The following is a 112,290-nucleotide window of genomic DNA, read 5'->3' on the forward strand; positions in this document are numbered from 1 at the left end:
GAGCGCGCAGCAGAAACACTTCACGCTGCTCCTCTGGTAAATCCGCTAGAGCAGCCTGCAAACGCTGCTGATCACGGCTTAGGCTGAGCTGTTGTTCGGGGTTCGGTTGCGTATCGTGCGGGGCATGTTGTTGTTCATCATATTCATCATGCCCCGCCTGGTGCCGACCGTGCTTGCGCCAATGATCGATGAGCCGGTTGCGGCCGATCTGGTATAGCCAGGTCTTGAACTGCACCGCTTCGCGCTGCTCGCTCTGACTGCGGATCAGGCTCATCCAGGTGTCCTGAAACACCTCCTCGGCCAGGGCGTGGTCGCCACATAGGCCAAGCAGAAAACGGAACAAGCCAAGCCGGTGGCGCTGGTACAACTCGGCGAAAGCCGCCGCGTCACCGTGGCGGTAGCGCCGCAACAAGGCGGCGTCGTCATCCGTGAGGGGTCGATTCACTGCTGTACTCGTGCGGTAGTTGAACGGTTCGTCGCAGTTTGCAGACTCTGCGCCAGTTCCACCAGCTGTACGAACTCGCCGCGCAAACCGAAGCGGTCGTCACCTTTGGCATTGCGCGCCAGCTCGGCGCTGTCGACCAGGCTGAAGCGTCCGGTGTAGGCATCGCCCTTGAGCTGCTGAGCGAAGGCGGCCACCGCGGCAGCAAAGCGCAGATCCTCACTGGCCTGGCTGATGGCAGGCACATCACCGGCCTGAATCGGCTGCTCAAGCAGTTTGCTGACGTCCTGCCCTGGCGCCTTGTAACGAATGCGCAGCCAGGCCAGTTCGCCCGCTTTGCCGTCGTTTTTTGCAGCGGCCTGATAGCGCAGCGGCTCCAACCAGCCCTGGCCGCCCACCGGCACCACTTCATAGAGCGCGGTCACGGTATGGCCTGCGCCAATTTCACCGGCATCGACCTTGTCGTTGCTGAAGTCCTCACGCTTTAGCGCACGGTTCTCGTAACCCAGCAGGCGATACTCGCTGACCTCAGCCGGGTTGAACTCGACCTGGATCTTCACATCGCTGGCAACCGTCGCCAGGGTCGAGCTGAGCTGATCAACCAGCACCTTGCGCGCTTCGCGCAGGTTATCGATATAGGCGTAGTTACCGTCGCCGGCGTCGGCCAGCTGCTCCATCAACCGCTCGTTGTAGTTGTCGGTGCCAAAGCACAGGGTTGTCAGCGATACGCCGCTTTTGCGCTTGTCGGCGGCCAGTTGTTTGAGGGTTTCGAAATCGCTGATACCGACGTTGAAGTCACCATCGGTGGCTAGCAGGATGCGGTTGATCCCGCCATCGATAAAGCCCTGCTGTGCCTGCTGGTACGCCAGCTGAATACCCGACTCACCAGCCGTTGAACCGCCCGCTGTAAGTTGATCGATAGCGGCGCGAATCTTGGATTTCTCGCTGCCGGATGTTGGCTCCAGCACCACGCTGGATGAGCCGGCATACACCACCAGCGATACCTTGTCCTGGACGCGCAGCTGCTCGACCAGCAGCTTCAACGTGCTTTGCACCATGGGCAGGCCATCGCGGCGATCCATCGAGCCGGAGACATCCACCAGAAATACCAGATTGGCCGGCGGCAATTCCTCTACCCGCAGATCCGAGGCCTTGATAGCGATACGCAGCAAACGGCTCTGCGGGTTCCAGGGCGTGGCCGCGAGCTCGGTGTGTACGCCAAACGGCACATCGCTCTTGGGCAGCGGATAGGCATAGGGGAAGTAGTTGACCAGTTCCTCCAGGCGCACCGCATCCTGCGGCGGCAACTGCCCGCCATTGAGGAAACGCCGCACATTGGCGTAGCTGCCAGTATCCACATCGATGCTAAAGGTCGACACCGGTGTTTCGGCCACGGCATGCACCGGGTTGTCGGCCAGTTTCTGATACTGCTCGCGATTCTCGTCACGATAGCCCGGCGGCAAGGCATCAGCCTGTACAGACATCGGCATCGGCGTATACGCCACGCTGGGCATCATGGCTCTGCCCGCCACCTGGCTTTTGCGTTGCAGTTCCGCCGGGGCTGCGGCCAGTTGCTCATGCAACTCGGCGCGCTCCCGGTCATCTGACTGATCGCTGAGCTGCGGGCTGCCAGCCTCAGTGGCCGGTGCTTCGGGGTTGGCGGCGCTGCACGCGCCGAGGCTGATCAGTACGCCAGCAGCAAAACCGGCAAGCAGAGGACGAGTAAGCAATACGGGGTAAGCAGACATGGGCGCATCTCCTGAGCGATCGAATAAACCATTCGCTTAGGTAGACGCAGCCCTTGGCTACATCGGGTTAAGCCGCTGTTAAAAACTCGCAGCGCCTTCCTGACACAACTGCCCGGCCAGCATGCCCAAAGTCATCAAGGCGCGCTCAGCTTCGCGGTTCCACGGGATGCCACAGTTCAGCCGGATACAGTGGTTGAACTGCTCGGTATTACTGAAGATCAACCCCGGCGCAATGCTGATGCCCTGCTGCAGCGCGCGTACGTGCAGGTCCTTGGTGTTGACCCGCGCTGGCAGGCTGACCCACAGAATAAAACCGCCCTTGGGCCGGCTCATCTGCGTGCCTTCGGGGAAGTACTGCTGCACCGCCAGTTGGAAGGCGCTGAGGTTTTTGCGGTACTCCTGGCGGATAAAGCGCAGGTGGCGGTCGTAGCCGCCATTCTCCAGATAGGCCGCTACCGCCATCTGCGTCACGCTGCACGCCGAGTGGGTGCTGAAGGTCTGCAGGCGCTGGATTTCATCCTGATACTTGCCGGCGACAATCCAGCCGATACGCACACCGGGTGAAAGGGTCTTGGAAAAGCTCGAGCAATACACCACCCGCCCTTCGCGATCATGGGACTTGAGCGCCTTGGTCGGACCCTGTTCGAACATCAGTTCGCCGTAGATATCGTCTTCGATGATCTGAATATCGTAATCACTGGCCAGACGCAGCAGTTGGCGCTGACGCTCTTCGGGGATGGTGCCGCCCAGCGGGTTGCTCAGTCTCGCGGTCAGTACCAGCGCCTTAATTGGCCATTGGTTGGCTGCCAGTTGCAAAGCCTCCAGACTGATACCGGTGGTCGGATCGCTGGGAATTTCGATAACTTTCAGGCCGAGCAGATCAGCCAGTTGCAAAAGACCGTAATAGGTCGGCGACTCGGCGGCAATCAGATCACCCGGTTTGGTCAGCACGCGCAGACTCATCTGCAGCGCATCCACGCAGCCGTGGGTGATCACCACCTCAGTCGGGTCGACCACCACACCGGCGTCGCGCATACGAATAGCCACCTGGCGGCGCAGCGGCTCGAAGCCTGGGCTGAACATATAGCTGAAAGCCCGCGCACTGTGAAAACGAGTGACCTTGGCCAACTGCTGGTGCAACGCACGCACGGGCAAGTAATCCACATGCGGCACTGCAGCACCAAGGGGGAACACCCCCTCGCGGCGCGACTCGGTGAGCACCTGATTGATGATGCTACTGCGCGTCACCAAACCAGGTCGCTCTACGCGGGCGATATCCGGGGTTGGCGCAGTCAGGGCCGGGGTCTGGTGCACGTAGAAGCCGGACTGCGGGCGCGCGCGAATCAAGCCTTGGTCTTCCAGATTAGCGTAAGCCTGCAGCACGGTGGCATGGCTGACGCTGAGCTGTGCACTCATCTTGCGCACCGAAGGCACCCGCTCACCGGGCTGGTAAACGCCACGACGGATATCTTCCGCCAGTTGCTGGGCAATACGCTGATAAAGCAACAGATTGGTCATGACCGCGTTCCTGCTTGACTGAACCGTAACAGTAAACCGGGCTTTAACAATTGCACCGGTACAGCCCACTGAATTGTGGACGATACAGCGCAAGGCCGCCAGGACTGTAACGGCTCAATCGATAACTGTGCGGATTGTGTGGGCTACACCAGCCTGAATGGCTGGCAATAAAAAGCCCCGGCTAACCGAGGCTTCTTAACGACAAAAAGGCTTAGCGCGACGAGCCGAGATTGCCTTGCTCATCAGAGAACACGATCTCTACGCGACGATTTTGCGCCCGGCCTTTGGCCGAGGCATTTTCAGTTACCGGGAAGCTCTCGCCATGGCCCTGCACTTCGATGCGTTTGCTATCGATGCCCAGATCGACCAGTACATCGGCCACTGCCTGGGCACGAGCGCGGGACAGTTCGAGATTTTCCTGGGCATCACCACGGCTATCGGTATAACCCTCGATCCGCACGACGCGCCGGGGGTTGAGCTGCAGGAACTGCACCAGCTTCAGTACCGTGCGGTTGGCCGAAGCTTTCAGGTCACTGTGGCCAGCATCGAACAGCACATCACCAAGGGTCATCACCAGGCCGCGTTCGCTTTGGATGGTGGCCAGGCTAACCATCTGCTCTTCGAGCCAGTTGCTCTGATCCTGTACACTGAGCAGCTTGGCCTCACGCAAGGCCAACTGCAGCCGCTGGCGCTCCAGTTCCAGCTTGACCGCACGTTCCTGGTTCAAATTGAGTGCGCTCTTCTGCCCTGCAATCGCACTGTACTGCTGGCTGAGATAGGCATAGTGGCTGACATCATCGGCGCTACCCCAGTAGCTCGACAGGCGATCTGCCTTGGCCAGCGACTCGCCGGCGCGAATCAGGTCCTTGGGTGCGCTGCGTAGCACGTCAGAGTCTTCCTTGACCTGTTGAAAGGCCGCGTGTGCGCCCTGCAGTGCCTGCTCGCTGGAGCTGTGCGAGGACGCGCAACCAGTCAACAATGCAGCCGCGAAAATCGCCAACAGGCTTTGTTGGGCATGCTTCATTGCAAGCCCCCCAGCTGTTTGCGCAAGCGATTGATGGCGTTGCTCAGCTCGGCCAGTTGCTGCTGGCTTTTTTCGGTCAGGTGTTCAGCTTCGGCCAGCCGCGCATCCAACTCGGCCTGCTCGGCATGCACCCGCGCCTGCTTGTAATCCTCGTCCTGCATAGCCGCTTGCGCCAGGGCGAGTTTTTCCTCAGCCAGGCGTAACGAAGCCGACTGCTCGGCGGAAATACCCAGCGCCTTGGCCTGGCTGAGCGCCTGCTCGGTCAAGCGCAGTTGCTCATTGGGTGCGGGATCAGATGCGCAGGCGCTGAGCATGAGTGGCAGCAAGGCCACACAGATACGTCGATAAATCACAGATTTTCCCTACTGTTCAGCATCACCGGTGGATGTGAGCTGTTGATCTTTCCAGCGCTGTAAATTGCGCTGCAGCATAACGTCCGGCAACCCGCTGGCGATTGCCTCATTCATTTTCTTCGCCAGCATGCCGCGCAGCCACGCATCGTTACAGGCCGAGTTATGCGACAACGTGAGGTAGAGGCCTTCGCTGGAGATCGGTGGATCAAGCACCAGCAGATCGTCCTGCATGCCCAGGCTATCGGCCAGCGCTTGTCCCGGATAACGCTCGTACAGCACGTAGTCGGTGCGCCCCAGCAGGAGTTTCTGGAATGCCTGAGTCAGGCTGGCGACACCTTCCAGGGTCAGGTTGCCCTTGGCATAAGCATCAAAAGTCTGGCCAAAACTGTTGTTGACCAAGGTATCGCCGGTGCGATTGCGCAGGTCATCCCAGCCGGCATAGGGGAACTCCGCACCGCGATGCACCCACACCACGCTGGGGGTGTAATAGAACGCCGGGTGCACATAGTCCATGACGCCCAGGCGCGGCAAGGTCAGGAAAGCACCGGCAATCAGATCGACACGACCGGTTCTGACTTCATCCTGTGCACGTGACCAGGGGCCGGTATAGATAATGTCCACGGCCACTCCCAATTCCTTGGCCAGGTGCTGCAACAGATCGGCATTGGCACCAATCAGTTGCTGAGGATTCTGCGGATCGCGCCAGAGGTAGGGTGGGTACTCCGGATTACCAGTCGCCACCAGACGCTCGCACTTGCCTGCGGCAACGGCAAACGCCGGCATCAGCAGCACAGCGAACAGCAGGAGAAACGACCTATAAAAACCACGCTCAAGCATTGGCAACTTCTCGACTTAACCTTGGATGGGCATCTGCGGCCACACACCGGGAGACTTCTAGATCATGCTAGCTTAATACGCATCCATACGAATTCGCGATAAAGACTAAACATGAAAAAACTGATCGCCGCCTTGGTGCTACTGCTCGCCGGCACCGCCGCCCTGCTCTATCTGTCGCCCGCCGCCTTATTGACGAGCATACAGTTGGTGGAGCGACAGCGTGCCGGGCTGAGCCTCAAACAGATCAGCGTGGGCGATCTTAGCATTCATTACTATGAGGGCGGCCCAAGCAGCGCACAAACCATCCTCATGGTGCATGGCTTTGCCGCCAACAAGGACAACTGGCTGCGCTTCGCCCGCCACCTCAGTCAGGATTACCGAGTTATTGCCCTCGACCTTCCAGGTTTCGGTGCAAGCGACAAACCAGCCGGCAGTTACGATGTCGGCACCCAGACCGAACGCCTGGCCAGCGTGATTGATGCATTGGGCATTGAGCAACTGCACTTGATCGGTAATTCCATGGGCGGGCATATCAGCGCGCTATATGCCGCGCGCTATCCACACAGAACCCTATCTCTGGCGTTACTCGACAACGCTGGCATCAGTTCGACGCAACCCAGCGAACTGATGCAGCGGCTACAGCGCGGCGAGCCTAATCCGTTGGTGGTGAAAAGCACCGAGGATTTTCAACGCCTGCTCGACTTTATCTTCGTGCAGCCGCCTTACCTGCCGGAATCGCTTAAGGGCTATTTCGCCGAGCAGGCCATCGCCAACAGCGCGCACTACGACCAGGTGTTTGCTCACCTGATAGAGCGCTATATCCCACTGGAACCTGAGCTGCCAAAGATCCAGGCGCCAACGCTGATTATCTGGGGCGCAGAAGATCGAGCCTTGCACGTATCCAGCGTGGAAGTCATGCAACCGCTGCTGCGCAAACCCAGCGTAGTCATCATGCCAGACACCGGTCATGCGCCGATGATTGAGCGCGCAGAGCTGACCGCGCAGCACTACCGGACCTTTCTCCAAGCATTACCGGATTAGCGCACAAAATGGCAGGAGGCTATTTTTAACGTCGCATCCGACGATCCGGAGGGGAGCCGCTGGGTTGCAGGCTACAAAAACGCCGGCAGCCTGTTTACACGCAAAACCCGAAGGAGTGAAGCACCTGGATGTGCTGAACATAAAAAAACCCGCTCACTGAGCGGGTTTTTTATGAGCGAGGGAAACCGGCTTAAACCAGTTTCTCCAACTCAGGTACAGCTTCAAACAGGTCTGCTACCAGACCGTAATCGGCTACCTGGAAGATCGGCGCTTCTTCGTCCTTGTTGATCGCAACGATCACCTTGGAGTCTTTCATGCCGGCCAGGTGCTGGATTGCGCCGGAAATACCAACGGCGATGTACAGCTGTGGCGCAACGATCTTGCCGGTCTGACCAACCTGCATATCGTTCGGCACAAAACCGGCGTCGACTGCAGCGCGCGAGGCACCAACAGCGGCGCCCAGCTTGTCAGCCAGCGCGTACAGGTGCTTGAAGTTGTCACCGTTCTGCATACCGCGGCCGCCGGAAACGACGATCTTGGCAGCGGTCAGTTCAGGACGATCGGACTTGGCCAGTTCTTCACCGACGAAAGCCGATTTGCCAGCGTCAGCTGCGCCGCCAACTGCTTCAACGGCAGCAGAGCCGCCTTCCGCAGCAACCGGATCAAAACCGGTGCTACGCACGGTGATGACTTTAACGGCAGCGGAGGATTGCACGGTGGCGATGGCGTTACCGGCATAGATCGGACGCTTGAAAGTGTCAGCGCTTTCAACAGCGATGATTTCCGAGATCTGATCAACGTCCAGCGCAGCAGCAACGCGTGGCAGGATGTTTTTACCGTTGCTGGTAGCAGCAGCCAGAATGTGGCTGTAGCCCTTGCCCAGCTCAGCTACCAGCGGCGCGACGTTTTCCGGCAGCTGGTGAGCGAAAGCCGCGTTGTCAGCAACCAGCACCTTGGCCACGCCAGCAATTTTGCCAGCAGCTTCGGCAGCAGCGCCGCAAGCGGAACCGGCAACCAGAACGTGGATGTCGCCACCGATCTTCGCGGCAGCAGCCACGGTGTTCAGCGTGGCCGGAGCCAGGGCGGCATTGGTGTGTTCAGCGATAACCAGGATAGTCATTTAGATTACCTTCGCCTCGTTCTTCAGTTTCTCGACCAGTTCAGCCACGGACTTGACCTTGATGCCGGCGCTGCGGGTAGCAGGCGCTTCGACTCTCAGGGTTTTCACGGTGGAAGCGGTGGAAACACCCAGGTCGCCCGGGGTAACGGTTTCCAGCGGCTTCTTCTTGGCTTTCATGATGTTCGGCAGTGACGCATAACGCGGCTCATTCAGACGCAGGTCGGTGGTCACGATAGCCGGCAGGCTCAACGCAACGGTCTGCAGACCGCCGTCGATTTCGCGGGTTACGTTGACCTTGTCGCCAGCCACTTCAACCTTGGAAGCGAATGTGCCCTGGCCGAAGCCAGTCAACGCGCCCAGCATTTGCCCGGTCTGGTTGTTGTCGCTGTCGATGGCCTGCTTGCCCATGATCACCAGCTGAGGCTGTTCTTTGTCGACCACTGCCTTGAGCAGTTTGGCCACAGCCAGCGAGTTCAGCTCATCAGCAGACTCAACCAGAATGGCACGGTCAGCACCCAGCGCCAGCGCAGTACGCAGCTGCTCTTGAGCAGTGGCCGGGCCGATGGTTACGACAACGATCTCGCTCGCCACGCCTTTTTCTTTCAGGCGTACAGCTTCTTCCACGGCGATTTCGCAGAAAGGGTTCATCGACATCTTGACGTTGGCAAGATCAACGCCGCTGTTGTCCGCTTTGACGCGAACTTTGACGTTGTAGTCGACCACTCGTTTGACAGCTACAAGAACCTTCATGGATTCCTCGTTACTCTCCGGTGAATAAGAATGTCGCCAGAAGCGAACATGGCGGGAACTACAGACCGGCCGGAACCGGGAGTCGACCAATAACGGCAGACACAAAACCGCCCGTATCTTGACCGCACGACCTAGACTGGTCAATACAACGAAGCGGCCAATCGTCAGCGATGTAGTAAGATTCTAACAGCCCTACAGAAAATTCAAACAAACGTTTGTATTGGCCCATTCGAAGGGTCTGGATATAATGCGCCAGCATCGCTCACGGAACGAGCTCGATCGCCAAATAAAATTAGAGAGCCCTGAGTAGGAGATTGCCTGTGGAACGCGAATTTATGGAATTCGACGTCGTCATCGTCGGCGCCGGCCCAGCTGGTTTGTCCGCCGCCTGCCGACTGAAGCAGAAAGCCGCAGAAGCCGGCAAAGAAATCAGCGTCTGCGTGGTCGAGAAAGGCTCCGAAGTCGGCGCACACATTCTTTCCGGCGCGGTGTTCGAGCCGCGTGCATTGAATGAACTGTTCCCTGACTGGAAAGAGCTCGGCGCCCCGCTAAACACGCCGGTTAAGCGCGATGACATCTACGTGCTCAGCAATGCCGAGAAGGCCACCAGGGTTCCGGACTTCTTCGTACCCAAGACCATGCACAACCATGGCAACTACATCATTTCCCTGGGCAACCTGTGCCGCTGGCTGGCGCAGCAGGCCGAAAACCTTGGCGTAGAAATCTATCCAGGCTTCGCCGCTCAGGAAGCACTGATCAACGAAGAAGGCGCGGTCTACGGTATTCTCACTGGCGATCTGGGCGTCGACCGCGAAGGTCATCCGAAAGAGGGTTACTACACCCCGGGCATGGAACTGCGTGCCAAGTACACCCTGTTCGCCGAAGGCTGCCGTGGCCATATCGGCAAGCAGCTGATCAAGAAATTCGATCTCGACTCCGAAGCCGATGCCCAGCATTACGGCATCGGTATCAAGGAAATCTGGGACATCGATCCAGCCAAGCACGAACAAGGCCTGGTGGTACACACCGCCGGCTGGCCACTGGATATCGTCGGCACCGAAAACACCGGGGGCTCCTTCCTCTATCACCTGGAAAACAACCAAGTGGTAGTCGGTCTGATCGTTGACCTGTCGTACAGCAATCCGCACCTGTCACCATTCGATGAGCTCCAGCGCTACAAGCACCACCCTGTGGTTGCCCAGTACCTGGAAGGCGGCAAGCGTGTTGCTTATGGCGCTCGCGCGATCGCCAAGGGCGGCCTCAACTCGCTGCCGAAGATGGTCTTCAACGGCGGCGCGCTGATCGGTTGCGACCTCGGCACACTGAACTTCGCCAAAATCAAAGGCAGCCACACCGCTATGAAGTCGGGCATGCTCGCAGCCGACGCGGTAGCGGATGCGCTATTTGCCGGCAGCGAAGGCGGCGATCAGCTGACCGGTTATGTCGACGGCTTCAAGGCCAGCTGGCTGTATGACGAACTGTTCCGCAGCCGCAACTTCGGCCCGGCAATCCATAAGTTCGGCCCACTGCTCGGCGGTGGTTTCAACTGGGTTGACCAGAACATCTTTGGCGGCAAAATCCCCTTCACCCTGCACGACACCAAGCCTGACTATGCCTGCCTGAAGCCGGCTGCAGATGTGCAGAAGATCAGTTACCCGAAACCTGACGGCAAGCTCAGCTTCGACAAGCTCAGTTCGGTATTCCTCTCCAACACCAACCATGAAGAGGAACAACCCTGCCACCTGAAGCTCACCGATCCGAGCATTCCGCTGAGCAAGAACCTACCCATGTACGACGAACCGGCGCAGCGTTACTGCCCAGCCGGCGTATACGAAATCGTCACCAAGGAAGATGGCGAGCAGAAGTTCCAGATCAACGCGCAGAACTGCGTGCACTGCAAAACCTGTGACATCAAGGACCCAGCCCAGAACATCAACTGGGTGGCCCCTGAAGGCACCGGCGGGCCTAACTACCCCAACATGTAAGACGCAAAAAAGGCTCCTTCGGGAGCCTTTTTTTATTACGCTGAATTCAACCGTAATCAGGAAAGAAGATCAGTTTGGCTGCGGACCAATGGGGAAAAACTCGCCACTGCTCCAGACACCGAGCCAGGTCTCGCCATTGATCTCGCGTGGCACCGCCAGCTCTACCAGCTGATAAAACACATTGCGGTGGATCAGCGCCTCAAGATTAGCCCGCACATGCACATAGGGTGCAGGCTCATCGGTCGAAGCATCCAACTCAACCCGCAACGGATGCTCGCTGCCAGCTACCACCTCATCTTCGACATTGGTGACAAAGCTCAGCACCTGCGCCTCGCCCGCACCGATCACCTGCAGACTGATTGCCACAAAGGGCGCGTCATCAACCTGGATGCCGACCATTTCCACCGGCGTCACCAGCACGTACTTATCGCCGTCGCGGCGAATAATGGTGGAGAACAGTTTGACCATCGGCTTGCGGCCAATCGGCGTACCCATGTAATACCAAGTGCCATCGCGAGCGATGCGCATATCGATATCACCGCAAAACGTCGGATTCCACAGGTGCACCGGTGGCAAGCCTTTGCCCTCGCCTTTGGGTATCTGCGCCAGCAGGTCGCCGGCCTTGCCTGTATCAGTCATCACTCAATGCCCCAAGCCTATCAAACGCCGCGCGTAATCCTGCAGCGCCGGACCGATCAGATCCTCAGGCTTGGCATCATAAAGCGTCAGGAAGCCTCCGCGGCTACGAATGCGCGTGGTGTCGACCAAATAGCGAGTATTGGTCTCGATCAGCATCAACTGAATCACCCCGCGATCGGTGCCCAGACGATCCAGGGCCTCCTGATCCTCCCACTCTTCAACGGTGCCGATACGGTCATCGGCGTAGGCAAAGCGGCTGTACAACAGATAATGCGCCCCGGCTTCACGGGCAGCGGTAAGAGACTCCTCCAATCCTAGCGGCGCCTTGGCGCGACGGACCATGGGGAAATACTCGATAAAGCCTTTGTAGGCCTCTTCGGCCACCACATTGGGACGCGGATAGGCTGAGCCCGGCGGTACAAAATGACCTTGGGCGATATAGATAAACGAGTCAGCCTGCAAGCGCCAAGGACTGGCGCGCCGCGTCTGGCTGTGATCAAGCACGCCGACATCGCGCAATTGATAAATCGCCTCATCAGCCAGATCACTGGCCTTCATGCAGCCGCTCAGCACCACTACACCCACTATAAGCAACAGACTACGCATCACGCTTCTCCCGCAGCCGGCGACAGAAAACCGGCGGATAGCGCCTAGATGCAGATTTCACGCCAGTGCGCCGCATCACAAGCCACGCTGCCACTCCTGACGTAGTCGCGCCTGCTTTGGCTGCTCAATGGCCTGCCGCACCTGCGCTAGCAAACGCTGCTTGTCAGAACCCAGAGTGCCTTTGAGCACCAGGTAATTAGAGGCATGATCGCTGCGGAAAACCGTGTCACGCAGTTCAAGGCCGCTCAGCAAACGCTCAACCTCAATAAACAGTTGCTGCTGAGCGAGCGGCTGGAAGTCGGAAAACCCTTCGCGAAACCGCGCCTCGCCCGTAGGGAAACTCACCACCAGGGTTGAGAGAAACTCCGGCTGCGCCTCATTCATCAGACGCGCGGAGTTATCCGCATGCTGCTCACTGAGGGTCGTACCACCCAGGCCATTGAGAATCATCACCGAGCGAGTGATACCCGCTTGACCTAGCTTGTCTAGCGCACTCAGGCTGGACTCGTAGGTTTCACCCTTGTTAACCCGCTCCAGCACCTCATCATCTCCCGACTCACAGCCGACATAAGCCATGCGCAGCCCAGCATCAGCCAACTCCTTGAGTTCATCCACAGACTTCTTGCGTAGATTGCGCGGCAGGCAATAGCTCGAAACCCGTTCGACTTCCGGTATGTGCTCACGAATGGCCTGCAGGATGGTCAACAGACGCCGCGTCGGCAGTACCAGGGCATCGCCATCGGCAAGAAACACCCGCTGCACGATCATCCGCTCACCGGTCAGGCGAATCTCTTCGAGCACTTGCGCCTCATCGCGGGCACGAAATTTCTTCTGCTCTTGAGTGTACATTTCACAGAACGTGCACTTATTCCAAGAGCAACCATTGGTCACCGGCAAAATCAGCGAATGAGCTTCACTGGGCGGGCGAAACACGGGCTCGATATAACTGATGGGGAAATCTTGCATGCTCTTCACTCAAGGCAGACGGCGGTATTAGCCGCCAATAATCTTCATCACGGTCGCGCCGCCGGAGAACGCGACATATTGTTTGTCGCCCAGCGCCTTGACCAACATGCCCTGCAGCGCAGGTAAAGCCTGGTGGCGCGGCTTGTCGAGCAGGTCGCCAATGTAGTGACGATTGCTTGAGGATAGGCAGCCGTGCAGCCAACCGGTCGAGGACAGGCGCAAGCGCGAGCAGGTACGGCAGAACGGTACGCTTTCATTGGCAATTACGCCGAAGTGGCCAACACCGAGGATGGCGTAGCGCAGCGCGGTGGCATCCAGCGCAGCGTGGGCCTGGACATACTCGTAGCGACTGCCAATCAGCTCTAGCAGTTCGGCCATGCCGATAAACTGACGCTGGAAGCCATTGCCGTCGCGGGCCAAGTGGCCCATGCGCATCAGCTCGATAAAACGCAGCTCGAAACCATTGGCCAGGCAGTAGTCGAGCAGCGGCAGCACCTGATCGAGATTCTGCCCGCGCAACGGCACCATATTGACCTTGATCTGGATGCCCGCCGCCCGCGCCTGCTGCAGGCCATCGAGGACTGTCGCCAGATCGCCGCCACGGGCAATCGTGCGAAACGCCGCAGCGTCGAGGGTATCCAGGGAAATATTCAAGCGGCGGATGCCGCATTCCAGCAGCAGCGGCAATTTGCGCGTAAGCAGCTGGCCATTGCTGGTCAAGCTGATATCGGCCAAGCCGAGCTGGCTGACACCGCGCAGAAAAGCGTCGAGTTTAGGGCTGACCAGTGGCTCGCCGCCGGTAATACGCAGCCGCTCAATGCCAGCGGCTTCAATCAGATAGGCCACGCCACGCAGCATGGCCTCGGCCGACAGCTCATCCTGCGCCGCAACCAGCCGCTTGCCATCGGGTACGCAGTAGGTGCAGGCGTAGTTGCAAGCGGAGGTCAGGCTAATACGCAGATTGCGAAAACGTCTGCCCTGGCGATCAACGATCATGCACGGCTCCAGCAAAGGTGAGCGCCGAGTATAGGGGCGCCGCCAGCCCAGCAGATTGCTTATCCACTCGCTGAATACCTCAGCTAGCCGGAGTGTCACCCTCGCGCTTGCGCTTGTTACCCATGCGCACGCCGATGTCCATGAGGAACTGGAAAAAACCTTCCTGATCTTCCAGCACATTGCTCCAGAACGGCGAGTGATACAGCGCCACGGCGCCGTGCACCAGCGCCCAGGCGGCGCAGTAATGGAAATAAGGTGGCACGTCCTCCAGCTTGCCTTCGGCGATGCGGCCCTTGATCAGCTGGGTCAGACGCTCGAAGTTGGAGGCGCGGATCTTGTGCAGCTGCTCAACCATTTCCGGCACCTGGTTGCCCTTAACCACCTTTTCTTCCAAGCGGTCGAACAAGCGGTAGCGCTGCGGGTCGCGCATGCGGAACTCGAAGTAGGCGCGCGACAGCGCTTCCTTATCACGGTCGACATCGGCCGAGTGCAGCAGCTCGTTGAGATCGCGCTCATAGTCGAGCATCAGGCGCAGGTAGATTTCCGCCTTGGACTTGAAGTGTTTGTAGATGGTGCCTTTGCCGATACCAACCGTGTCGGCAATCATCTCCACAGTCACGCTGTCTTCACCCTGGTCGAGGAAGAGCTTCAGTGCTGTGTCGAGAATTTCCTGTTCGCGGCGGCGAAACTCACGGACCTTGCGGGGTTCTTTATGCATAAAAGGACTACGGGGTCAAAAAAACGAAGGCGCGTATTATGCCTAACTAACGGCAAATTGCACGGATCATCCGACCATGTACGCAGTTCATGACGAGTTTCCGCAACTTCCCGGCCTGCGTTATCTGAACCACGCGGCCGTTTCCCCCTGGCCGCAACGGGCAGTCGATGCGGTCAGCCGGTTTGCCATCGAGAATGCGCAAACCGGCGCCCGTGACTACGCAACCTGGCTGCAGGTCGAACGTCGCCTGCGCGAACGCCTGCAGCGTTTGCTCAACGCGCCCTCGCATAGCGATATCGCCCTGGTGAAAAACACCTCAGAAGCTTTGTCTTTTGTCGCCTTCGGCCTGGATTGGCGGCCAGGCGATCAGGTGGTGATCCGCGATGAAGAATTCCCCTCAAACCGGATTGTCTGGGAAGCCCTCGCCCCGCAGGGCGTCGAGGTGGTGCAGGTCAACCTGCATACCGGTGATCCGGAGGCAGCCCTGCTGGCCGCCTGTGGCCCACGCACCCGCCTGATGGCAATTAGCGCCGTGCAGTACGCCAGCGGCCTGCGCTTGGATCTGCCATGCCTGGGACAGGGCTGCCAGGCGCGCGGTGTACTGCTGTGCGTGGATGCTATCCAGCAGCTCGGCGCCCTGCCTTTCGATGTGCAAGCCAGTCAGTGCGCCTTCGCCATGGCAGACGGGCACAAATGGCTGCTCGGCCCGGAAGGCCTTGGGGTGTTCTATTGCCGCAGCGACCTGCGCGCGCAGCTCAAGCTGCATGAATACGGCTGGCATATGCTCGAACATGCCGGCGACTACCAGCGCAGCACTTGGGAGCCCGCACGCAGCGCGAGACGCTTTGAATGCGGCAGCCCAAACATGCTTGGCGCCATGGCCTTGGAAGCGAGCTTGTCGCTGCTGGAAGAAGTGGGCATGGAACAAGTCGAGAACGCCCTGCATGAGCGTATGCAATGGTTAATTGATGGGCTACGCAATGTGCCCGGTGCACGCCTGCACAGCGCATTGGGACGTCAGCAACGCGCGGGGATTTTGACCTTCAGCCTGGATGGTTGGCAGCATCAAGCCTTGTTTGGCCATCTGAAAGAACAACAGGTGATCTGCGCACAGCGCGGTGCAGGCATCCGCCTGTCGCCACACTTCTACACCGAACCCAGGGTAATTGAAGAGACACTGGCGCTGCTGTGGCAGCGGGCTACTGCTTGAGGACTCAACAGCGCGCCCTGTATTCCAAATCCGTTTAAGAATGTCGGTAAACGGCCTGGACGTTCGCCAATCTTCACCAATACTCAGCAGTACTGGTGTGCGGCGTATCCCCCAAGCGCTCCGCCAGCCAAGGTACCGTGGACCGCGTACCTTGATTTACTCCTAATGGTCTTAACCCGGTCTCATCCCCCAGAGCCCGGGTTTTTTTTGCGCCCAGCTTTTATCGGAGAGTTTTTATCCAGCAACCCTGGCCAGAGGAAACAAGCGCCTGAAGTTGGCCGTGGTCTGCTCTGCGAGTTGCTCGAAGCTTACGCCGCGCAACACTGCCAGGTACTCAGCCACATCACGCACGTACTCGGGCAGGTTCGGCTTGCCGCGATGCGGGATCGGCGCCAGATAAGGCGAGTCGGTTTCTACCAGCAAACGATCTGCAGGCACCTGCCGCGCCACTTCACGTAGCGCCTCGGCATTGCGGAAGGTGACGATACCTGACAGCGAGATGTAGAAGCCGATATCCAGCGCGGCCTTGGCCATTTCCCAGTCTTCGGTAAAGCAGTGCAGCACCCCGCCCTGCGGCAGCGCCGCGTCACGCAGCAAAGCCAGGGTGTCAGCACGCGCCTCGCGGGTATGCACAATCACTGGTTTGCCGGTGACTTGTGCAGCCTGTAGGTGCAGACGAAATGCCTGCTGCTGCAACTCGGCCGCTTCCGGCTCGTAGTGATAGTCCAGCCCAGTTTCGCCGATGGCGACTACCTGCGGATGATTCAATTCATCCAGCAGCCAGTCCAGCGCCGGCGCGGCACCAGGCTCAAGATCCAGCGGATGCACGCCGACCGAGCAATCAACATCGGCATAACGCTCAGCAAGGACTTTGACTGCGGCAGCATTATCAGCACTCACGCCAATGCACAAAAAATGACCAACACCGCGCGCACGCGCAGCATCCAGCGCCGCATCGAGCGAACCGCCATGGGCAGCCAGATCGAGGCGATCAAGGTGACAGTGGGAATCAACCAGCATGGGGAACAATCACTTGAGAATCGGTGCCACAGAGCCAGCACCGTGATACGGAGGAAAAAACACTTACATGGTGTGCGTCGGGCGATCCGACGTCAGCGCACCGGCCAGGTAGGTTTCGATCTTGTTGCGCGCGGTGTTGTCGCCATCATTGAACTGCACACCCACACCGGCGGCACGGTTGCCCTGAGCACCCTTGGGGGTAATCCAGACCACCTTGCCGGCGACCGGAATCTTTTCCGGCTCGTCCATCAGATTGAGCAGCATGAACACTTCATCGCCGAGCTTGTAGCTCTTGTTGGTTGGAATAAACAGGCCGCCGTTCTTGATAAAGGGCATGTAAGCGGCATAAAGCACGGATTTGTCCTTGATTGTCAGCGACAAAATTCCGTTACGCGGGCCCAAGTTAGGAGGCAGACTCATGCGGCATTCCTGATTTTATTCACTTAATGGCCGATTCTAGCCCGGTCCGGGCAAGCTTGCCCACTGCACCAGCAAGGCTTCGAGAAGCAAGACACGGTTAAGGTTAGCCTTGCCGAGGACTTTCTGACGCTGCGCCAGCAACCAATCCTGCATATTCAGCACTTTCGGCTGCGGGGCTTTCTCCGCCAGGTACTGCACCACCTTGCGCATATCAGCTTGCCCCAACCCATCTTCATCGCGGGTCAGCTGGTAGCGCAGCATCAGCTGTGACCACTGACAGAACCAGTCGAACAGCAACTGCAGCGATACCGCATTCCAGCTCTCGGCCAACTGACTGGGAGCGATTTGCTGTTTGAGCAGTTTTTTCACGCCATCAACCACCTGCGCGCGCTGAGCGATAACGCCCTGCTCATGCATCTTCACCGCTGCCAGCGGCGAGCCGGCGGCGAGGAACAGCAACTCGTGATGTTCTTCGGCGCTACAGCCCGGCAACGCCTGCGCCAACCACGCCAGGCTCATCGCCTCGCTTGGCAACGGACAAGCCTGCTGCACGCAGCGGCTTTTCACCGTCGGCAACAAGCGGCTAGGTTGATGGCTGATCAACAGCAACACGGTATTGCCGGACGGTTCTTCCAGACTCTTCAGCAAGGCGTTGGCGGCGTTGACGTTCATCGATTCGGTCGGTTCGACTAACACCACCTTGCGCCCGGCCAGTTGCGCGGTCTGCACCACGAAGCTGACCAGTTCACGCACCTGATCGACTTTGATCGCCTTGTCGGCCTCCTCCGGCTCCAGAATGTAGTTATCCGGATGGGTGCCAGCCGCCAGAAGATGGCAAGACTTGCACTGACCACAGGCATTCAAACCATCGGGCTGCTGGCACAACAGCCGCGCCATCAGCCGCTCGGCCAGCGCGCGCTTGCCGATGCCGGCAGGCCCATGCAGTAGATAAGCGTGGGCATGCTGGCTACGGCCAGCGAGTTGCTGCCAGAGTGAATCCTGCCAGGGGTAGGCTTCAACCACGCTGCAGCTCCAGCAGTTGCGGCAGCAGCTTATCCAGAGCCTGCTGCACTTCGTTCAAGGATTGCGCGGCATCCAGAATGCGATAGCACTGCGGCTGCTCAGCGGCGCGGCGCAGGTAAGTCTGGCGTACGGCATCGAAGAACTGCCGACCTTCCTGTTCGAAGCGATCCAGCCGACCTCGCGCGGCGGCACGGGCCAGGCCCACTTCAACTGGCAGATCGAAAACCAGGGTCAAGTCCGGGCGGAGTGAGCCCTGAACGAACTCTTCCAGCAAGGCGATACGCACCTCGGAGAGACCACGGCCGCCGCCTTGGTAGGCGTAGGTTGCATCGGTAAAGCGATCACAGAGCACCACAGCGCCACGCGCCAAGGCTGGACGAATCACCTGCGCCAAGTGCTGAGCACGCGCGGCAAACACCAGTAGCAGCTCAGTATCGGCCGCCATCTGCTCATCACTGGGTGCCAGCAGTAGCTCGCGCACCCGTTCCGCCAACGGCGTGCCACCTGGCTCACGGGTCAGCAGCACATCAATGCCGTGCTCACGCAGACGCTCGGCCAGGTAGTCACGATTGGTGCTCTTGCCTGCGCCTTCGGGGCCTTCCAGGGTGATAAACAAACCGCTCACAGGCTGTCCTTACTGATTATTGGGCGCGGCCGGGGCCGGGCTGGAACGATAGTCTGCGCGGCGCTTGAGCTGATACTCACGCACGGCCCGATTATGCTGCTCCAGGGTGTTGGAAAATACATGACTGCCGTCGCCACGGGCGACGAAGTACAGGCTGCTGCCGGCCACAGGATTCAGTGCCGCATGGATCGCTTCACGCCCCACCAACGCAATCGGCGTCGGCGGCATGCCGTCAATGGTGTAGGTGTTGTAAGCCGTGGGCTGACGCAGATCATCACGGGTGATACGACCGTTGTAACGCTCTCCCATACCGTAGATCACCGTCGGATCGGTCTGTAGGCGCATGCCGATACGCAGACGCCGCACAAATACCCCAGCAATTTCACCACGCTCTTGCGGTACGCCGGTTTCCTTCTCGATCATCGAGGCCATGATCAAGGCGTCGTAGGGGTCCTTGTACGGCAGATCCTTGGCCCGCTGCGCCCACTCCTCAGCCAACACCTGCTCCAGCCGTACATGAGCCTGTTTGAGCAGCTCAAGATCACTCATGCCACGCACAAAGCTGTAGGTATCGGGAAAGAAGCGCCCTTCCGGATTCAAGCCGGGCAAACCGAGCGTCTTCATCAGCTCAGCATCACTCAGTTCACTCAGGGTCAACTCAAGACGTGTTTCGCGCGCCAGTGCCGCGCGGACCTGACGAAAATTCCAGCCTTCGACCAGCGTTAGGCTGTATTGCAGCACTTCACCGCGTCGCCACTGACCAAGCATATCGTTAGCTGTAACACCGGGCACCAGCCGGTATTCACCACTGTGCAGCGGTTGATTGCGCAGATTGAAGCGCCAGTAAAGGCGTAGCCAGAAGGCCTTATCGAGAATGCCATCGGCCTCAAGACGATTGAGCACACCTCCCGGAGTCGCGCCTGCCGGCACATCCACCAGGTAATCTTCAGTGAGGTTCAGCGGCTGTTGCAGCGCTGTATGTTGTTGCCAGGCGGCAAACGCAACCAGTAAGCCAGCCAGTAACACGCCGCCTTCCAGCAGCAGCAAAGTTTTGCGTATCACGAATCAGCAGTCCAGTAGATCGCGGGCAATGGCCTGCAGTTTACGGGTGAGCGGGCCGACCGGCCAGTCGTGTGCAAGCAAAGCGCGAACTGGCCACACGCCATAGACGCTGTTGCACAGCATGACCTCATCAGCCGCCAGCAACTCGGCGTAGCTGATATCGCGCACCTGACATTCGATCCCCTGCGCAGCCGCCTGGGTCAGCAACTCGGCGCGCATCACCCCGGCAACCCCGCAACGCGACAGGTCAGCGGTAATCAGCACGCCGCCACTGACCAGCAACAGGTTGCTGTAAACGCCCTCGATCACCCGACCGCCGGCGTCCAGCATCAAGCCCTCGGCATGTTCGGCGTCCTGCCATTCGCTGCGCGCCAGCACCTGCTCCAGTCGATTGAGATGCTTCAGGCCAGCCAGCAACGGCTGCTCGGCCAGGCGCGTGGCGCAGGCAAACAGGCGTACGCCTTGTTGGGCATAGGCCGCGGGATAAACCGGCTTGGCAGTTGCCTGCAGGATAAGAGTGGGCTGCGTGGGCTGCGGCGGCGCATAACCACGTTGCCCATCACCACGAGTGAGGATGAGCTTGGCCACGCCCTCACCCAGGTGCTGACTGAAAGCCAGCAGTTGGGAACGCACAGCGGATAAGTCGAGAGGTATTTTCAACCGAACACAGCCTTCGGCCAACCGCGCCAAGTGACGTTCCAGCAACAGCGGTTGCCCGGCATTTACGGCGATAGTCTCAAACAGCCCATCGCCGTAGGCCAAGCCGCGATCCTTGACGGACAGCAGCTCGGCCGGCTGGCCATCGACCCAGTTCAGCATTAACCGGCGAACCGGCGGAACACCAGCGAGCCGTTGGTACCACCAAAACCAAAGGAGTTGGACAGCACTACATCTAGCGCCATGGCCTTAGCCTGGTGCGCAACGAAGTCCAGATCGCAACCTTCGTCGGGGTTGTCCAGGTTGATAGTGGGCGGCGCCACCTGATCACGGAGCGCGAGGATGCTGAAGATCGCCTCTACCGCACCGGCAGCACCGAGCAGATGACCAGTCATGGATTTAGTCGAACTGACGGCCAGCTTGTAAGCATGCTCGCCAAATACCGACTTCACCGCAGCTACTTCAGCCTTATCGCCGGCCGAGGTCGAGGTACCATGAGCGTTGATGTACTGCACCTGATCAGGGTTCACGCCAGCATCGCGCAGAGCATTGGTCATGCAACGCGCAGCACCTGCGCCATCTTCAGGCGGCGAGGTCATGTGGTAAGCGTCGCCGCTCATGCCAAAGCCGATCAGCTCGGCATGGATGGTCGCACCACGCGCCTTGGCGTGCTCCAACTCTTCTAGCACCAGTGCACCGGCACCATCGGAGAGCACGAAGCCATCGCGGTCTTTGTCCCACGGACGGCTGGCCCGGCCCGGCTCGTCATTACGGGTCGACAGCGCACGGGCGGCACCAAAGCCGCCCATGCCCAGGCCGCAAGCGGCCATCTCGGCGCCACCGGCAACCATCACATCAGCCTCGCCATAAGCAATGTTGCGCGCAGCCATGCCAATGCAGTGCGTACCGGTGGTACAGGCTGTGGCGATGGCGTAGTTAGGCCCCTGCAGCCCCAAATGGATCGACAGGAAGCCGGAAATCATATTGATGATCGAGCCAGGCACGAAGAACGGCGAGATGCGCCGCGGCCCTTGCTCATGCAGCGATTTGCAATTGTTCTCGATATTGGTCAGGCCACCGATACCGGAGCCCATGGCCACACCGATGCGCTCACGATTGGCATCGGTGACTTCCAGACCGGAGTTGCGCACCGCCTGAAAGCTGGCAGCGAGGCCGTACTGGATAAACAAGTCGAGCTTGCGCGCCTCTTTGGCGGACAAGTATTCCTCGACATTAAAATCCTTTACCGCACCACCAAAGCGCGTGGAAAAAGCGGAAAGATCCATGTGCTCAAGCAGGCCAATGCCACTGCGCCCAGCCAAAATGCCCTGCCAGCTACTCGGCACATCGTTACCCAATGGCGACAGCATGCCCATACCGGTAACCACGACGCGTCTACGTGACACAGCAATCTCCTTTTCTAGTTATCAACGCCTGGAAAGCGCTTAAAGAAAAGCCGCACGCCTGATAAAGGGAGTGCGGCTTTTCCGAGTCGGGATCCGACGATTACGTGTTACGCGTGAGCGGTAACGTAGTCGATCGCTTCCTGAACGGTGGTGATTTTCTCAGCTTGCTCGTCCGGGATCTCGGTCTCGAACTCTTCCTCGAGAGCCATCACCAGCTCAACGGTGTCAAGAGAGTCGGCACCCAGGTCTTCAACGAAGGAAGCGCTGTTGGTTACTTCCTCTTCTTTAACACCCAGTTGCTCGGCAACGATTTTCTTGACGCGTTCTTCGATGGTGCTCATACGTTGTTCTCACTCCTAATGGGACAAATCTTGGCCACTGTTCTGCAGCCAAGTGTATAGAAAGGGTTTTTAGCATTTCAAGCTGAATGCCGGGGTGCCCCACAAACACTTCAACGATCTGCCTATAAACCTGTTGCAGCTTTATAACGGATTTTAGACAGCATCTATGACAGTTTTCTGAAGCCATCCGTCACATTCAGCTCATGTACATCCCGCCGTTCACAGGGATAGTAGCGCCTGTAACGTAAGCCGCGCCATCAGAAGCGAGGAAAGCGACCACTTTTGCGATCTCTTCGGCCTGCCCCAAACGGCCCAACGGAATCTGGGTCAACAGCGCATCACGCTGCGCTTCCGGCAACTCACGGGTCATATCGGTGTCGATAAAACCCGGCGCCACGGCATTCACGGTAATCGCCCGCGAGCCTACTTCACGTGCCAAAGCACGGCCAAAACCTTCAAGACCGGCCTTGGCAGCCGCATAGTTGACCTGCCCACCATTACCCATCGCACCCACCACCGAACCGATGTTGATGATGCGACCATAACGCGCTTTAGTCATGCCACGCAGTACGGCTTTAGTCAGCCGATAAAGGCTGCTCAAGTTGGTGTTGATGACATCAAACCACTCGTCATCTTTCATCCGCAGCATCAGGTTATCGCGGGTGATGCCGGCGTTATTGACCAAAATCAACGGCTGACCAAGATGTTGCTGGATATGTTCGAGGGCGCTGGCGACCGATTCACTGTCGCTAACATCCAGCACCAGACCAGCGCCTTCTATGCCATTGGCTTTCAGAGTTTCCGCAATACGCTCAGCGCCCGAGGCGGACGTAGCGGTACCGATAACCACGGCACCCTGACGCCCCAATTCCAGGGCAATCGCCTGGCCAATACCACGGCTCGCGCCGGTTACCAGTGCAACTTTACCTTGCAGGCTCATAACGTTTCTCCTTAATCAGACCAGGGCCGCGCCCGCAGCAGCGAAGGCGTCCGGGGTGTCCAGGTTATGGGTATTGATGCCTTTGACGCAGCGCTTATTCAAACCAGACAACACCTTGCCCGGACCGCACTCGACCAGATCGGTCACACCTTGCGCAGACAAGCAAGCAATCGACTCAACCCAACGCACCGGGCTGTAGAGCTGAGCCAACAGGTCACGTTTAAGCCCCTGCAGATCAGTCACTACAGCGGCACTGACGTTCTGTACCAAAGCAATCTGCGGAACCTGCCAGTCAATAGCCGCTACTGCTTCGGCAAAGCGCTCTGCCGCCGGGCGCATCAGTGCGCAATGCGACGGCACGCTAACCGGTAATGGCATCGCACGCTTGGCGCCACGCGCCTTGCACGCCTCAATGGCGCGCTCAACGGCAGCTGCACCACCGGCAATCACCACTTGGCCCGGCGCATTGAAATTCACTGCACTGACCACTTCACCCTGCGCAGCTTCAGCGCAAGCAGCCAATACGTCAGCATCTTCCAGGCCGAGAATCGCCGCCATACCGCCCTGCCCGGCCGGAACCGCCTGCTGCATCAGCTGGCCGCGATGCTCAACCAGCTTGACCGCCGCGGCCAAGGACAGACCGCCGGCAGCAACCAGCGCCGAGTACTCACCCAGGCTATGCCCGGCGACAAAAGCCGGACGCGCCGCGCTCTCGGCAAGCCAGGCACGCCACAGCGCAACAGAGGCGGTGAGAATCGCCGGCTGGGTTTTGTCGGTTTGATTGAGTTGTTCTTCAGGACCTTGCTGGGTCAACGCCCAGAGGTCATAACCGAGGGCTTCGGAAGCCTCGGCGAAGGTTTCGAGGATCAGCGGTCGTTGCGCACCATGCTCGGCGAGCATGCTCAGCGACTGGGAACCCTGACCCGGAAAGACGAATGCGAGAGATGCAGACATGGAAACCTGTTCCTAATGATCGTGATCGTCGGTAATACGCGCCCAGCCTAGCCAAGCGCAAGAAACTGACAGTTGGATGACAGGCTGCCCGCTGCGGTCACATTCTAAAGCAGGTGCTCGCCCAAACGGCCGTGCAAACGCTGCGGTATATTTTCTTCGATCTCCCGCAATGCTCGGCGAATAGCGCTTTTAAAGCCATCAGACCCAGCCGAACCATGGCTTTTCACCACAATACCCTGCAACCCAACAAAACTCGCGCCATTGTGCTGCGCCGGGGCCAATTCGCCCTGCAAACGCCGCAACAGCGGTAACGCCAAAGCCCCCACCATGCGCGCAGCCAGGCTGGACTTGAACAGCGCCTCAATGCGCCCAGCAATCATCGCCGCCAGGCCTTCGCTGGACTTGAGCAGGATATTGCCGACAAAGCCGTCGCACACCACCACATCAGCCTCACCGCGATACAGCCCATCGCCTTCGACAAAGCCGATATAGTTCAAGCCCTCAGCCTGCTGCAACAGACTGGCCGCCAGCTTAACCTGCTGATTGCCTTTGATGTCTTCAGTGCCCACATTCAGCAGCGCCACTCTCGGACGCACTGCACCCAGCGCCTCAGCGGTGACCGAGCCCATCACGGCAAACTGATAAAGATGCTCAGCACTGCAATCGACATTGGCGCCTAGATCGAGCAGATGACAGAAGCCCGCCTGCGTCGGAATAGCCGTGACCATGGCCGGACGATCAATCCCCGGCAGAGTTTTCAGCACGTAGCGCGACAGCGCCATCAGCGCCCCGGTATTACCAGCACTGACACAGGCCTGCACCTCACCACTGCGCAGCAACTCAAGACTGATGCGCATCGACGAATCCGGCTTGCCGCGCAGCGCCTGGGCCGGACGTTCGTCCATAGCGATAATCTCACCTGCATGCTCAACGCGCAGACGTGCACGATCAACGCCAGGATAGCGAGCAATCACAGATTCGATGAGAGAGGATTGGCCGACGAGGACCAGGTGCAACGAAGGGTATTCAGCCAGGCAAGAGATGCAGGCTGGAACAATGCAGTGGGGACCGAAGTCCCCACCCATTGCATCAATCGCGATGATCGGAGCGGACAAGATTTACTCGTCAGCGCCCTTGTCGATAACTTTACGACCACGGTAAACGCCTTCTGGCGATACGTGGTGACGCAGGTGCATTTCACCGGTGGTTTTCTCAACCGACAAGGTGCTTGCAGTGAGAGCATCGTGCGAACGACGCATGTCACGGGCGGAACGGGATTTTTTGTTCTGCTGAACAGCCATAACTAATTAACTCCTAAACGTTTGGGTCACGCTTTAACTGCGCCAATACACTGAACGGGTTGGACCGCGTTACCTCGTCCTCGCTCGACTCGGGCTCTTCGAGGCCGGCCGGCTGCTGGCAATCTTTAGGGTCATGAGCCGGGACAATGGGCAAGGCAAGCAGAAGCTCCTCCTCAACCAGCGCCAGCAGATCCAATGGGTCTTCACCCAACTCAATCACGTCATAGCCTTGCGGCACTGACTGGGTATTCCCACCTTCTTTCACCACAGCGTAATCACACGCGCTATGGATCGGCAAAGTGACCAGCTCTAGACAACGCTGGCAAACCATCTTGACTTCAACCTCAAGCTCGCTGTGAAAAACTACAGCATTGCGCTCGTCGCGCTCGAAGAAGAACTTCGTACGCACCATACCTTGGTTATCGGCAAGCGGGCCGCAGAGGCGCTGCAAATCGGACAGTTGCAGCTCACCTTCGAGGGTGGCGCTGCGATCGGCTAATTTGCGCGGATCAACGTGAGGTGGAATCGGGCCATTTGACATAGGCGGCGCATTTTAGGGATGCAACCCGCCGCTGTCAAAGGAAATTCGGCCTGCCCAGTATATGGACCGACAGCTAAAATCGCCCACCACCTGCAAACCCCTATATAGAAGGAAATCGTCATGCTGCCTCTGATGCTCGCCTCCAGCTCACCCTATCGTCGTGAACTGCTTACCCGCCTGCACCTGCCGTTTACCTGGAGCGCGCCGCAAATCGACGAAACAAGGCACCCTAACGAAGACGCAGACACCTTGGTACGCCGCCTATCACTGGAAAAAGCTCAAGCACTGCTAGCAACCCATCCACAGCACCTGATCATCGGCTCAGATCAAGTCGCGGTACTTGGCACGCAAATCCTAGGCAAACCCCACACCCTTGAACGCGCCTGCGAGCAGCTAATGGCCGCCAGCGGCAACAGCGTGACCTTCCTGACTGGCCTCACTCTGCTCAACAGCGCCACCGGCCAGCAGCAAACCGACTGCGTACCGTTCACCGTACATTTCCGCACGCTAAGCGAAGCGCAAATCATGCGCTACCTAACAGCCGAACAGCCCTTCGACTGCGCTGGCAGCTTCAAGGCAGAAGGCCTGGGCATCAGCCTGTTTCGCAACACAGAAGGCAGCGACAGCAACAGCCTGATCGGCCTACCACTGATCCGCCTAGTAGACATGCTGCAAGCCAGCGGCATCGAGATACCCTAAAGCAAAAAGCCCGATCAATGACCGGGCTCACTTTCATCAGACTCACGCGTTAACGCAGTGCTGGCCCCTGAAAGCCCATCCACAGAGCAATGCGCTCAGCCATGCTGGCACCTATGGTTTTGGCAAACTTATCAAAAGGCGACTCCTGCACGGTGAAGTCGACCAACTCTTTCTCACCAATTACTTCGCGCGCTACATAGCTGGTGTTACCCAACGCATCAATCAAGCCCAATGGCAAAGCTTGCTCACCCGACCAAACCAGGCCGGAGAACAGCTCAGGATGCTCGGCATCCTTCAAACGGTCACCACGACCCTGTTTAACACTGGCAATAAACTGCTGATGGGTCGCCTTCAGCACACCCTGCCAAAACTCGGTTTCCTCAGGTTTTTGCGGCTGGAACGGATCGAGAAACGCTTTGTGCTCGCCCGAGGTGTACACACGACGATCTACACCCAGTTTCTCCATCACACCTACAAAGCCAAAGGTTGCCGCAGTGACACCAATTGACCCCACCAGACTGGCCTTGTCCGCATAGATCGCATCTGCGGCACTGGCAATGTAATAAGCACCGGAAGCGCCCAAATCAGTGATCACCGCATACAGCTTGATCGCCGGGTATTCTGCGCGCAGACGGCGAATCTCATCATAGATATAGCCCGACTGCACCGGACTACCGCCCGGGCTATTGATACGCAGGATCACGCCTTTCGTGTTGGTATCTTCAAAGGCCGCACGCAGGCTGCTGACAATATTGTCAGCGCTGGCCGACTCCTGATCGGCAATCATCCCACGCACCTCAATAACGGCAGTATGACTGCCCGTGGTTGCGCCCTTTTTCATCGCCAGCATGGGCGAGAACAGCGCCAACGCGCCGAAAATATAAATAAAGGTCAGCAGCTTGAAGAAAATCCCCCAGCGCCGCGCGCGACGCTGCTCTTGCACACCGGCCAGCAGGGTTTTCTCCAGCAGCTGCCAGCTTTTTCCGTCACCATCAGCCGCTGCCGACGCCTTCCATTCATCTGCCATGCAAAACCACCTCAACTGACTGATTTGACGCACGCCGACCCAGCCAGGCGCGCAACTCGGTAAAACACTCTATTGCCAGCGTTGGCTGACACTCACGCAACGCCTGAAGCGGCTGCGCACCATAACCGACTGCCACACAATCCATACCAGCGCGCTGCGCCATCAACAGATCGAAGGACGAATCACCCACCATCAACGCCTGACCTGCAGCAACACCGCTTTGCGCAAGAATTTCGTGCAGCATCAGCGGATCCGGCTTGCTCGCCGTCTCATCGGCGCAGCGACTGTAGTCGAAATAATCCAGCCAGCCGCGATCAGCTAACACACGCTGCAAACCATGCCGACCTTTACCCGTCGCCACAGCCAGACGATAGCCCTCAGCACGAAACGCCTCCAACCCCTCGGCCACGCCATGAAACAGAGCCGAAGGCTCGGACTCAAGAGCCAGGTAATTTTCGCTGTAGCTTTGTCGCAAGCGCTGCGCCCGAACCGCATCATGCATATCCGGATACAGACAACGAATCGCCTCAGGCAAGCCCAGGCCGATAATGCCGCGAACTTGTTCATCCGTGCAGCGTGGCAAGTCACAAGCATCGGCAGCCAGATGCATCGCCGCAACGATCCGACCGATGGAATCGACCAGCGTGCCATCCCAATCGAAGATCAGCAGCTGATAGCCACGCTCCTGACAGCCATGCATCTGAGAATCAGGCACCCAGACGCTCCACAGTCCGCACCCACATCTCATCAACCGGAGCTTCAAGCTTTAACTTGCCACCTTCAGGCAGCGGCACGGTCAGCTCATAAGCATGCAAGAACAAACGCTTACCACCGAGCGCACGAATCTCCTTGGTAAAATCGTCATCGCCGTACTTGCTGTCACCAGCAATACAGTGACCGGCATGCTGTGTATGTACACGAATCTGATGGGTGCGCCCGGTAACCGGCTTAGCCTCAACCAAAGTAGCGAACTCACCAAAGCGGCGTAACACACGAAATATAGTCAAGGCCTCTTTACCCTCAGGATTAACCTCGACCATCCGCTCACCTGAGCGCAGGTTGCTCTTTAGCAACGGCGCATTGACCTGCTTCTTGGCTGTAGCCCAATGCCCGCGCACCAAGGCCATGTAGCGCTTATCCACACCATCACCGCGCAATGCTTCATGCAAATGCCGCAACATGCTGCGCTTCTTGGCAATCATCAATAGCCCGGACGTATCACGGTCCAGGCGATGCACCAACTCAATGTCCTTGGCATCTGGGCGCAACTGGCGAAAAGCCTCAATTACCCCGTAATTCAGACCGCTACCGCCATGCACGGCAATACCGGCCGGCTTGTTCAGCACGATCAGCGCCTTGTCTTCATAGACAATTGCCGCTTCCAGGCGCTGCAATAACCCCTGCGCCAGCGGCTCAGGCTCATCACGCTCAGCCAGGCGCAGCGGCGGCACACGAACAATATCGCCAGCTTGCAACTTGTACTCGGGCTTGATCCGGCCTTTGTTCACACGCACTTCGCCTTTACGCAAAATCCGGTAAATCAAAGTCTTGGGCACGCCCTTAAGCTGGGTGCGAAGGAAGTTATCGATACGTTGGCCGGCAAGTTCCGGCGCAACCTCGAGCAGCTGGACGCCGGAGGTTGGAGGGGAAGGATTTGTCATCGCGCAATCATAACAATTTTTTATGGAATTGAAGCACTTAATCATTGCTGCTATAGTCGGGGACGCCGCCAAAAGCGGCCTGGTTTGCGGGTGATCGCCAAAACTGCCACCCCCAACCAACGCAATTCATTTGGGACGTAAGGCCGTCCGACGGGTTATTCAACGAAAGAAAAGCCTCCACGGCTGTGAATAACTCGGAAATAAAGCCTTATAAGCCATGATGCGCAACCTGCCCCTTTGGACGGTTGCGGTAATAGTTAACCCGCTGCGGATTTTCGCGAGCGGCACCCGAGCTTCAGCGATACGTGTAGGGTGGAGATGTACAACTGTTGGTCCGCGTAGCAGCTCGCTTTACCAAGACGCTTCATCTCGTCCGCTACCAACAGCTGATTCCTCCTCCTGACTTAGTGCTTTCTGTTATCACAGCGAGCAGGAGACGTCCGTCGCGGCCCAGCAAAATTGGCTGATCGCCGCTAGACACTGGAACGCTTTACGACCGTTCCTGACGCACCTGACACCGACCCTGAAGTCGTGTGTGCCGAACGCCGCTTCCGCCAGCACCGGAAACCGACGGTATTACATGAAAAGAATGCTGATTAACGCAACTCAACCCGAAGAGCTGCGTGTCGCCCTAGTAGATGGGCAAAAACTCTACGACCTGGACATCGAGTCCGGCGCCCGTGAGCAGAAAAAATCTAACATCTACAAGGGTAAAATCACCCGCGTAGAACCCAGCCTCGAAGCGGCTTTCGTCGACTTCGGCTCCGAGCGCCACGGTTTTCTCCCGCTCAAAGAAATCTCCCGCGAATACTTCAGCAAGGCTCCCGAAGGCCGCGTCAACATTAAAGACGTGCTCAAGGAAGGCCAGGAAGTCATCGTTCAGGTCGAGAAAGAAGAGCGTGGCAATAAGGGCGCAGCCCTGACCACCTTTATCAGTCTCGCCGGTCGCTATCTGGTGCTGATGCCGAACAACCCGCGCGCCGGCGGCATCTCGCGCCGCATTGAAGGCGAAGAGCGCAACGAACTGCGTGAAGCACTGAACGGCCTGGTCGCCCCTAGCGACATGGGCCTGATCGTGCGCACAGCAGGCCTGGGCCGCTCCAGCGAAGAAATGCAGTGGGACCTTGATTACCTACTGCAACTCTGGACCGCTATCAAAGAAGCCTCACTAGACCGCGCTGCGCCCTTCCTGATCTATCAGGAAAGCAACGTAATCATCCGTGCCATCCGTGACTACCTGCGCCAGGACATCGGCGAAGTTCTGGTCGATAGCATCGAAGCGCAGCAGGAAGCCCTGAGCTTTATCAATCAGGTGATGCCGCAGTACGCCAGCAAGATCAAGCTGTATGAAGACAGCGTGCCACTGTTCAACCGCTTCCAGATCGAAAGCCAGATCGAAACCGCCTTCCAGCGCGAAGTGAAACTGCCGTCCGGTGGCTCCATCGTCATCGACCCGACCGAAGCCCTGGTGTCCATCGACATCAACTCCGCCCGTGCGACCAAAGGCAGCGACATCGAAGAAACCGCCCTGCAGACCAACCTGGAAGCGGCTGAAGAAATCGCCCGCCAGCTTCGCCTGCGTGACATCGGCGGCTTGATCGTCATTGACTTTATCGACATGACCCCGGCGAAGAACCAACGCGCCGTGGAAGAAAAAGTCCGTGAAAGCCTGGAAGCCGACCGCGCCCGCGTACAAGTGGGTCGCATCTCGCGCTTCGGCCTACTGGAAATGTCGCGTCAGCGCCTACGTCCGTCCTTGGGCGAAAGCAGCGGTATCGTCTGCCCACGCTGCAATGGTCAAGGCATCATCCGTGACGTCGAATCGCTGTCGCTGGCCATTCTGCGCCTGATCGAAGAAGAAGCCCTGAAAGACCGCACCGCCGAAGTCCGCGCCCAAGTGCCGATCCCGGTTGCCGCCTTCCTGCTCAACGAAAAACGCAACTCGATCACCAAGACCGAACTGCGTACCCGTGCGCGCATCGTTATCGTGCCGAACGATCACCTGGAAACGCCGCACTTCGAAGTCACCCGCATACGTGACGACAGCCCGGAAGCTCAGTCCACTCAATCCAGCTATGAAATGGCGACCATTGAAGTGGAAGAAGAGAAGCAGGCTGCCGCAACGCGCACCCTGGTTCGCCAGGAAGCCGCGATCAAGACCGCACCGCAGCGCACCGCACCAACTCCGGTTGAAGCAGTAGCCGCACAGCCTGTAACTGCTGCCGAGCCAAGCCTGTTCAAGGGCCTGGTCAAGTCGCTGGTCAGCCTGTTCGCAAGCAAGGAAGAAGAAAAGCCTGCTGTCGTCGAGAAGAAAACCAGCGAGCGCCCACAGCGAAGCGACGAGCGTCGCAACGGTCGCCAGCAGAATCGCAGCCGCGGTGGTCGTAACAATGAAGATCGCAAGCCGCGCGAAGACCGTGGCCCACGTGAAGAACGCGCACCGCGTGAAGAGCGCCAGCCACGTGTTGCCCGCGAAGAGCGTGCACCGCGTGAGGAACGCGCACCTCGCGAAGAGCGTGCGCCACGCGAAGAACGCAGCCCACGTGACGTCGTAGAAGTTCGCGAGCCGCAAGAAGTGCGTCAGTCGCGCCCACCGCGTGAAGAGCGTCAACCACGCGACCGCAAGCCACGTGAAGAGCGCCAGCCGCGCGAACTGCGTGAGCCACTGGATGCCGCACCTGGCGATAGCGCCACCGTTAGCGAAGAAGTCCGTGCCGAACGCCCACAACGCGAACCGCGCCAGCCGCGCCAGCCACGTGAAGAGCGCCAGCCGCGTGCCGAGCAGGCTGCAGCCGCCAGCGACGAAGAAGCACTGAACGCTGAAGAAGCACTGCAGGACGATGAGCAGGAAGGTAGCGAAGGTGGCGATCGCCCACGTCGCCGCTCCCGTGGTCAGCGTCGTCGCAGCAATCGTCGCGAACGTCAGAACGACGCCAACGGCAATCCGATCGAAGGCAGCGAAGAAACCGCAGAGGCTCAAGCTGATGCCGGCAACGCAGTAGTCGCTGCAGCAGTGACCGCAGCCGTTGTCACTGCCGCGGACGAAGCAGCTGAAGTGACTGCTGAAGCAGCACCAGTAGTTGCCGAACAGGAGCAGCCACGTGAAGTCGCTGCAGCTGAAGCGCCACAAGCAGTTGTTGAAACCGCCGCTGAAACCGCTGTTGTAGAAGCAGTAAGCAGCCCGGTTATCGAGGCCAGTGAAGCACCTGCACGTGTCGCCGAAGTCAGCGAAGCTGCACCAGCACCTGCTGTTGTAGAAACGCCAGCTCCGGTTGCAGAGGTTGTTGAAGCACCAGCTGTGGTTACCGCTCCAGAGCCGATTGCCGAAGTTGCAGTGACTGAAGTTGTGGCAGTTGAAGCTGCGCCTGCGGTCGCAGTCAGCAGCACTGGTCGTGCACCTAACGATCCGCGCGAAGTGCGTCGTCGTCAGCGTGAAGCCGAACGCCTGGCCCGCGAAGCCGCCGAAGCTCCAGCTGCTGCCGTACAGGTTGAAGCTGCTGCACCGGTAGCCGAAGAGCCGGCTGCAGAAGCTGTAGTTGAAACTGCAACCGAAGCACCTGCAAGCGTCCAAGCAGTCGAGCCTAAGGCTGAAGCCGCGCCAGCAGAAGCAGAAGTAAGCCAGGAGCCGCAAAGCTCGCTGTTTACTGAAGTAGAAGCAGACGAGCAGGATAAAGAAGCGGTCAAACCGCAGGTCTGATCCGCAAGGCAATAAAAAAGGGGATGCTTCGGCATCCCCTTTTGCGTTCTGGCTTTTATTACAGCGCGATCAATACGCTGCTCGATGCCGGCCACCAAAAGGCCTTAGAGCACGTTTGGCTCGATCTCCAAGTCAACTGAAAAGCGCTGGGCGATATCCGCCTGGATACGCTGCGCCAGTGCCAACAACTGCGCACCCGTGGCTGCGCCATAATTGACCAGGACCAGCGCCTGCAAACGGTGCACGCCTGCATCACCCTCACGAAAGCCCTTCCAGCCCGCCCGTTCGATCAGCCAACCAGCGGCCAGTTTGACTTGCCCGTCAGCCTGGCCATTCACCACCTGAGGATAGGCCACCAGATCGGCATGCTCGGCGCGCAAGCGCTGCGCCAACTCAGCCGACACCAGAGGGTTTTTGAAGAAGCTACCGGCATTACCCAACTCAGCCGGATCAGGCAGCTTTTCGCTGCGAATGGCGCAGATGGCCTGGCTGACATCCAGTGCCGTCGGGGCACTGATACCCTGCTCCGTCAAACGCTGGCGCACCGGACCGTAATCCAGATGCAGCGCAGCCGCGCGGCTCAAGGCAAAGCGTACCCGCAGGATGACCCAACGCCCACTTTCGCGCTTGAACAGACTATCGCGGTAGGCAAAGGCGCAGTCCTGCAGAGAAAACTCGCGCAGCTCGCCACTGCGTCGATCCAAAGCAGTCAAACCCGCAAAAAGATCCTTAAGCTCAACACCGTAGGCGCCGATATTTTGCACTGGCGCCGCACCGACTGTGCCGGGAATCAGGCTGAGGTTTTCCAGGCCGGCAAAGCCCTGCGCCAGCGTCCATTGAACAAATGGATGCCAGGGCTCCCCCGCTTCTGCCTCGATCACCACACGATCGCCGTCATCGCTTAGTACGCTAATACCGCGACTGGCCATACGCAGCACCAACGCGTCGACATCGGCAGTGAGCAGCAGATTGCTGCCGCCACCGAGCAACAAGAGCGGCAACTGCTGCGCTTGCGCATAGCTCAGCGCCTCGCGGATCTGCTGGTCGTTCTCAGCTTCGGCAAAATGGCTGGCCCGGGCCTCGACGGCAAAGCTGTTATAGGGCTTCAGCGATACCTGAGTGCTCACTTGCAGGCTCATAAACGCCCCTTAAGCTCAAGCACCAGGGCATCACAGGCCTGCTCGATCAAATCCAGCACCTGGGCAAAACCGGCCTCACCACCGTAATAAGGATCAGGAACCTCATCCAGCGCAGACTGATAACGGCGCAAGAACAGATCCAACTCGGCTGAGGCGTTGCCCGGACGTAGCTGCTGCAAGTCATGCAGGTTGCTGTTATCCATCGCCAATACCAGATCAAAGGCACGGAAATCGTCCACCTTGACCTGCCGACCGCGCAGCGCAGACAGGTCATAGCCACGCTGCAGCGCAGCCTGGCGCGTGCGGATATCTGCCGCCTTACCTACGTGCCAGTCGCCAGTGCCAGCCGAATCTACTTCGACGCACCCTTCCAGCCCCGCTTCACGCAGCTTGTGGCGCAATACGCCTTCGGCCGTGGGCGAGCGGCAGATATTGCCTAGACAGACAAACAGAACGCGCATCAGGCCCCCAGCAGGCGACGAACCCGCTCCAGGTCTTCCGGCGTGTCGACGCCCGCAGGTGGCGCTTCCAGGGCATCGGCAACGTGGATGCGCACGCCATGCCAGAGCGCGCGCAGCTGCTCGAGGCATTCGGTGTCTTCCAGCCAGCACGGCCCCCAGGCCACAAAGTCATGCAGAAACTGCGCACGGTAGGCGTAAATGCCAATGTGACGACGGTATGGCACACCTGCTGGCAGCTCGTCACGCCTCTTGGCAAAGGCATCGCGCGCCCAGGCCAGCGGCGCACGGCTGAAGGTCAGGGCCAGACCGGTCTTATCGCTGACCACCTTGACCACGTTGGGATTGAACAGCGCCTGCACATCCTCAATCGGCTCGGCCAGCGTAGCGATGGCCGCTTGTGGATTGGCCGCCAGGTTGGCCGCCACCTGATCGATGATCGCCGGTGGAATCAACGGCTCGTCACCCTGCACATTGACCACAATGGCGTCAGCCGCCAGGCCCAGAGCCGTCGCCACTTCAGCCAGACGGTCAGTACCGGAGTTGTGGTCAACGCGGGTCAGCACCACCTGCGCACCAAAGCTACGGCAGGCCTCAACGATGCGCGCATCATCGGTAGCAACGACCACCTGCTGCGCGCTGCTTTTACACGCCTGCTCCCAGACATGCTGAATCATCGGTTTGCCGGCAATATCCTGCAGCGGCTTGCCCGGCAGGCGGCTGGAAGCGAAACGCGCCGGAATCACAACGGTAAAGGCAGTGCTCATTTACTTGTCCAGACGCTCGTCGACGTTGAGGGTGCGGGCTTCGCTTTCCAGCATCACCGGGATGCCATCACGTACCGGAAAGGCTAGTGCGTCGGCCTTGCAGATCAGCTCGCTCTTGTCAGCGGCGAGCTTCAGCGGGCCTTTGCACAATGGGCAGGCGAGAATGTCGAGTAGTTTCGGGTCCATGGGAGATCCTTGAGAGGAAGCAGCTACTGGGGCGGACGAAGCCGCCGAATGATCAGAACAGTCAGGCGCGCGGTACAAGGCGCTGCAATTGTTGATCAAACCAGGCGACAAACGCAGCCGAGGGCTCGGCATCCACCGCCAGGTACCACCAATCGTCAGCCGCAAAGGCACGGCACTTGACCGCATCCTTTTCCGTCATCAGCACCGGCAGTGCCGGGCTGAAACTCAGCAGCTCGGCGCTGTACGGCGCATGGTCGGCAAAGGCATGCGCGACAGGCCGCCAGTGTAGCCCTTCGAGGGTATTGAAGAAACGCTGCGGGTTGCCAATACCGGCGACCGCATGCAGGGCCTGACCGACCGGGAAGTGACTGAGCGGATGCGGCTCACCACTGCGCAGATTGACCAAGGTTCGCGGCTGCAAGGTAAAACCGTAGCCGTCCTGCGGATCGCTTGATGCGCCGTTATACAGCAGTGCATCAATGCTCTGCAGACGCTCTACCGGCTCACGTAGCGGGCCGGCAGGCAGGCAGTGACGATTACCCAAACCGCGAGCCGCATCGATCAGCACCAGCTCGAGATCTCGAGCCAGGCGGTAGTGCTGCAGGCCGTCGTCACTGAGGATCAGGTCCAGCGGCTCGGCCGCCAACAAGGCCGCCACGGCGCGACCGCGATCAGGGTCGATCATCAACGGCACGCCGCTGCGCTGCACAATCAACAAGGGTTCATCACCGGCCACGCTGGCAGCCTGATCAGCCTGCACGCGCCAGGGCAGTTGTGGTGGCTGCGCGCCATAACCGCGACTGACCACACCGACGCGCAGCCCTTGGCGGCGGCAATGCTCGATCAACCAGAGAATCATCGGGGTCTTGCCGGTGCCGCCGACGGTGATGTTGCCGACCACCACGACTGGCACCGGAGCACGGTATATCTCGCCCTCACCCGCCAGAAAGCGCGACCGCTTGCGCTGTACCACCATACGATAGAGCCATTCCAACGGACGCAGCAGGCCCAGCGCCGGATGACCGGCGTACCAGGCAGCAGTGAGTCGTGCGGACAGGCTCATCAGCTGGCAAGCCTCAAGGCGCGGCTTGCGCCTCAATGGTGGTCATGCGCAGGTGGGCAAAGCCCAGTTTGCCGGCAGCATCCATGGCAGTAATCACCGCCTGATGCTGCGTCTTGGCATCAGCGCTGATGATCAGCGGCAGACTGTTATCGCCTTCCGACTCCTTCTGCAGCGCCGCCATCAGGCTTGGCAGATCGCTTTTCAGCAACTGTTTGGCATTCAGCGAGTAGCTGCCATCGGCGGCAATCAGGATTTCCAGCTGCTTCAGTTCGGTCTGTTCCGGCGGCGTGCCAGTGGCGGCCTCCGGCAGATCGACCTTGAGTTGGGTCTCACGGGTAAAGGTGGTGGTGACCACAAAGAACAGCAGCAGGATAAACACCACGTCGATCAACGAGGCCAGGTTGATCTCGACGTTCTCCCGCGGTTTGCGCCGGAATTTCACGCCTTGTCCTCGCCCATGTCGACATCACGGTCGCCCTGTACCACTTCCACCAGGCGAATCGCCTCCTGCTCCATGCCGACCACCAGCTCATCAATCCGGCGTTGCAGGTAACGGTGGAAGAACAATGCTGGAATGGCCACCATCAAACCCGCGGCAGTGGTGATCAGTGCCGTGGAAATACCGCCAGCCAGCAAAGCCGCATTAGCCATGCCAGAGCCCATAAAGGAGCTGAAAATTTCGATCATACCCAGCACCGTACCGAGCAATCCCAAAAGCGGTGCGATACCGGCGATGGTGCCCAGGGCATTCAGGTAGCGTTCCAGATCGTGAATCACCCGGCCCGCCGCTTCCTGAATGCACTCTTTCATGATCTCGCGACCATGTTTGGAGTTGGCCAGGCCAGCGGCGAGGATCTGCCCCAACGGCGAGTTGGCGCGCAGCTCCTTGAGCTTCTGGTTATTGAGTTTTTTATCCTTGATCCACTTCCACACCTGGCCGAGCAGGTTGGGTGGGGTGATGCGGCTAGGCCGCAGCGTCCAGAGGCGTTCGGCAATGATGCCGGCCGCAGCGATAGAACACAGAATGATTGGCAGCATCATCCAGCCGCCAGCTTTAACCAGTTCCCACACGGTGGCAGATCCCCTTCACAAAAGTGGCGCCACTCTAGCATAGGGTCGCGGCCTCGCCGACCGCCGCCGTTCTCATTTTTCCCGCCAAAAACGTGCTCGATAGCGCAAACCCTGCGCCTGCTCGAACGCTCCTAAACGAATCCGCACTGCGCCGTGCTCGACCGTGTCGTACAGCCGCACATCCAACGCTCGGTAGCGGGCGACAACCTCGGCATGCGGATGGCCAAAGGCATTGTGTGCGCCACGGGAAATCAGCGCAGCTGTAGGCCTGACCTTTGCCAGCAAGGCAGCCGAGGATGAACTGCGACTGCCATGGTGCGGCGCGAGCAACCACTCAGCCGGCATTGCCAGACCGCTGTTGAGCAGTGCCCGCTCGGCATGGCTGTCGATATCACCAGTCAGCCACAGCCGCTCGCCATTGGCCTCGATGCGCAGCACGCAGGACGCCTGGTTGCCATCAATCGCACTCGCCCAACGCCAGGTACTGAATTGCACGCCATCCCACTGCCAGTGCTGACCACTGGCACAGGCTTGGGCCTGCAGTGACGGCGCGAGCTTATCCGACTCGCCACTGAACACCTGCCTGACAGGCAGACCGCGCTTGATTGCTGCGGCGCCCCCGGCGTGATCGTTATCGGCATGACTGATCAGCAACAGATCAAGGGCGCGAACATCCAGCGCCCGCAGAGAAGGCAGTACTACGCGCTCACCGGTATCGAACTCGCCAAAACGCGGCCCAGCGTCATACAGCAGAGCATGCGTCTGGGTGCGCACCAGCACCGCCAGCCCCTGGCCGACATCCAGCATCCACACCTCGGCTAGCCCGTGTTCAGGACGCTGCTGTGGGCTGAATAACAAGGGCAGCAGCAATAGCCCACCCAGGCTGCGCATAGGCAAAGCGGCTGGCAGGAGCAAAACCAGCGCACCCAGCGCCACCAATAGCCAGGCCCAGAATGGCAAGGCGCTGGGTAACCAAGCCGGCAACCATAGGGCCAATTGCGTCAGCAGAGAAAACAGCAAGTCCAATACCCAGCCTGCTATCCAGAGCAGCGCAGCACCAACCCCAGGCAAGGGCAGCAATAACGTACCAAGTAATGCCAGCGGCACCACCAATAACCCAACCACGGGTACCGCCACCAGGTTGGCCAAGGGACCACTGGCACTCACAGGTAAACCGAGCGCCAGCAGCAACGGCAACAAACCGATAGCCATGGCCCATTGTGCGCGCAATAAGGTGCTCCACCAGGGCCAGACGCCCAAGCGTCCGCTGAAAATCAGGATCAATAGCATCACCGCGCCAAAGGACAACCAGAAGCCAGGCTGTAAACTGGCCAGCGGTTCACCCAGCAGCACCACAAGTAATGCCACTAGCAGAGGCAACCACACGCCCAGGTGACGAAAACGCCAGCGCCAAAGCAACACCAGACCGACCATTACGCAGGCGCGCTGTACCGGCACCTCAAAACCTGCCAACAACCCATAAGCCAGCGCGCCGGCAAATGCCATTGCACAAGCACAGGGCAACCAGGGCCAGCTGCGCGGCCAGAATCCGAGGCGCGCCAAGCCCGCAACCAGACCATATAAAAGCGTCGCCAACAGGCCAATATGCTGACCGGAAATCACCATCAGGTGCACCGTGCCGGTGTTCTGCAGTATCTGCCAATCTGCCGTCGACAGCCCCGAATCATCACCCAGCACCAAGGCCGCCAACGCTCCCTCGCGGCCATGCGCGGGTGTTGCCAAGAGCTGCTGACGCAAACGGTCACGCCAGGCGCCTGCACCACTGGCAGGCACCATCAGCTCGCCACTTTTCACCGTGCCTGTGGCGCCGATACGCTGCGCCAGCAGCCAGGCCTCGTAATCGAATGCCTGAGGATTGACCAGCCCATGGGGGCGCTTGAGCCGGACTGCCAACCGCCAGGTTTCACCGGTGCGCACTGCAGGCCCGTCATACCAGGCTAGGCGCAGACGCGCGGGCAGTTGATCGCGACGGGAAACAACCTGTTCCAGCTCGAAGCGCACCACGCCCTCGCCGGCTTCTGGCAGGCCGACTACTTGCCCTTGCAGCCACAGGGTGCGTGTATCCAAATGCGGAGCCAGACGATCGTCCAACGCCCACTGCGCCGACACACAGGCCCACGTGAAGCCGAATAGAAACAAGGCGATGGGATAACTGCGAAACGGTAACAGCATCAAGCCGGTGACCGGCAAAAGAGCCAACAGCCAGAACGGCGGCATGGCCGGAAGAAAGCGCAGCAGCAACAGCCCGGCGACCAACGCCAAAATCCCTGTGCGCATAGACTCGCTCCATGAGTCGAATACTGCATTAAACCTATCGATCAGCTTTTGCTTATTTGCTGTCACAAAGTGTGAAAGCAGGCTGTCATCAAAGGGTGCATAATGTCGGCGCTTTTACCCGTCAGAGAACCTTCATGCCGCGTCGTTTATTCAAGCGCTACATGCCCCACCCGGACCGCATCAAGGGCAATAAATCCCTGCGCTTTCTCGGCAGCCTGATCCACGACCCCAACCTCTGGCACCTCAATCGCCACTCTGTTTCGCGCGCCATGGCCGTTGGTCTGTTCTGGGCGATGATCCCTATCCCCTTGCAAATGGCAGCCGCAGCTGCGGTGGCAATACCGGCCAGGAGCAACATGCCGATTTCGATTGGCCTGGTCTGGCTGACCAACCCAATCACCATGCCACCGGTGTTCTACTGCAGCTATAAATTCGGCGCCTGGCTGATGAATACACCTACCCTGCAAATGCCTGAGCACATCACCCTCGGCTGGGTCGGCCATGTTCTACAAACCCACTGGCAGCCGCTGTATCTGGGCTCCTTGGTACTCGGCCTGCTGCTCGCCCTGATTGGTTACTTCGGCACAAATGCCTACTGGCGCTGGTGGGTGCGGCACAACTGGCGTAAACGCCAAGAAAAACGCCAACAGCGCGACGCGCAACACTGAAACAAAAAAGCCGTTACTCAGTAACGGCTTTTTTGTTTCTGCCAGCGTAGCTTATTCGTAACGCAGCGCATCCGCCGGCTGAATCCGCGCCGCTCGCCAGGACGGGTAAACAGTGGCCAGAAAACTCAGGGTAAAGGCTGCGCCACAGATCAGCAAAACGTCAGACAACAGAAGCTCAGACGGCAGGTTGCTGATGAAGTAGACGTCCGAGCTCATCACCTGCTGACCGCTCAAGCGCTCGATCCAGCCCACCAGCTGGCTGACATTCAGCGCCGCGAGAATGCCGAGCACTGCGCCGATCACCGTACCGATCACGCCGATTACCGTACCTTGGACCATAAAGATGCCCATGATCTGCCCTGGCGTCGCGCCCAGGGTGCGCAGAATGGCGATATCCGCGCCCTTGTCTGCTACCACCATGATCAACGTGGCGATGATATTGAAGGCCGCCACGGCGACGATCAGCAGCAGCAACAGACCGATCATGGTCTTTTCCATTTTCATCGCGCTGAACAGGCTGCCCTGAGTCAGGGTCCAGTCAGTGGCGCTATAACCCGCGCCCAGCCCACCGACAATCTGCGCTGCTACTTGCGGGGCCTGGTAGAGATCTTTCAGCTTCAGACGCACGCTCTGCACCTGACCCGGCTGCATGCGCTGAATATGCGCCGCATCGGCGACATGAATCAGCGCAAGCGAGCTGTCCAACTCAGCACCAACCTTGAAGATGCCAACGACGTTGAGGCGCTGCATACGCGGGCTGATGCCGCCCGGCACGCTGCTCAGTTCCGGCACGATCAGCGCCAGCTTGTCGCCCACCCGCAGCTGGAAGCGTCGCGCAGTGATCTCGCCGAGCACCACGCCGAACTCACCCTCACGCAAATCGCTCAGACGGCCTTGCTGCATGTGCTTGTCGATGATCGACACCTGAGGTTCCAGCACCGGATCAACGCCATGCAGCTGTATCGGTTGCATCGCACCACGCACCGAGAGCATGCCTTCCAACTCGGCAAACGGCACCGCCGCGAGCACCTGCGGGTTATTCTTCGCGGCTGCGGCAACCTGCTGCCAATCATCCAGCGGTTGCGCACCGGCAATACTGGCGTGCGGCACCATACCGAGGATGCGCGTACTCATTTCCTTCTGGAACCCGTTCATCACCGACAGCACCACGATCATTGCCAGCACTCCGAGGGCCAGACCGATCATCGAGGTCATCGAGATAAAGGAAATAAAGTGGTTACGCCGCTTGGCCCCGGTATAGCGGATACCGATAAAGATACTCAGCGGACGAAACATCAGGCAGCCACCAGCTTGCCGTCTTCCAGACGCAGGATGCGGTCCATCTGCTGGGCCAGCGCCATGTCGTGGGTCACCACCAGAAAGGCTGTCTGCGACGAGCTGCTCAGCTCCTTCATCAGGTCCTGAATGCCCTGCGCGGTGTGGTGATCGAGGTTGCCGGTGGGTTCATCGAGCAGCACCAGCCCCGGCTGATTGACCAGCGCACGGGCAATCGCCACACGCTGACGCTCACCACCGGACAGCTCCGACGGTTTGTGCGCCAGGCGATGGCCGAGACCAACCCGTTCCAGCAGCGCGGTGGCGCGCTGACGCGCTTCGCTGATCGGCGTGCGGCCAATCAACAACGGCATGCACACGTTCTCCAGCGCGGTGAATTCCGGCAACAGGTGATGAAACTGGTAAACGAAACCCAGGGCGCGGTTACGCAGCAGCCCCCGCTGTTTTTCATTCAGCGCCGACAATTCCTCGCCCGCCAGCCAGACACTGCCGGTGCTTGGCGTATCCAGGCCGCCGAGCATATTCAGCAAGGTACTTTTGCCCGAGCCGGAACTGCCGACAATCGCCACGCGCTCGCCAGGGTGAAGTTCCAGCTGCAAGTCCTGCAGCACCACCACCGATTGCGGGCCCTCGTCGTAGCTTTTACCGAGGTTGCGACAACTCAACACTGCACGATCTTGCATAACCGAATCACTCATAACCTGATCATTCATAACGCAGAGCCTCCGCGGGCTGGGTACGCGCCGCGCGCCAGGCCGGATACAGGGTGGCGAAAAAACTTAGAATCAATGCCGCGCCGCAGACCAGCAGCACGTCCGCCAGCATCAGCTGTGAAGGCAGATAATCAATGAAATACACGTCGGCATTGAGGAACTTGATCCCCAGCAGCCGTTCCAGCGCAGCTATCGCACTGCTGATATTCAAGGCGGCGAGGCAACCCAATACCGCGCCAATCGCCGTGCCGAATACGCCGATCACCGTGCCCTGGACCATAAAGATCGCCATGATCTGCCGTGGCGTGGCGCCCAGGGTACGCAGAATGGCGATATCGCCCTTCTTGTCGGTGACCACCATCACCAGGGTGGAGATGATGTTGAACGCGGCGACCGCGACGATTAACAACAGCAGCAGACCGATCATGGCTTTTTCCATGCGGATGGCCTGGTACAGGTTGCCGTGGGTGCGGGTCCAGTCGCGGGCATACAAGTCGCCCTCACCGAGGGTCTGCGCCAGCGCCCAAGCGGTGCGGGGAGCTTCGAACAGATCAGCAAATTTCAGGCGAATGCCCTGAACTTGATCGGGCTGCCAACGCTGCAAGCGCGCCAGATCCTGCACGTGGGTCAGGGCCAGGTGGCCGTCAATTTCGCCGGCGCCAACATGGAAAATTCCGACCACGGTAAAGCGCTTGAGCCGCGGAAACATGCCGGCCGGAGTCACTGTCACTTCCGGGGCAACGAAGGTGACCTTGTCGCCCAGGCCGACGCCGAGTTTGGCTGCGGCCTTGTCGCCCAGCACCATTCCGAACTGACCGGGCTGCAGTGCATCCAGGCTGCCCTGCTTGAAGAAGTTGCCGATAATCGAGACCTTGGCCTCTTCAAGCGGATCGACCGCATTAATCAGTACTTTCTGCACCTTGCCATCGCTGGTCAGCAGGCCCTGCATCTGGCTAAAAGGTGCCACCGCCAGCACTTGCGGATTGCTCTGCGCCTGTTCGGCCAGGCTGCGCCAGTCCTTTATCGGCGTGGCACTCTCCACAGTGGCGTGCGGCACCATACCGAGCACGCGGGTGCGCATTTCATGGTCGAAGCCGTTCATCACCGACAACACCAGAATCATCACCAGCACACCGAGTGCCAGCCCGATCATTGAGGTCAGGGAAATAAAGGATACGAAGTGGTTGCGACGCTTGGCTCGCGTGTAGCGCGTGCCGATAAATACGAACAGAGGTCTGAACATGTCGGGGCTGATTCGAGGGAAAAAGAAACGTCCTTGTGGCGGGGCTTGGCGAGCGGCCTTACACTCTGACCACTACTGCTGCCATGGGTTCGCCATGCCGACTCAAGATGAAGATGATCGCCGCGAATACTATCGTATCGACGATACGATCGCACTGGAATTCACCCTGCTTTCGGGCGCAGAAGCCCTGGCCAGTGATGAGCTTCACGACAGTTCGCCGCTGTTCAACCTGCTCAGCGACCTGCACCTGATGGACTTCGAGTCGCAGCATCTGCTGCGGCATATCACCGAACGCGACCGTACCCTCGCCAATTACCTCAAGGTAATGAACAAACGCATCGACCTACTCGGTCAGGCGGTAGCGCAGAGCCTGCTGCGCGACATCGGCACGCCGCGCAAAGTCAGCCTGTCCGAGGGCGGCGTCAGTTTCAACAACCCTCAACCTGTGGCTGCCGGTGCGCACCTGGCGGTAAAAATGGTGCTGATGCCGCAAGCCTTGGGCCTACTGTTGCGGGCCAAGGTGGTGCATTGCCAGCCATTGCCCTCGCAGCAATTTGAAATCGGCGCGGAATTCGAAGCTGTGAGCGATGCCCAACGCCAGTTGCTTGCCCGGCATATCCTGCAGCGCCAGGCCCTGGAACGTCGCCAGGCCCGCGAGCAGCCCCTGCAATCCTGATAGCGAGTCACCATGCCCCGTCTGTTTCTGCTTCTCGCCCTACTCCTGCCTCTCGGCGCTGATGCAGACACCCTGCAAATCCCTATCGGCCAGCAAGGTGCCAGTGAATTGCGCCTGCCGCAATTCGGCGAATCACAGCGCGCGGTACTTGAGCGTTTCGGCCTGGCGGATGAAGAGCACCCCAGCGTTGGTAACCCACCGATCACCCGCTGGGATTACCGCGAATTCAGCGTCTACTTCGAGTACAAACACGTGATCAACAGCGTGCGCCATCACCAGCCCGGCGCAGCCATACAAAACAAGGAGCCACAGTGACAGTCATCTATGGACATCGCGGCGCCAAAGGCGAGGTGCCGGAAAACACCCTGGCCAGCTTCCAGCAATGCCTCAAGCATGGCGTACGTCGTTGCGAGCTGGACCTGCACTTGTCACGCGATGGCGAGCTGATGGTGATTCACGACCCGACCCTCAAGCGCACCACAGGTCGCCGTGGCAAGGTGGTCGAGCATGACGCCGCCGAGCTGGTGAGCTATGACGCACGCAAAGGCGGCCCTGGCGCAGTGTCGACCTGCCCGATTCCACGCCTAGAAGAACTGTTCCAGCACTGCGATTTCGAGCACTGGCAACTGGAGGTCAAAAGCGCCTCGAAGGTTCGCTCGGCGCGCATGGTCAAGGCGATTGCCGAATTGGCTGAACGCTACAACCTGACTGACAAGGTCACCGTAACCTCCAGCTCCCGCGAAGTGCTCAGCGCCCTGCAGCGTTTGACCCCGCACCTGCAACGCGGACTGGTCGCCGAATACGCCTGGCTCGACCCTATAAAAGTCGCCAAGCATTACGGCTGCCACCTGCTCGCACTGAACTGGACGCTGTGCACCCCGGAGCGTCTGCTGAAGGCGCAGAAAGCCGGTTTGCATGTCTCGGTGTGGACGGTCAATGAGCCGGCGCTGATGCGCCGCCTGGCGGATTTCGGCGTGGATAGCATCATCACCGACTTTCCGGGGATCGCCGTAAAGACCCTGAGCTAAGCTCCAACACCCAAGCTGTCACGCATAAAAAAACCGGCCGCCAGGGCCGGTTTTTCATTAAGCCTGATCAGAAACTTTCGCGATTAGGCCAACGCCAATCGCAAGAGTCGCTGAACGGGTTCTCCCCGGCCGGCTCAGGCCACCGGCCGGAGCCGCTCAAAAAAGCCGGTTGAGGCCGTCAAACGCCGCCACCCGGTAGGCTTCCGCCATGGTCGGGTAGTTGAACGTGGTATTGACGAAGTATTTGATGGTATTGGCCTCACCCTTCTGATTCATGATCGCCTGGCCGATGTGCACGATCTCCGAGGCCTGGTAACCGAAGCAGTGCACGCCCAGAACTTCCAAGGTTTCGCGGTGGAACAGGAGCTTGAGCATGCCCACCGGCTCGTGGGAAATCTGCGCACGGGCCATACCTTTGAAGAACGCCTTACCGACTTCGTAAGGGATCTTGGCCTGGGTCAGCTCACGCTCGTTCTTACCAATCGAACTGATTTCCGGAATGGTGTAGATGCCGGTCGGCACGTCATCAACGAAGCGCCAGCTGCCATTGTCGACGATGCTGCCAGCAGCCGAGCGGCCCTGGTCGGCTGCTGCACTGGCCAAGCTCGGCCAGCCAATCACGTCGCCAGCGGCGTAGACGTTTGACACCTCGGTGCGGTAACTCTGATCCACCTCGACCTGCCCACGGCTGTTGACCTTGATGCCGATATTTTCCAGGCCCAGTTGATCGGTATTACCGGTACGGCCGTTGCACCAGAGGAAGGCGTCGGCCTTGATCTTCTTGCCGGACTTGAGGTGCAGGATCACCCCGTTCTCCAACCCTTCAACACTTTCGTACTCTTCGTTATGACGAATCAGCACGTTGTTGTTGCGCAGGTGATAGCTCAACGCATCGGAAATTTCCGCATCGAGGAAGCTCAGCAACTGGTCACGGTTGTCGATCAGATCGACCAGCACGCCCAGGCCACTGAAGATCGAGGCGTACTCGGAGCCGATTACCCCGGCTCCGTAGATGATAATGCGGCGCGGGGTGTGTCCCAGGCTGAGAATAGTGTCGCTGTCGTAGATACGTGGGTGGTGGAAGTCCACGTCCACCGGGCGGTATGGCCGCGAACCCGTGGCGATGACGATCTGCTTAGCTACCAGTTTTTCCACCACGCCATTGGCGCAAACCACTTCGATGGTGTGCTCATCGGCAAAACTGCCGGTGCCGAAAAACACATCGATGCGGTTACGCGCGTAGTAGCCGGTGCGCGAGCTCACTTGCTTGGCGATCACTCGCTCGGCGCTTTTCAGCACGTCAGGAAAGGAGAACCAACGAGGTTCGCCGATCTGGCGGAACATCGGGTTGGTGTTGAACTGCATGATCTGCCGCACCGAATGGCGCAGCGCCTTGGACGGGATGGTGCCCAGGTGGGTGCAGTTGCCGCCGACTTCACGGCGGCTGTCGACCACGGCCACCTTGCGCCCGGCCTTGGCCGCGTTCATTGCTGCGCCTTCACCCGCAGGGCCAGAACCCAGCACCACTACGTCGTAGTTGTAGACCGCCATGTTTACTCCTTCAGATCACACCGGAGCACTTGTACCGCGCTCTCGGCAGGGCCAGCACTGCGCACGCAGCCTGACAATCAATACGTTCACTGCAAGCCTAGCCCTTTAGCTGGATGCAGGACGATTAGCATTTGGTCGCGTCGTAGGCCAGGGTTTCGTCTTTGCCTTGCGGGTCGCTGTTGATCTCCTCGCACTTCTCGCGGCTACCACCACAGATCGAGCACTCCTTCTCGATGCCCAGATTGGCAATACCGCCACAAGAACCAGCAATGGGCTTGCGCCCCATGATCACACCCACAGCCATCATGCCGACAACCAGCACCATGACCAGAAACACCACTAAAAACGTCATTGCTCGTCTCCTGCAGCGAATAGCTGCTCGAAAGCCTGAGTTGTCTGTGTGACGAAGGCGTCACCTTCACGGGTCACGAAAAACGCCGCAATCCCCATGCGCTCAGCAAATGCCAGGCCACGCTCAGTGCCCATCACCATTAGCACTGTAGACAAGCCATCGGCGCGTAAGGTCGATTTATCCACGACGGTTACCGCTGCCAGCTTGTGGGTGATCGGTGCGCCGGTCAACGGATCGAGGGTGTGCGAGTAACGCCGCCCCTCCTCCTCGAAGTAATTACGGTAATCACCCGAGGTGGAAATGCCGTAACCATCCACATCCAGTACGCGCTGGGCAACACGCTGGCCGTCCTGCGGGGCTTCCAGGCCGATACGCCAGGGCTGACCATCGGGCTTCTTGCCCGCAGCCTTGAGCTCGCCGGTGGCCTCAACCATATAACGGGTCACGCCCAGTTTATTGAAGCGCTGTACGATTTTGTCCACCGCATAGCCGGCGGCAATGCTGTTGAAGTCGACCTGTACATCAACATCCTTACACAGCTGCTCACCTTCACTGCGCAGGTGCTGCATGCCCACCCGCGTGCGCGCGGCGGTCAGCTGCTCTGCCGTCGGCACCTTTTCGGCGCGCGCCTTGGGGCCAAAACCCCAGAGATTGAGCAGCGGCTCCAGCGTTAGGTCAAACGCGCCCGCACTTTGCTCATGCAGCACGCGCCCAGCCTCAACCAACTGCAGCACTCCGGCCGGCATCGCCTGGCAAGTACCCGCTGGAGCCTGGTTGAATTGTTCGATAGCGGAATCATCGCGATAGGTCGACATCTGCTGGTCAACCTCAGCCAGGATTGCTTCGGTCTCGCGCTTGAGTGACTCAAGGCTCGGCGAATCCTTGCTACGCACATATTTGACGGTGTAGGTGCTGCCCATGGTTGGGCCGCCAAACTCCTCTACACGCTCTGAAAACCAACAGCCCGTTAGGGCTGTCAGCAAGCTGACAGCGATAACGGGCCGCAGTAGCACATGGCTCATACTTAACCGCCGAAGTCGTCGAGCAGGATGTTTTCCTCCTCCACACCCAGGTCGACCAGCATCTTGATCACCGCCGCGTTCATCATGGGCGGACCGCACATGTAGAACTCGCACTCTTCCGGAGCCGGGTGATCCTTCAGATAGTTTTCATAGAGCACGTTATGGATAAAGCCCTTGAGGCCAGTCCAGTTGTCTTCCGGTTGCGGATCAGACAGTGCCAGATGCCACTTGAAGTTCGGGTTCTCGGCCTGCAACTGATCGTACTCTTCGTTATAGAAGGCCTCACGCATGGAGCGTGCGCCGTACCAGAAGCTGATCTTACGGGTCGATTTCAAGCGCTTGAGCTGGTCGAAGATGTGCGAGCGCATCGGCGCCATACCAGCACCACCACCGATAAACACCATCTCGGCTTCGGTTTCCTTGGCGAAGAACTCACCAAATGGACCGTAGACGTCGATCTTGTCACCCGGCTTGAGGCTGAACACATAGGACGACATCTTGCCCGGTGGCAAATCATCTTTGCCCGGTGGCGGCGAAGCAATACGGATATTGAACTTCACCAGGCCGACTTCTTCCGGGTAGTTGGCCATGGAATAGGCGCGGATGACCGTCTCTTCAACCTTGGACACGTACTTCCACTGGTTGAACTTGTCCCAGTCGCCACGATACTCAGGCTGAATATCGAAGTCTTTGTAATGCACTTCGTGCGGCGGGCACTCGAGCTGAACATAACCGCCAGCGCGGAAGTCAACGTTCTCGCCTTCCGGCAGTTTCAACGTCAACTCTTTGATGAAGGTCGCCACGTTGGGGTTGGACTCAACAGTGCATTCCCACTTCTTCACGCCGAACACTTCTTCCGGCACTTCAATCTTCATGTCCTGCTTGACCGGAGTCTGGCAAGACAAACGCCAGCCAGCCTTGGCTTCGCGACGAGTGAATGCAGCCTCTTCGGTCGGCAGCATTTCGCCGCCGCCGTGCTCAACCACGCATTTGCACTGGGCGCAGGTACCACCGCCACCGCAAGCCGATGAGAGGAAGATATTGTTGGCCGCCAAGGTCTGCAGCAACTTGCCGCCAGCCGGTACCACAATGGTTTTTTCGCCATTGATCTCGATGCTTACGTCGCCACTGGAAACCAGCTTGGCTCGTGCCGCAAGAATGATCAGCACCAACGCCAGCACAATGCCGGTGAACATGCCGATGGCGATGAAAATCTCTACATTGATCATTTCGTCATCCCTTCCTTACAACTGCACGCCGGAGAAGGACATGAAGCCCAGCGACATCAGACCGATGGTGATAAAGGTGATACCCAAGCCCTGCAGGCCAGCCGGAACGTCGCTGTACTTGAGCTTCTCGCGAATGCCCGCCAGTGCGGCAATCGCCAGCGCCCAGGACAGACCGGAGCCGAAGCCATACACGGTACTTTCCGCCAGGTTGTAGTCACGCTCGACCATGAACAGGGTGCCGCCCATGATCGCGCAGTTCACCGTGATCAGAGGCAGGAACACGCCGAGCGCGTTGTACAGGCTGGGTACGTACTTATCCAACAGCATTTCGAGGATCTGCACGATGGCCGCGATCACCCCGATGTAGCTGAGCAGACCGAGGAAACTCAGGTCCACTTCCGGCAAACCGGCCCAGGCCAGCGCACCATCTTTCAGCAGGTAGGTGTAGATCAGGTTGTTCGCAGGCACGGTGATGACCTGCACCACGATAACCGCGATACCCAGGCCAATCGCCGTCTCGACTTTCTTCGAGATGGCGATAAAGGTGCACATGCCGAGGAAGAAGGCCAATGCCATGTTCTCAACGAACACCGCCTTTGCCAGCAAGCTGAGGTAATGCTCCATTAGTAGGCCTCCTTATTCGAGACTTGCGAGGCCATCTTGAAGCTCGGCTTCTCTAGCTGGTCTTTTTTCCAGCTACGGATCGCCCAGATGAACAGACCAATCAGGAAGAAAGCCGAAGGCGGCAGCAACAGCATGCCGTTAGGCTGGTACCAGCCACCGTCGTTGATCACCGGGATGATCTCGTAGCCCATCAGTTTGCCCGCGCCGAACAGCTCACGAATGATGCCCAGCGCCACCAGGAAAGCGCTGTAACCGAGGCCGTTACCAATACCGTCAAAGAACGACAGCACCGGCGGATTCTGCATGGCAAAAGCTTCAGCACGGCCCATCACGATACAGTTGGTGATGATCAGCCCGACGAATACCGACAGCTGCTTGGACAGACTAAAGGCATAGGCCTTGAGCACCTGATCCACCACGATCACCAAGGAGGCGATGATCACCATCTGCACGATCATGCGGATGGAGCTGGGGATCTGGCTGCGAATCATCGAGATAAACAGGTTGGAAAACCCGGTTACCAAGGTCAGCGCGATGGACATGACCAGCGCGGTTTTCAGGTTCGAGGTCACCGCCAGGGCGGAGCAGATCCCAAGGATTTGCAAGCCAATCGGGTTGTTATTGAAGATTGGATTGAGCAGAACTTCTTTAATAGTCGGCTGCGACATGATTAAGCCTCCCCTGCGCGCAGGTTAGCGATAAACGGACCAAAGCCGTTCTGACCCAGCCAGAAATTCAGCAGGTTATCGACGCCCTTGCTGGTCAGTGTGGCACCAGCCAATGCATCAACCTGGTGAATGGCTTTAGGGCTCTGCGGATCTACGCCACCCTTAACCACTGCAACGGACAGTTTGCCGTCTTCGTCGAAAAGGGTTTTACCCAACCACTGGGCCTTCCACTTAGGATTGTCGACTTCACCACCCAAACCCGGGGTTTCGGCGTGCTGGTAGAACCCCATCCCGGCGACCGTATTCAGGTCACCTTTAATGGCAATAAAGCCATAGAGGGTGGACCACAAGCCGTAACCGCGCACAGGCATGATCAGCGTATCCAGTTGACCGTCTTTCTCCACGACATAAACCGTGGTGTAACGCTCAAGGCGCTTGATCGAGGCAATATCCTTATCACCGCCAAGAACACTGGACAGTTTTGGATCTTTTGCAGCCTTCAACGGATCGAAGGTCATCGGGTCCTTGGCATCAGAAAACTTGCCGGTTTCCAGATCAACCAGCTTGGCCGTAATGGTGCCGTTAAACATGCCTTTAACTTGCGCAGCAGACATATTGGGCTCGCCCAGCCCTGCAATTGCCAGGATGCTGCGCTGCTTATCCAGCTGACGGTTTTCTACCTGAGTCGGCTTCAGCGCGATGGCTGCGCCGGCCACAAACACCGAGCACACCAGGCAGACCAACAGGGCCACCACCAAGGTGCGGACGGTGGATTCTTTTTGACTAGACATTGCGTGCCAGCCTCCGCTTGATATTGGCTTGAACGACAAAGTGGTCGATCAGCGGTGCAAACAGGTTGGCGAACAGGATCGCCAGCATCATGCCTTCCGGGAAGGCTGGGTTGACCACACGGATCATCACCACCATCACACCGATCAGGGCACCGAAAATCCACTTACCGGTATTGGTCATGGACGACGACACAGGGTCGGTGGCCATAAAGAACATACCAAAAGCAAAACCACCCACCACCAGGTGCCAGTACCAGGGCATGGCAAACATAGGATTGGTGTCGGAGCCAACCATATTCAGCAGCAAGCTGAAGCCGATCATGCCCAACATCACACCCAACACGACGCGCCAGGCAGCGATTTTGGTAATCAGCAATACGCCGCCGCCGATGAGGATCGCCAGTGTGCTGGTTTCACCAATTGAGCCGTGAATGGTGCCGACAAAAGCGCTCATCCAGGTAATACCGTGGCCAATGATGTTTTCCACGCCACCTGCAGCCGCCAGGCTCAACGAGGTTGCACCGGCAAAACCGTCAACGGCGGTCCATACCGCATCACCAGACATTTGTGCTGGGTAGGCGAAGAACAGGAAAGCACGCCCCGCCAACGCCGGGTTAAGGAAGTTCTTGCCGGTACCGCCAAACACTTCCTTACCAATCACCACACCGAAGCTGATGCCCAGTGCGACCTGCCACAGCGGGATGCTCGGCGGCAGAATCAGAGCGAACAACACCGAGGTGACGAAGAAACCTTCATTGACTTCATGCTTGCGGATAGAAGCGAACAACACTTCCCAAAAACCGCCGACGATAAACGCCGTCGCATAAATCGGCAGGAAGTAGGCAGCGCCCTGGATAAAGTTATCCCACAGACTGCCTGGGTCAAACCCAGCCAATGCGCCGATCAGCGCAAAGCGCCAACCCTCTTGGGCGGCCAACAGTTCAGGGCTCTGAGCGAAGATCAAATTGGCCTGATAACCGGTGTTCCACATACCGAAGAACATCACCGGGAAGGTACACAGCCACACGGTGATCATCATGCGCTTGAGGTCAATGCCGTCACGCACGTGGGCGGTGGTCTTGGTTACGCTACCGGGGCGATAAAAGAACGTGTCTACGGCTTCATAGAGCGCATACCAGTTCTCGTACTTGCCGCCTTTTTCAAAGTTGTGCTCGATTTTATCGAGGAATGCACGGATACCCATGACTTAACCTTCCTTCTCGATGCGCGCGAGGTTGTCGCGCAGGATCGGGCCGTATTCATACTTGCCAGCACACACATAGGTGCACAGCGCCAGGTCTTCTTCGTCGAGTTCCAGGCAGCCCAGTTTTTGAGCCATCTCGGTGTCACCAACGATCAGGTAGCGCAGCAGTTGCGTCGGCAGAATATCCAGCGGCATCACGGCTTCGTAGTTGCCGACCGGCACCATGGCGCGCGGGCTGCCATTGGTGGTGGTGGAGAAGGCAAACTTCTTCGCAGCATTGAGCTTGGAAACAAAGATGTTCATCACCGAGTGCTTGTTGACGCCAGCACGCAGATAGTGCATCAGCTCACGCTCATTACCTTCAGCCAGGCAAGACACCTGCAAGTGATAACGACCAAGGAAGGCAAACGCGCCCTGAGCAGTACGACCGCCCAGCACAGAACCGGAAATAACCCGATTGAAGCCTGGCTGCAGCTGGCCGGCAGTCAGCTCACTGAGGTTTGCGCCCAGACGAGTGCGAACCAGGCGCGGCTGCTCGACCACGGGGCCGGCCAGCGCAACAACGCGCTCAGTCCAGAGCTGCCCAGTGGTGAACAGTTTGCCAATGGCGATCACGTCCTGATAGTTGATCGACCAGACGCTTTTGCTGGCGCTGACCGGATCCAGGAAGTGGATATGCGTTCCCGGCAAGCCCGCAGGGTGCGGACCGGCGAAGGCCTCGGTCTGTACCTTGCTCAGCTGTTCGCCAGGTAGGCTGGCACCCTCAGCCTTGCACAGAAAGACCTTGGCCAGATTACTTAGCACCTGCAGACCGTGTTCAAAGTCAGCAGCGTACTCGGCGATTACCACAGCCGGATCGGCTGCCAGCGGCTGAGTATCAATGGCCGTGACGAAAATCGAGCTAGGCTGTGCGTCAGCAGCCGGCACCTTGCTGAACGGACGAGCACGCAGCGCGGTCCACAGGCCAGACTGCAGCAGCACTTCACGCACTTTGGCGTCGCCGACAGTCGCCAGTTGGTCCACCGCCACCTGATCAAAGGTGATTTGCTCATCGCCCTCGACATCGATGACCACGGACTGCAGCACACGCTTTTCGCCACGATGGATGGCGCTGATTACGCCAGCAGCCGGAGCGGTGTATTGCACGCCTGGCGACTTCTTATCCGAGAACAGCACCTGACCAAGCTTGACCCGATCACCAACCTGAACCTCCATCGAAGGTTTCATACCGTGATAATCGAAGCCTATGACGGCGACGCTACGCACTGGCCTTGCAGCCTCGATGCGCTGCGCCGGCACGCCTGTTATGGGCAAATCAAGCCCATGTTTTATTTTGATCATAGGTTTGCCTAACCACTGATTTATAAGCTTTTTTAGAATACGGACGACACCAACGCAGAAAAATGCGGCACAGCGCCAAAAAACAAGTCAGGCGCGGGGCAGGATGTCGGTCGCGGGAAAAAATCTGGCCGATTATAAGTCGCACCTTCGGCCACTGGCCACCCAAGCGCTTGCTTTTATCCGGTTTAACGTAACAGAAGGCAACAGATGGCGGCTTGACTGCAAAGCCGCCGCGCGCGACATAGGACTAATAGACCCAACGGAGCCCTGCCATGCGCCTGCTACTCGCGCTTACCACCCTACTGCTACTGAGCGGCGAGCTTTTCGCCAACAACCGCGAACGCTTGCAAGAAGCCAACTTCGCCACCACTCACCAGTTAGAGCAAAACAGTCTGGAACGCAAAAACCAGAGCGTGCTGACCTACCTGTGGGCCGATGTCTACGCCGCCGCCTTCTATGCCCCCACCGAGGCCAGTGCCAGCCAGGCAGTCGCTAAACCACTCACGCAACGCCTGGAGCTCTACTATTTTCGCAACATCGACAGCCAAGACGTGATCGAGGCAGCCTGGGTCACGCTCAAACGCCAGCATGACGCCGCCACGCTGCAACGCCTGCGCCCTGAGTTAGATGCCCTGCACGCCACTTTTCGGGATATTCGCCCCGGTGATCGATACGCCCTGAACTTCAACGCAAACAGCGGCCTAACCCTGGAGGTGAATGGAAAAGTCGCCTACACCAGCCAGGACCCAGCCCTGGCCAAGGCCTACCTGGGCATATGGCTCTCGCCCAACGGCCTTTCGGATAAATTGCGCACCAGCCTGCTGGCCGACTAATTCCAGACATTAAAAATAACCGGGGGTCATTTTTGACGTCGCGCAGCGGCGGCCCGCTGGGTGGCACCAGGGATAAAAAGCCATAAAAAACGGGAGCCGAAGCTCCCGTTTTTTTATGCGTCACCCGCGTTTAGCGAGGAAAAGCCGGCGGGTTGACCCCAGCCATGTCTTCCATCACGCGAACCACCTGGCAGCTGTAACCGAACTCGTTGTCGTACCAGACGTAGAGGATTACTCGGTTGTCGTTGCAAATAGTGGCTTCGGCATCGACCACACCCGCGTGGCGCGAGCCCACGAAGTCGGTGGATACCACTTCCTGCGACTGCACAAAGTCGATCTGCTTTTGCAGGTCCGAGTGCATAGCCATTTGGCGCAGGTACTCGTTGACTTCATCACGGCTGGTGGCTTTCTCAAGGTTGAGATTGAGAATGGCCATCGACACGTTGGGCGTCGGCACGCGAATAGCATTGCCGGTCAGCTTGCCCTTCAACACCGGCAGCGCTTTGGCCGCTGCAGTCGCTGCGCCCGTCTCACTGATCACCATGTTCAACGGTGCCGAACGACCACGGCGATCGCCTTTGTGGAAGTTGTCGATCAGGTTCTGGTCGTTGGTGTACGAGTGCACCGTTTCAACGTGACCGTTGGCAATGCCGTACTGGTCATTGATCGCCTTGAGCACCGGCACGATGGCGTTGGTGGTGCAGGATGCAGCCGAGATGATCTTGTCATCTGCAGTGATCTCGGCATGGTTAACGCCGTGCACGATGTTCTTCAGCGCGCCCTTACCAGGTGCAGTCAGTACTACGCGATCAATGCCCGGGCAGGCCAAATGCTGGCCCAAGCCCTCAGCGTCACGCCACACACCGGTGTTGTCCACCAGCAGCGCGTTTTTGATGCCGTACTGGGTGTAGTCGACTTCTTTCGGGTCTTTGGCGTAGATCACCTGAATCAGGTTGCCATTGGCAGTGATGGTGTTGTTAGCCTCATCAATAGTGATGGTGCCATCGAACGGGCCGTGTACCGAGTCGCGACGCAGCAGGCTAGCGCGCTTGGACAGGTCGTTGCTCGCGCCCTTGCGCACAACAATGGCGCGCAGACGCAGGCCATCACCACCGCCGGTTTTCTCGATCAGAATGCGCGCCAGCAGGCGACCGATACGGCCGAAACCGTACAGCACAACATCAGTGCCTTCGCGAGCTGCACCGCTCTGGCTACCCGCCACTTCGGCCAGCTCGTCTTTGACGAACTGCTCGATGCTGCGACCTTTACCGTCAGCCTTGAACTTGCTGACCATCTTGCCCAGATCCACCGATGCTGCGCCAAGCTTGAGCTCGGTCATGGTCTTCAGGATCGGAAAGGTATCGTGTACCGACAGCTCACTGCCGTCAGCCAGGCGGTGACGGGCGAAGCGGTGGGCTTTAAGAATGTCGATCACCGAACGGTTGATCAGACCACGGCCGTAGATCGAGGTGACCACGTTGTTGTTACGGTAGAGTTGGCCAATCATCGGAATCATCGCTTCCGCAAGGGCTTCTCGATCGATCCACTCACCGAGACACTGGTCGGGCTTCTGAGTCACGGGCAGTACCTTCCACATGTAGGGGCTGAAAAAAGGGGCTACATTATGACGGCGCAAGCAAGCATGAGCAATGCACGACTGTCGTAACTGACACCGCACATAAACGCCCGCTACAATCGCCGACCTTGTGCCATGACCGTGAGCCGCCCGTGCCTGTACTGCGTCTACCGTCCCTGCCGGCCACTGCCGGGAAACAACACTGGGGCAACCTGCCCGGTGCCGCGCTGAGCCTGGCGATTGCCGAAGCCGCCAGCAATGCCAAACGCTTCACCCTGCTGCTGACTGCCGACAGCCAGAGTGCAGAGCGCCTGCAAGAGGAGCTGAGCTTTTTCGCTCCGGATTTGCCGGTGCTGCATTTTCCTGACTGGGAAACCCTGCCCTACGACCTGTTTTCGCCGCACCAGGACATTATTTCCCAGCGAATTGCCGCGCTCTATCGCCTACCTGAGCTCAAGCACGGCGTCTTGGTAGTTCCGATCACCACAGCCCTACACCGCTTGGCACCCAAGCGTTTTCTGCTCGGCAGCAGCCTGGTCATGCAGGTCGGCCAGCAACTCGACGTCAACCAGATGCGCAGCAACCTGGAAGCCGCCGGCTATCGCTGCGTGGACACGGTGTACGAGCACGGCGAGTTCGCTGTACGCGGCGCGTTGATTGATCTGTTCCCGATGGGCAGCAGCCTGCCGTATCGCATCGACCTGTTCGATGATGAAATCGAAACCCTGCGCACCTTCGACCCAGAGAGCCAGCGCTCCATCGATAAGGTCGAGTCGATCAAGCTGCTGCCGGCGCGCGAATTTCCGCTGGAAAAGAAAGCTGTCACCGACTTTCGTGGGCGCTTTCGCGAGCGCTTCGACGTGGATTTCCGCCGCTGCCCGATCTATCAGGATCTTTCTACAGGCATTACGCCGGCAGGGATCGAGTACTACCTGCCGCTGTTCTTCGAAGAAACCGCCACCCTCTTCGACTATTTACCTACCGACACCCAGGTGTTCTCCCTGCCGGGTATCGAGAAAGCCGCCGAGCAGTTCTGGGTGGATGCGCGCAGCCGCTATGAAGATCGCCGCGTCGACCCGGAACGCCCGCTGCTGCCGCCGGCCGATATCTTCCTGCCGGTGGAAGACTGTTTCGCCTGCCTGAAAAATTGGCCGCGTGTGGTGGTCAGCCAGGACGACATCGAAGAAGGTGTCGGCCGTTTGCGCTTCAATGCCAAACCGCTGCCTGACCTGGCCATCCAGGCCAAAGCCGGTGAGCCGCTGGCCGCGCTGCGCCGTTTTATTGAGGAATACCCAGGCCGCGTGCTGTTCTGCGCAGAGTCTGCCGGGCGCCGCGAGGTGCTGCTGGAGTTGCTCGCCCGCCTCAAGCTCAAGCCCAATGAATTCGACAGCTGGCCAGCCTTTACTGCCAGCAAGCAGCGCCTAGGTATATGCATCGCCCCGCTGGATGACGGCCTGCTGCTCGAAGACCTCGCCCTGGTAGCGGAAAGCCCGCTGTTCGGCCAGCGCGTCATGCAGCGTCGCCGCCGCGAGAAATCCCGCGACGGTGGCGACAACGTCATCAAGAACCTTACCGAGCTGCGTGAAGGCGCGCCGGTCGTGCATATCGATCATGGTGTCGGCCGCTACCTGGGCCTGGTGACCATGGAGTTCGACGGCCAGGCCGCCGAATTCCTCGCGCTGATGTATGCCGAAGAAGCCAAGCTCTATGTACCGGTGGCCAGCCTGCACCTGATCGCGCGCTACACCGGCAGCGACGACGCCCTCGCCCCACTGCACCGTTTAGGCTCGGAAATCTGGCAAAAAGCCAAGCGCAAAGCCGCCGAACAGGTGCGTGATGTCGCCGCCGAACTGCTCGACATCTACGCCCGCCGCGCCGCCCGCGAAGGCTATGCGTTTGCCGACCCGAAGGCCGATTACACCACGTTCAGCGCCGGCTTCCCCTTCGAGGAAACCCCGGATCAGCAAGCCGCCATCGAGGCCGTTTACAGCGACATGCTCTCCGCCAAGCCCATGGACCGCCTGGTATGTGGCGATGTGGGCTTCGGCAAAACCGAAGTGGCCATGCGCGCCGCCTTTATCGCCGTGCATGGCGGTAAGCAGGTGGCGGTACTGGTGCCCACCACCCTGCTCGCCCAGCAGCATTACAACAGCTTCCGCGACCGCTTCGCCGACTGGCCGGTAAAGGTCGAGGTAATGAGCCGCTTCAAGAGTGCCAAAGAAGTCAGCGAGGCCATGCAGCAACTGGCTGAGGGCAAGGTGGATATCGTTATCGGCACCCACAAGCTGCTGCAGGACGACGTTAAATTCAACAACCTGGGCCTAGTAATCATCGACGAAGAGCACCGCTTTGGCGTTCGCCAGAAAGAACAGCTGAAGACCCTGCGCAGCGAAGTCGACATCCTTACCCTGACCGCAACGCCAATTCCGCGCACCCTGAACATGGCCGTGGCCGGCATGCGTGATCTGTCGATCATCGCCACACCACCAGCGCGGCGCTTGTCAGTACGCACCTTCGTCATGGAACAGAACAACCCGACGATCAAGGAAGCGCTATTACGCGAACTGCTGCGTGGCGGTCAGGTGTATTACCTGCACAACGACGTGAAAACCATCGAGAAATGCGCTGCCGACCTGGCCGAACTGGTGCCCGAAGCGCGCATCGGCATCGGCCACGGACAGATGCGCGAACGCGAGCTGGAACAGGTGATGGGCGACTTCTATCACAAGCGTTTCAACGTGCTGATCGCTTCGACCATTATCGAAACCGGCATCGACGTGCCGAGCGCCAACACCATCATCATCGAGCGCGCTGACAAGTTCGGCCTGGCTCAGCTGCATCAGCTGCGCGGCCGCGTTGGTCGTAGCCACCATCAAGCGTACGCCTACCTGCTGACGCCGCCGCGCAAGCAGATGACCGACGACGCGCAGAAGCGCCTGGAAGCCATCTCCGGCGCCCAGGACCTCGGCGCCGGCTTCCTGCTGGCCACTCACGACCTGGAAATCCGCGGCGCCGGCGAACTGCTCGGTGATGGCCAGAGCGGGCAGATCCAGGCAGTCGGTTTCACCCTGTATATGGAAATGCTCGAACGCGCGGTGAAATCCATCCGCAAGGGCGAGCAGCCCAACCTCGACCAGCCGCTCGGCGGCGGCCCGGAGATCAACCTGCGCGTACCGGCGCTGATCCCCGAGGACTACTTGCCCGACGTGCATGCGCGACTGATCCTCTACAAGCGCATCGCCAACGCCGCCGACGAGGATGGCCTGAAAGAACTGCAAGTGGAGATGATCGACCGCTTCGGCCTGCTGCCGGACCCGACCAAGAATCTGGTGCGCATTACCCTGCTGAAATTGCAGGCGGAAAAGCTCGGGATCAAAAAGGTAGATGCTGGCCCACAAGGCGGGCGCATCGAATTCGCCGCCGACACCTGCGTCGATCCGCTAACCCTGATCAAGCTGATTCAGAGCGCGCCAAACCGCTACAAATTCGAAGGCGCGACGATGTTTAAAATCCAGGTAGCCATGGAGCGCCCGGAAGAACGATTCAACACCTTAGAGGCGCTGTTCGAGCGCCTGACTCCCCCTACGTAAAGGACTGACCCATGCGCGCACTCCGCACCCTGGCCTTGCTGCCGCTTATCCTGCTGAGTTTACTCAGCAGCACTGCCGTCCTGGCTGAAAGCCTCTATCAGGTTGAGGTCATCGTCTTCCGCCAGGCCGCCACGCCGATTTCCGCCGGCCAGCTGCCGCCCGATAACTGGGCGCAGGACGCGCTACCAGTGGATGGCAGCAACAGCCGCAGCACCGCACTGAACGCCGAAGCCGGCAAACTCAGCCCGTCCAACGGTTATCAGGTATTGCTGCACAAGGCCTGGTCGCAAAACCTGGGCGAGTCGAACAGCCGCGTTGCCATCAGCACCGGTAATGAACAGTTCGGCCACTACCCCGTTGAAGGCACCATCAGCCTCAAGGCTGGCCGCGTGATCGAGCTAGACAGCGATATCTGGGTCAATCAACTCGATGCCAGCGGTATCCTCAACGACAGCGAGCGCATCAAGCAGAGCAGCCGCCTGAAAAGCGGCGAACTGACCTTTGTCGATAATGGCAGTCTGGGTCTGCTGATTCGCGTCAGCCCGCTGTAATAACGCAGATACAAAAAAGGCCGCATTACGCGGCCCTTTTTATTGCAGCTCAGTCCAGTCAGCTGGCCAGCACCCGCGCCAATACAGCCTTGACCGTACCCATACCCTCTTCCAGGGCCCGCTCGATTTCCGCCATGGTAATCAATGCGCGAGACTTGCCAGCAGCCGGGTTAACCACCAGCGCCAGGCAGGCATAAGGTAAGGCCAACTCACGGGCCAGCACCGCTTCTGGCATACCGGTCATGCCAACAATGTCACAGCCATCGCGCTCCATCCGCGCGATCTCGGCAACCGTTTCCAGCCGCGGCCCCTGGGTGCAGCCATACAGGCCGTGATTACTGAACGCACAATGTTCGGCAGTCAGGGCGTTGGCCAACTTGGTACGCAGACCCGCGTCATAGGGGTGACTGAAATCGACGTGGGTGACGTGATCCAGCTCACCTTCAAAATAGGTGTGTTCACGCCCATAGGTGTAGTCAATGATCTGGTGCGGCAAACAGAAATGACCGGTGCCCATGGCCGAGTGGATACCACCCACGGCATTCACCGCGATAATCGCCTTAGCCCCTGCCTCGCGCAGCGCCCAGAGGTTGGCGCGGTAGTTGACCTGATGCGGCGGGATGCGATGCGGATGCCCGTGACGGGCGAGGAACAGCACTTCACGGCCGGCATAGTCACCCTTGAGCACCGCCGCAGAGGGTGCGCCATAGGGGGTATCGATATGCAGCGCGGCCTTGATGGTCAATCCGTCCAGCTTGGTCAGACCGGTACCACCGATAATCGCGTAAACCGTCATCCATTACTCCTCAGTCGATTAATTGCGCATCGCGCAGGCTACCAACTGCTGCCAGCCAACGCGGACTCTGCCGATACTCAATGCCCGGGAAGGCCTGCCGGCGCATCCTTGCCAGACCTTGCGGCGGCTCCACCTTGAGACGCTGCAAAGCACTCAAGGCCAGCTCAGCCGCTGCCCGATCATTACACACCAGGCCCATGTCACAACCCGCCGCCAGCGCGGCCTCGATACGGCAGGCCGCATCACCGACCACATGGGCGCCAGCCATGGACAAATCGTCGCTGAAAATCACCCCATCAAAGGCCAACTCGCCACGCAGAATATCCTGCAGCCAACGCCGGGAAAAACCCGCTGGCTGACTGTCTACCTGAGGGTAGATCACATGGGCAGGCATCACCGCTGCCAGTTGACGACTCAACTGCGCGAAAGGCTGCAAATCGATTTCACGAATCTGCTCCAGACTGCGCTCATCGACCGGGATGGCCACATGGGAATCCGCCTCGGCCCAGCCGTGGCCAGGGAAATGCTTACCGGTGGCAGCCATACCGGCGGCATTCATACCCCGGATAAACGCCCCGGCCAACAAGGTCGCGCACAGCGCATCACCTTCAAAAGAGCGACTACCAACCACCGCACTGCGCTGATGATCCAGATCCAGCACCGGGGCAAAACTCAGGTCCAACCCTGCAGCCAGCACTTCGGTGGCCATGACCCAGCCACACTGCTCAGCCAGATGCTCGGCATTAGCGTTATCAGCCAGCGCGCGCATCGCCGGCAAGCGCACAAAGCCCTGGCGCAGACGCTGCACCCGGCCGCCTTCCTGATCAACTGCCAGCAGCAAATCCGGGCGCACCGCGCGAATGGCCGCAGACAGCTCGCGCACCTGACGCGGATCTTCGATATTGCGTGCGAACAGAATCAACCCAGCCACCTGCGGCTGGCGCAGAAGCTGCCGATCCTCCGCCGTCAGCCAGGTGCCGGCGATATCCAGCATCAATGAACCTTGCATGGGTGAACTCACAACTCTTCCTTAATTAAGAGGTACAGACGCCCACTCAGGGCAGCTAGCCTCGTCAATCTGTACCGCACATTGAACCGGGACACGCGCAAAGAGTTCCAGCAAATCGCTGTTGCGCACACGTACGCAGCCATGCGACAGCGCCACGCCCATGGGTTCGCTGTCCGGCGTACCGTGTATGTAGATATAGCGGCGAAAGGTATCGACAGTACCCAGACGGTTGCGCCCTGGCTCACAGCCACTCAGCCAGAGAATGCGCGTGAGAATCCAGTCACGCCCGGGAAATTGCGCATGCAACTCGGGCGACCAGACCTCGCCCGTCCAGCGCCGCCCACGCAGTACGGCGGCATTTGGCAAACCATCGCCAATCTTCGCCCGCACCCTGTGCAAGCCACGCGGCGTGCAGCCCGAACCATTACGTTCACCAGCGCCATTGAGCGCGGTGGAAACGCTCAGGCGCAGTTGCAGCTGTCCGCTGGCAAAGCCATACAGGCACTGATCAGCGAGGGAAATATGCAGAAAATCGAGAGCAACCATGGGCGGCTAGCTTAGCGGATAGCATCCACCAAGCCCACCCGCCGAGGTCAAACTTTGCTGGGGGCAGCGGAGGGCTTGGTACGCGGTTTGAGTTGAGCGCTGGCCAGGGCCTCATCGGTCAAGCCGGTTTCCGAACGCATACCGGCGGCCAGGAACGGCACCATCAGGCGCATCACCTGCTCAATCGAAGTGTTAACGCCGAAGTCGGTTTCCGACATGGCCCGCAGGGCCTTGATTCCGGACATGCTGAACGCTGCCGCGCCGAGCATAAAGTGTACGCGCCAGAACAGCTCCAACGGCGGAATGCGCGGAGCAGCTTCATGCACCAGCTGCATATAACGACGGAACACCTTGCCGTACACCTCTTCGAGGTACTTACGCAGGTGACCCTGGCTCTGGCTAAAGGCCAGACCCAGCAGACGCATAAAGATTGAAAGATCGTTACCACTGCGCGGCTTTACTGCCAGCGCCTGCTCCACCAGTAATTCAAGCAACTCTTCCAAGCTGACCTTGGTTTCCGGCTTGGCCTGGCGGCGATCCAGCTCACGCTCCAGACTTACGCAGAAAGGCCCGAGAAAGCGTGAGAACACCGCCTGAATCAGGGCTTTCTTCGAGCCGAAGTGGTAATTCACGGCAGCCAGGTTCACCCCTGCCTTGCTGGTGATCAAGCGCAGAGAGGTTTCTGCGAAACCTTTCTCCGCAAAAAGCTGCTCTGCCGCATCGAGAATGCGTTCAACGGTTTCCGACTGGGCCATGACTCTTTTCATCTGAACAAACACTTGTTTGAAACATACGTTTCAGCCGCCCGCCTTGTCAAGTCGGGCAAACCATCTTGTGGCCGGGCGGTCACAGCCATCCACTAAAGGTACAGGCTCACCCTAGCTAGACGCCCCGCACGCGACCCGAGTAACAGTGGCTGCAACAGACGGGATGAAGGTCAATTGAGTAGAGATCAGAACACAAGGATTGCCAACCGCTGATCACTGTATATAATCCCAGTCACTGTACAAAAAAACAGAGCCGACCATGCTAAAACTGACGCCGCGCCAAGCTGAAATTCTCGCCTTCATCAAGCAGTGCCTTGAAGACAACGGCTACCCGCCTACCCGAGCGGAAATCGCCTTGAAACTGGGTTTCAAATCCCCCAACGCAGCGGAAGAGCACCTCAAAGCCCTGGCCCGTAAGGGTGCCATCGAAATGACCCCGGGGGCTTCGCGCGGCATTCGCATTCCAGGCTTCGAACCCAACGCTGAGGAAGACGAAGGCCTGCCGGTTATTGGTCGCGTTGCCGCAGGCGCGCCGATTCTGGCGCAGCAACATGTCGAAGAGTCCTGCAAGATCAATCCAGACTTCTTCCACCCCAAGGCCGACTATCTGCTGCGCGTACGCGGCATGAGTATGAAAGACATCGGCATCTTCGATGGCGACCTGCTGGCCGTTCACACCACCCGCGAAGCACGAAATGGCCAAGTAGTGGTGGCGCGCCTCGACGATGAAGTGACCGTCAAACGCTTCAAACGCGAAGGCAATAAGGTCTGGCTGATTGCAGAAAACCCGGAGTTCGCACCGATCGAAGTAAACCTGGAAGAACAGGACCTGATTATTGAAGGCTTGAGCGTCGGCGTTATCCGCCGCTAGTGGAGGATTTATGCAGTTCCCGCAATCACTGAACCGTACACAATTGCCTTTGTTCGATGCGTTTCTGGCATCGACCGTGACGCCATTACTTGCCGATAGCGCTGAGCTACCCTGGCTGGATGATGAAACAGAGGCTTTCAGTGAACTGTCGCTGCGTGGTGCAGCCGGGCACTGCCTGAACCTTCTAGCGCCGATTCTGCGTGAGCTTAGCGAAAATCACGACGAGCGCTGGCTGACCCTTATCGCCCCGCCATCGAGCCTGACCCAGACCTGGCTACGCGAGGCAGGCCTAAATCGCGAACGCATCCTGCTGCTGCACCCACGCGGCGCACAAAGCGCGCTGGAGTTGGCGCAACAGGCTTTGGAGCTGGGGCGTAGCCATACCGTAGTCAGCTGGCTGCACCCACTGGAACGCGAAGCGCGGCAACAGCTTGAGCAAGCGGCCCGCCAGGGCAAAGCGCAAAGTCTGAATATCAGCCTGGGATAGCGGCCAGAGATCGCGCACAAGGAGTGTGCGTGTCAGCCATTAGAAATCTGGTGCAAGAAACAGCGAACCCGAGCAGAACGCTCTAACTCAGGGCCCGAAAGTATTCTGCAATCAATGCAGAACCCGCGGCCCCTCTTCCTGCTGGAAATTATTTTCAGCCAAACGCCCCGCCATCTGAACACCGACATTGAGCATGGCCTTGGCCACCTCGACGTGCTGCCCCTGCAGAAAGGCTTTAGCATCGGCAGAGAAATCCAGCACCACCAGTGACTCTTCATCCTCAGCACGACGCAGGGCAATGCGCCCGTCGGGCAATTCAACAATTTCCAGGAATGATGTTGGCATTGGCTTAGCTCTCCACAATAGGCTGACAGTGTAACAGCCGGCCCGCGCTCGCCCTAGTCCGCCGGTCCAATCAGCCTCTTACCACTCGCTCAAGGTTTGCCGAAAACGCTGCGCCAGAGCCTTCAACTGCTGACGCCAGGCCTCAAGAGTGTCCTGCGCCAAGGGTGCGACTTCGTCATCCAGACTGACTGCGGTGATCAACGGCGTAGCAGGATCGACTTTGGCTTTCTTTCCAGCCTGTGGCGGTTGAAATAACTCGGCATAGGCCTTGAGCAGCTGAGCAACCCAGCTGCCAGCGGACTGTGCCAGCTCGACCAGCTCACCCAGTTCCTGGCTTGGCGCCGCCTGCAACACTTCCTCGGTGAGAAAGCGTTCGGCCCGCGGAGCAGCACTGTCCGGCAAACGGTAATAGCCAGCAATCTCATGGCACAGGCCCAGCAAGGCACCGTACAGATGAAACAACGCAGCCTCACGCTCAGCCTGGATCAAGGCCAGGGCATTCATGCTCTGACCCTGCTCGGCTTTACGCCAGGACTCCAGCGCCAGACCGGCATAGAAAATTTTCTGATTGGTACGGGTATAGAGTTCATTGGCCATTGCGGCACCCTCCATAACGGATTGGATAAGCATACGCGCGCCGGCCAGCGACAGGCGCGCGTTGTGCTAAATCAGCTCTTGTCTTCGACTTTCCACTTACCGCCATCAAAGAACGCACGCCAGCCCGTCGGTTTGCCATCGACCTCGGTCTGCACATATTGCTCTTTGGTTTTGCGGCTGTAACGGATCACCGCAGCGCGGCCTTGCGGGTCTTTCTTCGGTGCGTCGCAGAGGAAGTGGTACTTGGGATCGATCTCGTCGCGATGCGGGATCAGTTCCAACACCAGCGGTGCGCGGGTTTCGCGGTTTTTCGGGAACTGACTGGCAGCCAGGAACAGACCCGAAGCGCCATCGCGCAGGATATAGGTGTCGTTGACCTTCTCGCACTTGAGCTCCGGCATTTTCACCGGGTCCATTTTCGGCGGCGCCGCTTCGCCGCTTTTCAGCAGTTTGCGGGTGTTCTTGCACTCGCTGTTGGTGCAACCAAAGAACTTGCCGAAACGGCCGGTTTTCAGCTGCATCTGGCTGCCGCACTTATCGCAGTCCAAGCTCGGGCCTTCGTAGCCCTTGATGCGGTACTGGCCCTGCTCCACTTCATAACCGCTGCAATCCGGGTTATTACCGCAAATATGCAGCTTGCGGGTCTCATCAAGCAGGTAGGCATCCATCGCGGTCGAACAGATTGGGCAGCGATGCTTGCCAAGCAGCACACGCGATTCCGACTCACCCTCGTCATCTGCAGCAATTTCATCGCCCGGAACCAGATTGACCGTCGCCTTGCAGCGCTCTTTCGGTGGCAATGCATAACCTGAGCAGCCAAGGAATACACCTGTCGAGGCCGTGCGAATAGTCATCGGCCGAGCGCAATCGCGACAAGCGATATCCGTGAGCGTTGGCGTATTGGCGCGCATACCACCATCGCTGTCGCCTGCCACTTCAAGCTTCTTCTTGAAGTCGCCGTAGAACTCATCAAGCACATGCTTCCACTCGCGCTCGCCCTGCGCCACATCGTCCAGATTCTCTTCCATGCCGGCGGTAAAGCCGTAGTCCATCAAATTAGAGAAGCTCTCGGAGAGACGCTCAGTAACGATATCGCCCATCTTTTCGGAGTAGAAACGACGGTTGTGTAGCGCCACATAACCACGATCCTGGATGGTGCCGATAATCGCTGCATAGGTCGACGGACGACCAATACCGCGCTTCTCCATCTCTTTAACCAAGCTGGCTTCCGAGTAGCGAGCAGGCGGCTTGGTGAAGTGCTGGCTGGGGTCGAGCTTGACCAGTTTGAGCACTTCACCCTGATTCATTTCCGGCAGCACATCGTCATCGCCCGGCTTACTCAGCTGCGGCAGCGCACGGGTATAACCGTCGAACTTGAGAATACGACCCTTGGCACGCAGCTCGAACTGAGCAGCGGTGACGGTCACAGTAGTCGACAGGTACTCAGCCGGCGGCATCTGGCAGGCGACGAACTGACGCCAGATCAACTCATACAACCGCTCAGCGTCGCGCTCCATGCCCGACAGTTGAGTTGGTTTGAGATTGACGTCGGAAGGACGGATCGCTTCGTGCGCTTCCTGCGCGCCTTCTTTGCTGCTGTAGGCAATCGGGTTGGCTGGCAGGTACTTCTTGCCGAACTCCCCTTCGATAAAGTCACGCACCATGCTCACGGCATCAGCCGAGAGGTTGGTCGAGTCAGTACGCATATAGGTGATGTAACCAGCTTCATACAGACGCTGGGCCATCATCATGGTCTTCTTCACCCCAAAGCCCAGGCGATTACTCGCTGCCTGCTGCAGCGTGGAGGTAATAAACGGCGCGGAAGGTTTGCTACTGGTCGGTTTGTCTTCGCGCTTACTGATGCTGTAGCTGGAGGCTTTCAGCGTCGCCAGGGCCGCCATGGCCTGGGCTTCATTAAGCGGTTTAAAGGCTGCGCCGTTCTCACGCGCCACTTCAAAGCGCACATTGGCGCCTTGGGCAGTGCCCAGATCGGCGTGCACTTCCCAGTATTCTTCGGGGACGAAAGCGCGGATCTCTTTCTCACGCTCGACCACCAGCTTCACCGCAACCGACTGCACACGACCGGCGGACAGGCCACGAGCGATTTTCGCCCACAGCAGCGGCGAAACCATATAACCCACTACGCGATCGAGAAAACGCCGGGCCTGCTGGGCGTTGACCCGATTGATGTCCAGCTCGCCAGGCTTGGAAAACGCTTCCTGAATGGCTTTCTTGGTGATTTCGTTGAACACCACGCGCTTGTAGCGGCTGTCGTCACCACCGATGGATTCGCGCAGGTGCCAGGCAATGGCTTCCCCCTCGCGGTCCAAGTCGGTTGCGAGATAGATGGTGTCGGCATCCTTGGCCAAACGGCGTAATTCCTCGACCACCTTCTCCTTGCCTGGAAGGATCTCGTACTTGGCTTTCCAGCCATGCTCGGGATCAACCCCCATGCGCGCAAACAGTTGGCGCTTGGCTTTTTCCTTGGGCGACAGCGCCGGCACTTCACCTGCAGCGGCTTTACCACGCTTGACCGGCTCTTTGGCGGTGCTCGCCGAACCACTGGTGGGTAGGTCACGGATGTGGCCGATGCTCGACTTCACCACGTACTCGTTGCCCAAGTACTTGTTGATGGTCTTGGCCTTGGCCGGGGATTCCACGATGACCAGCGATTTGCCCATGGATTGGAAAATTCCTGAAATTCGATAAATAAATGCGGGAGGCGCTGTACTGCCTACTAGCGCGGCACCGCTATATATAGTGGTGGTCCGGCTGAGGTCAAGCGCAGCAATGGCCCAATGTCAGCTCAAGGCCGAGTAAACAGTGCAGTTTCAGCCTGAATCAAAGCAAAGCGTGGAACCGTCTCGCCGTCCACCTCAACGCTTTCGCAGAACATCTCCAACGGCCTCACCCATAGGCCAAACTCGCCGTACAGCGCCTGATAGACCACCATCGCCTGCTCCGTTTCGGAGTGCTGGGCTACGCCAAACACACGGTACTCAGGGCCTTTGTAGTGACGGTAGAGGCCTGGTTGCAGCTGCATGGATGAGTTCCTTGAAGATTTCCCGGCAAAAAATTGCCCGGAGCCATTTTTAACGGCGCGCCGCGACGACCCAAAGGTGACCGCCAAGGACGGCGCGTATAAAAACAAAAACCGGGGCCCCTGGCCCCGGTTTTTTCCATCTCTTACAGCCAGTGAAGCTTACAGGCGTTCGAAGACGGTGGTGATGCCTTGGCCGAGACCTACGCACATGGTCGACACACCAAAGGTGCCGCCATTCTGCTTCATCACGTTGAGCAGGGTACCGGAGATACGTGCACCGGAACAACCGAACGGGTGACCCAGAGCGATCGCGCCGCCGTGCAAGTTGACCTTCTCTTCCATCTTGTCGAGCACTTTCAGGTCCTTCAGCACAGGCAGGGCCTGGGCAGCGAAGGCTTCGTTGAGCTCGAAGAAATCGATATCACTGATGGTCAAGCCAGCACGCTTGAGGGCCTTCTGAGTCGACGGCACTGGACCGTAACCCATGATAGCCGGATCAACACCAGCAACAGCCATGGCGCGAACTACGGCCATTGGCTGAATACCGAGGTCTTGGGCTCGCTGGGCGCTCATGACGATCATGCAGGAAGCGCCGTCAGTGATCTGCGAGGACGTACCTGCAGTCACGGTGCCGCCTTTCGGGTTGAACGCAGGCTTCAGTGCAGCCAGGCTTGCCAGGGTGGTTTCCGGACGAATGGTTTCGTCGTAGTCGAAGACCTTCAGGAAGCCGTTCTCGTCGTAGCCTTGCATCGGGATGATTTCATCCTTGAACTTGCCTTCGACGGTGGCCTTGTGGGCCAGACGATGCGAACGCTCACCGAAAGCGTCCTGCTGCTCACGGCTGATGCCATGCATCTTGCCGAGCATTTCAGCGGTCAGACCCATCATGCCCGAGGCCTTGGCCGCGTAGAGCGACAGGTGCGGGTTTGGATCGACGCCGTGCATCATGCCAACGTGGCCCATGTGCTCCACACCGCCGATGACGAATACGTCACCGTTACCGGTCTGAATCGCCTGCACAGCAGTGTGCAGTGCGCTCATGGACGAACCGCACAGGCGGCTTACAGTCTGGCCAGCAGCGGTGTGCGGGATCTGAGTCATCAGCGACGCCATGCGCGCGATGTTCCAGCCCTGCTCTAGGGTCTGATTAACGCAGCCCCAGATCACGTCTTCCACTTCAGCTGGATCCAGCTTGGTGTTACGTGCCAGTACGCCGCTGATCAGGTTGGCCGACATGGTTTCGGCACGGGTGTTGCGATGCATGCCGCCCTTGGAACGACCCATCGGGGTACGACCGAAGTCGACGATGACTGCATCTCTAGGATTCAGGCTCATAAATTCACTCTCGCTCTAGTCTGTCCGCGATTAACCGAAAAACTTCTGGCCGTTAGCGGCCATTTCGCGAAGCTTGGCAGTCGGGGTGTACAGCGCGCCCAGCTCGGCGTATTTGTCGGCCAGGGCAACGAACTCGGCTACACCGACGGTATCGATGTAGCGCAGCGCACCACCACGGAACGGCGGGAAGCCGATGCCGTAGATCAGGCCCATATCGGCCTCAGCTGCGGTATCAACGATGCCGTCTTCCAGACAACGCACGGTTTCCATGCACAGAGGAATCATCATGAAGTTGATGATGTCTTCATCAGTCACTTCACGCTGCTCGGTCACGATGGACTTGAGCAGGTCATAGGCAACCGGATCAGAAACCTTCTTCGGCTTGCCGCGCTTGTCCATTTCGTAGGAGTAGAAGCCTTTGCCGTTCTTCTGGCCCAGGCGATCTGCTTCATACATCACGTCAACTGCGGTACGGCCTTCAACAGCCATGCGATCCGGGAAACCTTCAGCCATTACGTCACGGCCGTGGTGACCCGTGTCGATACCAACCACGTCGGACAGGTACGCCGGGCCCATCGGCCAGCCGAACTTCTCCATAACCTTGTCGATACGCACGAAGTCCACGCCGAATGCCAACAGCTTGGAGAAGCCACCGAAGTACGGGAACAGCACGCGGTTAACCAGGAAGCCTGGGCAGTCGTTGACCACAACTGGGGTCTTGCCCATTTTCTTGGCGTAAGCAACGGTGGTAGCCACGGCTACGTCGCTGGACTTCTCGCCACGAATCACTTCAACCAGCGGCATCATGTGCACCGGGTTGAAGAAGTGCATGCCGACGAAGTTTTCCGGACGCTTGAGGGCCTTAGCCAGCAAGTTGATGGAAATGGTCGAGGTGTTCGACGCGAGGATTGCGTCTTCTTTAACCACGCCTTCCACTTCAGCCAGCACGATCTGCTTGACCTTCGGGTTCTCGACCACGGCTTCGACAACGATGTCGACAGCGCCGAAGTCGCCGTAGGACATGGTCGGGCGAATAGCAGTGAGGGCTTCAGCCATCTTCGCCGGGGTCATGCGACCTTTGGCAACGCGGCCGCCGAGCAGCTTGGAAGCCTCGGCCAGCCCCATCTGGATACCCTCTTCACGGATATCCTTCATCAGGATCGGGGTGCCCTTGGAAGCGGACTGGTAGGCGATACCGCCACCCATGATGCCAGCGCCGAGTACGGCAGCCAGTTTCACGTCTTTGGCGATTTCGTCGTACTGCTTGGCTTTCTTCTTCAGGTCCTGATCGTTCAGGAACAGGCCGATCAGGCTGGCAGCAACCGGGGTTTTAGCCAGTTTGACGAAGCCAGCAGCTTCCACTTCCAGCGCTTTGTCGCGACCGAAGTTGGCGGCTTTCTGAATGGTTTTGATCGCTTCAACCGGCGCCGGATAGTTCGGGCCGGCCTGACCTGCGACAAAACCTTTGGCGGTTTCAAAGCACATCATCTGCTCAATCGCGTTGAGCTTGAGCTTTTCCAGCTTCGGCTGACGCTTGGCCTTGAAGTCCAGCTCGCCGGAGATGGCGCGCTTGATCAGATCCAGGGCAGCGGCTTGCAGCTTGTCAGCGGCAACCACGGCATCCACTGCACCCATTTTCAGGGCGTCAGCAGCTTTGTTCTCTTTACCACCGGCAATCCACTCAACCGCGTTATCGGTACCGATAACACGTGGCAAACGCACGGTGCCGCCGAAGCCTGGGTAGATGCCCAGTTTGACTTCCGGCAGACCAACTTTGGCGCTTTCGGCCATGACGCGGTAATCCGCGGCCAGACACATCTCAAAACCACCGCCCAGGGCGATGCCGTTGATCGCGACAACAGTCGGAACATTGAGGTCTTCAAAATCACTGAAGATCTTGTTGGCTTCGAGGTTGCCAGCCACCAGTTCTTCGTCCGGCAACTTGAAGTTGTCGACGAACTCGGTGATGTCGGCGCCGACGATAAATACGTCTTTGCCACTGGTGACAATCACGCCCTTGATCGAACCATCGGCCTTGATTGCATCAACGGATTGACGCAGTTCATTGAGGGTAAGACGGTTGAATTTGTTGACGGATTCACCCTTGAGGTCGAATTTCAATTCGACAATGCCACTCTCAAGAGCCTTAACCGTGATGGCTTTACCTTCGTAAATCATCAACTGATCTCCACGGTATGGAAGCTGAACAGTACACATCGGAGCCAACCAGCAAGCTACTCCACGGCATAGCCGTCTCAGAGTAGCCCCAATCAGCCTGGCACACCCACCGACGCGATAATCGGGCTGTAAAGGCGGTGCCTTTGAAGGCAAACGCTCAATTCATACGCCCGTTTGATTTGGGTGTGCACACCTTCAAGGAAAAGCCCCTACTTGTCAATTGGCCTGTAGTGACTGCAAAGGCGTACAAAAAATTACGTTCAGGCTTACGCAGGCGTGCTGATTACTCTGCAGCGAACAGGCGGCCATCCGCAGCGATATACGGTTACTTCGCCAACTCTGCAAACAGAAGTGTGATCCAGCGCATACCTAGCCAAATGATTTGGCTGCAGGTACAGTCGTCTCAATACGGCCGTTTTAGACCGCCCGTAGCCAAAACAAAAACAATTAGAGCCCAATCAAGGGCGCACGGAGTTTCCCCATGTCGAGCCGCATGCTTGCCATTGTTTTGAGCACCCTGCTCGCAATCACCCTCCCCCTATTCAGCGCTGCGACCCAAGCTGCAGATGCCGCTACCAACCTGCTGAAACTGCACCAGCTGCGCTTGGCTGCACAAAAATCTCTTGGCGACTTCTATATGTTCAACGGCATGGAAGGTGACCAACGCTATGCGCGGATGATCAACGACTCGCTAAGCGAGGTGAATAGCCACCTGACAGCGCTGACGGATATGCCCGGCGAAGGCGCAAAGGCGCTGCGCTCGCAGCTTGATCAGCAATGGAAGGGTTATCAGATCGACCTCAACAATCTGATCAACGCACTAAAGAGCCAGGGCTTTACCGACCTGCAACCAGTGGCCGACCTGGCAGCCCGCAATCAGCAGCTGATGACCCTGAGCCAGGAGCTGTACACCAAGATCCAGCAGGAAGGCAGCTACAGCGTGCCTGCTCTTACCCAGCGAAGCCGCGAGCAAAGCCTGCTGATGCAAGGCATTGCCGTAGATTACGCCTCACGCAGTGCATCGGTCGGCGCCACTTTTATGGGCGGCGGCGATGCACGACCGATCGAGGAGCTGGTCAGCGAATTCGCCAGCAAGATGGCAGCACTGGAGAAAGACCCGAAGAATACGCCGCAGCTCAAGCAATCCTGGGAAGGGGTCGCCACTAAATGGCGCTATATTGAAAAGTCGCTGATCAACTACAACGAGAACAGCGTGCCATTTCTGGTCAACAAGTACTCCAATACCATCATTCAGGGCATTGAACAGATTTCAGGCCAGTACGCGGTCGCCAACCTCTGACCGCGACCGTCACCCCCCGTATTCGCTTTACCGGCCTGCCTGGCCGTACTCCAGCCCAGTGCTCGCACTGGGCTTTCTTTATGGGGCCTGCTATCCCTGGCAGCCACTCTTCGGGCCGGCGCTACGCGACGTTAAATACGGCCCCAGGCAATTTTTGTTCAGGCCTTAGCCTGGAGAAACGCAACAATTGCTTCCAACGCCTCGCTAGCACCCCGCTCGCCCCAACATACAGACAGCATCTGATCAGTCGCCTCGACCTTGAAGGCATCCGCAGGCAATGCCTGCAATTGCGCCAACAAGGCCTGATCAACGCAGGGCTCGCGCCATTTATTCACCCACTGCCCCGGTTCAATCTGCCAATAGCACCAGCTATCAATCTGCCCGCGCTTGCGCGCACGGTGGTATTGCGGGCAAGTGTGCGGCGGCTGACGCAGCAACCAATGCGGCCACTCCTGGCGCGACAACTGCATTGCTACGCCCATACGCCGCGCCTGTAGGCGCACATCCATCTGTCCACGCTGATGGCGCGATGGCACCAGCCAGGCCAGCGGGCTGAGCATAAAAGCCAGGAGTAAAAGTAGAAACCAGGGACTCATATCGTTATCTCACCGGCAAAAGCCTGTCATCAGCGCTCAGGACGGCCATAATAAAACCATTGATCAACTTGCAAGGAGAGTTACCCCATGCCCTATCAACACATTCTGGTCGCCGTCGACCTTACCGAGGAGTGCGACCCGGTTATGCACCGTGCGCAGAAACTAGCAGCCAGCAGCGGAGCCAAGTTGTCGGTAGTGCATATCGTCGAACCCATGGCCATGGCCTTCGGCGGCGACGTACCGATGGACCTGTCGATGCTGCAACAGCAACAGTTCGACCAGGCCCGCGAGCGCCTGGACAAGTTTTCCGGCAAATATCCCGATCTAAGCGCCGAGCATCGTCACCTGGCCTACGGCCAGCCGCGCCAGGAAATTCACCGCCTGGCAGAAGAACAGCAATGTGACCTGATCGTCGTCGGCAGCCACGGCCGCCACGGCCTGGCGCTGCTACTGGGCTCCACAGCCAACGACGTACTGCACGGCGCGCCTTGCGATGTACTGGCCGTGCGCCTGAAAAAAGCTGAGTAACGCGAGCAGCCGGTGAATAACGTCGCCGCGTTATTCACCGCTCTCAGGTGAGCTCATGACCAGCGGGCGAATCTTCTGCAGCTGGGTTTCCAGCGAATACGTCATGCTTGAGGCCATGGAGAAGAAGGTCAGGAACGCCTTGAGGTTGGAGTCGCCCTCGCAGGTCGCATGAATGCGCTGCCAGAACGCCTGATTGACCAGCTGCAACTGCTGGAACATTCGCACCAGGCCCTTCAGCTCCCAGTCAGGAGCACGCCCCTCGCGCAAATTGAAGTACTGCTGCGTCAGGTACAACGACACCGTGCGCAGAATAAATTCCTGGCTATTAGCAAACGGCAAATGATGCTGCGCCATTGGCTTGAGCTTACCCAGCACCGGACAGGCACTGGTTGCCATGATCACCCCGAGCAACGCGCGCAGCCCCTCTTCCAAACCGACCTGCTTGTTGTACTCACGCTCAGGCGTACGCACCCATACAGCCACCTTTTTGAATGCGGGCAGGCCCTGGAAATCCTCGATTACCCGATGCAAGTCGACAGCCGCTGGGCAATGACTGAAGTTGTCCTTGCTCAGCGGGCAGTTGCTGCACTGCTGGTATTCAAGACGCGTCCAGGCCGGTGCACTTTGCGCTGCCTCTGCCTCATACACCCGATCCAGCTCAATCCTGTAGCTGAATTGATGATTATCGTCGAGAGTGATGCGGTACTCGATGGCCATGAATGTCTCCGCCAGAAGTCTCAAAATCCTGTTTGAGTGCGTTACGTACTTAACACATCGGGTTTAGCCTTCCAGCTCCGCCCAACGCTCGACCAATTGTTCCAGCTCATGCTGTACGGCCTGCAATTTCGCCAGCACCTCAGCGGTCTTTTCCGCCGGTTGCTGATAGAAACTCGGTGAACCGATCTGCTCCTGCAAGCTGGCGACCTGCCCCTCGAGCACATCAATCTGCCCTGGAATGGCCTCCAGTTCGCGCTGCAGCTTATAGCTGAGCTTTTTCTTGCTTGCCGCGGCAGCCACAGGCTCCTCCGCAACTGGCGCTGGGACCACTGCAGAGGCTAGTTCAGGCTTGCCGGCTTTGCTTTCACCGACTCCGAGCAGGCGCGGCGAACCGCCCTGACGCAACCAATCCTGATAACCACCAACATATTCGCGCACCTTACCTTCACCTTCGAAGACCAAAGTGCTGGTCACCACGTTATCGAGGAAGGCCCGGTCGTGGCTAACCATCAGCACGGTGCCTGGGAAGGTCAGCAGCACTTCTTCAAGCAACTCCAGGGTTTCCACATCGAGGTCATTGGTCGGTTCGTCCAGCACCAGCAGGTTGGCCGGCTTGCTGAACAGCTTGGCGAGCAAAAGACGTGCCCGCTCACCACCAGAGAGTGCCTTAACCGGTGTACGCGCACGCTGCGGGCTGAACAGGAAGTCGCCCAGGTAGCTCAGCACATGGCGGTTCTGCCCGTCGATCTCGATAAAGTCGCGGCCTTCGGCGACGTTGTCGATCACGGTCTTTTCCAGGTCGAGCTGGTGACGCAATTGGTCAAAATAAGCCACATCGATGCGTGTGCCTTCGGCCACTTCACCGCTGGTGGGCTGCAAACCACCCAGCATCAGCTTCAGCAGAGTGGTTTTGCCGGTACCGTTGGCCCCGAGCAGGCCGATACGGTCGCCGCGCTGCAGCACCATGGAGAAGTCCTTGATCAGGAACGGCCCACCTGGATGCGCAAAGCTGACGTTTTCCAGCACCATCACCTGCTTGCCGGATTTCTCTGCAGTTTCCAGCATGATATTGGCCTTGCCGGTACGCTCACGGCGCTCGCTGCGCTCCACGCGCAGGGCTTTGAGTGCGCGCACGCGGCCTTCGTTTCGGGTGCGGCGAGCCTTGATGCCCTGGCGAATCCACACTTCTTCCTGCGCCAGGCGTTTGTCGAACAGCGCGTTGGCGGTCTCTTCGGCGGCCAGGGTGGCTTCCTTGTGTACCAGGAAACTGGCGTAGTCGCCGTTCCAGTCGATCAGGCCGCCACGGTCCAGTTCGAGGATGCGCGTGGCCAGGTTCTGCAGGAAGGAACGGTCGTGGGTGATAAACAGCACCGCCCCCTGGAAATCGGTCAAGGCTTCTTCCAGCCAGGCAATCGCGCCGATATCCAGGTGGTTGGTGGGTTCGTCGAGCAGCAGCAGATCCGGCTCGGAGACCAGCGCCTGAGCCAGTAGCACGCGGCGACGCCAGCCGCCGGACAGTTCAGCCAGGGTCTTGTCGGCTGGCAGTTGCAGGCGGCTCAGGGTGCTGTCGACCAGCTGCTGTAAGCGCCAGCCGTCACGGGCCTCAAGGTCCTGCTGCACGTGCATCAGCTTGTCCAGATCGGCTTCAGTGACACAGTTCTGCGCCAAGTGGTGGTACTGCGCGAGCAGTTCACCCACACCGTCCAGGCCTTGGGCAACCACATCAAACACGGTGCGGTCATCAGCCTGCGGCAACTCCTGCGGCAATTCGCCGATCTTCAGGCCAGGTGCGCGCCAGACGGCGCCGTCATCGGCCTTCTGGTCGCCCTTGACCAGCTTCATCATGCTCGACTTGCCGGTACCGTTGCGGCCGATGATGCACACCCGCTCGCCACGGGCGATCTGCCAAGACACCTTGTCCAAGAGCGGCATTGCGCCGTAGGCCAGGGAAATATCGGTGAACTTGAGCAGGGTCATGGCACGCCTCAACAAAAAACGACGGGTGAACGCTGGTAAACCGCGGCCTAGCAACGGGCTTCGTTGCATCTAGGGCACAGCGGCATCCTGAAACACCCAGAAAATCATCTGCAGCTGCCCAAGGCACCCGCAAAACAGGGCGCGCATTCTAACCGAGAAGCGCCCAGACCAAGCAGGCAATTTCAGCGCCAGGTGCGGTAAATTCTGCATTGGCCGTAGGTCGCCCAGGCGGCAAGCGCTCTAGCACGCTAGCCAAGACTCAAGCCGCGATTAATGCCGACAATTACGCGTTGAAACGCATTGCGCCTTCACCACCCATAGGCAAAAGACTAAGCTAGAGCCATACGCATTATTTGCCTGGAAGTGTCATGCGCGGTCCCCTGTTCAGCCTGCTGTCCTGCCTGTTGGTTTCCTCCCTGAGTTTTACTGCGGTGCAAGCCGCCACCCTGACGCAACAACGTCAATATTACGACCAAGCCAAAGCCGCACTGGCCAAGGGTGACAAAGGACCTTACCAGCGCTACGCCAGTGCCCTGCGTGACTATCCGCTGGAGCCCTATCTGGCGTATGACGAGCTAACTGCACGGCTGAAATGGGCAAGCAATGACGAAATCGAGAAATTCCTCGCCGAACATGGTGACTTGCCGCAGATCAGCTGGATGAAGCTACGTTGGTTGCGCTGGCTGGCCGAGCGCGGCGAATGGAAGACCTTTATCAATTATTACGACCCAACGCTCAATTTCACCGAGCTCGACTGCCTATATGGCCAATACCAACTGAGCCACGGCATGCGCGCCGAAGGCAACGCCACCGCAGAGAAACTCTGGCTGGTGGGCAAATCGCAGCCTAACGCCTGCGACCCGCTGTTCGCGCTGTGGGCCGCAGAAGGCCAACTTACCGAGCAGAAACGCTGGCAGCGCGCCAAACTGGCAGCCGAAGCACGCAACTATGGCCTGGTAACCCACCTGATCAAGGCCATGCCAACCCTAGGCAACCACGGCAAAAGCTTATTAGAAGTGGCGCAGAAACCTGAGCTACTGAAACAGACTGCACGCTTTACCCAGGCCGATCCGGCAACAGCCGATGTAGTTGGCCTGGGCCTACGCCGCCTGGCCCGCCAGGACCCGGAAAGCGCACTCAAACTGCTCGACAGTTACTCTCAACGGTTGAAGTTCTCCAGCGACGAACAAGTCGCCATCGCCCGAGAAATCGGCCTAACCCTGGCCAAACGCTTCGATGCCCGCGCCCTGCAAGTCATGGCCAAGTACGATCCCGAACTGCGTGACAACACCGTCAGCGAATGGCGCGCTCGCCTGCTGCTGCGCTTGGGCCGCTGGGACGAAGCCAACCAGCTGACGCGCAAGATGCCCGCCGAACTGGGCAACACTAATCGCTGGCGTTACTGGCAGGCGCGCAGCCTGCAACTGGCGCAGCCCAACAACCAGGAACCGAAAGCGCTGTATCAGGCACTGGCCAAGGAGCGTGATTTCTACGGTTTTATGGCCGCTGACCAGGTGAAAGCGCCTTATCAGCTGAACAACAAACCGCTGGCCCTGAGCCCGCAAACCATTCAGAAAGTACGTAATTCGGCGGCTATTCGCCGTGCCCTGGAGTTCCACGCCCGCGGTCAGGTCGCTGATGGCCGGCGCGAGTGGTACAACGTCAGCCGCCTGTTCAGCCGCGATGAAATGGTCGCCCAGGCGCGTCTCGCCTATGACATGGGTTGGTACTTCCCGGCCATCCGCACTATCAGCCAGGCGCAGTACTGGGACGATTTGGACGTACGCTTCCCGATGGCCCACCGCAATGAACTGGTACGCGAGGCGAAGAATCGCGACATCCACTCCAGCTGGGTATTCGCCATCACCCGCCAGGAAAGCGCCTTTATGGCCGATGCCAAGTCGGGCGTTGGTGCCATGGGCCTGATGCAACTAATGCCGGCCACCGCCAAGGAAACCGCCAAGCGCTTTGGTATTCCGCTGTCATCGCCGCAGCTGGCCTACCGCCCGGAGGTCAATATCCAGTTGGGCGCGGCCTACCTGAGCCAGATCTACGGCCAGTTCAACGGTAACCGCGTACTCGCCTCCGCCGCCTACAACGCCGGCCCAGGCCGTGTGCGCCAGTGGCTGCGGGGTGCGGACCACCTGTCGTATGACGTGTGGATCGAGAACATCCCGTTTGATGAAACCCGCCAGTACGTGCAGAACGTGCTGTCCTACTCGGTGATCTACGGCGAGAAGCTCAATGCGCCGCAGCCACTGGTAGCCTGGCACGAGCGTTACTTCGACCAATAACCACTAAACAGGCACGCTCAACAGCAACTGCTGAGCGTGCCTTCTCGCCCTACTCCAGCACCTGCACCGGCATATCCAGCCGCAAGTAGCCCCCACCACAGGCAATCAGGTTCTGCCCGAAAAACACCTCGCCCTCGCGCTCACGGTAGGTTTTCAGGGTGGCCAGCGGCTCACGGTCAGCGCTGCGCTCGCCGGTTTGTGGGTCGAGGGTGGTCATGATGCAGCGCGAGCAGCCCTTGACCACACGAAACTCCAGCTCACCAATGCGAATCCGCTTCCAGCTGTCCTCTGCATACGGCTCGCTGCCACTGACCACCAGATTCGGACGGAAGCGCAGCATCGGCAAAGGCCGGCCGACCCGGGCCGACAGATCATCCAGCGACGCTTGGCCGATCAGCAGCAACGGAAAGCCATCGGCAAACGCCACCTTGTCGCCTACCTCCGCATAGGCCGTATCAACCTGCCGCGCACGCGGCTCTGGCACCTGCACCAGGCGACAGGTGCGGCCAAGCAACTGGCTTAGCCACTGCGCGGGCACATCGCCAGCATCCGGCACCTGCAAGCTATCGCGCCAGATGGTTACGCCACGCAGCGGCGCCTGCCCATCCGGCACCGCCACCAGCAGCTCAGCCATGCCCGGCGCACTCAGTTGCAGGTGCGTGCTGCCCAGCCAGCGCGCTTGCAGCTGGGTCATTTGTGCCAGTAAGCGTTGTGTAAGGAAGCGCCCGGTTTCAGCATCGACTACCATCCAGCGACGATCACCCTGCACGCCCAAGGCGTCCAGCGCCGTTTCACGCAAGGCTTCACCCGCCGCCGATTTCAGTGGATAACGGTACAACCCGGAGAGATGCAACATGAGCCCAGCTTCCCTTTGGCAAAACGCCCTTATACGAGTAACCCGCCGTACTCACAAGCCCATCTTGGCCCTACCGCTGCTGGTTCTGCTAAGCGCCTGCAGTGGCACCGCACCGGACAATCTCGGCATCCACGACGGCCATCTGCGCGCCTGCCCGGACTCACCGAACTGTGTAAATAGCCAGGCCAGCGATGCGCGGCACGCCATCCAGCCGCTACCGCTGAAAGGCTCTACCGAAGAAACCCAGGCACTCCTCAAGGCGCTACTCAGTGAAGAGCCACGCGTGAGTCTGGTAGATGAAGCACCGGGTTATTTGCGCGCGGAATACAGCAGCAAGCTGATGCGCTTTGTCGATGATGTGGAATTTATGATCGGCGCAAGCGCCGTGGATGTGCGCTCGGCATCACGTCTGGGCTATGCGGATTTCGACGTAAATCGTGAACGCATTGAGCGACTGCGCCAGCGCCTTGGCGAATAGCGCAGCCCTCGCCGGAGCTATTCCTCAGGGTGAAGCAGCGCCAAACGCTCGTGCACCACATCCACCAGTTTGTCCGGCTGGAATTTAGAGAGGAAGTTGTCGCAGCCAACCTTCTTCACCATAGCCTCGTTGAAGCTGCCGGACAGCGAGGTGTGCAGCACCACATACAAATCCTTAAGACGCGAGTCATTGCGGATTTCGGTGGTCAGGCGGTAGCCGTCCATTTCTGGCATTTCCGCATCGGTAATCACCATCAGCAATTTCTCGTGCACATCGACGCCGTCGTCGGCCCAGCTTTTCAGCAGGTTCAGCGCGCGCAAACCATCGCTGGCGGCGTGGCAACGGATATCCAGTTGCGCCATGGTGCCCTTGAGCTGACTCATGGCCACGTTGGAGTCATCCACCAGCAGTACTTCACGGCCCTTGGCGTATTCCAGCAGTGGGTCTGAGAGTTTCTCCGGCGAGACCTTGGTACTCATCGGAGTGATTTCCGCCAGCACCTTTTCCACGTCGATCACTTCGACAATCTGGTCTTCGACCTTGGTGATTGCGGTCAGGTAATGCTGGCGTCCAGCACCACCTGGCGGCGGCAGGATGGATTCCCAGTTGAGGTTGAGAATGCGCTCGACCCCGCCAACCAGAAAGGCCTGCACTGAGCGGTTGTACTCGGTGACGATGATGGTGCTGCGCTCATCCGGCACGATTGGGCGCATGCCGATGGCCTGGGACAGATCGATCACTGGCAACGTCTGCCCACGCAGGTTGACCACACCACAAACAAACCTGTGCCGCTGCGGCATCAGGGTCAGCTTGGGCATCTGCAGAACTTCCTGCACCTTGAATACGTTGATCGCAAACAACTGCCGACCCACCAGGCGGAACATGAGAATTTCCAGGCGGTTCTCACCCACTAGCTGGGTGCGTTGGTTCACTGAGTCGAGAATGCCGGCCATCATGCGCTCCTGTTTACTTATCGATCTAGCCTAGCTCAAATAGCCATGACCTGATGTATCGGCCATATGCCGCGCATCTGAAGGCGGGTGGCGCAGCGCCATCATGCGATAAGCGCAGCGTCGAGGCTAGCCAGATGGCAGGAAGCTTCCGGCTTATTGCACCAGCAACGGGGAGTTTTCTGGCAAATGCACGCGCAGCGCGTTCGGCATTGCCGCAAAGCGCAACTTGCGACTTTCCATCGGCTCGCCGTCCAGATTGAGATCCATGCCTTGTGGTGCCTCGACCTCCAGCCAAGCCAGCCGCGCGCTCAGGGCCACGCTCTGCAAACCATTGATCCCGCCTGATAGCAGCGTGCCCAGGGTGCCAACCACATCGGCCGCCGCCGGAACGATGCAGATATCCAACAAGCCATCGTTGACCCTCGCCTGGGGGCACAACACATGCCCACCGCCGGCCTGACGACCATTCCCAATACCAAGGGCGAGAAACTCGCCTTCCCACTGAAAATCCGGCCCGGTAAAGCGACCGAACGACGACTGCACGTCGGCAAAGCGGGTCAGGCCAGTCAGCAAGTAAGCTGCCCCGCCGAGCACACGCTTGAGGTCTTCCGGTGTGTTGGCGGTGACGTTGGAACCAAAACCACCCGTGGCCATATTGAGAAACACCTGCCCCTCGGCTTCGCCCAGATCAATTGACTGCGCCGGCATATCTAACAAACCAAGCGCAGCCAAAGGCTCAAGCGGTACGCCGGCGGCACGGGCAAAATCGTTGGCCGTACCCAGTGGTAACAGCGCCAAACTGGCCTTGGTTTTTGCCAGCGCCATGGCTTCAGCCACATCACGCAGGGTGCCATCGCCACCGCCGGCAATCAGGATAGGATAACCGGCCTGCAACGCCTCACTGACCAGACGCTGCGCGTCTCCACCCTCCCAGGTAACCCGCACATCCAGCTGCCAGCCGTCTTCACGACGCGCCTGCACGGCAGCACGCACCTCGGCATTGAGGGCCTGCTTGCCATGCAGAATCAGCAGCGCTTTACGTTCTTGCATTCCCGGCATCCTTTTCACGCTTTTAGCTACAGGCTCAGCAACATGACTTGAGGTTGCACCCGCTTGCAACCAATGCGCATAAACATCTAATAATCAGATTATTAAGCTCAATATTTACGTATTTTTAATCGTATTGATTTATTGGATCATCGTTCCATCGCCCACGGACACCGCTGCTGAAAGCCGGTGTTCTTAATGAGGATACGCAGATGATCGAAGTACGCCCCTTCGCCGAACTCGGCGGTGCCCATCATGGCTGGCTGAATGCCCGTCATCACTTTTCCTTTGCCGAATACTATGACCCGGCGCGCATGAGCTGGGGGCCGCTGCGAGTGTGGAACGATGATGAAATTGCGCCGCAGACGGGTTTTCCAACCCATCCGCACCGCGATATGGAAATCATCACCTATGTACGCCAAGGGGCCATCACCCACAAGGACAACCTGGGTAACCATGGCCGTACCGAAGCCGGTGATGTGCAGGTGATGAGCGCCGGCACTGGTATCGCGCACAGTGAATACAACCTGGAAGACACCACCACCAAGATCTTCCAGATATGGATTCAGCCCAATCAGTCCGGCCTGCCGCCATCCTGGGGCGCCAAGCCATTCCCTAAAGGTGAGCGCGCCGGTGCCTTCGTCACGCTGGCCAGCGGCTTTGCCGAAGATCAGGACGCGCTGTCGATCCGCACCAATGCACGGATGGCGGCCGCTACCCTGCAAGCCGGGCAGAGCACCGAGTACCCGATTGGTGCTGCGCGCCGAGCTTACCTGGTGGCCGCCAGCGGCAGTATCGAGGTCAACGGCATAAGCGCCCAGGCTCGCGATGGTGTGGCAGTCAGCGATGTCGAAGTGATCCGGGTAACGGCCATCGAAGATAGCGAAATCATCCTGATGGATGTGGCCTAAGCGCCTGCCTGCGATCTGCTGCGCGTCGGCCCTGCTGCGTTAAAAACAGGCTTGGAATGCTCATGTACAACAGTACACTCCGCTTCCTCGCCTGTTTTTGCCTTGCAGGGCTCTAGCTCGCGAAATCGCTAACCAGCTCTTGATCAGCCTTTTAAGCCGGGTAGCCGGTGATTTTGCGGATGGTCTGGTACAGCGGCTTAAGCTGCTTGTACATGCGCTGATAAACCTGGGTGTAGAGCTGCTGATAAGTGCGCTGCGCCTCAGGATTAGGTTCAAACACCTGGCCAACTCGAGTCATGGCGGCGATCGCCGTGGGGTAATCCGGGTACAGGCCTAGCCCTACCGCACAGTTGATCGCCGCGCCCAAACCACTGGTTTCATACAGATGTGGCCGCTCGGCCGGCAGGCCGAAGATATCGGCAGTCAGTTGCATGGCTGCATCGCTCTGCGAACCGCCGCCAGAGACGCGCAAACGGGTGATACGGGTGCCCGAACGCTTCTCGATCTTCTCCTTGCCCTGACGCAGGGCATACGCCAGCCCTTCGAGAATCGCCCGGTAGATATGGGCACGGGTGTGCACGTCACCAAATCCGATGATCGAACCCTTGGCCTCCAGCCCCGGCTCACGGATACCAGGCGACCAATACGGCTGCAGCATCAGGCCCATGGAGCCGGCTGGTACGCTGTTGACCAGCTCATCGAACAACGCCTCAGGCTCGACGCCCAGCTCCTTGGCGCGCTGCATCTCGCGCAGGCCGAATTCCTGCTTGAACCAGCTGACCATCCAGAAACCGCGATAGATCATCACCTCGGTATTGAAGTGATCGGGAATCGCCGAGGGATATGGCGGGATCAGCGGAATGGTTTCCAGGTACTTGCTGCGGGTGGTGTTGATCGTTGCCGTCGTGCCATAGGACAGGCAGGCGGTGCTCGCCTCCACACCTCCTGCACCGAGTACCTCACAGGCCTTGTCGGCACCGGCGGCAATCAGCGGCAGGCCTTCGGGAATCCCGGTATGGCGGCTGGCCGCTGCGCTGATATGGCCGAGCAGTTCACCGGGCTTGCACAGCTCCGGCAACTGCTCACGGCGCACCGGCATGGCCTGCCATTTCCAGTCGCCGGCTTTGGCCCACTGCAGGCGCTTGTAGTCGAACGGCAGGTAGGCCACGCAACTGGTCAGCGAGTCGACAAACTGGCCGCATAGCCGATGGGTGAGAAAGCCAGAAAGTAGCAGCACTTTATGGGTATTGGCCCAGATTTCTGGCTGGTTCTGCGCGATCCAGTTGACCTCGGCCTGGGCGCGAAAATAATCAACCGTAGCCTGCAGACCCGCCAGTTTGAACAGCCAACCCCAGGGCCCGCTGATCCGCCCCTCGACCTTGGCCTGGCGTTGATCCAGCCAGAGCATTGCCGGACGTAGCGGCTGGCCTTGCTCATCAACATTGATCAGGGTGCCGCGCTGGGTGGTCAGCGATACGCCACGGATGTGACTGCGGTCGATATCCACCTGCTGCCACAGCTGCGCGCATGCCTGACCCAGGCTGGCCCAGTAATACTCGGGGTCCTGCTCGGCCCAGCCGGGCTGCTTGGAGTAATAGGCCTCCAGCTCTACCTTGCCCTTGGCGAGCAGGTTGCCCTGAAGATCGAACAGCAGCGCCCGGATGCTCTGGGTGCCGTTATCGATGGCCAGTAGGTAGTTTTTATCGCTCAAGGCACAACCCTTTCTGTAAATACACGCTAGTAGCCCGGATTGCATTCGGGCTACTGGCTGTTAATCAGTCGCCGATGCGCAAGCTGTAGCAGCGCTGCCAGAGCGCCAGATAATCCTGCTCTTCCTGCTGCCAACGCGCGTCATCCCAGCCCAACCGCGCCTGGCACAATGCACGGATACGCGGCAGTTCGGCGGCAGCACCCTGGGCCAACAGCAGGCCCAAACGGGTACGGCGCAGCAGCAGATCATCCAGATGCAGCACCAACTCCTGCTCAGCGGCCCACGCCAGTTCGGCCCATAACGTGCCAGTACCGACTACCTGCTCGACACCTAGCTCGTCGATCAGCGCCAGCAATTGCGGCAGCGCCCGACCATAACGACCGATTAGGCGCTTCTGCTCAGCCGGGCTTAGCGTTGGCATCGGCTGGCTGGACACCGCGGCAAAGGTCGCCGCGCCATGGTCATCCACTATGCGGCCAACCATCGGCGCGCAAGCCTGCAGCACCTCCAGCGCCAGCAGGCGGAAAGTGGTCAGCTTGCCGCCGGCCAGGGTCACGCAGCCGGGTTCAACCCAGAGCGCGTGTTCGCGCTTTTCATCCGAGGGTTTGCGTCCCGGTTCACCATCGCTGACCACTGGGCGCACGCCGGCCCAGGTCGACAGCACATCGGCCGCACCTATCCCGGTTGCGGGAAACTGCTGAGCGCAGGCATCGAGCAGATAAGTGACTTCGTCCGGGCTGATCCGTGCTTCTTCAGCCAACGGTGCCGGGTGATCCAGATCAGTGGTTCCGACCACCGTCGCGCCCTCCCAAGGGAAGACAAACACCGGGCGTTTGTCGGCTGCGTGCATAAAGCTGAAAGCATGGGCTACCGGCAGGCGCCAAGCGGGCAGCAACAGATGGCTGCCACGCAACGGGCGAATATGTTCCAGACCGGTTTTCCGGCGCAACTGATCAGCCCAGGCACCGGTGGCCTGAGCCACCACGCGGCTGTTAAAGCGGTACAACTTCCCGGTTTCGGCATCTTCGGCCAACAGGCCGCTGACCTGCCCGCCTTCGCGGCGCAGCTCGGCCACGCGCATGCCATTCAGTGCTTCACCACCTTCGGCACGGGCCTCACCCAGCACGCGCTGCACCAGCCGCGCATCGTCGGTCACCGCATCGAAAAAGCGCGTACCGCCCAGCAGCCCGTCTTCCTTCAGGCCCGGAGCCAGATAGCGCAGTTGCTGCAAGGGGTAGTACAGATGGTTGCGCTTGCCGGCCAGGGCGTCGTACACCGCCAGCAAGCTGCCAAATACCTTGGGGCCGGGAAAGCCGCCCTGGTAATGGGCCATGATAAAACTCAAGGGGTCGACCAAGCCCGGCGCTTCCTGCAGCAGGCGCTGGCGCTCGCGCACCGAATCGCGGGTCAGGGCGAATTGGCCCTTGGCGATATAGCGCAGGCCGCCGTGGACCATCTTCGAGGAGCGACTGGAGGTGCCCCAGGCGAAATCGCGCTGCTCCAGCAGCAGACACTTCCAGCCACGCCGCGCCGCTTCACGGAGGATACCGGCACCGCTGATACCGCCGCCCACGACGATCAAATCCCAGTCGCGTGCAGCCAGTTCAGGCAGAGCCTGCTCGCGCCAGGCGGCGTTCCAGTTAGTCATCATTAATCCTGCAGCAACACGCCAGGGGCCAGGCGCTGTTCAGGGTCGAAATGCCCGGCCAGGCTCTTGAGCGCGGCCATGCCCAGCTCGCCCTTCTCTACCGGTAGGTAAGGCGCATGATCACGACCCACACCGTGCTGATGGCTGATGGTGCCGCGGTTCTCGGCGATGGTCAGGCAAGCGGCATGCTTGAGTTTCTGCCAGCGCGCCATGGCCTCGGCGTAGTCACTGCCGGGGCGGAACACGTAAGTGGTGTAGATGCTCGAGCCTTCGTTGTAGACGTGGGACAGGTGAGTAAACACGTGTACCTGCTCATCCTCTTCACCCAGGCCGTTGCGCAAACTGGCTTCGAGCTTGTTCAGCAGGCTGTCGACGTTGCTCCAGTCGGTGGCGGTTTCCAGGGTGTCCACCGCGTAACCGGCGGCCCACAGGCCATGGCGCAGGTAGGGGAAACGGAAACGGTTTTCTGCCCATTTTTTACCGAGCAGAGTGCCGGTAAAGATGCCACCAAAGCCTTTGAGCAGCTTCTTTGCCTGCTTCAGCGAAGCGGCATTCTGCGTGCGGCTGCCGGTGACGCCAAAGGTCAGCATGCACTTGCCCTCACGGGCGCCGCGCAGGGCCAAGTATTTCTCCAGCCAGGCGATCTGCTGCGGATGGCCGGCCAGGGCCAGCTGGGTTTTGGTCTCAATGGCGTTGGACAGGCGCAGCATCGACAACGGCACCCGCGCCTGAGCCAGGCTGCGAATGGCGCTCAGCGCCTGCTGCCAGTTGGGCAGGAACACCGCGTAGAAATTTTCCTGCTCGGCCAGGCGGGTGATACGCACCTTGACCTCGGAAATGATGCCGAAGCGCCCTTCCGAACCCATAAGGATTTCGCGCAGGTCCGGCCCGGCGGCAGAAGCCGGGAAAGTCGGAATATCCAGGGTACCGGCGAAGGTCTCGACCTTGCCGCCGGCAAACAGCTGCTCGATACGCCCGTAGCGCAGCGACTGCTGGCCGCTGGAGCGACTGGCGACCCAACCGCCGAGGGTCGACAGCTCCCAGGACTGCGGAAAATGGCCAAGGGTATAGCCCTGGGCGCGCAACTGGCTTTCCACTTGCGGGCCATTGGCGCCGGGGCCGAAAGTGGCGATCAGGCTGTCGTGATCGATTTCAATCAGTTTGCCCATGCGCTCAAGCGACAGGGTCAGCACCGGTTTGCTGCCAGCCTGCGGGTTGATATGCCCAGCCACCGAGGTGCCGCCGCCATAGGGAATCACGATCAGGTCCTGCTGGCTGGCCCAGGCAAGCAACTCGCGGATCTGCGCGGCGCTCTCCGGATAGGCTACGCCGTCGGGGAACACGCCAAAATCACCCGAGCGCATCGCCAGCCAGTCCGGCAGGCTCTGGCCGCGGGCATGGCGCACACGGTCTTCGGCATTCAGGCAGATCAGCGGATGGGCCTGCAGACGTGAGGCCGGCACCTGCGCCAGCACCTGCTCCAGACTGGCATCGGCAAGCAATTGGCCAGGGCCGACCAGTTCGGCAAGAAAAGCCTCGCCATGGCTCGGCAGCTCCACCACTGTTGCTTCATCACCCCAGCCGTTCCAACGTCGCATCTGTGTCTCCCGGATATTTCAGTCACCCTTGATGGCTGCCTATACTAGCGGGCCGTTACAAAGCGTCACTGTCGTATCGAGCCAGGCGTTATCGCCAATCAAGACAATCAGAATATGCACTCATAATAAGAGCAGGCTCATGGAAAACCTCGGCTATACCTCCGTCCCCTCGCTGCTCAAGTACCTGCGCCATGCTGAGCAATTGACTCTGGATATCGACCAGGCACTGACGGCGGCCGGCATCAAGGCCGAGGACCTGGCCGACAACGGCAAGCGCATCCCCAGCGAAACCCACGAACGCCTGCTTGCGCACCTGCTACGGGTGTCTGGAGATCCGTTGTTCGGCCTGCATTGCGCGCGCTTTGTGCAGCCTGGTTCCTGGAGCGTACTCGGCTATATCACCATGAACTGCGCGACCCTCGGTGAGGCCATGAGCCGCATCGTGCCCTATGAAAAACTGGTGGGTGATATGGGCGTCAGCCGGGTCGAGGCGGCCAGCGACCACGTTCGCCTGATCTGGACCTGCCGCCATCAGGCTGAACCGATCCGCCGCCATATGGTGGAAAACGTGCTGGCCTCCTGGCTGCTGTATGCACGCTGGATCTCCGATTCGGACAGTTCGCCGCGCGAGGTGTGGTTCGAGCATGCCCTGCCTGAGGGCGTCGATATTGCTGAGTACCAGGCGATTTTCGGCTGCCCGATTCGCTTCGAGCAAAGCTGCAACGCCCTAATCGTGCCACTGGAGTACCTGGCGGTACCGCTGCGTCAGGCCGACGCCAACCTGCTGCGCACCTTGGAAGAGCACGCCCTGACCCTGATGGCCGGACTGGACGACAACGAGCCGCTGCCGCAACGGGTCAAGAACGCCCTACGCCTGCTGCTCAAGGATGGTTTGCCGCGCAAGGAACGGGTGGCGGAGAAATTCAATATGACGGTGCGCACCCTGCAGCGTCATTTGCAGCTAGCCGGCACCAGCTACCAGCAGATTCTCGATGAGTTGCGCCAGGAACTGGCCGAGCACTACCTGCTGCGCAGCGACCTGGCGATACAGGATATCGCCAGCTATCTGGGCTTTACCGAATCACGCTCATTTCACCGCAGCTTCAAGAGCTGGACCGGGCAGACCCCCGGCGAATTTCGCGAAAGCCAACGCAATGCCTAATGGCGCTAGCCGAGAATCTCGCTAAGCGGAATAAACCGCAGGCTATCGCCCTCGCCCAAGGTGGTGTTCTCCAGCACCTCGGCAAAACCCTCGGCCCAAGCGGCGCTACGCAGCACCCCGGAGCTCTGGTTCGGGTAAGGCACCACACGGCCATTTTCCAGGCGCGCGCGCAGGTATTCGCGGCGATTGCCAGCTTTACTCCAAGCGAAACCCGCAGGCATCGGAAAACCCAGCGGCTCAACCCGCTGCACACCTAAACGGCGCAGCAGATAGGGCCGCGCGAGCAGGCCAAAGGTCACCAGAGTCGACGCCGGATTACCCGGCAGACCAATCACCGGCACACCGCGGAACTGCCCGCAGGTCAGCGGTTTGCCAGGTTTGATCGCCAGTTTCCACAGCGCCAGCTCGCCTTCCTCACGCAGGGCCATGCCGAGGAAATCTGCCTCGCCCACCGACACCCCGCCGGTGGAAAGAATCAGGTCAACATCACGCAAGGCGCCCAGCGCTGCGCGGGTCAACTCCAGGTCATCGAGCAGAATTCCACCGTCCACTACCTCGCAGCCCAGACGCTGCAGCCAGGCGATCAGTAAACGTCGATTGCTGTTGTAGATCTGCCCAGGCCCCAGCGGCTGACCCGGTTCGATCAGCTCATCACCGGTGGACAACACAGCCACACGTGGCCGCCGGCGCACGGTCAATTCGGCGCAGCCTAGGGATGCAGCCAGACCCAGTTCAATAGGCCCCAGACGAGTACCAGCCGGCAATACGGAATCGCCGATACGGGTTTCCTGCCCCTGGGCGCGCACGTTCTGCCCAAGCTTCAGCGGCTCGCTAAAGGCAACGCGACCATCCTCAGCGAGCACGGCGTTTTCCTGCATCTCCACGGTATCGGCGCCGGCAGGTAGAGGCGCGCCGGTAAAGATCCGCGCACAGGTGCCGGGCTGCAAAGGTGCGGGCGCGCTACCGGCCTGGATACGTTGACTGACGACCAGAGGTTCGTCATTCCAGTCGGCCAGGCGCAGGGCGTAGCCGTCCATGGCGCTGTTGTCCCAAGGCGGCAGATCAAGCTGAGCAAGCAACGGTTCGGCCAATACCCGGCCAGCGGCGTCGCTCAGATTGACCCGCTCGCATTCAACAATCGCGCTGGCCTCGGCCTGCGCCAGCAAACGCGCCAGCGCCGCCTCAACGGGCATCAATCCCGGCTTGTCACAGCAGCTCATCCACGGCTCTCGCAGGCGGCCACCGACTTGAGGTGCGGGACGAAATTGCACGGGCGGTGGCGGTTATCCAGCTGCTCAGCGAGGATACCGTCCCAGGCGGTGCGGCAGGCATTGGTCGAGCCTGGCAGGCAGCACACCAGGGTGCCATTGGCCAGGCCAGCGAGAGCGCGGGACTGCACGGTCGAGGTGCCTATATCCGCCACGGAAATCTGCCGGAACAGCTCGCCAAAACCATCGACCTGTTTGTCCAGCAGACAGTTCACGGCCTCCGGGGTGCTGTCGCGGCCGGTAAAGCCGGTGCCGCCGGTGATCAACACCACTTGTACCTGATCTTCGGCAATCCAGGTCGCCACCTGAGCGCGAATCTTGTACAGATCATCCTTAAGCAAAACCCGTGCGGCGAGCTGGTGACCGGCGGTTTGCAGGCGGTCAACAAACAGCTGGCCGGAGGTGTCGGTATCCAGGCTGCGGGTGTCACTGACGGTCAACACCGCAATATTCAAGGGCACGAAATGTGCCTCGGCCTTGTGGTTCATGGCAGGCTTCCAGTTATGAGCGATAATGCCCGCCGTTATATCACAGGCCCGCTTTCGGAGACTGCGCATGCCCGCTTCTGCCCCCCTACCACGCTGTTCGGTTTTGCTGCTTGCTGGCGGCCGTGGGCAGCGTATGGGCGGTGCCGACAAGGGCCTGCTCGACTGGCAAGGCCGCCCGCTGATTGCCTGGTTGCACGAGCTGGTGCGACCGCTGACCGACGACTTGATAATCTCCTGCAACCGCAACGCCGAGCGTTATGCGCCCTTTGCGGATTGCCTGATTGCAGATGACCCTTCAGGCAAAGGCAGTGGCGATTTCCAGGGCCCGCTGGCGGGCATTCGCGCCGGCCTACGCGTCGCACAGCAAGCTAATCTGTTGATCTTGCCGTGCGATGCGCCGCGACTCGACAGGACGCTGCTGTTCGCGTTGCTAAGCCTGGCCGGTGAGCGCGCAGTTGTGGTGCGCCAAGGCGAGTTTCTTGAACCGCTGTTCAGCGTTATTCCCTGTGCACTGCATGCCGGCCTGGAAAAGGCCTGGCAAGCCGGTGAGCGCAGCCCGCAACGCTGGTTGCGCAGCCTTGACCCATTGACAGTCGAATGCCCGCTCGGTGACCCTCGTCTGGCCAACCTCAACACCCCAGACTTGCTGACGACACACGGATAAATGCTGACAAGGGAACTTGATCGGTAAGTTTTCGTCACATGCAGGGTAAAAACCTCTATCAATCAAGGAGAAACCCATGACTCAGCGGATTATTCCAGCATTGCTGCTTACCTTGGGCCTGGTCGCGCTGACAGGTTGCGCGTCCCCAACAGTAATTACCCTTAATGATGGCCGCGAAATTCAGACCATCGACGAGCCGAATTTTGACGAGGATTCGGGCTTCTACGAGTTTGAACAACTCGATGGCAAACGCGCCAAGGTCAACAAAGATCAAGTACGTACCGTTAAAGAGCTGTAAGCCGATAACCCAGGCGTTGCAACGCACTATTTGCCCAGCGCCTGGGCTCTGATCGATATATTCAAAGCGCTTGGCCAATAGAAAAAATTAAATCCTAACCGCTTGTGCGGTAAGACTTTCTCAGTAAAATCTTGACCCATCCGGAGTGTAGCGCAGCTTGGTAGCGCGTCTCGTTCGGGACGAGAAGGTCGCAGGTTCGAATCCTGTCTCTCCGACCAAAATCCACAAAAAAGCCCGCTTAAACGCGGGCTTTTTTGTGCCTGTGTAAAACCTATTGCAAGCTTTCAAAGGCATGCACCAAGGCCTTGCTCAGGTCGACGGTGGAGAACTTGGTCAGCACGTCATTGGCGCCGACTGCCTTGGCTTTTTCGGTGTTCATGGTGCTGTCGAGCGAGGTGTGCAGCAGCACATAGATCTGGCCGATGTCCGGCTTCTTGCGCAGCGTACGCACCAGGTCGTAGCCGTCCATTTCCGGCATTTCGATATCCGACACCAGCACCTCGATTTGCTCCCCAGCATCAAATTGCTTCTGCAGCAACTCAAGCGCGTCGGCCGCACTGCGTACCATCTGGCAATCCAGCTCCAGCTTGCGCAAGGTAATCATGGTCTGATGCAGCGCGACGTGGGAGTCATCCACCACCAATACGCGACGCCCCTTGAGCAGCGCGCGCTCGCTTTCTGACAACAGCTGTTCGTCCAGCTCCTCAACAATCATCGGCGCAAGTTCGTGCAGGACTTTCTCGATATCGAGAATCTGCACAATCTTGCCGTCGATCTGCGTCACCCCGGTGATAAAAGCTTTGCTGCCGGAACCTGCCGGCGGCGGGCGGACGTCGCGGGTAGAGCACTGCACGATGCGCTCCACGCTTTGCACATGCAGCCCCTGACGCGAGCGACTGAACTCAGTAACAATCAGGCAACCATCTTTGCTGCCGGGGACGCCCTGCTCACCAATGGCCTTGCCCAAGTCGATCACCGTCAGCGCAGAACCGCGCAAAGTAGCCACCCCGCGTACATGGGGGTGACGGCTAGGCAGTTTGGTCAGCGTTGGGCAAGGGATAATTTCCTGGACCTTGAGCAGGTTTATCCCTAACAAGCGGCCGCTGTGCAAACGAAACAGCAGCAGCGACAAGGCGTCACCCAACACGATGCTCATGCGTATGTTTCCTGTAAAAGCGTCATCCCTGCCAACACGTTATCCATGGCTATCACGCAAGAATTCGACGATATGTTCAGCCTCAAACGGCCAGTTCAACTCGGCCCCGGTATCGATGCGGCGCAGTACCGGAATGCGCAGAGCGTAGTCTTCGACCCAGTGTTCATGCTCGGCAATATCGACCAGCTCGACCAACAGGCCGTGCTCGACAAAAGGCATCAGTAAAGCTTCGGCCACCTCGCACAGGTGGCAGCCGAGCGTACCGAATAATTGGCATTCAGGGAGCATCTGCGCACCTCCACTAACTTCTGGAGGTGCAGTTTAGCACTGCCCCAGGCTCAGGCGTCCGTGGACTTGGTGCTGTCTAATGCGGGGTTAAGCAGATTTTGCAGGCCATCGAGCAAACGGCTGTTGAGCTGCTCGGCCTTGTCCAGGCGGCCGCTGTCGAAACGCTCATCCAGCGAGAAGCCGCCTTTGAGCATATCCAGCAGGCTGGTTTTAGCGGTGCCTTCTTCAGCCACCTGATTGGCGCTACGCAGCGCTTCAAGCAAGCCCTGGGCGTAGTCGATCAACGAGCTGTTGACTGCGCTGGCCGCCTGGCCGCCGTCTTGCGCCACAGTGCTGTAGGCATCGGTCGCCTGACGCACAGTGGTTTGGGTCAGACGCAGGGACATAGACGCCAACTGCTCGCCATCCATTTCCAGCGCCATGGCGCGGTCGAAGGCACCGGACAGATCACCGGCATAGAACTTGTTGGAGAGGTCCTGCACCTGGCCGAAGAGTTTTTCCAGCGCTGCGCGCTCTTCGTCATCCAGCTCACCTTCAACGCTGACCTGCCAGGCGCCGATCTGCATGCTGCCGGACTGGCTGCTGGCGACTACCGAGCTGCCGTTGCCATTGCTGCTGGCGACAACGCCGCTCTGCGACCAGTTGGCCGAAGCCTGGGCGATAGAAATACGCAGGCGGTCACCATCACGGGTGGTCACTTCCATATCGAAGGTTTCCGCTTGCGCGGCAAAGCGCTCGCTGTAAGCGGCGATATTGGTTGAACCCTCAACCAGTGCGGCATCCGGATTAAAGCGCTTATTCAGGTCGCTGAAACCGTCCTGAATTTTCTGGTAGGTGTCGTCAATATCGCTCGCCACCTTGCCTTGCAGCACGCCCATACCGTCGAGAATCTTTCGCGCTTCGGCAAAACCCTTTTCCACGCCGCTGCGGGCCTGCTCAAGCAACCCCTTGAGTTTGCTTGGGTCGGCACCAGCCGCTTGTTCGCTTTGCAGGCGCTGCTCGATAAAACTGAGAATACGCCCGGCGACTTTCTCCGGGGTGTAGTCATTAGCCTTGCCGGCCAGCGCCCCAGGCTCCAGCCCGAGACGTTCAGCCAGGCGGTTGGCCAGTGTTGCCTGCGCATCGGCAGCATTACGCACAACCGGCTGAGCAGTAGCGGAGGTAGGACGTGAAGCAGAGGATAAATTTGCGGCCAGGGGGTTCATGGCAAAGTTCCTAGGCGGTGTATCTGACTGGTTGGCGGCCGTACGGGGTAAAACTTTAGTCTAGCTGCGGATAACCCGATCAACGGCACACCACCCACGCTAGAGCGACAGCGGCGACAACAAACCCGCGCCAAGCCTTTTAAGCGTGTACCCGAGCAGACCAAAGTCTAAAGGCTAAGCCCCCACGCCCATGCTCTATTGCGCCTCGCTGTAACAGATCGACTACAAGCCGACCCGCACACACGAGGAGCTAACAATAATGACTCAATCTCCCCTCGCCCGCGCTGTGGCACTCGCCGCAGTGGGCACCTGCCTCACCCTGCCATCGCTGGCCCAGGCAGAATTCATCAAGGACAGCAAAGCCACCGTCGAAGCGCGTAATTTCTACTTCAACCGTGATTTCCGACAGGAAGGCGCTGCGCAGCACAAGCAAGAAGAATGGGCGCAAGGCTTTATCCTGCGCATGGACTCCGGGTACACCGAAGGCACCGTCGGTTTCGGCGCCGATGCCATCGGTATGTTCGGCTTCAAGCTGGACTCCGGTGACGGTACCGCTGGTAGCGGCTTGCTGGTACCAGATCGTTCGTCCGGCGGTTCGCAGGACAATTACTCCGGTCTGGCCGTAGCGGCCAAAGCCAAGATATCCAAAAGCACCCTGCGTATTGGCGGTATGCAGTTCAAGAACCAGGCCATTTCCTCCAGTGACAGCCGTTTGCTGCCACAGGTTTTCCAGGCCGGCCATCTGGTCTCCCAGGAAATCGACGGCCTGACTCTGGACATTGGCCATGTGCGTGAAGTCAACGGCCGTAACTCCAATGACTATGAAGATATCGCCCTGACCACTGGTGGACGTCGCGGCATCACCACTACCGGCGGCGCTACCACCGACTCGTTCAGCTTCTTCGGCGGCAACTACAAAATCACTAAAGATCTAACTGCTGGCTACTACCACTCCGACCTGGAGGACATGTACAAGCAGAACTCTTTCAGCCTGGTGCACGTGCTGCCACTGGCAGACAAGCAGACGCTGAAGACCGATCTGCGTTATGCCCGCTCCACCGACGACAACCGTAGCAACATTGATAACAAAGCCCTGGGCGCTATGGTCACCTACGGCATTGAAGGTCACAGCTTCGGCCTGGGCTACCAAAAGATGAGCGGTGACACCGGCTTTGCCTATATCAATGGCACCGACCCGTTCCTCGTCAACTACGTGCAGATCAGCGACTTTGCCAATAAGGACGAGCAGTCCTGGCAAGCGCGCTATGACTTCAACTTTGCCTCAATCGGCATCCCCGGCCTGACATTCATGACCCGTTACCTGACCGGTGACAATGTTGACCGCGGTGCCGCTGCTTCCGAAGGGAAAGAGTGGGAACGTAACTCTGAGCTGATGTATGTATTCCAGGAAGGCGCCTTGAAGAACCTCGGCGTGCGCTGGCGCAATGCGACTGTGCGCTCGAACTTTGCCAACGACATCGACGAGAACCGCCTGATTGTCAGCTACACCCTGCCGCTGCTGTAACAGCAACTTGGCGGTAACAAAAAAGGCCCGGATATTTTCCGGGCCTTTTTTATGCAAACGCTGCAATTAGTCTTGGCTAACCGCGCCAATCTTATGCACCGAGAGGTCGGCACCGTAATACTCTTCTTCCTGACTCAGGCGAATGCCCACGGTGGCTTTCAGCACGCCGTACACCAGTACGCCGCCAATCAAGGCCACTACCACGCCAAGTGCGGTGCCAACAAACTGGCTGGTCAGGCTTACACCGCCCAGGCCACCCAGTGCCTGTTGGCCGAAGATACCGCAAGCAATACCGCCCCATACGCCGCACAGACCGTGCAGCGGCCATACGCCGAGCACGTCGTCGATCTTCCACTTCACCTGGGTCGCGGTAAATGCCCAGACGAATAGCGCACCGGCAATGGCGCCAGTGACCAGAGCGCCGACCGGATGCATCAAGTCAGAACCGGCACACACCGCCACCAGGCCAGCCAGCGGGCCGTTATGCAGGAAGCCCGGGTCATTACGCCCAACAACCAAGGCCGCCACCGTGCCGCCGACCATCGCCATCAGGGTGTTGACTGCGACCAGACCGCTGACGCTGCCCAAGGTCTGCGCACTCATCACGTTGAAGCCGAACCAGCCGATGATCAGAATCCATGAGCCCAGCGCCAGGAACGGAATATTCGACGGGGCAAAAGCCACCAGACGACCATCGCGATAACGTCCATTGCGGCGCCCCAGCAAAATAACTGCGCCAAAGGCCAGCCAGCCGCCCATCGCGTGTACCACTACCGAACCGGCAAAGTCATGGAAGGCCGCGCCAAACTGCGCTTCCAGCCAGGCCTGCACGCCGTAGTTGCCGTTCCAGATAACCCCCTCGAAGAAGGGGTAGATAAAGGCCACGATCAGCACCGTGGCACACAACTGCGGACCGAACTTGGCGCGCTCGGCGATACCACCAGAAATGATCGCTGGAATGGCCGCAGCAAAGGTCAGCAGAAAGAAGAACTTCACCAAGGCATAGCCGTTGCCTTCCGTCAGCACGCTGGCCGGCTCAAGGAAGGTCACGCCATAAGCGATCCAGTAGCCAACAAAGAAATAGGCCAGGGCCGACACGGCAAAGTCGGAGATGATCTTCGACAAGGCATTAACCTGATTCTTTTGCCGCACCGTGCCTACTTCAAGAAAGGCAAAGCCGGCGTGCATGGCCAGCACCATCACGGCACCGAGCAAGATAAACAGGGTATTGGAGCCGTGAATCAGGGTTTCCACAGCACTGTTGATGTTTTCCATCTGCGAAGAAAACTCCGTCGCGGGAAAAAGCACCAAAGCGGATCACAAACCAATAAATACGCACCATATAGCGGCATTTATCACGAACCACCTAGCCGAAGCAGAGCCTACATAGCACCAAGCCAGTGCTCGCTAAACCTTACTTCGAAGTACTTATTCCATAGTTATTAGTAAGTTATTGATGCACCACGGCGTCCTGGCCAAAACCCTCGCAGCCCCATAAAGGAGCGTATTTGCAAGAGCGCGCACCAGCGCAATGCAAGCGCTGTACCAGCCAATAAGCCAGCAGCATCCGCACGCGCAGAAGAAAAAATGAACCCCTGCGTCGCAGGGGACTCGAACCCCCTACACTGTCCAGTCAGGAAGGAGAGACACCATGGCTCGTAAGACCCCCGTATCGTCCAGCTCGGATCAGTTACTTGACGAATTCCAGGCGTTGGTACGCGACACCGAAAGCCTGCTGCAGCACTCGGCCAGCCTCGCAGGCGAGCAAGCCGAAGAGCTGCGCGAGCAGATCCGCGGCAGCTTGGGCCGCGCACGCAGCACCCTGCATAACGCCGAAGACGCTCTGCATGCACGCGGTAAAGCAGCGCTAGATGCCACCGAAGGTTATGTGCAGACTCATCCTTGGCAAACCATCGGCATTGCTGCCGCTATTGGCCTGCTCCTGGGTATGCTGATTACCCGCCGTTAAAGAGAAGATTAATGGATGCAACACCGCCTACCCCACCAAGTCGCGGCAGCTCGCCACGGCGATTTGGCAGCGCCTTGCTGGGGTTATTGCAGGGCCATATCGCGCTATTTGGCGAAGAGCTCAAAGAGCAGCAAAGCCATACCCTTAGCCTGCTGGTACTCACCAGCCTAAGCCTGCTGTTCGGCCTGCTGCTGATCATCGGCCTGTCTGCCGCGCTACTGATTGCCTTCTGGGAGACACACCGCCTGCTGGTTATCAGCGCCCTTTGCGCCTTCTATGCATTGGGACTGCTGAGCGCCTTGATCATGCTGTTGCAGCGTGTACGCAATGCCCCTACGCCCTTCAGCGCCAGCCTTGAAGAACTAGCCCGCGACCGTGAGCAACTGCTGCCATGACTATGCCCGAGTTACCCGCCAAGGCCTCGCGCCGCGAGCTGCGCAAAACCATGCTGCGCATGCGTCTGGAAATGCACCGCCAGGAACTGCGCCATGAAACCCTGGTAATGCTGCAGCCATTGCGCCAGGCCCAATACTGGCGCAACCACTGGCGTGAAGAGCTGGGCAACAGTAACGCACCAATTTGGGTCGCGGGTAGCGCACTGCTGCTGGCCACCCTCGGCATCCGCCGTGGCCACTGGCGACGCTGGCTGCGCATCGCCCTGATCGCCTTCCCGCTGCTGCGGCGCAATCCGCCGCGACGCCCGGACACATCGGCAGACACGACTAAAGATACCCACACAGGGGATTAAGCTGGCCACGATCTTGCTTAGTCACCTGGCTACGTCGCCCACCGGGGCGTCTTTGCCTGGCTAAGGAACTGCGCAGTGTTCAACGGTCATCCGCTTGCTGTTTTCCAACCCTTTATCGATACCGCCACCGGACGCATTGCCGGTGTCGAAGCATTGGCGCGCCTGCGCAGCGCTGATGGCCGGCTGCACTCGGCAGGCCCGCTATTCAGTGACCCGAAAACCCCGCCTACTGCCCTGCGCCGCCTCGACCGTGAAGTGCGCGAACAAGCCCTGACTCGCTTTCATGAAGCCCCGCAGGACTGGTTTCTCAGCCTGAATATCTCGCCACGCTGGATCAGCCGACTGCGCCCCGAACAAGCCTTGCCCAGCCTCAAACAACTGCAACGCAGCGGCATCGACCCCGCACGCATCGTCTTTGAAATCACCGAACTGGGCGGCGCCAGCGCGCGCCTGCCCGGCGTAGTGGAGCGCTATCGAGAGGCTGGCGCACGCATCGCCATCGACGACTTTGGCGCCGGCTACTCGCAGCTAGACCGCGTACTGGCCTTGCAACCGGACATCCTGAAACTGGACATGCGCCTGTTTCAGCAGGCCGCCCGTGGCGGGCCAAGCAGTGAAGTGGTCAAAGCCCTCGCGCAAATGGCAGAGAAGACCGGTTGCTGGATCATTGCCGAAGGCGTGGAAACCGAAGCGGAGCTGGACTTCGCCCTGGAGTGCGGCGCGCGCTATGTGCAGGGTTATTTGTTTGCCAAACCCGAAGAGGCTTTCTTCAACAGCAACGCCTTCGTCAAACGTTTTGCCCAACTGCGCGACCACTATGTGCAGCAAAAACTCGCCGAGCGCGCACGCCTGATGACCCTGCGCCAGCAGCTGGGCGAACTGATGAACAGCTTCAAGGCCTGGATCGAAGACGGCGCGCAGCCCGATCAACTGCCGCAACCGCACGCCTCACCTTGGCTGCTGCGCATCTTTCAATGCGACCGTCACGGCACCCAACTAACCGCCAATCTGGAATGGCGCGAACATGCCTGGCACAGCGATGCGCGTTACGTCGGCCATAACTGGTCATGGCGACCGTACTTCTACCAACTACTGGCAGAAGGCTGGGAAGAACGCCGGCTGATTCTCTCCAGCACCTACCGCGACGCCACCACCAACCAGTACTGCTTGACCGCCGGACAATTTATCGACAACGGCAAACGGCTGCTGCTGATCGATATCGACGCTGCAGGCTTCTGAGGCTTACAAGAATGTTCCACGGCATTGACTAATACCCCAGCACGGCCACAATCAAGAAAGGACAGGCAACGTAGAGTGCAGCCCATTGAGGCTGCCGGGTGTTCCACCACCCACGGCGACAAAGCATCATGCAAGTGGCCATCTCCAGCTTACTGCTTGTACTCATACTGCTGCCCCAGACGCTCAAGGCCGGGGGCCCATCCGTTCTGCGCCTGTGCTACCAGCTGCAGGATCACCCGCCGTTCACCTTCCCCGCAAACAACGCACAAGCGCCTGGCCCCGGTATTCTGCTGGAGCTTATTCAGGCGGCCGCAGAGCAGACCGAGCTGACCATCGACTGGCAACGCCAGCCCTGGAAACGGTGCATCCTTGCCCTGCAAAAAGGCGAAGTGGATGGCATCTTCCCGGCCATCTGGCAGGCAGAACGCGACACCTGGGGCCAGTTCCCCGGCCGTGACCCGCAACGTGGCCAGCCAGTGCAGCGAGAGTATCGGCTCTGGCAGGTCGACTACCCGATTGCCACTCGCCGCGGCGGCCACCTGACCTGGGATGGCCAACGCTTCGCCAACCTCAAGTACGGCCTGAGCTCGCCGCTGGGTTATCTCACCCGCCAACGTTTGACCGATCTTGGCGCCCTTAACAGCCTTTCACTGCAACCCGACAAAGCCCTGCTGCTGGTGGCCAGCGGGCGCCTGGATGGCTTTGTGATCGAACGCAATATCAGCCGGGCACTGATCGCCGAATTGCAGCTGCAAGAACAGCTGCAGTTTCTCCCGCGACCCTTGCTCCAAGCGGACTGGCACCTACCGCTGTCACAACCGTTCTACCAACGCCACCCGCAGCTAGCCATGCGTTTCTGGCAAACCCTTGGCCAACAACGCGAAATGCGTGAAGCCGAGTTGCTTCAGCGTTATATGCCCTAGGTAACGACAGCAAAAGAGCCGGCTTCATCCGGCTATAAATCACTCACCTGCCTGCGGCGCGCCTTGCATCATCGGCATAGAACCCCGAAGCTAGCCGGCAAAGCCAGGTAACGGCGAGGATCTACCTTGGATTGGCAAACCCTGCTCAACCGTGAACGACTCGGCAAGCCGACGCACAGCGTCGCCGAACTGGGCCGCACCCCGTTCCACAAAGACCATGACCGCATCATTTTCTCTGGCGCGTTTCGCCGCCTAGGACGCAAGACCCAGGTGCACCCGGTGTCGAGCAACGACCATATCCACACCCGCCTGACCCATTCGCTGGAAGTCAGCTGCGTGGGCCGCTCCCTGGGTATGCGCGTCGGCGAGATGATTCGCGATGTCCTGCCGGCCTGGTGCGAGCCAAGCGATTTAGGCATGGTCGTGCAGTCCGCCTGCCTGGCCCACGACATCGGCAACCCGCCCTTTGGTCACTCCGGTGAAGACGCCATTCGCCACTGGTTTCAGCAGGCTGCCGGGCGCGGCTGGCTGGATTCGATGAGCGCGGCCGAGCGCGGCGATTTCCTTAGCTTCGAGGGCAATGCCCAGGGCTTTCGGGTACTCACCCAGTTGGAATACCACCAGTTCGACGGTGGCACCCGGCTGACCTACGCCACGCTGGGCACCTACCTCAAGTACCCCTGGACCGCCCGCCACGCCGAAGCCCTGGGTTACAAGAAACACAAATTTGGCTGCTACCAGAGCGAGCTGCCGCTGCTTGAGCAGATCGCCAGCAAACTCGGCCTGCCGCAGCTGGAGGAACAACGCTGGGCGCGTCACCCGCTGGTCTACCTGATGGAAGCGGCAGACGACATCTGCTACGGCCTGATCGACCTGGAAGACGGCTTGGAAATGGAGCTGCTCGAATACAGCGAGGTTGAAGCGCTGCTGCTCGACCTGGTCGGCGATGACCTGCCGGAAACCTATCGCCAGCTCGGCCCGGACGACTCCAAGCGGCGCAAGCTGGCGATCCTGCGCGGCAAAGCCATCGAACACCTGACCAATGCCGCCGCTGAAGCCTTTGTCGAGCAGCAGGATGCCCTGCTCGTCGGCACCTTGCAGGGCGACCTGGTTGAGCATATGCACGGCACCGCCAAACGTTGCGTGCAAAGCGCCAAGGACATGGCTCGGCAGAAGATCTTCCAGGACAAGCGCAAGACCCTGCACGAGATTGGCGCCTACACCACCCTGGAAATTCTGCTGAATGCCTTTTGCGGCGCGGCGCTGGAGCAACATGGCGGGCGCACACCATCCTTCAAGAACCGGCGTATTCTCGACCTGCTGGGCAATAATGCACCCGACCCCAACTGGCCGCTGTACCGCTCATTCCTGCGCATGATCGATTTTATCGCCGGTATGACCGACAGCTACGCTACTGAAATGGCCCGCGAGATGACGGGCCGTTCAAGCCCGGTATAAGCCATGAATAGCCTACTGCGACAAACCTTCAGCTGGCATGCCGGCCCACCCGCCTGGGGCCCGGCAATGGTCGCCGGTTTTGGCTGCGCGCTGCCGTTGCTGCTCGGGCTGTTCAGCGCTCATCCGGGGTTTCTCTGGGCCTCGGCAGGTGCCTTCCAGGCGGCCCAGGCCAACCCACTGCACCGCCTGGGCATGCTGCGCATGTTGATGCTCTGCGGCCTGGGCGCCTGCAGCGCGGGACTGGGCTTCTGGTCAGCCAGCCATCCCTACGCCAGTTTGCTGGTCTTCGCCGCGTTCGGTTTCCTGCTCGCCTGGTTGCAGCGCTTCGGCAGCGAAGCCGGCAAGCTGGGCATCGGTTTGGCTATCTGCCTGTGCCTGGGCCAAGGCCAGCAAGGCCTGGGCTCGCTGAACAACCCCTACGCCATCGCCATGCTGTTTATCCTCGGCGGGCTCTGGGTGATGCTGCTGGCCTTCGGCCTGCGCGGCATGCATGGCCTGCGCATGTGGCCGTACATGCCGCGCTTTATCAGCATCTTCAAGGTGCTCAGGCGCCACGCCAAGCGTCTGCCACAACAGAAGTGGCGCCTGCATGCGCTGGGCTGCACCCTGGCGTCCGCCCTCTCCGGGCTTATCGTCAACCTGGCCGAGTTACACCGCGGCTACTGGCTAACGCTAACCGTGGTCACCACCTTGCAGCTGGATTTTCAAGGCAGCCTGGTACGCGCGGTGCAATCAATCCTCGCCAGCCTGGGCGCAGCCGGGCTGCTGATTCTGCTCGGGCACAGCATGCAAAATCCGGCACTGATGGTCGCCACATTACTACCGCTGATCGCCCTTAGCCGTGCCCTGCAGGCCAACCATTACGGCCTGTTTGTGCTACAGACCACGGTGTGCTTTGTGTTGCTGGCCGAAAGCCTGGCGCATGACTGGCAACTGCCGCAGGTGCGCCTGTTCAACAGCCTGATCGGCGTAGCCCTGGCCTTGCTGGTGGCGCTACTGGTGTATGGCCTGGAGCGCTGGTTGAAACATCGACACAATCTGCAACAAGCCAAGCACAGCACAGGCCCAACTTAGAGCAGTTGAAGCGCAAAAAACCTGCATCCGCACAGCGGCAAAGCGCATAAGCCTCCACTATGCTTTGCGCTTGACCAAGGCATACAAGGACATGCGCGGATGCAGCAGACAGTAAAGTCCAGGGAACGCCGTTTTCCGCTCCATATCCATATCAGTGTGCTATTCACCCTACTGCTGCTAGGTTCAGGGGTGGTGCTGGGGTACTTCAACTACCAACAGACCAGCAACATCATCCTCAGCAGCAGCGATCAGCTGTTCAGCCAGATGCGCAAGGAAGTTCAGGCGGATCTGCGCAATACCTACCAACCCATTCGTAACATGATCAACCTGCTGGCGCGCAACGAGCAGGTCAACGGCCGTGACCGCCATGAACGCATGATCATGCTGCCGATTTTCAGCCAGGCGCTGCGCGACAACCCCAAGCTGGCGTCGATCTATGTCGGCTATGGCGATGGCAGTTTCTTTATGGTGCGGCCGCTGCGCAGCGAAAAATTGCGGCAGATCTTCTTCGCCCCCGCAGGCGCGGCGTATCAGGTGTGGAGCATCGACCGCATCAGCGAACAACGCCTGGATTCCGAATACCTGTTCTTCGACGCACAGCTGCAGCCGATCAGTCGCCGGCAGAACCTCAAGGAAACCTACGACCCACGCAGACGCCCCTGGTACAACAGCGCATTACAGAGCCAGGAGCACTTCACTACCGCGCCCTACGCCTTCTTCTCCACCGGAGAAATCGGCACCACAATTGCCCGAAAAAGCAGCGAAACCACAGTGGTGGGCGCCGACCTGACCCTCGATGACCTCTCCGCCACCCTCGCCGAACACCGCCTGACGCCCTCCACCGAAGTGGTGCTGTACAGCCCCGATGGCAGTGCGGTGGCCTATCCAGACAGTTCACGCCTGATAATTCCTGGGGCAACGCTGCAACTGGCACAGGTCAAGGATCTCAGTCCGGTGCTTGCCGACTTTCTCAGCCTCGGGCTCAACGAAGATCGTCAGGGCGCCGTACACCTGAATAAACAGCGCTGGCAAATCTCCTACAGCCAGTTCAGCGAGGGCGGCCCGCAAGGGCTGCGCCTAGCCCTGCTAGCGCCAGAAAGCGAGCTACTGGCCGATGCCTACCGCATCCGTTGGCAGGGCGCAGTACTGACCCTGGGCATCCTGCTGCTATGCATCCCGATTGGCTGGCTGCTCTCCAATATTCTGGTCAAACCGCTGCGCATCCTCGTCGGTGAGGCCGAAGCTATCCGCAGTTTCAACTTTGATTACCCGGCCAGCGGACGCTCCTTCGTCAAGGAAGTCGATCAGCTTGCGGTGTCGATGGGGCGAATGAAGGAAACCATCTCCAGCTTCCTCGACATTGCCGCCACGCTATCGGCGGAAACCCGCTTCGATGCCCTGCTGCGCCGGGTACTGCGCGAAACCGTCGACCTTAGTGAAGCCAGCGGCGGCCTGCTCTATTTACGCGACAGCAGCAGCGGCCACCTTGAGCCACACGGCCTGTTTATTAACGAACTGCAGCACAATCTGGAAGAACACCGCATCCCCAGCTTCGACCCGAACGATCCCGCCCTGCCCGACTGGCTGGCGCAAACGGCAGCAGGCGGCCCCAGCGTCACCGTGTCGCTGGGCTTCGAGCATGCGCAGGGTTTCCAGAGTTTGCTGCACACCCTCGACAGTCCACGCGCGCACCTGGTCTGCACCGGCTTGCATAACCGCCAGGGCCAGACACTGGGGGTGCTGGTGCTACTGCACCGCGACACCGGTGATGAAGCCGAACTGGCCATGCTGCGCCCCGAACGCATTGCCTATGTCGAAGCGGTTTCCGGCGTGGCGGCGCTGTGCATCGAGAGCCAGCGCCTGCTCGATCAACAGAAGAAGCTGCTCGACGCCTTTATCCAGCTGATCGCCGGCGCCATCGACGCCAAGAGCCCTTACACCGGTGGCCACTGCCAGCGCGTGCCGGAAATCACCCTTATGCTCGCCCGCGCCGCGGCTGCAAGCGAGGAGGCCGCGTTCAGCGATTACCAACCCAGTGAAGAAGAATGGGAAGCCCTGCATATCGCCGCCTGGCTGCATGACTGCGGCAAGGTCACCGTGCCCGAGTATGTGGTGGATAAAGCCACCAAGCTGGAAACCATCTGCGACCGCATCCATGAAGTGCGCATGCGCTTTGAGGTGCTCAAGCGCGATGCCTGGATCAGTTACTGGGAACATCTCAGCCAGGGCGGCGACGCCGCTAATCTCAGCCAGGCGCGCGATGAACTGCTCGCGACTCTGGATGATGAATTTGCCTTTATCGCCCGCTGCAACCTGGGCGGCGAGGCGATGGCCGAAGCCGATCTGCAGCGCCTGCGCAGCATTGCCGCGCGCACCTGGACGCGCACCCTGGATGATCGACTGGGCGTGTCATGGGAAGAGAACCTGCGTCAGTCGCGTACCCCGGCGCAGCCACTGCCGGTGCAGGAAGCGCTGCTCAGTGACAAAGCCGAACACCTGATCGAACGCCCTGAAAACGAGCTGATCGCCGAGGACAATCCTTGGGGCTTCAAGCTGGAAGTGCCGCACTACAAACACAATCGCGGCGAGGTCTATAACCTCAGCATTAGCCGCGGCACCCTGACCAACGAAGAGCGCTTTATCATCAACGGCCATATGGTGCAGACCATCCGCATGCTCAGCCACCTGCCCTTCCCCGCACACCTGACCAGCGTCGCCGAGATTGCCGGCGGCCACCATGAAAAGATGGACGGTACCGGCTACCCGAAACGCCTGAAACGCGAGGACATGAGCCTGCCGGCCAGAATGATGGCGATTGCCGATATCTTCGAAGCGCTGACCGCGGTGGATCGCCCCTACAAAAAGGGCAAGCTGCTGTCCGAATCACTCAATATCATGGCCGGCATGTGCAAAGGCGCACACATCGACCCCGAGTTGTTTGGGCTGTTCGTGCGGGAAAAGATCTACCTCAGCTACGCCGAACGCTTTCTACGCCGCGAGCAGATTGACCAGGTTGATAACGATGTGCTGCTGGCCAAGGCTGGCCTGAGCGAATAACGAGGACGTACAGAAGGGAAAAGCAACAGGGCATGCGCGATGCATGCCCTGCTCACAAGCTTTAGGCCTGATTGATCGAGTTGTCTGGGTACCAGACGTCGATCAGCGGGCTGGCGGTGAAATCCACCAGCTCGTCACGGCCTTTCAGCCAGGCTTCAACGGCAGCACGCTGCTCTTCGTTGACCGAGCCACGCTTGGACAGGCACACCAGACCGAAGTCATCGCCGCCGACATAGCCCAGGCCGTTAACGGTCATGGCGTCACGCAGGAACTGCTCAAGAAAGCTGTCGATGGCCTCATCGGCCAGGTCTTGCTTGAAGTTCAGGTTCAGCTCAAAACCCAGCTCCTGGAATTCATCCACGCAGAGTTTTTTGCGCAGACGGCGGGAACGGTTAGTAGCCATGGAACAATCCTCAAAAGTGATATCGCGCGGCACTCTAGCAGTTTCGTGGCCTGCGCGCCCGCCTGGAAGACGACAGGTCGCTCGATTGCCCGCAGAAAAGCCCGGCTGATGGTATTTACGGCCACTCAGCCGGCCCTGTATTGGGGCATAATTGCCAACATCTTCTCAATCCGCGATGGAACCTCTTTACATGCCTCGCGTCACCTTTGTCCCTCAGCTGGAGGGGAGTCGCCCATGATCAAAACCCTGCGTCATCTGGCCATCGCCGGCCTACTGCTGCCTGTTTGCCTGCCACTGGCAGCCGCCACGAACGGTTTATCAAACAAGGTTCAGCAATCGCTGAAAGCCAACAAGATCAGCAGCCAATCGCTGTCCGTGGTCACAGTGCCGCTCAATGGCCCTGGCAACAGCACCTTCTTCAATGCCGACATATCCGTAAACCCGGCCTCCACCATGAAGCTGGTCACCACCTACGCAGCGCTTGAACTGCTTGGCCCGACCCACCAGTGGAAAACAGAATTCTTCACCGACGGCCAGCTGAAGAACGGCGTGCTTAACGGCAACCTGTACCTCAAGGGCGGCGGCGACCCCAAGCTGAACATGGAAAAGCTCTGGCTGATGATGCGCGACCTGCGGGCCAACGGCGTGCTGCAGGTAACTGGCGACCTGGTGCTCGACCGTAGCCACTTCGTACAGCCACAGTTGCCCAGCTTCAATGACGATGGCGGTGACTCCAACAAGCCGTTCCTGGTGACCCCCGACTCGTTGCTGGTCAACCTCAAGGCCCTGCGTTTTATCGCCCGGACCGAGGGCGGCAAGGTGTATATCGCCGCCGAGCCGCCGATTGCCGATATCCGCATCGATAACCGTGTCAAAGCCCTACCAGCAGCCAAATGCCCAAGCTGGCCGGATGTGCGCTACAACCCGGTAACCGAGTTCGACGGCACCACGGTGATTGTCAGCGGCAAGCTTGCCGAGGGCTGCAGCTCGCAGACCTACCTGTCACTGCTTGACCACCCGAGCTACGCCGCCGGCGCCATCCGCGCCATCTGGCAGGAGCTGGGCGGCAGCATCATGGGTAAAGATCGCCTCGCCCCAGTCCCGGAGAATGCTCGCCTGCTGGCCCGCGCCTACTCGCCGGACCTGACCGAGATCATCCGCGACATCAACAAATACAGTAACAACACCATGGCCCGGCAGCTGTTCCTCAGCCTTGGCGCGCAGTTTCGCAACTCCGCCGACCAGGACGATAGCAAGGCCGCACAACGGGTCATCCGCAGCTGGCTAGCGCGTAAAGGCATTACCGCGCCGCACCTGGTGATGGAGAACGGCTCTGGGTTATCTCGCGCCGAACGCGTCAGTGCGCGGGAAATGGCAGCGCTGCTGCAAGCGGCCTGGAAGAGCCCTTACGCCGCCGAATTTATGGCTTCGCTGCCATTGGTGGCGATGGACGGCACCATGCGCAAACGCCTGCACCGCACGCCGCTGGTGGGCGAGGCGCGAATCAAGACCGGTACGCTGAACAATGTTCGCGCCATCGCCGGCTTCAGCCGCGACAGCAACGGCAACAGCTGGGCCGTGGTCGCCATCCTCAACGACCCACGCCCGTGGGGCGCCTCGTCGATTCTCGATCAGGTGCTGCTGGATCTGTACAAACAGCCCAAACGCTAAGCCTGCAGTGCCGCGCCGGCCTGGCGCGGCATGTTTACTCCATCTCCCCACACAGCTGCGCCGCGCGTAACAACGCGGCGGTCAGGCTGTGACGCTCCCACTCATCAAGCCCGGCAAAGCGCTCGACGAACTCCGGCGGCAGCAGGCTCGGCGCTTGTTGCAGCAACGCACGACCCGACTCGCTAAGCAGCAACCACTGACGGCGCCGATCTTGGTCATCGCGTTGACGTTGCAGCAGGCCCTTTTCCTCCAACCTGTCGAGCATGCCCGACAGGGTCGCGGCCGTGAGGCTGACACGGCCGCTGAGGTCACTGGCCGTCAGACGCGGCTCTCCCGCCAGCACCTGCAGAATCATCAATTGCATCGGCGTCAGCCCACCAAAGCGACCGAGACGCTTGGCATGCACTTCACCCGCCTGCTGCAGGCGCCGCAAGGCCTGAAACAGCGGTAGCTCGAAGGCCGAAACAGATGACAAATCTATTTCAGTAGAAACCTTTTTATCAGCCATATACGCCTTTTAATTCGATATAAAACTTTGACATGAAAGCATTATTTTGTTTTCGTGTAAAAGGTTCGGCAGCGCCGAACCACTCCCCAACGGCAATACCGGTAAGGAAAACTATGTGCGGAATAGCTGGAGAACTACGCTTTGATCAACGACCAGCCGACATGGCTGCAGTCGAGCGGATCACCCATCACTTAGCCCCACGCGGCCCAGACGCGCATGGCTTTCACAGCCAAGGGCCACTTGCCCTTGGCCATCGCCGGCTGAAGATCATGGATCTCGCCGAAGCCTCAGGCCAACCGATGATCGACAGCGATCTGGGCCTGTCCATGGTATTCAACGGCGCCATCTACAACTACCCAGAACTGCGTGAAGAGCTGAAAGCCCTGGGCTATCACTTCTTCTCAGGCGGCGACACAGAAGTGCTGCTCAAGGGCTACCACGCCTGGGGCACCGATCTGCTGCCCAAGCTCAATGGCATGTTCGCCTTCGCCATCTGGGAACGGGATAGCCAGCAACTGTTCATCGCCCGCGACCGCCTCGGGGTCAAGCCGCTGTATTTGTCACGCACGGCTGAACGCCTGCGTTTTGCCTCCAGCCTGCCGGCGCTGATGGCCGGTGGCGATATCGGCAAGACCCTCGACCCCGTCGCCCTTAACCACTACCTGAATTTCCACGCTGTGGTGCCCGCGCCGCGCACCCTGCTGGCTGGCGTAGAAAAACTTCCGCCCGCAAGCTGGATGCGCATCGACGCCCAGGGCAACTGCGAGCAGCAGACCTGGTGGAACCTAACATTCGGCCCGCAGCGCGAGGAAATCGCCTTCGGCCTGGATGAATGGCAAGAGCGCGTACTCGACGGCATGCGCGAGGCGGTATCGATCCGCCAGCGCGCCGCCGTGGATGTCGGCGTGCTGCTTTCCGGCGGCGTCGACTCGAGCATGCTGGTTGGCCTGCTGCGTGAAGCCGGGGTGGAAAACCTATCGACCTTCTCCATCGGCTTTCAGGATGCCGGCGGCGAGCGCGGCGACGAGTTCCAGTACTCCGACCTGATCGCCGAGCACTTCGCCACCCGTCACCATCAGCTGCGTATTGGCGAACACGAGATTCTCGAACAGTTGCCCGCCGCCTTCCGCGCCATGAGCGAGCCGATGGTCAGCCACGACTGCATCGCCTTCTACCTGCTGTCACGCGAGGTGGCCAAGCATTGCAAGGTTGTGCAGAGCGGCCAGGGCGCCGATGAACTGTTCGCCGGTTACCACTGGTACCCGCAGGTGGACGCCGCCGAGGATGCCTTCAGCGCTTACCGCGCGGCGTTCTTCGACCGCGATTACGACGA

General features: G+C 59.3%; 110 protein-coding genes and 1 tRNA gene (2 of these 111 cut by a window edge). 34 read left to right on the plus strand and 77 right to left on the minus strand.

Annotated elements, in window-relative coordinates:
• The 6 genes from ACIGEK_RS15550 to ACIGEK_RS15575 all read right to left on the minus strand — a co-directional run.
• Nucleotides 1-445, minus strand: the 5' portion of a protein-coding gene (locus ACIGEK_RS15550) for an RNA polymerase sigma factor (RefSeq protein ID WP_397494199.1). It extends 137 nt beyond the left edge of the window; 445 of the gene's 582 nt are visible here — the first part of the coding sequence; it begins with the start codon at nt 443-445; the stop codon falls past the left edge of the window.
• A complete protein-coding gene (locus ACIGEK_RS15555) occupies nt 442-2,190 on the minus strand; it encodes a von Willebrand factor type A domain-containing protein (RefSeq protein ID WP_397494200.1) in 1,749 nt (582 codons plus the stop codon). The genes ACIGEK_RS15550 and ACIGEK_RS15555 overlap by 4 nt, the downstream gene beginning before the upstream one ends.
• Nucleotides 2,191-2,268: 78 nt before the next feature.
• The gene (locus tag ACIGEK_RS15560; RefSeq protein WP_304868774.1) at nt 2,269-3,708 is read right to left on the minus strand and encodes a PLP-dependent aminotransferase family protein; all 1,440 of its coding nucleotides are present in this window, start codon (nt 3,706-3,708) and stop codon (nt 2,269-2,271) included.
• A gap of 211 nt (nt 3,709-3,919) precedes the next feature.
• A complete protein-coding gene (locus ACIGEK_RS15565; RefSeq protein WP_397494202.1) occupies nt 3,920-4,732 on the minus strand; it encodes an OmpA family protein in 813 nt (270 codons plus the stop codon).
• Nucleotides 4,729-5,085 carry a DUF4398 domain-containing protein gene (locus ACIGEK_RS15570; RefSeq protein WP_397494203.1) on the minus strand — a complete coding sequence of 119 codons (357 nt, stop codon included), beginning with the start codon at nt 5,083-5,085 and terminating at the stop codon, nt 4,729-4,731. Before ACIGEK_RS15570 ends, ACIGEK_RS15565 begins: the two co-directional genes overlap by 4 nt.
• 9 nt (nt 5,086-5,094) lie before the next feature.
• Nucleotides 5,095-5,922 carry a substrate-binding periplasmic protein gene (locus ACIGEK_RS15575; protein WP_397494204.1) on the minus strand — a complete coding sequence of 276 codons (828 nt, stop codon included), beginning with the start codon at nt 5,920-5,922 and terminating at the stop codon, nt 5,095-5,097.
• Between the two features lie 111 nt (nt 5,923-6,033).
• Here ACIGEK_RS15575 and ACIGEK_RS15580 point away from each other — a divergent pair, with 111 nt between their 5' ends.
• Nucleotides 6,034-6,963, plus strand: coding sequence for an alpha/beta fold hydrolase (locus tag ACIGEK_RS15580; protein WP_397494205.1), 930 nt, complete (start codon nt 6,034-6,036; stop codon nt 6,961-6,963).
• Between the two features lie 190 nt (nt 6,964-7,153).
• On the opposite strand, the gene ACIGEK_RS15585 is transcribed toward ACIGEK_RS15580, so the two are convergent.
• On the minus strand, nt 7,154-8,083 hold the full coding sequence (locus ACIGEK_RS15585) for an electron transfer flavoprotein subunit alpha/FixB family protein (RefSeq protein WP_275961437.1): 930 nt from the start codon (nt 8,081-8,083) through the stop codon (nt 7,154-7,156).
• Entirely contained in the window at nt 8,084-8,833 is a 750-nt protein-coding gene (locus ACIGEK_RS15590) for an electron transfer flavoprotein subunit beta/FixA family protein (protein ID WP_397494207.1), read from the minus strand. It lies immediately after the preceding gene.
• Nucleotides 8,834-9,153: 320 nt separating this feature from the next.
• Here ACIGEK_RS15590 and ACIGEK_RS15595 point away from each other — a divergent pair, with 320 nt between their 5' ends.
• Complete coding sequence (locus ACIGEK_RS15595; protein ID WP_397494208.1) at nt 9,154-10,818, plus strand: electron transfer flavoprotein-ubiquinone oxidoreductase; 1,665 nt, start codon at nt 9,154-9,156, stop codon at nt 10,816-10,818.
• Between the two features lie 69 nt (nt 10,819-10,887).
• On the opposite strand, the gene ACIGEK_RS15600 is transcribed toward ACIGEK_RS15595, so the two are convergent.
• From ACIGEK_RS15600 to ACIGEK_RS15620, 5 genes are all read right to left on the minus strand, one after another.
• Nucleotides 10,888-11,457, minus strand: a complete 570-nt coding sequence (locus tag ACIGEK_RS15600) for a DUF1285 domain-containing protein (protein WP_397494209.1) — start codon at nt 11,455-11,457, stop codon at nt 10,888-10,890.
• 3 nt (nt 11,458-11,460) lie between these two features.
• The gene (locus ACIGEK_RS15605; protein ID WP_397494211.1) at nt 11,461-12,063 is read right to left on the minus strand and encodes a DUF4823 domain-containing protein; all 603 of its coding nucleotides are present in this window, start codon (nt 12,061-12,063) and stop codon (nt 11,461-11,463) included.
• Between the two features lie 75 nt (nt 12,064-12,138).
• Complete coding sequence (locus ACIGEK_RS15610) at nt 12,139-13,029, minus strand: radical SAM protein (RefSeq protein WP_397494212.1); 891 nt, start codon at nt 13,027-13,029, stop codon at nt 12,139-12,141.
• A gap of 27 nt (nt 13,030-13,056) precedes the next feature.
• On the minus strand, nt 13,057-14,025 hold the full coding sequence (locus tag ACIGEK_RS15615) for a GTP 3',8-cyclase MoaA (protein WP_397494213.1): 969 nt from the start codon (nt 14,023-14,025) through the stop codon (nt 13,057-13,059).
• 79 nt (nt 14,026-14,104) lie between these two features.
• A complete protein-coding gene (locus ACIGEK_RS15620) occupies nt 14,105-14,743 on the minus strand; it encodes a TetR/AcrR family transcriptional regulator (RefSeq protein WP_090247979.1) in 639 nt (212 codons plus the stop codon).
• A 76-nt stretch (nt 14,744-14,819) separates the two neighbouring features.
• Between ACIGEK_RS15620 and ACIGEK_RS15625 the strand changes: the two genes are divergently transcribed.
• The gene (locus tag ACIGEK_RS15625) at nt 14,820-15,953 is read left to right on the plus strand and encodes an aminotransferase class V-fold PLP-dependent enzyme (RefSeq protein ID WP_397494214.1); all 1,134 of its coding nucleotides are present in this window, start codon (nt 14,820-14,822) and stop codon (nt 15,951-15,953) included.
• A 234-nt stretch (nt 15,954-16,187) separates the two neighbouring features.
• On the opposite strand, the gene ACIGEK_RS15630 is transcribed toward ACIGEK_RS15625, so the two are convergent.
• The 13 genes from ACIGEK_RS15630 to ACIGEK_RS15690 form a co-directional block, all read right to left on the minus strand.
• Complete coding sequence (locus tag ACIGEK_RS15630; protein ID WP_397494215.1) at nt 16,188-16,973, minus strand: TatD family hydrolase; 786 nt, start codon at nt 16,971-16,973, stop codon at nt 16,188-16,190.
• 63 nt (nt 16,974-17,036) lie between these two features.
• Nucleotides 17,037-17,393 carry a PilZ domain-containing protein gene (locus tag ACIGEK_RS15635; protein WP_090238100.1) on the minus strand — a complete coding sequence of 119 codons (357 nt, stop codon included), beginning with the start codon at nt 17,391-17,393 and terminating at the stop codon, nt 17,037-17,039.
• A 36-nt stretch (nt 17,394-17,429) separates the two neighbouring features.
• Nucleotides 17,430-18,416 carry a DNA polymerase III subunit delta' gene (locus tag ACIGEK_RS15640; protein WP_397494216.1) on the minus strand — a complete coding sequence of 329 codons (987 nt, stop codon included), beginning with the start codon at nt 18,414-18,416 and terminating at the stop codon, nt 17,430-17,432.
• Complete coding sequence (tmk, locus tag ACIGEK_RS15645) at nt 18,409-19,041, minus strand: dTMP kinase (protein WP_397494217.1); 633 nt, start codon at nt 19,039-19,041, stop codon at nt 18,409-18,411. Before tmk ends, ACIGEK_RS15640 begins: the two co-directional genes overlap by 8 nt.
• A 9-nt stretch (nt 19,042-19,050) precedes the next feature.
• Nucleotides 19,051-20,103: an endolytic transglycosylase MltG gene (mltG, locus tag ACIGEK_RS15650; protein ID WP_397494219.1), complete on the minus strand. Its 1,053-nt coding sequence runs from the start codon at nt 20,101-20,103 to the stop codon at nt 19,051-19,053.
• 3 nt (nt 20,104-20,106) lie between these two features.
• The gene (pabC, locus tag ACIGEK_RS15655) at nt 20,107-20,922 is read right to left on the minus strand and encodes an aminodeoxychorismate lyase (RefSeq protein WP_397494220.1); all 816 of its coding nucleotides are present in this window, start codon (nt 20,920-20,922) and stop codon (nt 20,107-20,109) included.
• Nucleotides 20,922-22,166 carry a beta-ketoacyl-ACP synthase II gene (gene fabF / locus ACIGEK_RS15660; protein ID WP_397494221.1) on the minus strand — a complete coding sequence of 415 codons (1,245 nt, stop codon included), beginning with the start codon at nt 22,164-22,166 and terminating at the stop codon, nt 20,922-20,924. The genes pabC and fabF overlap by 1 nt, the downstream gene beginning before the upstream one ends.
• A gap of 107 nt (nt 22,167-22,273) precedes the next feature.
• Nucleotides 22,274-22,507, minus strand: a complete 234-nt coding sequence (gene acpP / locus ACIGEK_RS15665) for an acyl carrier protein (protein WP_058066290.1) — start codon at nt 22,505-22,507, stop codon at nt 22,274-22,276.
• A gap of 196 nt (nt 22,508-22,703) precedes the next feature.
• Nucleotides 22,704-23,447 carry a 3-oxoacyl-ACP reductase FabG gene (gene fabG / locus ACIGEK_RS15670; protein ID WP_397494222.1) on the minus strand — a complete coding sequence of 248 codons (744 nt, stop codon included), beginning with the start codon at nt 23,445-23,447 and terminating at the stop codon, nt 22,704-22,706.
• Between the two features lie 15 nt (nt 23,448-23,462).
• On the minus strand, nt 23,463-24,401 hold the full coding sequence (fabD, locus tag ACIGEK_RS15675) for an ACP S-malonyltransferase (protein WP_397494223.1): 939 nt from the start codon (nt 24,399-24,401) through the stop codon (nt 23,463-23,465).
• Between the two features lie 104 nt (nt 24,402-24,505).
• Nucleotides 24,506-25,516 (minus strand): phosphate acyltransferase PlsX, encoded by a 1,011-nt coding sequence (gene plsX / locus ACIGEK_RS15680; protein WP_397494224.1) that lies wholly within the window; start codon nt 25,514-25,516, stop codon nt 24,506-24,508.
• A 3-nt stretch (nt 25,517-25,519) separates the two neighbouring features.
• Complete coding sequence (gene rpmF / locus ACIGEK_RS15685; RefSeq protein WP_090238127.1) at nt 25,520-25,702, minus strand: 50S ribosomal protein L32; 183 nt, start codon at nt 25,700-25,702, stop codon at nt 25,520-25,522.
• 13 nt (nt 25,703-25,715) lie between these two features.
• Nucleotides 25,716-26,243 carry a YceD family protein gene (locus ACIGEK_RS15690; protein WP_397494225.1) on the minus strand — a complete coding sequence of 176 codons (528 nt, stop codon included), beginning with the start codon at nt 26,241-26,243 and terminating at the stop codon, nt 25,716-25,718.
• 120 nt (nt 26,244-26,363) lie between these two features.
• Between ACIGEK_RS15690 and ACIGEK_RS15695 the strand changes: the two genes are divergently transcribed.
• Nucleotides 26,364-26,942, plus strand: a complete 579-nt coding sequence (locus ACIGEK_RS15695; RefSeq protein WP_397494226.1) for a Maf family protein — start codon at nt 26,364-26,366, stop codon at nt 26,940-26,942.
• Nucleotides 26,943-26,991: 49 nt separating this feature from the next.
• On the opposite strand, the gene ACIGEK_RS15700 is transcribed toward ACIGEK_RS15695, so the two are convergent.
• The 3 genes from ACIGEK_RS15700 to rluC are packed head-to-tail and all read right to left on the minus strand — an operon-like array spanning nt 26,992 to nt 29,630.
• The gene (locus tag ACIGEK_RS15700; RefSeq protein ID WP_397494227.1) at nt 26,992-27,969 is read right to left on the minus strand and encodes a S49 family peptidase; all 978 of its coding nucleotides are present in this window, start codon (nt 27,967-27,969) and stop codon (nt 26,992-26,994) included.
• Complete coding sequence (locus ACIGEK_RS15705) at nt 27,959-28,669, minus strand: HAD-IA family hydrolase (protein WP_397494630.1); 711 nt, start codon at nt 28,667-28,669, stop codon at nt 27,959-27,961. The genes ACIGEK_RS15700 and ACIGEK_RS15705 overlap by 11 nt, the downstream gene beginning before the upstream one ends.
• Before the next feature lie 7 nt (nt 28,670-28,676).
• Nucleotides 28,677-29,630, minus strand: a complete 954-nt coding sequence (gene rluC / locus ACIGEK_RS15710) for a 23S rRNA pseudouridine(955/2504/2580) synthase RluC (protein ID WP_397494229.1) — start codon at nt 29,628-29,630, stop codon at nt 28,677-28,679.
• A 580-nt stretch (nt 29,631-30,210) separates the two neighbouring features.
• On the opposite strand from rluC, the gene rne reads away from it, so the two are divergent.
• Complete coding sequence (gene rne, locus ACIGEK_RS15715; protein WP_397494230.1) at nt 30,211-33,327, plus strand: ribonuclease E; 3,117 nt, start codon at nt 30,211-30,213, stop codon at nt 33,325-33,327.
• 104 nt (nt 33,328-33,431) lie between these two features.
• Here rne and murB read toward each other — a convergent pair whose 3' ends face one another.
• From murB to ACIGEK_RS15755, 8 genes are all read right to left on the minus strand, one after another.
• Nucleotides 33,432-34,466 carry a UDP-N-acetylmuramate dehydrogenase gene (gene murB / locus ACIGEK_RS15720; protein WP_397494231.1) on the minus strand — a complete coding sequence of 345 codons (1,035 nt, stop codon included), beginning with the start codon at nt 34,464-34,466 and terminating at the stop codon, nt 33,432-33,434.
• Entirely contained in the window at nt 34,463-34,927 is a 465-nt protein-coding gene (locus ACIGEK_RS15725; protein ID WP_397494232.1) for a low molecular weight protein-tyrosine-phosphatase, read from the minus strand. Before ACIGEK_RS15725 ends, murB begins: the two co-directional genes overlap by 4 nt.
• Nucleotides 34,927-35,691, minus strand: coding sequence for a 3-deoxy-manno-octulosonate cytidylyltransferase (kdsB, locus tag ACIGEK_RS15730; protein ID WP_397494233.1), 765 nt, complete (start codon nt 35,689-35,691; stop codon nt 34,927-34,929). The genes ACIGEK_RS15725 and kdsB overlap by 1 nt, the downstream gene beginning before the upstream one ends.
• Complete coding sequence (locus tag ACIGEK_RS15735; RefSeq protein WP_090442371.1) at nt 35,692-35,877, minus strand: Trm112 family protein; 186 nt, start codon at nt 35,875-35,877, stop codon at nt 35,692-35,694. It abuts the gene before it with no gap.
• 61 nt (nt 35,878-35,938) lie between these two features.
• Nucleotides 35,939-36,940: a tetraacyldisaccharide 4'-kinase gene (gene lpxK / locus ACIGEK_RS15740; RefSeq protein WP_397494234.1), complete on the minus strand. Its 1,002-nt coding sequence runs from the start codon at nt 36,938-36,940 to the stop codon at nt 35,939-35,941.
• A gap of 13 nt (nt 36,941-36,953) precedes the next feature.
• The gene (locus ACIGEK_RS15745; protein WP_322948974.1) at nt 36,954-37,382 is read right to left on the minus strand and encodes a biopolymer transporter ExbD; all 429 of its coding nucleotides are present in this window, start codon (nt 37,380-37,382) and stop codon (nt 36,954-36,956) included.
• A complete protein-coding gene (locus ACIGEK_RS15750) occupies nt 37,379-38,011 on the minus strand; it encodes a MotA/TolQ/ExbB proton channel family protein (RefSeq protein ID WP_397494235.1) in 633 nt (210 codons plus the stop codon). The genes ACIGEK_RS15745 and ACIGEK_RS15750 overlap by 4 nt, the downstream gene beginning before the upstream one ends.
• 72 nt (nt 38,012-38,083) lie before the next feature.
• Entirely contained in the window at nt 38,084-40,309 is a 2,226-nt protein-coding gene (locus tag ACIGEK_RS15755) for a DNA internalization-related competence protein ComEC/Rec2 (RefSeq protein WP_397494237.1), read from the minus strand.
• Between the two features lie 134 nt (nt 40,310-40,443).
• On the opposite strand from ACIGEK_RS15755, the gene ACIGEK_RS15760 reads away from it, so the two are divergent.
• Nucleotides 40,444-40,977, plus strand: a complete 534-nt coding sequence (locus ACIGEK_RS15760; RefSeq protein ID WP_397494238.1) for a DUF2062 domain-containing protein — start codon at nt 40,444-40,446, stop codon at nt 40,975-40,977.
• Between the two features lie 51 nt (nt 40,978-41,028).
• Here ACIGEK_RS15760 and ACIGEK_RS15765 read toward each other — a convergent pair whose 3' ends face one another.
• Genes ACIGEK_RS15765 through ACIGEK_RS15775 form a run of 3 tightly spaced genes read right to left on the minus strand, consistent with a single transcriptional unit; the run spans nt 41,029 to nt 44,229 of the window.
• Nucleotides 41,029-42,273: a lipoprotein-releasing ABC transporter permease subunit gene (locus ACIGEK_RS15765; protein WP_397494239.1), complete on the minus strand. Its 1,245-nt coding sequence runs from the start codon at nt 42,271-42,273 to the stop codon at nt 41,029-41,031.
• Nucleotides 42,273-42,956 (minus strand): lipoprotein-releasing ABC transporter ATP-binding protein LolD, encoded by a 684-nt coding sequence (lolD, locus tag ACIGEK_RS15770; protein WP_170049072.1) that lies wholly within the window; start codon nt 42,954-42,956, stop codon nt 42,273-42,275. Before lolD ends, ACIGEK_RS15765 begins: the two co-directional genes overlap by 1 nt.
• A gap of 22 nt (nt 42,957-42,978) precedes the next feature.
• Nucleotides 42,979-44,229, minus strand: a complete 1,251-nt coding sequence (locus ACIGEK_RS15775; protein ID WP_397494240.1) for a lipoprotein-releasing ABC transporter permease subunit — start codon at nt 44,227-44,229, stop codon at nt 42,979-42,981.
• Between the two features lie 94 nt (nt 44,230-44,323).
• On the opposite strand from ACIGEK_RS15775, the gene ACIGEK_RS15780 reads away from it, so the two are divergent.
• From ACIGEK_RS15780 to ACIGEK_RS15790, 3 genes are read left to right on the plus strand one after another with little or no spacing between them, the layout of a single operon-like run.
• Entirely contained in the window at nt 44,324-44,905 is a 582-nt protein-coding gene (locus ACIGEK_RS15780; RefSeq protein ID WP_275963143.1) for a PilZ domain-containing protein, read from the plus strand.
• Nucleotides 44,906-44,917: 12 nt separating this feature from the next.
• Nucleotides 44,918-45,220, plus strand: coding sequence for a phosphodiesterase (locus tag ACIGEK_RS15785; RefSeq protein WP_397494241.1), 303 nt, complete (start codon nt 44,918-44,920; stop codon nt 45,218-45,220).
• The gene (locus ACIGEK_RS15790) at nt 45,217-45,933 is read left to right on the plus strand and encodes a glycerophosphodiester phosphodiesterase (RefSeq protein ID WP_397494242.1); all 717 of its coding nucleotides are present in this window, start codon (nt 45,217-45,219) and stop codon (nt 45,931-45,933) included. Before ACIGEK_RS15785 ends, ACIGEK_RS15790 begins: the two co-directional genes overlap by 4 nt.
• A gap of 156 nt (nt 45,934-46,089) precedes the next feature.
• On the opposite strand, the gene sthA is transcribed toward ACIGEK_RS15790, so the two are convergent.
• The 9 genes from sthA to ACIGEK_RS15835 all read right to left on the minus strand — a co-directional run bounded on the left by sthA (nt 46,090) and on the right by ACIGEK_RS15835 (nt 54,715).
• A complete protein-coding gene (sthA, locus tag ACIGEK_RS15795; RefSeq protein WP_397494244.1) occupies nt 46,090-47,484 on the minus strand; it encodes a Si-specific NAD(P)(+) transhydrogenase in 1,395 nt (464 codons plus the stop codon).
• Between the two features lie 124 nt (nt 47,485-47,608).
• Entirely contained in the window at nt 47,609-47,836 is a 228-nt protein-coding gene (gene nqrM / locus ACIGEK_RS15800) for a (Na+)-NQR maturation NqrM (protein WP_397494245.1), read from the minus strand.
• The gene (locus ACIGEK_RS15805) at nt 47,833-48,756 is read right to left on the minus strand and encodes an FAD:protein FMN transferase (RefSeq protein ID WP_397494246.1); all 924 of its coding nucleotides are present in this window, start codon (nt 48,754-48,756) and stop codon (nt 47,833-47,835) included. Before ACIGEK_RS15805 ends, nqrM begins: the two co-directional genes overlap by 4 nt.
• A gap of 104 nt (nt 48,757-48,860) precedes the next feature.
• On the minus strand, nt 48,861-50,087 hold the full coding sequence (nqrF, locus tag ACIGEK_RS15810) for an NADH:ubiquinone reductase (Na(+)-transporting) subunit F (protein WP_397494247.1): 1,227 nt from the start codon (nt 50,085-50,087) through the stop codon (nt 48,861-48,863).
• Nucleotides 50,088-50,102: 15 nt separating this feature from the next.
• On the minus strand, nt 50,103-50,711 hold the full coding sequence (gene nqrE / locus ACIGEK_RS15815; protein WP_090238197.1) for an NADH:ubiquinone reductase (Na(+)-transporting) subunit E: 609 nt from the start codon (nt 50,709-50,711) through the stop codon (nt 50,103-50,105).
• Nucleotides 50,711-51,379 carry an NADH:ubiquinone reductase (Na(+)-transporting) subunit D gene (locus ACIGEK_RS15820; RefSeq protein WP_274089555.1) on the minus strand — a complete coding sequence of 223 codons (669 nt, stop codon included), beginning with the start codon at nt 51,377-51,379 and terminating at the stop codon, nt 50,711-50,713. The genes nqrE and ACIGEK_RS15820 overlap by 1 nt, the downstream gene beginning before the upstream one ends.
• A 2-nt stretch (nt 51,380-51,381) precedes the next feature.
• The gene (locus ACIGEK_RS15825) at nt 51,382-52,170 is read right to left on the minus strand and encodes a Na(+)-translocating NADH-quinone reductase subunit C (protein ID WP_397494249.1); all 789 of its coding nucleotides are present in this window, start codon (nt 52,168-52,170) and stop codon (nt 51,382-51,384) included.
• The gene (locus ACIGEK_RS15830; RefSeq protein ID WP_397494250.1) at nt 52,163-53,374 is read right to left on the minus strand and encodes an NADH:ubiquinone reductase (Na(+)-transporting) subunit B; all 1,212 of its coding nucleotides are present in this window, start codon (nt 53,372-53,374) and stop codon (nt 52,163-52,165) included. The genes ACIGEK_RS15825 and ACIGEK_RS15830 overlap by 8 nt, the downstream gene beginning before the upstream one ends.
• Before the next feature lie 3 nt (nt 53,375-53,377).
• A complete protein-coding gene (locus ACIGEK_RS15835) occupies nt 53,378-54,715 on the minus strand; it encodes a Na(+)-translocating NADH-quinone reductase subunit A (RefSeq protein ID WP_397494252.1) in 1,338 nt (445 codons plus the stop codon).
• Between the two features lie 272 nt (nt 54,716-54,987).
• Between ACIGEK_RS15835 and ACIGEK_RS15840 the strand changes: the two genes are divergently transcribed.
• Complete coding sequence (locus ACIGEK_RS15840) at nt 54,988-55,548, plus strand: chalcone isomerase family protein (protein ID WP_397494253.1); 561 nt, start codon at nt 54,988-54,990, stop codon at nt 55,546-55,548.
• A gap of 130 nt (nt 55,549-55,678) precedes the next feature.
• Here ACIGEK_RS15840 and ACIGEK_RS15845 read toward each other — a convergent pair whose 3' ends face one another.
• Entirely contained in the window at nt 55,679-57,145 is a 1,467-nt protein-coding gene (locus tag ACIGEK_RS15845) for a glyceraldehyde-3-phosphate dehydrogenase (protein WP_397494254.1), read from the minus strand.
• Between the two features lie 131 nt (nt 57,146-57,276).
• On the opposite strand from ACIGEK_RS15845, the gene mfd reads away from it, so the two are divergent.
• A complete protein-coding gene (gene mfd, locus ACIGEK_RS15850; RefSeq protein WP_397494255.1) occupies nt 57,277-60,714 on the plus strand; it encodes a transcription-repair coupling factor in 3,438 nt (1,145 codons plus the stop codon).
• An 11-nt stretch (nt 60,715-60,725) separates the two neighbouring features.
• Nucleotides 60,726-61,265 (plus strand): CsiV family protein, encoded by a 540-nt coding sequence (locus tag ACIGEK_RS15855; RefSeq protein ID WP_397494256.1) that lies wholly within the window; start codon nt 60,726-60,728, stop codon nt 61,263-61,265.
• A gap of 58 nt (nt 61,266-61,323) precedes the next feature.
• Here ACIGEK_RS15855 and ACIGEK_RS15860 read toward each other — a convergent pair whose 3' ends face one another.
• Genes ACIGEK_RS15860 through ACIGEK_RS15875 form a run of 4 tightly spaced genes read right to left on the minus strand, consistent with a single transcriptional unit; the run spans nt 61,324 to nt 64,371 of the window.
• On the minus strand, nt 61,324-62,061 hold the full coding sequence (locus ACIGEK_RS15860) for an S-methyl-5'-thioinosine phosphorylase (protein WP_304862925.1): 738 nt from the start codon (nt 62,059-62,061) through the stop codon (nt 61,324-61,326).
• Between the two features lie 10 nt (nt 62,062-62,071).
• Nucleotides 62,072-63,070 (minus strand): beta-N-acetylhexosaminidase, encoded by a 999-nt coding sequence (gene nagZ, locus ACIGEK_RS15865; RefSeq protein ID WP_397494257.1) that lies wholly within the window; start codon nt 63,068-63,070, stop codon nt 62,072-62,074.
• A gap of 21 nt (nt 63,071-63,091) precedes the next feature.
• A complete protein-coding gene (locus tag ACIGEK_RS15870) occupies nt 63,092-63,616 on the minus strand; it encodes a L,D-transpeptidase family protein (RefSeq protein WP_397494258.1) in 525 nt (174 codons plus the stop codon).
• A gap of 47 nt (nt 63,617-63,663) precedes the next feature.
• Entirely contained in the window at nt 63,664-64,371 is a 708-nt protein-coding gene (locus ACIGEK_RS15875) for a TetR/AcrR family transcriptional regulator (RefSeq protein ID WP_397494259.1), read from the minus strand.
• Between the two features lie 271 nt (nt 64,372-64,642).
• Between ACIGEK_RS15875 and lexA the strand changes: the two genes are divergently transcribed.
• Both lexA and sulA read left to right on the plus strand, forming a co-directional pair.
• A complete protein-coding gene (lexA, locus tag ACIGEK_RS15880) occupies nt 64,643-65,254 on the plus strand; it encodes a transcriptional repressor LexA (protein WP_160084936.1) in 612 nt (203 codons plus the stop codon).
• A gap of 10 nt (nt 65,255-65,264) precedes the next feature.
• Nucleotides 65,265-65,741 carry an SOS-induced cell division inhibitor SulA gene (gene sulA, locus ACIGEK_RS15885; RefSeq protein ID WP_397494260.1) on the plus strand — a complete coding sequence of 159 codons (477 nt, stop codon included), beginning with the start codon at nt 65,265-65,267 and terminating at the stop codon, nt 65,739-65,741.
• Between the two features lie 111 nt (nt 65,742-65,852).
• Here the strand turns inward: sulA and ACIGEK_RS15890 are convergent, their stop codons facing one another.
• The 6 genes from ACIGEK_RS15890 to fadB form a co-directional block, all read right to left on the minus strand.
• Entirely contained in the window at nt 65,853-66,086 is a 234-nt protein-coding gene (locus ACIGEK_RS15890) for a hypothetical protein (RefSeq protein WP_090248059.1), read from the minus strand.
• Nucleotides 66,087-66,164: 78 nt separating this feature from the next.
• Nucleotides 66,165-66,683 carry a DUF6586 family protein gene (locus ACIGEK_RS15895; RefSeq protein ID WP_397494261.1) on the minus strand — a complete coding sequence of 173 codons (519 nt, stop codon included), beginning with the start codon at nt 66,681-66,683 and terminating at the stop codon, nt 66,165-66,167.
• Nucleotides 66,684-66,754: 71 nt separating this feature from the next.
• Nucleotides 66,755-69,364 (minus strand): type I DNA topoisomerase, encoded by a 2,610-nt coding sequence (gene topA, locus ACIGEK_RS15900; protein WP_397494262.1) that lies wholly within the window; start codon nt 69,362-69,364, stop codon nt 66,755-66,757.
• Between the two features lie 125 nt (nt 69,365-69,489).
• Nucleotides 69,490-69,726: a DUF1653 domain-containing protein gene (locus ACIGEK_RS15905; RefSeq protein ID WP_090387350.1), complete on the minus strand. Its 237-nt coding sequence runs from the start codon at nt 69,724-69,726 to the stop codon at nt 69,490-69,492.
• A gap of 159 nt (nt 69,727-69,885) precedes the next feature.
• Nucleotides 69,886-71,061 (minus strand): acetyl-CoA C-acyltransferase FadA, encoded by a 1,176-nt coding sequence (fadA, locus tag ACIGEK_RS15910; RefSeq protein WP_397494263.1) that lies wholly within the window; start codon nt 71,059-71,061, stop codon nt 69,886-69,888.
• Between the two features lie 30 nt (nt 71,062-71,091).
• On the minus strand, nt 71,092-73,239 hold the full coding sequence (gene fadB, locus ACIGEK_RS15915) for a fatty acid oxidation complex subunit alpha FadB (protein WP_397494264.1): 2,148 nt from the start codon (nt 73,237-73,239) through the stop codon (nt 71,092-71,094).
• Between the two features lie 481 nt (nt 73,240-73,720).
• Between fadB and ACIGEK_RS15920 the strand changes: the two genes are divergently transcribed.
• Nucleotides 73,721-74,539 (plus strand): hypothetical protein, encoded by an 819-nt coding sequence (locus ACIGEK_RS15920; protein ID WP_397494265.1) that lies wholly within the window; start codon nt 73,721-73,723, stop codon nt 74,537-74,539.
• A 158-nt stretch (nt 74,540-74,697) separates the two neighbouring features.
• Here the strand turns inward: ACIGEK_RS15920 and ACIGEK_RS15925 are convergent, their stop codons facing one another.
• Nucleotides 74,698-75,135, minus strand: a complete 438-nt coding sequence (locus ACIGEK_RS15925; protein ID WP_397494266.1) for a hypothetical protein — start codon at nt 75,133-75,135, stop codon at nt 74,698-74,700.
• An 87-nt stretch (nt 75,136-75,222) separates the two neighbouring features.
• Here ACIGEK_RS15925 and ACIGEK_RS15930 point away from each other — a divergent pair, with 87 nt between their 5' ends.
• Entirely contained in the window at nt 75,223-75,663 is a 441-nt protein-coding gene (locus tag ACIGEK_RS15930; protein WP_167141227.1) for a universal stress protein, read from the plus strand.
• Between the two features lie 30 nt (nt 75,664-75,693).
• Here ACIGEK_RS15930 and ACIGEK_RS15935 read toward each other — a convergent pair whose 3' ends face one another.
• Together ACIGEK_RS15935 and ACIGEK_RS15940 are read right to left on the minus strand one after the other, a co-directional pair.
• Entirely contained in the window at nt 75,694-76,380 is a 687-nt protein-coding gene (locus ACIGEK_RS15935) for a DUF6901 family protein (protein ID WP_397494267.1), read from the minus strand.
• A 63-nt stretch (nt 76,381-76,443) separates the two neighbouring features.
• Nucleotides 76,444-78,357, minus strand: a complete 1,914-nt coding sequence (locus ACIGEK_RS15940; RefSeq protein ID WP_397494268.1) for an ATP-binding cassette domain-containing protein — start codon at nt 78,355-78,357, stop codon at nt 76,444-76,446.
• Between the two features lie 368 nt (nt 78,358-78,725).
• On the opposite strand from ACIGEK_RS15940, the gene ACIGEK_RS15945 reads away from it, so the two are divergent.
• Nucleotides 78,726-80,651, plus strand: coding sequence for a transglycosylase SLT domain-containing protein (locus tag ACIGEK_RS15945; RefSeq protein WP_397494269.1), 1,926 nt, complete (start codon nt 78,726-78,728; stop codon nt 80,649-80,651).
• Nucleotides 80,652-80,700: 49 nt separating this feature from the next.
• On the opposite strand, the gene ACIGEK_RS15950 is transcribed toward ACIGEK_RS15945, so the two are convergent.
• Nucleotides 80,701-81,507, minus strand: coding sequence for an MOSC domain-containing protein (locus ACIGEK_RS15950; protein WP_397494270.1), 807 nt, complete (start codon nt 81,505-81,507; stop codon nt 80,701-80,703).
• Here ACIGEK_RS15950 and ACIGEK_RS15955 point away from each other — a divergent pair.
• Nucleotides 81,506-81,985: a DUF1499 domain-containing protein gene (locus ACIGEK_RS15955; RefSeq protein ID WP_397494271.1), complete on the plus strand. Its 480-nt coding sequence runs from the start codon at nt 81,506-81,508 to the stop codon at nt 81,983-81,985. The genes ACIGEK_RS15950 and ACIGEK_RS15955 overlap by 2 nt on opposite strands.
• Before the next feature lie 17 nt (nt 81,986-82,002).
• Here the strand turns inward: ACIGEK_RS15955 and ACIGEK_RS15960 are convergent, their stop codons facing one another.
• Both ACIGEK_RS15960 and yegS read right to left on the minus strand, forming a co-directional pair.
• Nucleotides 82,003-82,938: a chemotaxis protein CheV gene (locus tag ACIGEK_RS15960; protein ID WP_397494272.1), complete on the minus strand. Its 936-nt coding sequence runs from the start codon at nt 82,936-82,938 to the stop codon at nt 82,003-82,005.
• A gap of 153 nt (nt 82,939-83,091) precedes the next feature.
• Nucleotides 83,092-83,988, minus strand: coding sequence for a lipid kinase YegS (gene yegS, locus ACIGEK_RS15965; protein WP_397494273.1), 897 nt, complete (start codon nt 83,986-83,988; stop codon nt 83,092-83,094).
• A 209-nt stretch (nt 83,989-84,197) separates the two neighbouring features.
• Between yegS and ACIGEK_RS15970 the strand changes: the two genes are divergently transcribed.
• Complete coding sequence (locus tag ACIGEK_RS15970; protein ID WP_397494274.1) at nt 84,198-84,896, plus strand: pirin family protein; 699 nt, start codon at nt 84,198-84,200, stop codon at nt 84,894-84,896.
• Between the two features lie 151 nt (nt 84,897-85,047).
• On the opposite strand, the gene ACIGEK_RS15975 is transcribed toward ACIGEK_RS15970, so the two are convergent.
• From ACIGEK_RS15975 to ACIGEK_RS15985, 3 genes are all read right to left on the minus strand, one after another.
• A complete protein-coding gene (locus ACIGEK_RS15975; protein ID WP_397494275.1) occupies nt 85,048-86,607 on the minus strand; it encodes an FGGY-family carbohydrate kinase in 1,560 nt (519 codons plus the stop codon).
• 64 nt (nt 86,608-86,671) lie between these two features.
• Nucleotides 86,672-88,255, minus strand: coding sequence for an FAD-dependent oxidoreductase (locus ACIGEK_RS15980; protein WP_397494276.1), 1,584 nt, complete (start codon nt 88,253-88,255; stop codon nt 86,672-86,674).
• Nucleotides 88,256-88,257: 2 nt separating this feature from the next.
• Nucleotides 88,258-89,853, minus strand: coding sequence for an FAD-binding oxidoreductase (locus ACIGEK_RS15985; protein ID WP_397494277.1), 1,596 nt, complete (start codon nt 89,851-89,853; stop codon nt 88,258-88,260).
• Nucleotides 89,854-89,992: 139 nt separating this feature from the next.
• Here ACIGEK_RS15985 and ACIGEK_RS15990 point away from each other — a divergent pair, with 139 nt between their 5' ends.
• Complete coding sequence (locus ACIGEK_RS15990; protein WP_397494278.1) at nt 89,993-91,015, plus strand: AraC family transcriptional regulator; 1,023 nt, start codon at nt 89,993-89,995, stop codon at nt 91,013-91,015.
• 5 nt (nt 91,016-91,020) lie between these two features.
• Here ACIGEK_RS15990 and glp read toward each other — a convergent pair whose 3' ends face one another.
• Nucleotides 91,021-92,235 carry a gephyrin-like molybdotransferase Glp gene (gene glp / locus ACIGEK_RS15995; protein ID WP_397494279.1) on the minus strand — a complete coding sequence of 405 codons (1,215 nt, stop codon included), beginning with the start codon at nt 92,233-92,235 and terminating at the stop codon, nt 91,021-91,023.
• Nucleotides 92,232-92,771: a molybdenum cofactor biosynthesis protein B gene (gene moaB / locus ACIGEK_RS16000; RefSeq protein WP_397494280.1), complete on the minus strand. Its 540-nt coding sequence runs from the start codon at nt 92,769-92,771 to the stop codon at nt 92,232-92,234. Before moaB ends, glp begins: the two co-directional genes overlap by 4 nt.
• Nucleotides 92,772-92,838: 67 nt before the next feature.
• Here moaB and mobA point away from each other — a divergent pair, with 67 nt between their 5' ends.
• The 3 genes from mobA (at nt 92,839) to ACIGEK_RS16015 (ending at nt 93,951) form a co-directional block, all read left to right on the plus strand.
• Entirely contained in the window at nt 92,839-93,435 is a 597-nt protein-coding gene (gene mobA / locus ACIGEK_RS16005) for a molybdenum cofactor guanylyltransferase MobA (protein ID WP_397494281.1), read from the plus strand.
• Between the two features lie 76 nt (nt 93,436-93,511).
• Entirely contained in the window at nt 93,512-93,733 is a 222-nt protein-coding gene (locus tag ACIGEK_RS16010; protein WP_304862847.1) for a YgdI/YgdR family lipoprotein, read from the plus strand.
• Between the two features lie 141 nt (nt 93,734-93,874).
• Nucleotides 93,875-93,951, plus strand: a tRNA-Pro gene (locus ACIGEK_RS16015).
• 53 nt (nt 93,952-94,004) lie between these two features.
• Here ACIGEK_RS16015 and ACIGEK_RS16020 read toward each other — a convergent pair.
• From ACIGEK_RS16020 to ACIGEK_RS16030, 3 genes are read right to left on the minus strand one after another with little or no spacing between them, the layout of a single operon-like run.
• Complete coding sequence (locus ACIGEK_RS16020; protein WP_397494282.1) at nt 94,005-94,889, minus strand: chemotaxis protein CheV; 885 nt, start codon at nt 94,887-94,889, stop codon at nt 94,005-94,007.
• Nucleotides 94,890-94,928: 39 nt separating this feature from the next.
• A complete protein-coding gene (locus tag ACIGEK_RS16025; RefSeq protein ID WP_397494283.1) occupies nt 94,929-95,177 on the minus strand; it encodes a glutaredoxin family protein in 249 nt (82 codons plus the stop codon).
• Between the two features lie 50 nt (nt 95,178-95,227).
• A complete protein-coding gene (locus ACIGEK_RS16030) occupies nt 95,228-96,382 on the minus strand; it encodes a DUF5610 domain-containing protein (RefSeq protein ID WP_397494284.1) in 1,155 nt (384 codons plus the stop codon).
• 259 nt (nt 96,383-96,641) lie between these two features.
• Between ACIGEK_RS16030 and ACIGEK_RS16035 the strand changes: the two genes are divergently transcribed.
• Nucleotides 96,642-97,907 (plus strand): OprD family porin, encoded by a 1,266-nt coding sequence (locus tag ACIGEK_RS16035; RefSeq protein WP_397494285.1) that lies wholly within the window; start codon nt 96,642-96,644, stop codon nt 97,905-97,907.
• Between the two features lie 66 nt (nt 97,908-97,973).
• Here the strand turns inward: ACIGEK_RS16035 and ACIGEK_RS16040 are convergent, their stop codons facing one another.
• Nucleotides 97,974-99,182: an ammonium transporter gene (locus tag ACIGEK_RS16040; RefSeq protein WP_397494286.1), complete on the minus strand. Its 1,209-nt coding sequence runs from the start codon at nt 99,180-99,182 to the stop codon at nt 97,974-97,976.
• A 376-nt stretch (nt 99,183-99,558) separates the two neighbouring features.
• On the opposite strand from ACIGEK_RS16040, the gene ACIGEK_RS16045 reads away from it, so the two are divergent.
• The 8 genes from ACIGEK_RS16045 to ACIGEK_RS16080 all read left to right on the plus strand — a co-directional run bounded on the left by ACIGEK_RS16045 (nt 99,559) and on the right by ACIGEK_RS16080 (nt 108,375).
• Nucleotides 99,559-99,876, plus strand: a complete 318-nt coding sequence (locus ACIGEK_RS16045; RefSeq protein ID WP_397494287.1) for a YqjD family protein — start codon at nt 99,559-99,561, stop codon at nt 99,874-99,876.
• A gap of 11 nt (nt 99,877-99,887) precedes the next feature.
• A complete protein-coding gene (locus tag ACIGEK_RS16050; protein ID WP_397494288.1) occupies nt 99,888-100,271 on the plus strand; it encodes a phage holin family protein in 384 nt (127 codons plus the stop codon).
• The gene (locus ACIGEK_RS16055) at nt 100,268-100,624 is read left to right on the plus strand and encodes a hypothetical protein (protein ID WP_397494289.1); all 357 of its coding nucleotides are present in this window, start codon (nt 100,268-100,270) and stop codon (nt 100,622-100,624) included. Before ACIGEK_RS16050 ends, ACIGEK_RS16055 begins: the two co-directional genes overlap by 4 nt.
• A 75-nt stretch (nt 100,625-100,699) precedes the next feature.
• Nucleotides 100,700-101,863 (plus strand): EAL domain-containing protein, encoded by a 1,164-nt coding sequence (locus tag ACIGEK_RS16060; protein WP_397494290.1) that lies wholly within the window; start codon nt 100,700-100,702, stop codon nt 101,861-101,863.
• 128 nt (nt 101,864-101,991) lie between these two features.
• Nucleotides 101,992-102,786, plus strand: a complete 795-nt coding sequence (locus tag ACIGEK_RS16065; protein WP_397494291.1) for a substrate-binding periplasmic protein — start codon at nt 101,992-101,994, stop codon at nt 102,784-102,786.
• Between the two features lie 126 nt (nt 102,787-102,912).
• Nucleotides 102,913-104,244 (plus strand): deoxyguanosinetriphosphate triphosphohydrolase, encoded by a 1,332-nt coding sequence (locus tag ACIGEK_RS16070; protein WP_397494292.1) that lies wholly within the window; start codon nt 102,913-102,915, stop codon nt 104,242-104,244.
• A 3-nt stretch (nt 104,245-104,247) separates the two neighbouring features.
• On the plus strand, nt 104,248-105,318 hold the full coding sequence (locus tag ACIGEK_RS16075; protein WP_397494293.1) for an FUSC family protein: 1,071 nt from the start codon (nt 104,248-104,250) through the stop codon (nt 105,316-105,318).
• Nucleotides 105,319-105,417: 99 nt separating this feature from the next.
• The gene (locus tag ACIGEK_RS16080) at nt 105,418-108,375 is read left to right on the plus strand and encodes an HD domain-containing phosphohydrolase (protein ID WP_397494294.1); all 2,958 of its coding nucleotides are present in this window, start codon (nt 105,418-105,420) and stop codon (nt 108,373-108,375) included.
• A gap of 61 nt (nt 108,376-108,436) precedes the next feature.
• Here ACIGEK_RS16080 and ACIGEK_RS16085 read toward each other — a convergent pair whose 3' ends face one another.
• Nucleotides 108,437-108,778, minus strand: a complete 342-nt coding sequence (locus tag ACIGEK_RS16085; RefSeq protein WP_397494295.1) for a YggL family protein — start codon at nt 108,776-108,778, stop codon at nt 108,437-108,439.
• Between the two features lie 234 nt (nt 108,779-109,012).
• Between ACIGEK_RS16085 and dacB the strand changes: the two genes are divergently transcribed.
• Nucleotides 109,013-110,449 carry a D-alanyl-D-alanine carboxypeptidase/D-alanyl-D-alanine-endopeptidase gene (gene dacB / locus ACIGEK_RS16090; RefSeq protein ID WP_397494296.1) on the plus strand — a complete coding sequence of 479 codons (1,437 nt, stop codon included), beginning with the start codon at nt 109,013-109,015 and terminating at the stop codon, nt 110,447-110,449.
• A gap of 34 nt (nt 110,450-110,483) precedes the next feature.
• Here dacB and ACIGEK_RS16095 read toward each other — a convergent pair whose 3' ends face one another.
• Nucleotides 110,484-110,957 (minus strand): MarR family winged helix-turn-helix transcriptional regulator, encoded by a 474-nt coding sequence (locus ACIGEK_RS16095; RefSeq protein WP_397494297.1) that lies wholly within the window; start codon nt 110,955-110,957, stop codon nt 110,484-110,486.
• Between the two features lie 113 nt (nt 110,958-111,070).
• On the opposite strand from ACIGEK_RS16095, the gene ACIGEK_RS16100 reads away from it, so the two are divergent.
• Nucleotides 111,071-112,290 carry the 5' portion of an N-acetylglutaminylglutamine amidotransferase gene (locus tag ACIGEK_RS16100; protein WP_397494298.1) on the plus strand. Its footprint extends 550 nt past the window's final position, so 1,220 of the gene's 1,770 nt are visible here — the first part of the coding sequence; the start codon lies at nt 111,071-111,073; its stop codon lies beyond the right edge, outside the window.

It is taken from the genome of Pseudomonas sp. NPDC079086 (assembly GCF_044542155.1).
Taxonomy (GTDB): domain Bacteria; phylum Pseudomonadota; class Gammaproteobacteria; order Pseudomonadales; family Pseudomonadaceae; genus Aquipseudomonas.

What these genes read in the sequence shown, in the direction of transcription:
- ACIGEK_RS15630 (WP_397494215.1), bottom strand. Translation starts at nt 16,973, where the DNA reads ATGCTGGTTGATTCCCACTGTCACCTTGATCGCCTCGATCTGGCTGCC.
- ACIGEK_RS15875 (WP_397494259.1), bottom strand. Translation starts at nt 64,371, where the DNA reads ATGGCCCAGTCGGAAACCGTTGAACGCATTCTCGATGCGGCAGAGCAG.
- ACIGEK_RS15920 (WP_397494265.1), top strand. Translation starts at nt 73,721, where the DNA reads ATGTCGAGCCGCATGCTTGCCATTGTTTTGAGCACCCTGCTCGCAATC.
- lexA (WP_160084936.1), top strand. Translation starts at nt 64,643, where the DNA reads ATGCTAAAACTGACGCCGCGCCAAGCTGAAATTCTCGCCTTCATCAAG.
- yegS (WP_397494273.1), bottom strand. Translation starts at nt 83,988, where the DNA reads ATGCAAGAACGTAAAGCGCTGCTGATTCTGCATGGCAAGCAGGCCCTC.
- ACIGEK_RS16040 (WP_397494286.1), bottom strand. Translation starts at nt 99,182, where the DNA reads ATGGAAAACATCAACAGTGCTGTGGAAACCCTGATTCACGGCTCCAAT.
- ACIGEK_RS15835 (WP_397494252.1), bottom strand. Translation starts at nt 54,715, where the DNA reads ATGATCAAAATAAAACATGGGCTTGATTTGCCCATAACAGGCGTGCCG.
- ACIGEK_RS15970 (WP_397494274.1), top strand. Translation starts at nt 84,198, where the DNA reads ATGATCGAAGTACGCCCCTTCGCCGAACTCGGCGGTGCCCATCATGGC.
- fadA (WP_397494263.1), bottom strand. Translation starts at nt 71,061, where the DNA reads ATGAGCCTGAATCCTAGAGATGCAGTCATCGTCGACTTCGGTCGTACC.
- ACIGEK_RS15585 (WP_275961437.1), bottom strand. Translation starts at nt 8,083, where the DNA reads ATGACTATCCTGGTTATCGCTGAACACACCAATGCCGCCCTGGCTCCG.
- ACIGEK_RS15615 (WP_397494213.1), bottom strand. Translation starts at nt 14,025, where the DNA reads ATGATCGTTGATCGCCAGGGCAGACGTTTTCGCAATCTGCGTATTAGC.
- ACIGEK_RS15845 (WP_397494254.1), bottom strand. Translation starts at nt 57,145, where the DNA reads ATGTGGAAGGTACTGCCCGTGACTCAGAAGCCCGACCAGTGTCTCGGT.
- ACIGEK_RS15805 (WP_397494246.1), bottom strand. Translation starts at nt 48,756, where the DNA reads ATGGGCAGCACCTACACCGTCAAATATGTGCGTAGCAAGGATTCGCCG.
- ACIGEK_RS15600 (WP_397494209.1), bottom strand. Translation starts at nt 11,457, where the DNA reads ATGACTGATACAGGCAAGGCCGGCGACCTGCTGGCGCAGATACCCAAA.
- fadB (WP_397494264.1), bottom strand. Translation starts at nt 73,239, where the DNA reads ATGATTTACGAAGGTAAAGCCATCACGGTTAAGGCTCTTGAGAGTGGC.
- pabC (WP_397494220.1), bottom strand. Translation starts at nt 20,922, where the DNA reads ATGCTGAACTGGGTCGATGGCCAGCCGGCCGAGCTGCTGTCCGTCAAG.
- ACIGEK_RS15935 (WP_397494267.1), bottom strand. Translation starts at nt 76,380, where the DNA reads ATGGCCATCGAGTACCGCATCACTCTCGACGATAATCATCAATTCAGC.
- acpP (WP_058066290.1), bottom strand. Translation starts at nt 22,507, where the DNA reads ATGAGCACCATCGAAGAACGCGTCAAGAAAATCGTTGCCGAGCAACTG.
- ACIGEK_RS15785 (WP_397494241.1), top strand. Translation starts at nt 44,918, where the DNA reads ATGCCCCGTCTGTTTCTGCTTCTCGCCCTACTCCTGCCTCTCGGCGCT.
- ACIGEK_RS16055 (WP_397494289.1), top strand. Translation starts at nt 100,268, where the DNA reads ATGACTATGCCCGAGTTACCCGCCAAGGCCTCGCGCCGCGAGCTGCGC.
- ACIGEK_RS15605 (WP_397494211.1), bottom strand. Translation starts at nt 12,063, where the DNA reads ATGCGTAGTCTGTTGCTTATAGTGGGTGTAGTGGTGCTGAGCGGCTGC.
- ACIGEK_RS15905 (WP_090387350.1), bottom strand. Translation starts at nt 69,726, where the DNA reads ATGCAGCTGCAACCAGGCCTCTACCGTCACTACAAAGGCCCTGAGTAC.
- ACIGEK_RS15830 (WP_397494250.1), bottom strand. Translation starts at nt 53,374, where the DNA reads ATGGGTATCCGTGCATTCCTCGATAAAATCGAGCACAACTTTGAAAAA.
- topA (WP_397494262.1), bottom strand. Translation starts at nt 69,364, where the DNA reads ATGGGCAAATCGCTGGTCATCGTGGAATCCCCGGCCAAGGCCAAGACC.
- ACIGEK_RS15860 (WP_304862925.1), bottom strand. Translation starts at nt 62,061, where the DNA reads ATGACGGTTTACGCGATTATCGGTGGTACCGGTCTGACCAAGCTGGAC.
- rne (WP_397494230.1), top strand. Translation starts at nt 30,211, where the DNA reads ATGAAAAGAATGCTGATTAACGCAACTCAACCCGAAGAGCTGCGTGTC.
- dacB (WP_397494296.1), top strand. Translation starts at nt 109,013, where the DNA reads ATGATCAAAACCCTGCGTCATCTGGCCATCGCCGGCCTACTGCTGCCT.
- ACIGEK_RS15890 (WP_090248059.1), bottom strand. Translation starts at nt 66,086, where the DNA reads ATGCCAACATCATTCCTGGAAATTGTTGAATTGCCCGACGGGCGCATT.
- ACIGEK_RS16080 (WP_397494294.1), top strand. Translation starts at nt 105,418, where the DNA reads ATGCAGCAGACAGTAAAGTCCAGGGAACGCCGTTTTCCGCTCCATATC.
- nqrF (WP_397494247.1), bottom strand. Translation starts at nt 50,087, where the DNA reads ATGATCAATGTAGAGATTTTCATCGCCATCGGCATGTTCACCGGCATT.
- ACIGEK_RS16065 (WP_397494291.1), top strand. Translation starts at nt 101,992, where the DNA reads ATGCAAGTGGCCATCTCCAGCTTACTGCTTGTACTCATACTGCTGCCC.
- rpmF (WP_090238127.1), bottom strand. Translation starts at nt 25,702, where the DNA reads ATGGCTGTTCAGCAGAACAAAAAATCCCGTTCCGCCCGTGACATGCGT.
- ACIGEK_RS15580 (WP_397494205.1), top strand. Translation starts at nt 6,034, where the DNA reads ATGAAAAAACTGATCGCCGCCTTGGTGCTACTGCTCGCCGGCACCGCC.
- sulA (WP_397494260.1), top strand. Translation starts at nt 65,265, where the DNA reads ATGCAGTTCCCGCAATCACTGAACCGTACACAATTGCCTTTGTTCGAT.
- ACIGEK_RS15840 (WP_397494253.1), top strand. Translation starts at nt 54,988, where the DNA reads ATGCGCCTGCTACTCGCGCTTACCACCCTACTGCTACTGAGCGGCGAG.
- ACIGEK_RS16045 (WP_397494287.1), top strand. Translation starts at nt 99,559, where the DNA reads ATGGCTCGTAAGACCCCCGTATCGTCCAGCTCGGATCAGTTACTTGAC.
- nagZ (WP_397494257.1), bottom strand. Translation starts at nt 63,070, where the DNA reads ATGCAAGGTTCATTGATGCTGGATATCGCCGGCACCTGGCTGACGGCG.
- ACIGEK_RS15695 (WP_397494226.1), top strand. Translation starts at nt 26,364, where the DNA reads ATGCTGCCTCTGATGCTCGCCTCCAGCTCACCCTATCGTCGTGAACTG.
- ACIGEK_RS15985 (WP_397494277.1), bottom strand. Translation starts at nt 89,853, where the DNA reads ATGCGACGTTGGAACGGCTGGGGTGATGAAGCAACAGTGGTGGAGCTG.
- ACIGEK_RS15560 (WP_304868774.1), bottom strand. Translation starts at nt 3,708, where the DNA reads ATGACCAATCTGTTGCTTTATCAGCGTATTGCCCAGCAACTGGCGGAA.
- ACIGEK_RS15700 (WP_397494227.1), bottom strand. Translation starts at nt 27,969, where the DNA reads ATGGCAGATGAATGGAAGGCGTCGGCAGCGGCTGATGGTGACGGAAAA.
- ACIGEK_RS16020 (WP_397494282.1), bottom strand. Translation starts at nt 94,889, where the DNA reads ATGAGCATCGTGTTGGGTGACGCCTTGTCGCTGCTGCTGTTTCGTTTG.
- ACIGEK_RS15620 (WP_090247979.1), bottom strand. Translation starts at nt 14,743, where the DNA reads ATGCATAAAGAACCCCGCAAGGTCCGTGAGTTTCGCCGCCGCGAACAG.
- ACIGEK_RS15820 (WP_274089555.1), bottom strand. Translation starts at nt 51,379, where the DNA reads ATGTCGCAGCCGACTATTAAAGAAGTTCTGCTCAATCCAATCTTCAAT.
- ACIGEK_RS15625 (WP_397494214.1), top strand. Translation starts at nt 14,820, where the DNA reads ATGTACGCAGTTCATGACGAGTTTCCGCAACTTCCCGGCCTGCGTTAT.
- ACIGEK_RS15725 (WP_397494232.1), bottom strand. Translation starts at nt 34,927, where the DNA reads ATGCGCGTTCTGTTTGTCTGTCTAGGCAATATCTGCCGCTCGCCCACG.
- ACIGEK_RS15705 (WP_397494630.1), bottom strand. Translation starts at nt 28,669, where the DNA reads ATGCATGGCTGTCAGGAGCGTGGCTATCAGCTGCTGATCTTCGATTGG.
- ACIGEK_RS15980 (WP_397494276.1), bottom strand. Translation starts at nt 88,255, where the DNA reads ATGACTAACTGGAACGCCGCCTGGCGCGAGCAGGCTCTGCCTGAACTG.
- ACIGEK_RS15960 (WP_397494272.1), bottom strand. Translation starts at nt 82,938, where the DNA reads ATGGCCGGCATTCTCGACTCAGTGAACCAACGCACCCAGCTAGTGGGT.
- ACIGEK_RS15635 (WP_090238100.1), bottom strand. Translation starts at nt 17,393, where the DNA reads ATGAGTCTGCCTCCTAACTTGGGCCCGCGTAACGGAATTTTGTCGCTG.
- ACIGEK_RS15870 (WP_397494258.1), bottom strand. Translation starts at nt 63,616, where the DNA reads ATGGTTGCTCTCGATTTTCTGCATATTTCCCTCGCTGATCAGTGCCTG.
- ACIGEK_RS16025 (WP_397494283.1), bottom strand. Translation starts at nt 95,177, where the DNA reads ATGCTCCCTGAATGCCAATTATTCGGTACGCTCGGCTGCCACCTGTGC.
- ACIGEK_RS15735 (WP_090442371.1), bottom strand. Translation starts at nt 35,877, where the DNA reads ATGGACCCGAAACTACTCGACATTCTCGCCTGCCCATTGTGCAAAGGC.
- ACIGEK_RS15765 (WP_397494239.1), bottom strand. Translation starts at nt 42,273, where the DNA reads ATGTTTCGTCCGCTGAGTATCTTTATCGGTATCCGCTATACCGGGGCC.
- moaB (WP_397494280.1), bottom strand. Translation starts at nt 92,771, where the DNA reads ATGAACCACAAGGCCGAGGCACATTTCGTGCCCTTGAATATTGCGGTG.
- ACIGEK_RS15755 (WP_397494237.1), bottom strand. Translation starts at nt 40,309, where the DNA reads ATGCGCACAGGGATTTTGGCGTTGGTCGCCGGGCTGTTGCTGCTGCGC.
- rluC (WP_397494229.1), bottom strand. Translation starts at nt 29,630, where the DNA reads ATGACAAATCCTTCCCCTCCAACCTCCGGCGTCCAGCTGCTCGAGGTT.
- fabD (WP_397494223.1), bottom strand. Translation starts at nt 24,401, where the DNA reads ATGTCTGCATCTCTCGCATTCGTCTTTCCGGGTCAGGGTTCCCAGTCG.
- ACIGEK_RS15555 (WP_397494200.1), bottom strand. Translation starts at nt 2,190, where the DNA reads ATGTCTGCTTACCCCGTATTGCTTACTCGTCCTCTGCTTGCCGGTTTT.
- ACIGEK_RS16075 (WP_397494293.1), top strand. Translation starts at nt 104,248, where the DNA reads ATGAATAGCCTACTGCGACAAACCTTCAGCTGGCATGCCGGCCCACCC.
- ACIGEK_RS15775 (WP_397494240.1), bottom strand. Translation starts at nt 44,229, where the DNA reads ATGTTCAGACCTCTGTTCGTATTTATCGGCACGCGCTACACGCGAGCC.
- kdsB (WP_397494233.1), bottom strand. Translation starts at nt 35,691, where the DNA reads ATGAGCACTGCCTTTACCGTTGTGATTCCGGCGCGTTTCGCTTCCAGC.
- fabG (WP_397494222.1), bottom strand. Translation starts at nt 23,447, where the DNA reads ATGAGCCTGCAAGGTAAAGTTGCACTGGTAACCGGCGCGAGCCGTGGT.
- ACIGEK_RS16085 (WP_397494295.1), bottom strand. Translation starts at nt 108,778, where the DNA reads ATGGCTACTAACCGTTCCCGCCGTCTGCGCAAAAAACTCTGCGTGGAT.
- ACIGEK_RS16010 (WP_304862847.1), top strand. Translation starts at nt 93,512, where the DNA reads ATGACTCAGCGGATTATTCCAGCATTGCTGCTTACCTTGGGCCTGGTC.
- ACIGEK_RS16050 (WP_397494288.1), top strand. Translation starts at nt 99,888, where the DNA reads ATGGATGCAACACCGCCTACCCCACCAAGTCGCGGCAGCTCGCCACGG.
- ACIGEK_RS15610 (WP_397494212.1), bottom strand. Translation starts at nt 13,029, where the DNA reads ATGCAAGATTTCCCCATCAGTTATATCGAGCCCGTGTTTCGCCCGCCC.
- lpxK (WP_397494234.1), bottom strand. Translation starts at nt 36,940, where the DNA reads ATGAGCCTGTCCGCACGACTCACTGCTGCCTGGTACGCCGGTCATCCG.
- ACIGEK_RS15825 (WP_397494249.1), bottom strand. Translation starts at nt 52,170, where the DNA reads ATGTCTAGTCAAAAAGAATCCACCGTCCGCACCTTGGTGGTGGCCCTG.
- ACIGEK_RS15855 (WP_397494256.1), top strand. Translation starts at nt 60,726, where the DNA reads ATGCGCGCACTCCGCACCCTGGCCTTGCTGCCGCTTATCCTGCTGAGT.
- ACIGEK_RS15945 (WP_397494269.1), top strand. Translation starts at nt 78,726, where the DNA reads ATGCGCGGTCCCCTGTTCAGCCTGCTGTCCTGCCTGTTGGTTTCCTCC.
- lolD (WP_170049072.1), bottom strand. Translation starts at nt 42,956, where the DNA reads ATGCAAGATCGTGCAGTGTTGAGTTGTCGCAACCTCGGTAAAAGCTAC.
- ACIGEK_RS15925 (WP_397494266.1), bottom strand. Translation starts at nt 75,135, where the DNA reads ATGAGTCCCTGGTTTCTACTTTTACTCCTGGCTTTTATGCTCAGCCCG.
- ACIGEK_RS16095 (WP_397494297.1), bottom strand. Translation starts at nt 110,957, where the DNA reads ATGGCTGATAAAAAGGTTTCTACTGAAATAGATTTGTCATCTGTTTCG.
- ACIGEK_RS15780 (WP_275963143.1), top strand. Translation starts at nt 44,324, where the DNA reads ATGCCGACTCAAGATGAAGATGATCGCCGCGAATACTATCGTATCGAC.
- ACIGEK_RS15950 (WP_397494270.1), bottom strand. Translation starts at nt 81,507, where the DNA reads ATGTTGCATCTCTCCGGGTTGTACCGTTATCCACTGAAATCGGCGGCG.
- ACIGEK_RS16035 (WP_397494285.1), top strand. Translation starts at nt 96,642, where the DNA reads ATGACTCAATCTCCCCTCGCCCGCGCTGTGGCACTCGCCGCAGTGGGC.
- ACIGEK_RS15575 (WP_397494204.1), bottom strand. Translation starts at nt 5,922, where the DNA reads ATGCTTGAGCGTGGTTTTTATAGGTCGTTTCTCCTGCTGTTCGCTGTG.
- ACIGEK_RS15690 (WP_397494225.1), bottom strand. Translation starts at nt 26,243, where the DNA reads ATGTCAAATGGCCCGATTCCACCTCACGTTGATCCGCGCAAATTAGCC.
- ACIGEK_RS15940 (WP_397494268.1), bottom strand. Translation starts at nt 78,357, where the DNA reads ATGACCCTGCTCAAGTTCACCGATATTTCCCTGGCCTACGGCGCAATG.
- ACIGEK_RS15990 (WP_397494278.1), top strand. Translation starts at nt 89,993, where the DNA reads ATGGAAAACCTCGGCTATACCTCCGTCCCCTCGCTGCTCAAGTACCTG.
- nqrE (WP_090238197.1), bottom strand. Translation starts at nt 50,711, where the DNA reads ATGGAGCATTACCTCAGCTTGCTGGCAAAGGCGGTGTTCGTTGAGAAC.
- ACIGEK_RS15590 (WP_397494207.1), bottom strand. Translation starts at nt 8,833, where the DNA reads ATGAAGGTTCTTGTAGCTGTCAAACGAGTGGTCGACTACAACGTCAAA.
- ACIGEK_RS15930 (WP_167141227.1), top strand. Translation starts at nt 75,223, where the DNA reads ATGCCCTATCAACACATTCTGGTCGCCGTCGACCTTACCGAGGAGTGC.
- glp (WP_397494279.1), bottom strand. Translation starts at nt 92,235, where the DNA reads ATGAGCTGCTGTGACAAGCCGGGATTGATGCCCGTTGAGGCGGCGCTG.
- murB (WP_397494231.1), bottom strand. Translation starts at nt 34,466, where the DNA reads ATGAGCCTGCAAGTGAGCACTCAGGTATCGCTGAAGCCCTATAACAGC.
- ACIGEK_RS15895 (WP_397494261.1), bottom strand. Translation starts at nt 66,683, where the DNA reads ATGGCCAATGAACTCTATACCCGTACCAATCAGAAAATTTTCTATGCC.
- sthA (WP_397494244.1), bottom strand. Translation starts at nt 47,484, where the DNA reads ATGGCGGTCTACAACTACGACGTAGTGGTGCTGGGTTCTGGCCCTGCG.
- ACIGEK_RS15955 (WP_397494271.1), top strand. Translation starts at nt 81,506, where the DNA reads ATGAGCCCAGCTTCCCTTTGGCAAAACGCCCTTATACGAGTAACCCGC.
- nqrM (WP_397494245.1), bottom strand. Translation starts at nt 47,836, where the DNA reads ATGACGTTTTTAGTGGTGTTTCTGGTCATGGTGCTGGTTGTCGGCATG.
- mobA (WP_397494281.1), top strand. Translation starts at nt 92,839, where the DNA reads ATGCCCGCTTCTGCCCCCCTACCACGCTGTTCGGTTTTGCTGCTTGCT.
- ACIGEK_RS15565 (WP_397494202.1), bottom strand. Translation starts at nt 4,732, where the DNA reads ATGAAGCATGCCCAACAAAGCCTGTTGGCGATTTTCGCGGCTGCATTG.
- ACIGEK_RS15760 (WP_397494238.1), top strand. Translation starts at nt 40,444, where the DNA reads ATGCCGCGTCGTTTATTCAAGCGCTACATGCCCCACCCGGACCGCATC.
- ACIGEK_RS16030 (WP_397494284.1), bottom strand. Translation starts at nt 96,382, where the DNA reads ATGAACCCCCTGGCCGCAAATTTATCCTCTGCTTCACGTCCTACCTCC.